Below are 115,343 nucleotides of genomic sequence, written 5' to 3'. Positions count from 1 at the left end.
CATAAATAACCCGACTTAACATATCTCTACCAAGGCTATCCGTCCCTAAAATATGAGCACTCGTTCCCCCTTCTAACCAAACTGGGGGTGCATTCATATTTGCAGGATTCATTGCATCAGGATCATAAGGTGCAATTTGAGGTGCAAATATAGCTGTGATGCAAACAGTTAACACAATAATGAAACCTGTTGTTCCTGTTTTACTTCTCAATAGCAATTTAAACCAACGAATCCAGGGGTTGATTCCCTTAGAAACCTCAAATTGCTCCTCCATCGAAGTACCTGGTTCCATTGCTGAATTTGTAGACATTCTCAAACCTCCAATCATTCATATTTAATTCTAGGATCAATCATTCGATAAATGATATCTGCCAATAAGTTCATTAATATAACTGCTACAGCAATAACAAATACACATGCTTGAACAATAGCCATATCTCTAGCATTGACAGCTTGAACTAGCAATTGTCCCATACCTGGCCAAGCAAAAACGACTTCTGTAACGAGAGCTCCTCCAATTAAACCAGAAGTTTGTAGAGCCATAATTGTAACAACGGGGATTAAACAATTTTTAAAGGCGTGACGGTAGGTTACTATAGAATCCTTCTGCCCTTTACTTTTGGCAGTTCTTACATAATCCTGTTGCATAATTTCAATCATGTTTGATCGAATCAATCGTGTCATCTCCGCTGCGATTGCCGTTCCTAGTGTAATGGCTGGTAGGACTATATGCATGAGAGTACCTCTTCCTGAAACAGGAAAAATGGCTAAATTAACAGACAGTAGTAAAATTAACATGATTCCAAGCCAAAAATTCGGCATGGCTTTTCCAAGTACAGAGGCACCTGTTGCAATTAAATCGATATAGGAATTCTGCTTGGAAGCTGACCAAATTCCAAGGGGGATTGCAATAATCGTTGCAAAAATCATGGAAACAATGGCTAATTCCAAGGTTTGTGGTAACCGTTCCAAAACAATCGATAATGCGTCCTGATTATAACGGTATGACTTTCCAAAATCACCTTGGAGCGCATTAATGATATAGACTCCGTACTGAACATGTAAGGGGTCATTAAGACCAAGCGCTTCCCTTAAACTGTCTATTTCCTCTTGGCTGGCTTCTTCAGGTAACATCAGTGAGACTGGATCTCCCGCCATATATACCAATGCAAAAACGATAAACGAAATAATTAATAATACCGGTATTACTTGCAGTACTCGTCGAATTAAATATCGCCCCATACCTTCACCTCCGATTCAAAAGTTAATTAGCTAGGGGGATATTCCACCCTAGCCATTAAGTTAAATGCTAAATGCAAAATCTCTTTTCATTCTGGTTAATTCCGATTGATATTCGGAATATATATGAGTTCATCAACGGAAGGTTCATAATCTATACCATCAGTAATCCCAGAGATATTTTCTACTTGATATAAGAATACAAATGGCATATCACGAACGACAATTTCTTGTGCTTCTAGATATAGCTCATGTCGTTCCTCTGGATCCATATTAGTTTCTGCAGCATCTAATAATGCATCTAATTCTGGATTCGCATAACCTGATCGGTGGGCAGCACGAGAGTGGAAACTTGTCATCCCTAATGCTGCATCAAACATAGAATTCCCTAATCCCACTAAGTACATCTCTTCGTTTGTACCGTTTGAGTGCATATCAACAAAATTACTCCATTCCATAAATTCTAAATTGGCTGTAATTCCCACTTCACTTAACATACCACGAATTAATTCTGCAACTTCTGTATCCATCATGTAACGACCTTGTGGTGAATTAAAAGTGATCTCTAAGCCATCTCCATACCCTGCTTCCTCTAGTAATGCTCTTGCCTTTTCTTGATCAAAGTTATATACATCATACAAATCTGGGTGAGCACCTGTACTACCTGGTGTCACACGGGACTGTATTGGTGTACCTTTCCCTGCTAATACATGCTCTGTTATAGCTTGATTGTTAATGGCATAATCAATAGCCTGTCTTACTCGTATGTCACTTGTGGCATATTGTTCTTCCTGTTTTAAAGTGAGTAACATAACACGTGTAGTTGGGCCACTGACGATTGAAGTTCCTTCATTATTATTTACTCGATCCCATTCTGCTGGTGGAACATTTTCTGCAATCTGAATACCACCAGTAAGCAATTCATTTACTCTAGTAGACGACTCTGGAATCACACGAAAGACAACTTCCTCCCACTCCGTAACATCTCCACCAAAATAATTATCAAAACGCTCTAATACTACTCTATCGTCACGTCTCCATTCGTTAAATTTAAAGGGACCTGTACCAATAGGATTGGAAAGAAAGTGATCCCATCCCTCTTCTTCAATATAATTTTTTGGTAGTATTCCAGCACCAATTTTTGATAAACGGTTTAATAGGATTGGCTCTGGACCTTCCGTAATGATTTCAAACTCATAATCTCCTAAAATATTTACTTCAGCAATTTGATTAAAGTTGTTATGTTCAATTAATGTCTCATCTGTACGAACACGATCAAGGGTAAATTTCACATCTTCAGCTGTAAGCTCCTCCCCATTATGGAATTGAACTCCTTCCCGAAGAACAAATCGCCAAGTTGTTTCATCAACATTTTCAAAACTCTCTGCTAAATAACCATCGAACCCCCCGTCACCATCTCTAACAACTAAATAACTAAAAATATTAATATGAATAGCTTCGGTGTTTGTTGCGTTATGATTGTGAATATCAAAGGAAGCCATATCAGCTCCTACTCCAATCACTAACGAATTAACTTCGGTGTTGTCATCTGTTGCACCGTCAGTATCTTCTTCTCCCTCTACATCACTGTCTGTTTCATGGTCGTTTGGACTTGCAGTTTCCTCAGAATCTCCTCCGCATGCTGCTAGAAACATAGTTCCCATAAACAACACTAACAGCATCAACCAAAATCGTCGTTTCATCATTTACATCCCCCTTATTATTTACTTAAAAATTTATTTGCAAATTGAGCTAGCATTGCTGAGCCCAATGGCAAAGCATCTTCATCCAAATCAAATAGTGGATGGTGTAATGGAGCAGTAATCCCCTTCTCCTCATTCCTAACTCCTAGTCGAAACATGATTCCAGGGACCTTATGAGTAAAAAAGGAAAAATCTTCTCCCCCCATGGAAGGGCTTACATGGGTAAGCTTACCTTCCCCTAACACCTCGCCAGCCGATTCTTCTAAAATTGGTAATAGGCTTTCATCATTAACAACAGATGGGAAAAAGTATTTATAATTCAGTTGATAAGTAGCACCAAATGCACTCGTTATCCCCTTTAAAATCGTTTCCATTTTTTCTTCCATCTTGTCACGTAACGCTACGTCTAAAGTACGAACGGTACCTCCAAACTTTACGGAAGAGGAAATAACATTATCCGCTGTCCCACCATGAATTTGACCAATCGTAATGACTGCAGATGATAACGGGTCTAATTGACGACTCGTTATTTGCTGTAATGACGAAATAACCTCTGCTGAAATGGTGATCGGATCTATGGCTTGGTGTGGATGTGCAGCATGTCCACCCTTGCCAATAATTTCTATTTCGAAAAAGTCAGCTGCTGCACACGTAATCCCATTTGTTATCGTCGCTTCTCCGCTTGGAACCGTAGGTTGTACATGAAGGGCAGCGATAGCATCCACCTTCGGGTTTTCTAAAGCACCGGCCTTAATCATTTTGTCTGCCCCAAAACGCCCTTCCTCAGCCGGTTGAAAAATTAGCTTTACTCTCCCCTTTTTGGGCGGTGTTTGTTGTAACAATCTAGCAGCACCTAAGAGCATTGTTGTATGAGCGTCATGCCCACACATATGGCCTTTTCCTGCAATTTGGGATTTATAGGGAACATCCTTTTCATCTTGAATAGGTAGCGCATCCATATCCGCTCTTAACCCAATTGTTTGGCCATCTTCTTGTCCTTCTATTATTGCTATTACACCTGTTTCCGTTAACGGTTGATGCTTAACACCCATTTCTTCTAGTTTTTCCATAACAAACTTTTGTGTATTAAACTCTTCCAAACCTAACTCTGGATTTTGATGAAGATATCTTCTCCACTCAATTAATTCTTGGTGAATCATTAATGCATTGTTAATAAATTGATTTTGTTTGGTAGAAAAATCCATCTCTCTCTCCTTTTATGTAATTTCATTAAAGAGGGCTCCATTTCATCGAAATGGTTCCTTTTCCTACTTGAAGTGTCACCTCCCTTCTAAAAATACTAAATTGTCATTAATTGGATATAAGATTCAAAAAACCCCCAAAACAAACATCCTAGCGAGATAACGAAAGAAAAGACTACTCCATTCATTCGGTCTCTCTTAACATTCCCTTAATAAAAATTGGGTTTAAAAATAGATACGGTTTAAGTATCAGTGAATGAAATTTTGTGAATACGGTAGAGTAAATCCAGGAGAGTCATGATTACCATATGGTTTCGGTGGGACCATACAAGGTAAATGACCATAAAACAGGTACCGAGGATTTAAAAGGTCATCTTCGGTTTCGAAAACGTAGCATGTATAAATCAATTAAAAAGTGTCCACTCAGGTAGTGGTATGGATTTGAAATAACTCTATAGGAGATCATTTTTAATATGTACAAAAAAAGATAGAATGCTATATATTTTATATGATTGGATAGATCATATTACTAGTTTTCATAACAAATGAAATAATAAGAATGATCAATCCAATAACATAAAAGATAAAAATTTTAAAACCTAATCTACATTAAGCTATATTCCCCTATTTCTTACTAAAATTTATAATAAATTCAATATGGTTATTTATTATAAATAAAGGATTTAAATAATTCAAGTAAGTTGACTGAAAAATAATAATGTTATATTAATTAAGTATAGTTACAAAAGTAAAAAAATGCCCATATTCTTTTAATTACTTAATAAAAGGTAACGTAAAAGGATAGATAAGTGAAATTAGATAAAGTAATAGGGTCAGTGAGTTAAACTAAAATTGTTTTTCTATTACATTCATATAATTTCCAACCTTTCCCCAAAAAATAAAGAAGAATGACTCAAAAGTTTTTAACCTTTTGAACCACCCTCACGTTAACCATCGTAATATTAATAAATCCCACTACGAGTGGTTTTAATCGTAGTGGGAGAGCGACGCGAGAAGCAAACACCAATACTCTAGTGCTTCTAATGGGGTAAGGCTCTTAGAAACTAAAAATTATACTTTTATCTTCGTTTCCATAAGAGGTGTTTCCCCTTTTTTGCATTCCGCTTGCTCCAGCTTCTTAACCGAATCAAGAATATCACCATTTGTAATAACGATTGGTGTGATAGTACTGGAGGCCTTCTCTTTAATAAGCTCTAGGTCAAAAGTAATTAGCTTATCACCAGCTTTCACCTTATCTCCTTCTTTCACATGACCAGTAAACCCTTCCCCTTTCATGTTCACTGTCTCTAACCCAACATGGATAAGGATTTCAACACCTGTCTTGGAGCGTATTCCAATGGCATGCTTTGTATGGAAAAATTGAATAACTTCCCCGTCTACGGGGGCTACAGCAACTCCTTCTATAGGTTCAATGGCAATTCCATCTCCCATCATTTTTTGAGAAAAAACTGGATCCGGTACATCCTCCAGCTTTTTGACACTACCTGTTATTGGGGCAACAATGGTTTCTTCCGTTTGTACCTCTTTTTTTCCGAACAACTTTTTTAACATAATAATAATCTCCCTTCTACCCTTCAATTCCTTCTAGCGAAATCCACAAAGCGAAACTTATCTGGTCTATGCCGGGATTCCGTATATTGAAATAAGCTAGTATCATCTAAATACACATGATTTTTCACCACAACAATACTGGAAAAGCCTTCTAAATCCAATAACTTTTTATCCTCATCCGTCGCTTCCTCTACGGTAATTTCCTTTTTGGCAAAGCTGATTACTAGACCGAGCTCTGATTCGATGTATTCATAAATAGAGTTTTCACACACCCTTACTGTTAAGTCGGGGATTAATTTTTTATTTAAATAGTCTTTGTCCAAAATAACATTTTCCCCGTCCATTTCTCGGACTCGAATTACCTCCCAAATGGTTTCAGATCCATCTAGCTGAAGCTGTTCCTTAATATAATCAGTGGGATCGGCAGATGCTAGTTTTACTAAATGGGTCCTTGCCCGTTGTCCCATTTTTGAAGCTAATTCCTTGAAACTGACTAATCCAGATATGGGAAAGTTAAATTTATTAATATCTAGTATAATGGAGCCTTTCCCTTGGATTTTTTGAATATACCCATGCTCCGACAACAGTTTCAATGCTTTTCGGATCGTTTCCCTCGTTGTATCATATTGTTCAGCAAGGTCATTTTCTGAAGGAAGCTTCGTTTGGGCCTTTAGTTTTCCACTTTGGATAAGTTGTACTAATTCATCATAAACCTTTAAATATTTACGCTTCATTTCAAACCACCTATTTTTTTCTTATATTACCCAGCAAAATGAAGAACAATGGATTCATAAGGACGTAAGATAAGGGACTCCTTAGGAATACTTGAATCCTCATAATTAGATAGTAACACATCCCCTTTTCGCCCCAATAGTTCCTCCGGCAGTTCAAAAGATGTTTCTTTCTCGTAAAAATTATTTACCACAAGTAGAACTTCCTTTTCATATCTTCTCAAATAGGCAAAAATTTGCCGATGCTCCTCTTCAATGAGCTTGAAATCTCCGTAGGTAATAATGTCATATTGTTTACGCAGTTTAATTAGCTGCTGATAATGATAAAAAATGGACTGATTATCCTTTATTGCAGCCTCAGCGTTAATAGTTGTATAGTTATCTGGGATCCCAATCCAAGGTGTACCAATTGTAAATCCTGCGTTCTCCGAAGCATTCCATTGCACTGGAGTACGTGAGTTATCACGGGATTTACGCGTAATAATCTCCATGATCTCCCCTTCCGGAACTCCTCGCTCTTTCATGATTTCATAATAGTTCAATGTTTCCACATCACGATATTGGGAAATATCCTTAAATTTTGGATCCGTCATTCCGAACTCTTCCCCTTGATAAATATAAGGAGTTCCTTGCATCATATGGATCGTAGTTGCTAGCATTTTTGCAGATTCCCTATGATATTCCCCATCATTTCCATACCGGGTTACGACACGGGGTTGATCATGGTTACACCAGAACAGGGCATTCCATCCCCCACCTTTATGCATTTCCACTTGCCATTTGGATAATATATCTTTCAATGCTTGGAAATCCATCTCCCCAATGGCCCACTTTTCTCCATTAGGATAATCTACTTTCAGGTGATGAAAATTAAATGTCATACTTAATTCATGTCGATTTGGATTTGTATATTTAATACAATGATCAATGGTTGTTGAAGACATTTCCCCAACAGTAAGGGCGTCATATTTTGAAAAAACCTGTTTGTTCATGTCTTGCATAAATTCATGAACCCTTGGTCCATCTGTATAAAATTTGCGCCCATCACCAGGGGGAACACTTCCATCATCATTTGGAAACTGTTGATCCTTAGATATTAAATTAATTACATCCAGTCGGAATCCGTCTACTCCCTTTTTAAACCAGAAGTGCATCATATCATAAACTTCCTCACGCACCGCTTCATTCTCCCAGTTTAAATCCGCTTGGGTCACATCAAATAAATGAAGATAGTATTGTTCCGTCTTTTCATCATACCTCCATGCGGACCCACCAAATTTAGACACCCAATTTGTTGGCTCTTCCCCGTTCACTGGATCTTTCCAAATATAATAATCTCGGAATGGATTATCTTTCGATTTTGCAGACTCCTTAAACCATTCATGCTCCGTTGATGTATGATTTACAACAATATCCATGATCACTTTAATGTCACGGTTATGGGCTTCTTGCAGGAGTCGATCAAAATCTTCCATTGTCCCATATTCTTCATGAATGGAAAAATAATCACTTATATCATAGCCATTATCCTTTTGTGGGGAAGAATATATAGGTGTTAACCAAATAACATCTATACCCAGTTTTTTCAAATAATCAAGTTTGTTAATAATCCCCTGAAGATCACCAACACCATTTCCTGTAGTATCATTAAAGCTTTTTGGGTAAATTTGATATACAACAGCTTTTCTCCACCATTCATTTTGTTTCATCCTTCTTCAACTCCGAACTTCTTTAATTTAAGTGAATATGTAGAGTACCTTGGTCACTAATATAACCAAGGCACCTTCAAGTATTATTGTCTCTTTATTTTTGCCACAATTAACGTTAATACGAACGGTACTATTAAGGCAATTAACATACCAAAAAAGAACGGTAACCACTTATCAGGTACGATAGAGAAAATACCAGGCAATCCACCGACCCCAATGGAAAAGGCAGTAACTCTGTTTATAGTAATCAATACAGCAGCAATCCCTGAACCGATAATAGCGCAAATAAATGGATATCTAAATCGTAAATTAACCCCGAACATGGCTGGTTCAGTAATCCCTAAATAGGCAGAAATGGAAGAGGTAAGGGAAAGACCCTTCAGCTTTTCATCTCTTGTTGCAAACATCATTGCTAAGGCCGCAGAACCTTGGGCAATATTAGATAAGGCTAAAATTGGCCATAGGAACGTAGCGCCCGTTGTTCCAATTAATTGAATATCCACTGCTAAGAACGTATGATGCATACCTGTAATTACTAATGGTGCATAAATCAATCCATATAATAATCCTCCGATGGCAGCAAAATTATCAAAAATAGTTACAAATACTGTCGTGATTCCGTTACCAATTGTAAAAGTAATAGGGCCAATTACGATAAATGCTAAGAAACCTGTAACCAGAAGGGCAATTGGGGCTACTAATAATAATTGAAATGCATCTGGAATTCGCTTACGTAATACGATTTCTAGCTTCGCTAATACATAGGAAGCAACTAAAATTGGTAATACTTGACCTTGATACCCTACTGCTGCTACATCTAAACCGAATAGATTCCAATAAGGAATTTCTCCAGCTTCTTGTGCTGCACCATATGCCCACGCATTTAATAAATCTGGGTGAACAAGCATTAAACCTAAAACAATACCTAGTAGTGGATTTCCACCAAATTTTTTCACGGCAGACCAACCAATTAAGCCAGGTAAAAAAACAAATGCCGTATTCGCGATTAAGTGAATAATATTGGCAAAATCCGCCCACTGAGTGTGTACCTCGATAAGGGATTGTTCATCATAGAAAATTCCCTGACCAGACAAAAGGTTATATATCCCCATTAATAAACCAGCAGTAACGATTGCAGGTAGTATTGGAATGAAGATATCTGCTAAGGTTTTAATCCCACGTTGAAGTGGGTTCATTTTTTTCTCTGCAGCTGCTTTCGTATCTTCTTTTGATGCTTCCCCAATACCTGTTATGTTTACAAGCTCTTTATATACTTTATCCACAAGACCTTGTCCAATAATAACTTGAAACTGACCATTCGTACTAAAGTTTCCTTTTACAATATCAATGTTTTCAAGTTTTTCTTTATCCACTTTTCCTTCATCATGTAAAACTAAACGTAACCTTGTTACACAATGAGTTGCGGAATCTATATTTTCCTTTCCACCGATGGCATCGATGATCTCTTCCACTGTTTTTCTCTCAATTGCCACGTGAACTCCTCCTCTTTCTTTGTAAAAATTTAAATACGCTTTCATTTTCAAAAACTTGTATATACAAGATCCCCTTTACTTGATTAAGTTTAACTTGTATATACAGGTGTGTCAATAGAGTTTGTTTCAAAATAAGACAAATTTCGCAAAAACAGAATGAATCAATCTATAGGTTGTTCCATTCAGGATTGATAGATGCACCTGATATTTAACTTTTATAAAAATGAATTCATTATAATATCTTTTCTAAAGTGCAGAATAATAGAGAAAGTAATTTTATTTTTTACTATTTATTTTCTGGTTCGAGCCTAATTAAAATTCAAATTTGAAAGGATACAGTGATTATGATAACGGATATGCAATTGGTCTTTCTTATTTTGATCATTACTACAATCTGCTTTTTGGTTCCGCGATTTAGGGCAGATCTTGTGGCAACGATCGCGCTCCTTTCCTTACTCCTAACAGGTCTTATTACAGTTCCCGAGGCTTTCGCTGGATTTTCTAATAGTGTAGTAATCATGGTTGCCGCCTTATTTATTGTTGGTGAAGGAGTATTCCAAAGTGGATTAGCCCAAAAGGCCGGGGATTTACTTGTTAAAACAACGAAAAATAGTGAATGGAAGCTGACCATTTTTATGCTCATTCTAGTAGCAATATTAAGTGGATTTATTAGTAATACAGGAACAGTTGCCATTCTCCTCCCTGTTGTAGTTAGCCTATGTCGACAAATGCAGCTTCACCCTGGAATGCTATTGATACCATTAGCTTTTGCAAGCAGTATGGGGGGAGCCTTAACCTTAATTGGTACGGCTCCAAATTTAATTGCCAGCCAAAGCTTACAGGATGCAAGCTATGGTGCCCTCAACTTTTTTTCCTTCACACCTGTAGGTTCCATTATGTTGTTAGCTGGTATACTTTATTTATGGTTTATTGGTCGTCGTATGCTTAATAAACCCATTGAAGAGAGAACGGGAGGGACGGAAGAATTTGATGCAGCAGAATTAGTGGATCAATACGGAGTTACGGACTATATTTCTGTTGTAAAGGTACCGGCAGGAAGCAAGCTTATCGGTCGAACCATCAAGGAGCTTCGATTAGCCACCACCTATGAGATCACGCTGTTAGAGGTGATCAAGAAAGATACTGGTTCGCGCTTACGCCTTAATGGACGGGGACAAACGAAGCGGATTACCGTGGTTCCTAGCTATGAAGTAGAAGTAGATGATATTTTTCTTATCTACGGTGAGGAAAGTGCACTTTCTAGGCTGATGGAGGAAAGTGGCTTAGTCCCAGAAAAAGAAGAGGCCTATCAATTAGAGGAATCTCATTTGGCAGAAGTTATCTTAACACCTCAATCGCGATTAATTAATCAAACGATCCGGAAAGCCAATTTTAGAGAAAAATATGGGCTAACTGTGTTAGCTTTAAAGCATCAATTTAGTGAAGCAAGAAGATCTACACCAGATGAAATGCTCCAATATGGAGATGCTATACTCGTTCATGGTAAATGGAAGGACATCAACCTTCTTTCTTCTGAGAAGAATGATACGGTTGTGTTAAAGTCTGCTGCTGAGGATACGGATCTTGCTAATCAAACAAATAAAAGTTTAGTAGCAGGGATCATTTTGTTGGCGATGCTCACATCTATGGTATTTGAATGGGTTCCTGCCGTTGTATCTGTAGTAGTAACTGCCGTATTAATGGTGTTGACCGACTGCGTAAGACAAACGGATCAGGCGTACCAGTCCATTAACTGGCAAACGGTTATTTTAATTGCCTGTATGCTCCCTATGGCCACGGCCTTAGAAAATACAGGTGGAGTAACCTTTATTTCTGAAGGTTTAATTGGCAGTCTTGGGATGGTAGGACCACTTGCAGTACTTGCAGGGTTATATGCCATCACTTCCCTATTCAGTCAATTTATAAGTAATACAGCAACAGCAGTTTTACTGTTTCCCGTTGCTATTCTCACTGCGGAGCAAATGGGGGTTAGTCCCAATCCAATGGTAATGGCCGTAGCCTTTTCTTCTAGTATGGCCTTTGCTACCCCTGTTGCCACACCACCGAATGCCATGGTAATGGCTGCTGGAAAATATACCTTCCTTGACTTCGTTCGGGTAGGTATCCCTTTACAGCTTATAATAGCCCTTATAGCAGTGCTGCTATTACCACTATTTTTTCCTTTCTAAAGTGCGTGAGACGGTCGCGTAACCTTCTCATTTTAAATAAAAGAGCATGGGGTTTCCCATGCTCTAGCCATGTTTATTCATTTACTGGAGGTGTGAATTACGTTTAATTACTGGTGAGTTCCGCTAAAATGCTGCTCAGCCATTTGAACTAAACGCTTTGTGATTTCTCCTCCTACAGATCCATTAGCACGTGATGTTGCTTCTGCCCCCAATTGAACTCCGAATTCTTGTGCAATCTCATACTTCATTTGATCTAGAGCTTGTTCTACTCCAGGTACTAAAAGTTGATTATTGTTTGGCACCTTGAATTCCTCCTTTCAATTGTTCAATACTATTGTGTGGGAGAGAGAAAATAATATGTATTTTAACCAGCATTTTTCTACGTTAAAGATTTCCATATTCTTAGAAGTAAATTCAGATTTTATATTAAGCTGTTTTTGTAAACTTTTTCTTTTTGAAAAGCTTGGAGAAGTGGACAGCGTCCGCCTGTTGCTTATCTTAGCAAAAAAATTGCTCCAAACACCAATATTAGGAAACAGCCTTAATAAAAGTCTGTAGAATTACCTTCTTTAAATCCTATGGTATAATATAACAATCTTCCTCAAGAAAGTTAGAGGTGAACTTAAATGGATCCATTAGATATCCTTTTAAATAAAGACCAAATTGTTCCCTATTACCAACCTATTATAAGTGCCGATAAACAAATTGTTGTAGGATATGAAGTATTTGCAAGAATGAATACGGATAATGGTCCACAAAGTCTTGGTGCTTTCTTTAATGACGATACCATTCCTGAAGAATATCGGGATGAAATTGATGACCATGTACAGACCCTTGCCTTAGAGCATTTTCTTGAAGAACCTGAACTATATTTATTTCTAAACGTTAACATTCACTCGTTATTAGGGGATAATGGGGATCAATTATTGGAAAAATTAATCTCGTATCAAAACAAAGGTCTTTCCTTAGATCGGATTGTATTAGAAATAAAAGAAAAGGATTATGCTGCAAATTATTCAGAAGTAAAACACTTTATCACCTATGTTCAAAGTACCGGTATCAATATTGCTGTTGGTGATGTTGGTATTTCGTCCAGCAACCTTGAACGTTTGGCCCACCTTAACCCAAATATAGTTAAGGTCAATGTAGGTTTCATTGAGGGGGATACCTTTCCTGAGCTTTATAGAGATGTTCTTCACTCCTTATCTTTATTAACACGAAAACTTGGTGCAACCCTTCTTTTTGAGGGAATTGACAGCTATCCGAAACTTAACTTTGCTTGGCGAAATGGTGCAAGATATTATCAAGGCTTTTACCTAGGTAGACCTAAAGGCTCTTTTGTAGCAGCTGATTTTAGTAAGGAAACGATGAAAAAAGAATTTCACCGCTTTATTGAACATGAACGTAAAAAAATAGCCGCCCAGCTTTCCTTATCAGAAAAGCTTAGCCAAACATTAAAAGTTACATTAAAAACAATAAAATCCTTTAGTAACTATGATGATGTTGTATTAACGATCGCAAAGGGACTTTCGTCGTTTTCCTTTCGTGTCTACATCTGTGACCATGATGGCTTTCAACAATCCTCCAATGCTGTAAAAACGGTAGATGGTACGTGGGAATTAGAAAGGGAAAGCCGTCAAAAAAACTGGAGCTGGCGCCCTTATTTTATCGAAAACATTGTAAGGATGGATTTAGAGAAAAAAGGTATACTTTCCGATCTATATACAGATATCGAAAAGGATGAAATGATTCGCACCTATTCCTTTCCATTAGATAATGGATTGTTTTTGTTTATCGATATACCATATTCCTATCTGTTCGAGCAGGATGGATTACTATAGCATTAAATGATCAATTGAAGAAGAGACAGCCCGCACAGGGTCCTGTCTCTTCCTCTACCAGCCTTGCTCTGTAGTAACTTGCGTCGAGACAACTCGTAGTAAATTCAAGAAGTGATGCTCGTCGCTGGAGTCGCCGCCTTCCGTTCATACAAGCTTTTCAAATAACAACAAAATTTTACGAAAATTATATTCACTAGAACCTAGTTTTATTATTTCTAAATAGATTCTGTTCTATTAATTTCATCTTTTTCATAGTAGTCTTATATAGTATTTAATAGAGAAGGATGATTAGATGAAACAAGGTTCTGCGGTAGCTTCAATGAAAGATTTGTTTATAAAAACTATATCAGGTGTTCTATTACTATTTTTTTTAATTAGTATACTAGTTTCGTTTAATATTTCTTCTACTACTGTTCAGCAAGCTGTAACCAATATATCTGGTGAAGAGCTATTTTACTTATTCTCATTCGAAAACAGTTATTCCGAGCAAGCTCTACCAGAAACGTTTAAGGAGCCTTCCCTTTTGAATTGGGCATTTACGGTGGCTACAAATATAGATACTAGCGATTTAAGAACATTGCTCGGAAGAGAACTGCCTGGTTTGGCAGCATTCGATGGACGAATTATTGTTGCTGGTGAAGGGGCCAACTTCGCAAATCTCCCATTCGAATCTTCTCCTCCTCTTCAAGTTCTATTAGAAGAAAGGGAAGCTGCTTCTAATGAAATGGAAGATAATGGAGACTACGTTAATTATGTATATGATAACCAGAATGAAATAACAAGCATCGGAGAGGAAGAAGTAAACATCTTGATACACCATACTCATAGTTGGGAATCATTCCTCCCTCACCTAAATGTTCCTAATGATAATCCTAACCTAGCATCCCATAATGAAGTTAATATTACATTAGTAGGAGAACGTTTGGGTGAAGAGTTAGAAAAAAGAGGGTTTAATGTAGTCGTAGATACGAGAGATATGGTGGCTGAACTTCATCAGCGTGACATGGAAGTACATCAATCCTATGATTTATCAAGGGAATATGTGAAGGAGTATTTAGATGAGACAGAATTTGATTTTATATTCGATTTACACCGGGATGCCGCACGAAGAGAAAATAGTACAGTAGAAATTAATGGGCGGGAATTAGCTAGACCTTTCTTCGTAATTGGGGAAAGTCATGATAATTTCGAAAGAAACCAGATGCACGCAACAAAGTTACATTATATGATGGAAGAAAGTTTTCCTGGCTTAAGTAGAGGTGTATTTGGATATGAAAGAACAAGTGGAAGAAACGGGATTTATAACCAAGATATTTCAGAATTCTCCTTCCTATTAGAAATAGGTGGAGTAGATAACACGTTAGAAGAATCCTTTAAAACCGCTGAAATTGTTGCCGAAATATTCGCAAACTATTACCTTGAATTAAGGAAAAGTGAACAGTTAAATTAAAGAAGCCTTGAGCGGAGTCAAAAGGTAAAAACCATTCCTTTTGACTCCCTTTTTTTTACTAGAAGAGGTTGTTAGAAATACAATGCATAATATCCATTTTTTAGTACACACTACCTAAAAAAGGATGTGAATGCATTGGATAAGGCCTTTCTAATGGCAAATAAACTTTTCTTTTACATTGACAATACAGGATTCTTATTAGATAAGTATGTAAAATGGTATGTCAATTACCATAGAAATTATTCTCTTTCATCTTCCTTTCACTGTTTCGGTGCTGTTGTTTACTTAGTATAGTAAACTGTGTACTAACTACCATTTATTCCCCATCAATAAATGAAAACTGTGAATTACTGTTTAAAGATAAGATAAATGCTTTTAACAAATCTTTAGTAGCAACCAAATCCTTCATATCAATCACTTCAACCGGTGAATGGGCATATCTTGAAGGAATGGAAAGGACACCTGTTGGAATTCCATGATTAGCTAAGCTCATGGCTCCCCCATCGGTCCCAATACCAGGGAATACTTCCATTTGGAATGGAATTTCCTTATCATTTGCTAATTGAATAAGTTTTTCCTTTACTGAAGGATGGGAAATTAAACTAAAATCTAGAACCTTTATTCCTGTACCGGCCCCAATCGAAAGGGTGTCATCCATCGTTTCTTCTGGTGTATCGCTCACTGCTGTTGTATCAATTGCAATTGCCACATCTGCCTTTACTTGCCTTGCAGCCACCTGTGCTCCCCTTAAGCCAACTTCCTCTTGGACTGTAAAAATAGCCGTCAATGTGCCTGCAAAGCCAGACTCGTCTAGCTCTTGCAAAACTTGAATAAGTACAGCACATCCTGCTCTGTCATCAAAACCTTTTCCAACAAATCTGCCGGTGCTTTCATTGCCGAGATAATCCATGCTTGGATACCAAGTAATTGGGTTACCTACTTGTACCCCTAATGCGATAGCATCCTCTTTACTTTTAGCCCCCACATCAATATATAATTGACGATGATTTCGCACTCGACTGGCATCATCAAATTTAGCATAATGAGCAGAAATGCTTCCAATTACTCCCGTAAGTAGCCCTGTTTTTGTGCGGATTTGTACTTTTTGAGTAAGAAGAAAGCGATCATCATTTCCCCCTAGCTTTTCAAAGCGGATAAGGCCGTTGTTTTCGATTTTTTTCACAATAAAACCTATTTCATCCATATGGGCAGTCATAACCATAATTGGACCAGATGCCCTTCCTGTTTTCGTTGCAATAACATTCCCTAGTGAATCTACAGTAACCTCATCTACAAGGGGTTTCACTGTATCTCTCACCCATTTGCTAACTGGTTGTTCGTAGCCACAAGGTCCATGTAAGGTAGTTAACTGTTCCAAAAGTACTTTCATCTTTCATTACCCCTTTTAAAATGTTATATGTGCTCCATTATACCGTTTTATTTAGAAAAACGAAATATCTCCAACTCCCTCCTTACATGATTATTATTGCCAATTTTACAATAACTTCATAAACTGTAATACGTTTTACTACAGAATTTACGGTGTTTGAAAAAGGGGATTTAATATGGATATCAATAGAAAAGTGGAGTTGAAAATTAACCAGCTTATTCATATGTTTACAACAAAGCAAGAAGAGGATGGAGCATGGCGTTACTACTTAGAAGTGGGTCCTTCCATTGATTCCTATATGGTCATTTTCTTAAAATCGTTAGAAATAGATAAACCAAAGCTAATAGACCAGCTATGTAAAAGACTTTTAAGTATGCAAGCTTCTAATGGTTCTTGGAACGTTTATCCCGATGAAAAAGGCAATTTAGAAGCAACGATTGAGGCTTACTATGCTTTGCTCTACGCAGGCTATAGCCAAAAAGACGAACCCCATATGAAAAGGGCAAAGGAGTTTATTATATCTAGGGGCGGTATGGAAAATGTAACAATGCTCCTTACCCAAGTTTTCCTGGCGTTAACTGGACAACTGCCTTGGTCTAAAACCTTGATGATACCTCCTGAATTTATCCACCTCCCCCGTTGGTTTCCTATTCATTTATTTGACTTCTCGGGACATGCAAGAGTACATTTCGTACCAATAATGATTGCTTCAGATCGAAACTTCGTACTAGAAAATAAAAATACACCAGAGCTGAAGGAACTCTTTTCAGGAGCAAAAATAAGCCATGCTCACTCGTCCTTTCATTTTTTTTATAAATTATTAAAAAAGGGTTCATTTATCATTCCTTTCCTTCCGAAATACTTAAATGAGCAAGCAGTTAAGCGCGGGGAGAAATTTATGCTAGATAGAATAGAAAGTGATGGCACGATATATGGCTATGCAACCGCAACCATGTTAATGGTTTATGCACTTTTGTCTCTCGGCTACTCTAAACACTCTGCTACTATAGTAAATGCTTTGAACGGGTTAAAATCATTTATTGCCAATTTGGAGGTTGGACAGCATATACAATTAACCACTTCCACCGTTTGGGATACAGCATTGATTGGGCATGCATTGCAGGAAGCGGGAGTTCCCACTACTCATTCTATTATAAAAAAAACAAATGAATATTTGCTTTCCAAACAGCATTCCAAATTAGGGGATTGGGCTAAGAAAAGTCCAAGAACGTCTCCAGGTGGCTGGGGGTTTTCAGATATAAATACTAAATATCCTGATGTTGATTGTACGGTAGCTGCTTTACAATGCATCAAACAAAAGTCGTTACTAAGTCATTTATACCAACATTCATGGAAGCGTGGTGTCGATTGGGTCTTCGCATTACAAAATTCCGATGGAGGTTGGCCTGCCTTTGAAAGAAATACGGATAAAGAAATATTGAAGTATATCCCAGTCGAAGCAGCAGAAAGCATCATTCTGGATGCTTCCACTCCTGACATAACGGGGAGAGTTCTACAGTTTTTAGGAAAAGACCTGAATTTAAACCAAAACGACAAACGTGTGTATAAAGCTGTCCAATGGCTAAAGAAGAAGCAGCAAACGAATGGTTCCTGGTTTGGCCGCTGGGGGATTACCTACATCCACGGAACAAGTGCAGCCGTTATTGGATTACTTTCCGTCGGGGTAAAAAATAATAACCCGATGATCCATCGAGCTGTGAAATGGTTAGAAAGGAAGCAGAATAACGATGGGGGCTGGGGGGAGTCCTGCAGTTCAGATATTCATAAAAAGTTTATTCCCTTACCATACAGTACTCCCATTCAAACAGCTTGGGCGTTGGAAATGCTCGTTGAAGTACATGATAAACCAACTCCAGAAATAAAACGGGGCATGCGTTTTTTGTTACAATCATTTGAAGAAGACGATTCGCGATTACACTACCCCATGGGTGGCGGTCTCCCTAGGAGTATTTATTTCTATTATCATAGCTTCAATGACATGTGGACCCTTTTGACCCTTGCTAAATACAGAAAAAAATTTATGTCTTAAAAAAGAGAGAGGGTGAGTCAAAAGATTGTTTTTAAACCTTTTGACTCACCCTCGATTATGAAACTCCCTATTTCTCTAGTCCCTTTTTTACAGCGGGCCAAAAACTGTCGTTTTCTTGGCCCATGCGCCACATGGACACACCTGCAAGGTTGTAATCGTGTACTAAGCTTGTTTTCAAAGCAAGGCTATCTACATTTTCAAAGTAAACTGTACGATTATGCCCCGCTCCATCTACATAATGGAAATATGGAGTTTTTTCATGCTCATCCCATTTGATCTCAGGGTTGTGCGTTGCAATGATAGAATCAATTTGTTTTAACGTAAGTGCTTGATGACCGGAATTCGTTGATGTATTCCAGCTGTATCCGTATGCTGGTAGACCCATTAGGATTTTCTCTGCAGGAATGTGTGTCGTTGCATAATTAAATACAGTCTTCATCCAATCGTATCCAGCAATGGAACCAGGCTGGCTCCATGAACCATGTTGGTCATAGGACATGATTTGGATGTAATCCACTTTACTGTTACCTAAAAATGCAAAGTCAAACGTCCCACTCCATGCCCACGTTGGGCAGTCACACGTTTTGGCAGGAACAGAAACCATCACAGGAAACCCTTCTTTATGAAAGGCCTCTGTCATTTTTTCCACAAAAACATTAAATCGTTCACGGTCGGAAGCATACATATTCTCAAAGTTTAAGTTAGCTCCCTTGTACCCATGCTCTTTTACGAAAGTAATCATATTATTGATTACCGTTTCCTGTAGTGACGGATTTGTAAAAATCGCTCTTGTTAGATCTGGATTGAAATGATTTTGGAATGTTGCATAGATGAATACATCATTACGATTAGCAAAATCAATTCCTTCATGTGGAATAAATCCAGTAATACTTCCATCGAAATTAATATCAACACTTGCTGTTGCAATAGCATTTAGGTATTGATGATTAGCAGTTAGGGAATGATAAGAACCTAGATCATTATTCCAATACTTTGTATAATACCCCAACACTATTAATTCTTTTGATTCTTTGTCTTGATCAGACTCCTTATCCCCTTTTGAGATAAGTAATTTTTGGCCAACAAAAATCACGTCGGATTGTAAGTTATTTAATTCTTTAATTTCATTAACAGTTACTCCATATTGAATGGATATGAGCCATAGTGTATCCCCTGAAACAACGATATGGTATACATCTTCATTTGGATCCTTTATTACGGGGTCCTCTTCAATAGGATCTTCTTCAATTGGTTCTTTTTCCGACTCCCTTTGATTAAGCTCTATTTTTACAATTTCCAAACGGTCTTGCAACCTTTGTTTATCATCTCTTATCGGTCTTCCATTTCCAAGACTATCAATCTCATTTTGAGCTATATTAACAGTTTCCCAAGTTCGTTGCTGCTCTGCATTTTCAACTGCTTCAGTAGCCTGAGCAATAGCATTTCTTTGATTTGGATTATTTGCTTCTGCAACATTTTGTATAGGAAATAAAGAGAAAACCAAGATAATTGCAATAAATAGTGATAACGTCTTTCTCGTAAGTTTCATACTTTGGCATTCCCCTTTTTATTTATTTTTCGGTTGAACAAATCTAGTACTATATCATAATAGTATTTTTGTAATTAAATTGTAACAAGTAAATTTTGGTAGAATATCGGTTTGTGTTTGTTGCAATTCCTCCTTCAAAATAAGACCATGCCAAGGTTGCCCTTTTTAAATAAAAGAAGAAACTTTTTCTGGAAATCTGGTGTCTTATATGATGAAAGACATAGAGATAAGGGGAGGTTGTCAAGGTTATGATAAAAAGGATTTTACTTTTTTCATTGGTTGTTTGTTTCTTGTTCACATTTTTAGTTCCTCTTTCCACAATGGCTGCAGATGGACAATTCATCATCATAAACAAAACAACGAACGAACTAGCATTCTATGAAAATGAAAAGCTTTATCGGGTTTTTCCTGTAGCAACGGGTAAAAGTCCAGAATTAACACCAGAGGGTAATTTCATTATTGTTAATAAGATCGTTAATCGACCTTATTATAAGGAAAATATACCGGGTGGAGACCCTGCCAACCCATTAGGTAATCGCTGGCTCGGTCTTGACGCAAGGGGAACTTGGGGAACTACTTATGCTATCCATGGGAATAATAACCCTAGTTCCATTGGAACATATGCCAGTGCAGGCTGTATTCGCATGCATAACGACGATGTGAAATGGCTTTTTGATCAAGTAAAGGAAAATACACCTGTAATTATCGTTTCATCAACAAAATCCTTTGACAGTATTGCAAAGGCTAATGGTTATAATGTAGGGGAAGGAGAATCCGTAAAGGAATCGACACCAGTAATAAAGGATTCTGTTCTAAGATTAGGGAGTAACAGTGATAAAGTAAAAGAGCTAAAACAAGTACTGAAAGACTTAGGCTATCATATTGGAGAAATTACAAAGAAATTTGATAAAGAGACCGATAAAGCCGTCCGAGCATTCCAGAAAGATTATGGTCTTACCATCGACGGAATCGTTGGACCTAAAACAATAAACATCCTAAAAAATCCACCTAAAAAGCCTTCAACTCCTCCAGCAAAAGTAGACCAAGAAAATAAAGCATCTAAAGAAAAACAAACGACACTAACCACTTCACTTCCATCAGAAAGCAAAAACCAAATGTCACCGGAAAAAATAAAAGAGATTCATGACAATCTAAGAAGATTAGGCTTTTATAGGGGAGACTTTGATGCTTTTAACGGATTTTCTAGACCTGCGAAATGGTAGATTAAAAACGAGGCTGGAACAAAAGTATTTTTACTAATAAGAAATCCGAACAAACTAGATGTAGGTTCAATCTACCCGCTTCGGAAATATACTTCCCTAAGGTAGTGTATTGTTCGTATTTCCGATTAAACACTTTAGTTATGTCCCAGCCTCGCTTTACAGTTTGAAGCCCTATATTTAAAGAAGAAAAGCAATGAAAATAGTATTTATACCGGTCAATACCCTAATATATATTCGTCTAAGGTTATTCCTAATTCTTCAATTTCCATTGCAGCATCTATCCCAACATACCGAAGATGCCATGGTTCATAGTGGTATCCCGTAATTTCTTCTTTCCCTTCTGGATAACGAATGATAAAACCAAACTTTGCAGCATTTTCCTTGACCCATATTCCTTCTTCCGTCTCCCCAAATGATGTACTTATTTGAAAATTGACACTTTGACTTGTAATATCCATAGCTAGTCCCGTTTGATGCTCACTATGACCTGCTCGAGCACTATACTGATTAGCCCTTTCCTCTCCATGTGTTTCCCAATTGAAAGCAAAAATGGCTTGTTGGCGCTCAAAAGAACGAAAGCCAGACACAGCAAAGAGGTGAATGTTTTCCTTTGCAGCAGCCTCAAATAATTCTTCTAGTGCTTCTGCTGCTTCCTGACGCAGGAGTCGTTGTGGTAACGGTTCGTCAAATGAAAAGAGAACGTCCGGTTCTACTAAATCGGAAGGTACATAATCCTCTGGTAATGCCCTTTCTTTATTTACTAGTATTAAGATATCATCTAAATTTTCTACCATATAGACCTGAAACTCCCGGGCTATCTCACGGATGATTGGATTTTTTTCCTGTAAAGTACTAACCCTACCTATCAAATCACTATTTATTTTCTGTTCATTTACATTAGTCACTGATACTTCTTCTTCAAAAAAGTTTTTCATAATAGGTAACGAAGTAATTGCAGGTGAAAATAAAAATAATATAAGAATGAATAAGCCGATGGATAAATACAAGTATTTCATAGTTGTCCCTTACCTCACGTTATAGGTTTCAAATTTTTTATACTGCACTTTTGATTTTAACCTTAATTACTATGTCATTACCAATAAAAAGTTTGTCCATAAATTGAAAAAATAGGTACTACAATAGTAGCACCTAGTTCTCTATGTTGATTTCTCCTTTTGTTCCACGTTTTTAATTGTTTCACCGTCAGTGACATTAAATAAACGACTTTTTGGTGCATAGATTTTTTGGGAGGGCCATAACCCATCATGACCTGAAATAATATAGCTAGTAAAGCAGGCCACGAAAAAGTATTCTACCCCTTTCCCATCAAACATTTCCATCGCCAAAAGAAAGGCTGCAATAGGTGTATTGGCACCGCCGCAAAACGTTGCAATCATACCATAGGCAGCGAGAAATGACATGGGAAAATCAACAAATTGATATAGAGTATTCCCCAATGTTGCCCCTACAAAAAATAAAGGAATCGCCTCACCGCCAACAAAGCCCATTCCTAAGGTTACTGCCGTAAAAACCAGTTTAGCTAGAAATGCAAAAGGGGGTACTTCGTGTATGAATGACTCTTGAAGCATGTCTAACCCACGGCCATTATAATCATAAGTTCCCACTAGAAAAGTTAAAGCAACAATAATTATTCCCCCAAGAAAGGCTCTCATCATATGATTTTTCTTTGTATATTTCTCGGAAATTTTTTGGATTCCATGTCTTAATTGGCAATAGAAAACACTTATTAGACTAAAGATGCCTGCTAATAAAATCACTTTTACAAGGGAGAGAACAGAGAGCTCCGGCACTGTTTGGATAATCAGTTTTTCATGCTCCACCCCCCACGTTTTTTCAGCAATAAAGTGACCAACAAAGCTGGCCACTGTACAAGGAACAAGTGCTTCATATTTCAACTTTCCTAAAGAAATCATTTCCATCCCAAAAATAGCACCAGTAATGGGAGCTCCAAAGGCTGCCCCAAATCCGGCACTTATACCACTCATGAGTAATAGCTTCGTGTCAATCAACTTTACTTTAAAGAATTGATTGACAGCCTCAGCAACGCTTCCACCCATCTGAATAGCTGCCCCTTCTCTTCCTGTAGACCCACCAAATATGACTGTAATAAATGTACCTAAATAGACTAAAGGCCCCAATCTTTTCAGCATCTTATTATTGCCATGAACTCCCAATAACTAGGTTATTACCTTTGTATAATTCCGTACCAGCACGAATTCCTAAGTTCATATATAAATAACCTAGAACGATACCGCCCAAAGGAAGACATAGAATAAGCCATGAATTACGCTCACGGACCTCCCCCAGTAAATCGTTCGTGTTTAAGAGAAAAGCCGTAGTCGATCCAACGATAATACCAATCATCCCTCCAAAAACGATCCATTTGAAAAGGGTTATTATCAATGATTTATACATTTATCATACATCCTTGCTGCTCAATTTAAGTGTTCCGGAGGTTGCTTTTCATGTTTTTTATGTACAACTTCTGTAAATAAGTTTCGAGATTCACTTGAATTTATTAATGATTGATTTGTCCTACTTCCTTTTAAAATGGAAAGGAGCATTTGAATATCTTCTTTCGTAGCTGGTTGTTTTTCTGGTTTTAGGAGAAAACCTAATTGACCGTTTGGTTCAATAGTAGCCCATTGAACATCACTAATTTTTTGTATGCTTTGCTGCCTCATCCGCACCTCCAGCATATCCACTGTTAACCGCAGCCTTTTTAAGTTTTCTTCATGGATTTGTCCATTCTCTATTACAATAATTGGTTTACTATAAAAAAAACTTTCAAGAGCATCATTTTTAATGGCAATAAATTCAATAAGGAGAAGTGTCATAACAAGTATCAATGTAATGATCATCGTAATCCAAATGTTTCTGTCACCCACTGGCTGGATTATTAATGACCCGACAGCAATCATCATGACAGTCTGGGCAACTGTCATTTGAGAGATGGATTTCCTTCCGGCAAGCCGTAAAATAAGCACTCCACCAAAGACAATTACAATCCCTTTCCAAATAAAATGAAGATCCAAGTCTATCCCTCCTTACCTTTACCTCCATATCTTTTGCATTAATTATTTTAAATATGTGAGGGCTACATTCGTTGTTAACATCCTATATAAATGGTGCAATAGATAATCCGATAAAAAGTTTGAGGAAAAGGGTAAAACGCTGGAACAAGCCCATCAATGCAGCTTACTCATTAGCAGAAAATAATCCAGTTCCAGCTGAATGGATTTAAGAAATAGGGGGCAGTCCTAGAAGCCCCAATGCCCAAGAAAAACATAAAGCAAAGCATTTAATTGGGGCAAATACTCCAAAAAGATATAATGATAAAAATGCAGCAAGTAATACGGATATTTCTGTAGGTGCCGAAGGTCGAGACATCAATAATCGTAATCAATAATAAGAAAAACTGTGGGACACAGGCGTACTCCCACAGTTTTTACTATTTAGATCAACCTTTTATTTCCTTTTTTGGAGTCGATACGAACCCCCTCTTGTTCCTTACTACTCCCCAAAGATACATCCTCAGCCTTGATTTTTTGCAAGGCCTCTACAAAGACATTGGTTGGCTGCGCTCCAGTAATGGCATATTTACGATTAACTAGGAAGAAGGGTACGCTATTGACCCCTATTTTGGAAGCTGCCTCTTTGTCTTTTTGGACCTCTTCACTCATATTAGTACTTTTAAGCATTTCTGACACTTCTTCACGGTTCAAACCAACTTCAGCAGCTAAATTAACTAGAGTTGTATGATCACCAATATGCATGGATTCTGTAAAGTGTGCCTTCAAAATTCGCTCGGTCATTTCTTGCATAAGACCCTTTCTTTTAGCAAACATGGTCAATCGATGGGCATCAAAGGTATTCGTTAATACGAGCGTATCCATCTGAAAATCTAATCCCGCTTCTTTTGCCATTTTGACCATATTTTGTACGCTCCCTCTAGCTTGTTCCACGCTCATGCCGTACTTCGAAGCTAATTTTTCGTAAATATTATAATCAATATCACGCTCTGCCGTTGGATCTAATTCGAAACAGCGGTACACCACTTCTATTGGTCCTTCTATTTGTTTAAGAGCATCCTCCAGATGCCTCTTGCCAATATAGCAAAATGGTCAAGCAAAATCTGTCCACATTTCAATTATCATGATAAAACCCTCCAATTACTTTAACTATTATATCGATAGTATACCTATCAAGGATAAATACAGTCCAATTCTTTGCTTTTAAGTTATTTCCCATCTACTACTTGTTTTAATATTTCATAAGAACGCTTTTGTTTATCAGGATCAAAAATGTACGTTACGGCCATAATTTCATCCACATGATACTTTTCCTGAAAACTCTTTAACTGCTCTCGGATAGAATTCTTCGCACCTAATATAGTTACGCTGGACATGGATAAAGCCATTTCCTTCTCGTGTGGTTTCCAAATACCTTCCATACTCTTAACAGGTGGACTTAAAGGAATTTGAGAACCACGTACAACATTCAAGAAAAACTGATGCATCGTTGTCTGTTCGAAAGCTGCCTCTTCATCCGTTTCTGCAGCGATAACATTTAAACAAACTATCATGTATGGAGCATCTAAAAATTCTGAAGGTTGGAACTCCCTTCGATAAATAGAGATTGCCTCCTCCATATACCTAGGGGCAAAGTGGGATGCAAAGGCATACGGCAGCCCTAATTTCCCAGCTAAGTAAGCAGAATCTGTAGAAGATCCAAGGATGTAAATAGGAATATTTGTGCCTACGCCAGGGTAGGCTTTTACATTGCTTTGACGATCTTCAGGAGCAAAATAAGTAAGTAAAGATTCCACATCATCAGGGAAAGTGTAAACAGAAGAATCCGTTTGGGATCTTCTTAACGCCCTAGCAGTCAACATATCTGTTCCCGGCGCTCTTCCAAGCCCTAAATCCAATCGATCAGGATAGATCGTTGCCATCGTCCCAAACTGCTCTGCAACGACTAAGGGGGAATGGTTAGGGAGCATGACTCCCCCAGAGCCCACTCGAATGTGATCCGTATTTTCCAGTGTATGCTTTATTAATATTGGAGTAGCAGAGCTAACTAATGTTGGGGTATTGTGATGCTCCGCGATCCAATATCGAATGAAGCCCATTTTTTCTGTTGCCTGTGCCAATTCTACCATGGCATCAATGGCCTCCTTGGTTCCCTGCCCTTGACGAATGGGGACAAGGTTTAAAACAGAAACAGGTATTTGTATTGAAGACATCTTTCATTGTCCTTTCCTATAAAAAACTTTTACACGACTATGGTACCAATTATCATGTAAAATACAAAACATGATGTACTAAAGTGCTTTTTACTAACGAAGGAAATGGATGGAAACGCCTCATTAGACAAAAAAATGCCTGTTCCAGCATTAAGTTAGCACTGGAATACAAGCACTTTCGTATTTATTGAGTTAGGCACCTTTTCTTTCAGAAAATTGTTCAATAAAAGTGATGGCGTGGTAATTAAATTCATCACTTTTTTCTAAGTTACATACATGACCGCAATCGTTTAATTCTACTAACTGTCCATGTCTATCATTGGGTAAATACTTCTTAAGAACCTTGATAAAAAGGTGGTCTTCATTTCCAGAAATATATAGGCGGGGCACGTCATAGGCTTCGATATTTTTAGAAGTGGCTTGTACATCTCGAGTGAGCTTAAACCATTTTAAAAATTCATTACGGCACATCTTTTTTGCCTCATTAATAAACATTTCCCGAGCTTGCTTATGATTATTTTTTGGCATCATTATATGGGCAAACAATTTATAAAGCCACATATACGGTAGAAATTTCTTTAATCCATGACCTAGGAATAAAAGAACTTTTGACAATAAATTAAAGCGAAGGATCATACCGCCTAAGACCGCTGAGTATACCCTATCTTGATGACGCTTCACTAATTGGTGAATAAGCACGGATCCTAATGAAATACCTATGAAATGGGCTTTATGGATTCGGTACTCGTCCAATACTTGGACAATCATATCTGCACATTTTTCAAAGGAGTATTCCTCTTCCCATGCTTGCAATGTATCATTTGGATAATGACCAGGTAAATCTATTGCAAGGACGTTAAAGTGCCTTTTGAATTTCTTTAATTGCTTGTACCAAATATTCGAATTACCACCAATTCCATGTAATAATACAACCCAAGGGGCAGACTCCCCCAATTTTTTATTATGATAAATCTGATGGTGCAATAAGCTAGGCAAAGACATTTATTCCTTCCTTTCTAAAGCACTAAGTTTTTAACTAGTAACTAATTCTCTACGATTACGGAAGCCTTCCACAATGCGTAAAAGCATTTCCCTATCCATTTGGAGGGCAGATTCATTTGCGTAATTTAATAATTCCCTCGTATTCTCATCACGGAATATGATGGAACGATTCAAGTATTCTTTGAAAACAACTAATTGTTGGTTCACTTTTAATTCTAAATCAGATAATGGCTGTTCCTTCTCGCATGAGATCAAATCTATAGAACTAAATTCTAAACCTTCCTTGATTGTATCCATCACAAGCCCATTGGAAGGGGGGGTCGGATTTACTAAATTATAGATTTTATTCTTCTTACCATGAGTCATACCTAATATTAGCAGCTGTGTAATATAATCCACAGGTACAAGATGGGATACCTTTGTCTTATCAACCACTAATCGATAAGGATCTTTCGAGTTTAATCTAGCATTTATTTTCTTTAGGAGCTCAACAGCCCTTAAAACTCCGTACAATCCAAAGGTTGTATCCGCTTCACCCGTATTGGAATCACCGATAATAATACCTGGACGCATAATCATTACATCGAATGAATCTTTATATTTCATCACAAGATGTTCTGCATGACATTTACTTTCTTCGTATGCATTAACGAATTGTGTGCTATCCAAAGGATATAAATCTTCATATCCATCTGTTCTAGCCCCTAAAGTATAGGCAGTACTTACGTGAATAAATTTTTGTACTCCTAACGTTTCCGATAAATCTAGTAAATTTCTTGTACCATTGACATTTATATAAAAAAGTTTTTCTCTATCAGCTTCATCAAAGGATAAAAATGCTGCACTGTGATAGACTATATCAATTGTGCCAGCTAATTCTTTCACTTTGTTTTTCGTTAAACCTAAATTTTCTAATGAGAGATCGCCTTCTATTATATATACAAACTTCTTTAAGTCTGTTTCTAAACTTTGAAGTAATTTCTCTGCTTTTTTTTGGCTTCGTACTATGACATAAACGTGATGTCGATCTTCCACTAGTTTCTTTACTAGAGAAGTCCCTACAAAGCCAGTACCACCAGTAATCAGTACATTCACTAATAACAATCCCTTCATCTATTAATAATCAGAATTTTCCTTGTTTTCTCTAAGATAAATCCTATATCATTATAGCATGATGTTCCTATTTTATCTTACAATATATACTGAATAAATGGTACAGGTAAATAGTTACTCTATATAAAAAGGTATACCACTTATTGTGATATACCTTTGAGTTATCTATTATTTTGATTGATTATTACTTTTGCTAATGTTCGGGTCATTACTCCTGTTGGGCCTTTTGGTCCGAGATTATGTTCAGTATCTTTCATTGCTGTACCTGCAATATCTAAGTGTACCCATGGTGTTTTGTCGGCGAAATCTCCTACAAATGCACCAGCCATGATGGCATGTGCTGGGCGACCAGGGCTATTATTTAAATCCGCTATATCGCTTGATTGTACTTGTTTCTTATAATGATCGAAATAAGGAAGCTGCCAAATTAGTTCCCCTGTCTCATCGGCTGCTTTTTGTACAGTCTCATACCACTCTTGGTTATTCGTCATAGCACCTGTCACATCTTTCCCTAACGCAACAACAACACCACCTGTTAATGTGGCAACATCTATAATTTTCGATGCACCCTTTGTTTTTGCATAGGTGATGGCATCCGCTAATACGAGACGACCTTCCGCATCAGTATTGCGAATTTCAATTGTCTTCCCACTCATGGATACAATAACATCGTCTGGCTTAAATGCATTCCCACTAATCATGTTATCCGTTGCAGGGATAACGGCCATTACATTCACTTTAGGCTTTACCGTGCCGATTGTATCCATGGCACCAATAACAGCGGCAGCACCACCCATATCCATTTTCATACCGACGATGCCGTCTTTTGGTTTAAGAGAATAGCCACCCGTATCGAATGTAATACCTTTCCCAACAAGGGCAACTGGGTTATCCCAAGTATCCTTTCCTTGATAACGCATAACAATAAGCTTCGGTGGCTCGTCTGACCCTTGATTAACAGCAAGGAGTGCCCCCATTCCTAATGCAACCATTTCCTCTTTATCTAAAATATCGATTTCGAAGCCATGCTTATCCGCGATTCCTTGAGCAAACTCTGCTAGATCCGTTGCTGTTAATAAATTCCCTGGTGTATGAACAAGACGTCGTGCAATGTTTGCCCCTTCACCTAGGGCAAAACCAAGGCTGATACCTTTTAATATATTTGATTCACGGTCAGCAGCTTCTGATACAAGGGTTAATTCTGTAAGTTGGATGTCAGGCTTTGATTTTTTATTCGTATGATATGTTTTTAAGACAAAAGGTGCTAAAGCATGCGCTTCCCCGACAGCCTCAAATGCCACTGCATCATCAAGTGGTAGATTAATTAGACTGTCCACCGCTAATGAAGCTTCTTGAATATGGTCCTTTGCTAGCTGTTTAAAAGCTTTTCCGAATGCTTTTCGAAGAGAATCCTTTGTTACATCCTCCCGTTTACCTAATCCTACAAAGTAGATTCGTTTAGAGGCTATTTTTCCAAAAGTATGTAATTTTACAACGCTCCCCGCCTCATAGGTTAAATCTCTTGAATCATAAAGTTCTTGTAATTCGCCTGAAAAAGCCTCGTCTAACAATTGAAAGGCAGCTTCCTTTTCCATAAATACACCGAATAATAATGCTTCTGTTTCTGTTTTCATAAATGAATGTTGTTTGAATGAGTACATATATTTCGACCTCCTAATTTTTTAATACAAAATATTTGGATACACGGGGACCGTTCTAATCTATTTTTCCAATTTAGTATTAAAAAGTTATGATTTCCACGAAAAGAAAGAATGAAATATTTTATCATTCTTTCGTTAATTCTTCTTCAAAGAAGAAAGTATTCGGATGCTCGTTAACTGTATAGGCGTACCGTTTCATATTATCGATATACTGAGATTTCATTATGGTTACTAATTCTCCTGACACTTTGATTTTCACTTTATCACCGATTGTAAATAGACTCTTTTTCATTTCCTCACCCTTTCAATAGTTTTCGAGCAGAGGGCTCTTTTATAGGTTTTGCCTTTGTATCTATTTTAACTTGGACGTTTCCTGCTGTGATTATCCATTATTGAGATGATTTCCATTTTCCTTAAGAAAATTTACGTTCCTCAAGGATAACGTAATATCTCTTCATCTAATCTTTGTTCTTTTTTCATATAACTGGTCATTTCAATACGGTTCTTTTTTAATGCTTGGTCGTAATTATCGCTCTTTACTTTCTTCGCTTCTTCTTTCATTACTTCCTCATTTTGCATTAGTTGCGTGTAAAAAGCCTTCATATCACTCTTTAATTCCTTCCAAAGATCCGCCTCTTCCATCGTTTTTTTCCATTCGTTTAGCAAATCGGTATTTCTTGATAGTTCTTTTACTACATGATATTGGATTGTCGTTAATTTCGCTGCTGTATCAATGGCAAGGTCAAGCTCTGCCTCTGTTAAAGGAAGACCTTTTTCATTACGTTCCTTAATGTGATCCCAAAAATCAACGTATGCCTTCTTATATATCAATTGATAATTTAGCAGATCATTTATAAAAGCATATGCCTCGTTCCATTTAGGATTAGGGTTTTCGTCCATTTTCCCTAATGGTACCTTAAAGAAATCAAAATTTACATTTGCACGCATTTTCCCTTCATCCCGTATTTTCTCAGACAGGCGATAAAATTGGTATAGAAACCGATGAGCTTTCTGTGCATCTAGAGTTACTTCCTCTGTATCAGAGAATATCCCTGACCCTATAGGCTGATTTAACTTCACATAATCTACTAAGTAATAGTTGCGACCGGCTATTTCATATGGATATGGATAAACGTAAACCTTTTCTAACCACCGTTTATATCGTTTTGCCTTTCGCTTTACAGTGAATGACGGTCTATTAAACATTTTTAAACTAAGCCCTCCTACTAATGTTTCTATTTTTATTCTAACATAAGGTACGAAAGAAACAGTGAAAATGGTGAATAAGGTTTACTATTAACTTGTTAAATTTTCACTTCGTAACCACTTAATTGGTATTTACTCGCAGTACACCTACATAGTAAACTATATTTATAGCAACATATCGCAATAGACGGGGAGGTAGCGGTGCCTTGTAACTTGCAATCCGCTGTAGCAGGGTCGAATTCCTATGGAAGGTTTAGTTATGTGTAGTCCGTTCTTTTGAATTGATGCTGAGGAGAAAGTCTTTTGCAAAGAAATGCCTGTGAACGGGTCAGATCCGGAAGGAAGCAGCCATAAGGGGGTCACTTTTCTTGTGTAAGAGGTTACTTTTTCTGAGTCAAAGAAAAAGAAAACGTACGGATGACTCAATCGTAAATAGGTTTGCGATTTACATATATACTAACTCATGGTTTTAACTAATACCATTATTAGTTTCATTACTTCTGTGACAAATAAACAAAGAGTCTGGGACAAAAGTGTTTTTATAAATGACAAATCCGAACGAAATAGAGATTATAATTGGTGCATATTAAAATCGCTTCGGAAATATACTTCGCTATGGTAATGCATTGTTCGTATTTTCATTTAAACACTTTAGTTATGTCCCAACCTCCTTTTTTAGTTCACGTTTAACGTACCGCCAACAATAAATCTATTTTTGATTTTTTTCCCATGTTGAGACTTCTTCACGTACTCTTGGTGCAACCTCAGTTCCTAATAATTCAATAGCTCTCATTACGTCATCATGCGGCATTGTTCCTAAAGGAACATGCATCATAAAACGGGTAATACCAACATTTTTCCGGAGATAAATTATCTTTTCCGCTACCCTCTCTGGATCACCTACATACAAGGCCCCTTCAAAGCTTCTTGCAGCGTCGAAACTAGAACGATCATAATGTCCCCATCCACGCTCTCGCCCAATTACGTTCATCACCTGCTGAGTGGACGGGAAAAACTTGTCGGCAGCTTTCTCTGTACTGTCTGCAATAAATCCGTGGGAATGGGATGCCACGGGAAGTTTAGAGATATCGTGTCCTGCCTGTGCTGCAGCTTTCTTGTACAATTGAACAAGTGGAGCAAACTGTAACGGTCTACCTCCAATAATGGCCAGGACTAAAGGTAGCCCAAGCTGGCCAGCACGGATGACTGATTCAGGATTACCACCGCTTCCTACCCAAACTGGCAATGGATTTTGGACAGGTCGAGGATACACACCTCTATTTTTTATGGCCGGTCGATGGCCACCTCGCCAAGTGACTTTTTCTGATTCGCAGATTTTTAATAGCAACTCTAATTTTTCATCAAATAATTCATTGTAGTCCTGTAAGTCATATCCAAACAATGGAAAGGATTCTATAAAGGAACCACGCCCCGCCATTATTTCTGCTCGTCCATTAGACATACCATCAAGGGTAGCGAAGTCCTGGAATACTCGAACTGGATCGTCGGAAGATAGAACCGTTACTGCACTAGTTAACCTAATTCGTTTTGTCTGTGTTGCTGCACCAGCTAAAAGTACTGCAGGAGAAGATGCAGCAAAATCTTCCCGATGATGTTCCCCTACTCCGAACACATCCAAACCAACTTGATCTGCAAGAATGATTTCCTCTACCACTTCCCGCAATCGCTGAGCATGAGTAATAACCTCCCCTGTTTCCGGGTCTGGTGTTGTTTCTACAAAGGTACTGATACCGATTTCCATTGAGAATGCCTCCAATTCAAAATGTAAAATGTATGAAATTACGTTCTATCCTTATCTAAACATATAACTTATTACATCTTATTTTGAGGATTTTGGAATTTGATTTCAAGCTGAACGACTTTTGGAGAACTTCGTTTTAACCGATGTGTTTAATATAATACGAAATGGGGAACCTATTGGACATAATACAAACTTTAGGAGGGATTACTGTTGCATAGTAGGATGTTCACCTCAACATGGATAATAGCAGTATTAATTCTATTGCTAAGCGCCTGTAATGATGTTAATGAGGCGAACACGGACGATTTAATAGGGGCACTTCAAGCTGATATTGAACAGCTAAACGAACAAAATGAACAATTAAAGGATCAATTAGTGGAAAGGGATAATAGAATTGCCGAGCTTGAGTCTGAATTACAGGAAACTGAAAATAATTCAAATAGTTCTGATGAGACAGCTGCAGATGAAGATTACCTTAAGGATAGGGCTGACAATGTAGTAATTGCATTAGAAAATAAAAATTTCGAAAGCCTAGCTACCTACGTTCATCCTGATAAAGGAATTCGATTTTCCCCTTATGGACATGTAAATCCAGAAGAAGACCTACTATTCACCGCTGAAGAGGTTACGGCGTTTGCTCAAGATACGGAGGAGTATGAATGGGGTACGGAAGATGGTTCAGGACATCCCATTGTCATGACACCTTCCCAATACTATGAAGAGTACATCTATATTCGTGATTTCAGCCGAGAATCACAAGAGATTGCAGTTAATAAAATCGAATCTCATGGTAACATACCTGTTAATGTGGAAGAGGAGTACCCAGAAGCTGACTTCGTTAACTATTTGGTTGCAGCAAATGAAGATCAGTTGAACTGGGCAAATCTCATTCTTGCATTTGAGGAGTACGAAGGAGAATGGTATTTAGTAGGTTTAGCAGTAGATCGCTGGACCACATAATAATAAGGCCGGTTTCAAAGCGATTGAAACTGGCCATTAATTTCCCAATATGACTGACAAAAATTTTTAGGGTGACAACAAATAAAACATATTTGTGTCACCCTTGTACTATCTTCATTTAATCCCATGCTTTCTTAATAGCTTGGGAAGTGTACTTCGTGTATGTTGCCTGGCTCTTGACGCTCCATTAATTCTGCGAGCGCTGTTTCTAATACTTTCATTTGGGTCTTCACATCATTTGGCTTCCCTAATGAGTGACCAAATTGAAACCCTTTTGGATGAATGGCACGGGGTGGTCTCATTAAACTGGACTGCTCCACATCCAATGTAATCAAAGATGTTGGAATCCCCTGTGCTTCAATCCCACGTTGCACTGTAACTACAGTGCGGTGACAAAGAGGTCAGCCAGCAGTAAGGAGAACAGCATCCGCTTTAGATCGAACCACTTCTTTCACCAACGCTGGAATTGTCTCCTTATTAATTTTATTTAACCGCATGGAGTACCCCATCATGGTTAAATGCTTTTCCGCTACTCCCCCAAGGTCTCCATCATCAACCATCTCCCTTAACCTATCAATGGGAAAAACACAGTTAATATCCTCTTTTGGATAATCTGTATTATAATGGTCCTTAGGGGCTGCATGAGTTACTGTCAAGTCCTCTGCCGCCACATCCCCAGGAATAATTCGAAAGGTTGCATCCCCTTCTGCTGGATCTGTATTATACGGCTCCTGATCCTTAAGGTGTACTCCGGATGTGGACACAATCATAATTGTAGTTTCATGCAAAGGTTTATCAACGGGGGTATATGGAATAGCTTTTCTAGATAATTCCATCCATACACAACCTCCCTTTTCCTTCAGGTTTTTAACGGATTACCTAGAGTTTCCGTAACACATCGAATAATTCTTCATTATCTGGCTGCCTATCTATTGGATGAACGTCAATCCACTGAACTATACCGTCTTTATCAATAATAAATAGGGCACGTTCAGAGGCACCATATGCAGGTTCATTCTCATTTTTACGGAGAACACCGTATTTTTCAGCAACCTCTCCGTGCGGGTAAAAATCTGCACATAGTGGATAAGAAATTCCACCGATTGATTTTTGCCATGCTTCATGACTATGAACACTGTCTACACTTATACCCAGGACCTGGGTATCAAAATCTTCAAAACGAGGTAAATCATCCTCGTAAGAAGGCATTTGAGCACCTCAGACAGGTGTCCAATCTAGAGGATAAAAACATAAAAATACATTCTTGGAACCTTGGTATTCGCTTAATGTGACCATACGATCACCGTGGGCTTTCAGCTTAAAATCAGGTGCTTTATCACCCACTTTAAGAGTACTTGTTTCCGTAGCTCCTTGAGGCATATAATATCTCCCCTTTCCTTTTCCAACTAATTATTTTAAACAATAACAGTATCGACAAAATCGACAAACTTTACCCACAAATTTTATGAAAATTCTTTTACTCGTTCCTAATCTAGGTAAAATAATAAACAGCCACTCCTTTAGGAGGGCTGTTTTAACAGTGATTTACATACGATAAAATTCGTCCGGGTTAGCACCTATTCGTTTATTTTGGTTTAAACCGTTAATTTTCATCATATCTTCAGATGATAATTCAAAATCGAAAACATCGAAATTTTCTTCAATACGGGATGGAGTAACCGATTTTGGGATAACGATAAGATTATTTTGTAAATGCCAGCGAATAATAACCTGTGCCGGAGTTTTACCATAGCTTGCTGCTAGGTCTTTAATCAATTTATGATTAAGAACTTCCCCACCTTGCATTAATGGTCCCCACGATTCCACGAAAATTTCATGTTTTTCACAGAAATCACGAAGCTCTTTTTGTGAGAAATAAGGATGTAATTCCACTTGATTTAAGACGGGTTTAACTTTGCATTCGTTCAGAAGTCGTTCTAAATGGGGAATTTGGAAGTTACAAACACCTATAGCTCTAACACGACCATCTTCGTATAGCTTTTCTAATGCTTTGTATGTATCTACGTATTTATCAACATTCGGCATTGGCCAATGTATTAAGTACAAGTCTACATAATCTAAGCCTAGTTTTTCAAGACTTTCCTCAAAGGCTTTCAATGTTTTCTCATAGCCTTGATCTCCATTCCACACCTTTGTGGTTATAAATAATTCTTCACGATTTATTCCCGAATCTTTAATTCCTTGCCCTACACCATTTTCATTTTTGTAAATTGCAGCCGTATCGATAGATCGATACCCCACTTCAATTGCCTTTTTCACTGCCTCCGTGGCAATACTTCCGTCCTTTACTTTAAATACTCCAAAACCAAGCTGCGGCATCTTTACACCATTGTTTAAAGTCACATACATAGGGAATCCTCCTTTAAAATATAGCTATCAAAATTATAAGGAATACCTTGGCATTTTATCAAAGGATTTCACTTCAAAAACGGTATTTCATTTTTTAGTCAGTTGTAAAAATGATGGAAAAGTGTTTCTTGTGAACAGGCTTAGTCAATGATATATTTATAGAAAAACTAGGGGGGACAGTTATGTCCATTATTGATAAATTAAAGCTTACAAAATATAAAAATATGGCCGTTATTAATGAGCCTGAAGATTACAACTCTTTTCCGAATAAAGCTACTACACTCTCGAAAGACCATGATGCCATTTTTATTTTTGTGGAAAACATTGATGAAATGGTAGCATATACACAAAAGGTTATTCAAGATAACTTATTAGTGGAAAAAGGTTACCTATTTTTTGCTTATCCGAAAAAGGGAAACAAGCGTTATGAAACATTCGTCCATAGAGATGAAATTTTTCCTGCACTCAAAGTTGGAGAAGATGGTTATGTTGGAGATAGTGATGTTAAATTTTCTCGAATGGTGAGCATGGATGACATCTTCACAGTAGTTGGTTTAAAGCGGGAGAAAAAGAAGACAGCAAAATCACCTGTCACTAGTCAATGTGTGGCAGATTATGAAGACAATGTGAAGGATATAGAAAAACTATTAGCTGACCACGGTGCAGAACTTGAGTTTTACCAAAGTTTAACGCCAGGTTATCAGAGGGATTGGGCACGTTATATCTTTTCAGCGAAGCAGCAAAAAACAAGAGACAAGCGTTTCAACGAAATGACTGATATTCTCTCCCAGGGCTATAAATCCATTGATTTATATAGACAAAAGAAAAAATAACCTTTACAAAGATAACTCCTCTGCGTTCAAATTTACATTCAATACATAAACGCAGCGGCCAGCCTTTAACCTAGGAAAATTGTTGGGCAGCAAACTCACGATACAGGTGATGGGTTTCAACTAATTCTTTATGAGTTCCTATACCAGTGATCTCCCCCTTTTCAATAAAAATAATTTTATCCGCATTGACTATGGTAGATAGGCGGTGGGCAATTATAAAGGTTGTCCTACCTTCCATAAGTCTCGACAATGCCTGTTGAACAATTTTCTCTGATTGACTATCTAAGCTTGCTGTCGCCTCATCCATCATGAGGATCTTTGGATCCCTTAAAAAGGCCCTTGCAATGGCAATACGTTGCCGTTGTCCTCCAGAAAGCTTTATCCCCCTCTCTCCCACTTCTGTATCTAGCTTATTAGGAAACTCTTCAATAAACTGATCAGCATAGGCCATTTTTGCCATATCCCATAAACGGTCATCACTTACTGGAGTCTCTATGCCGTAAGATAGGTTTTCACGGATTGTACCTGCAATCATTGGGCTATCTTGAGAAACATAGCCAATTTGACTACGCAATGAAGCAATACTAAGCTCCTTTATTGGCATTGTTCCTATGAGTATACGTCCCTCTGTTGGCTCGTAAAATCTCTCTAATAAACCAAAGACCGTTGTTTTTCCGCCGCCACTAGGTCCAGCAAAGGCCACCGTATTCCCGGGTTCAACATGAAAGGAAATATGTTTGAGGACAGGTTCTTCCTCATTATAGTGAAAGGATACGTTCTCAAAATAGACAGGCTGGTTGCTAATATTCATTTCAATATTTCCTTGACCCTGTTCTTCTTTCAAATCTAAGGTTTCAATCATTCGATCTGTAGCTCCCTTTGCCTTCTGCAACTGAGTAAAAAACATGGTAAAGGCAGTAAGGGGCATAATAATTTGAAACAAATACAGGATAAAGGCAACTAGGGAGCCTGTGGTCATAGTACCTTCCGCAACACGAATACCTCCATAACCGATGATCATGACAACAACTGTCATCATTACTAGTTGCATTAGTGGTCCTATTACTGCCAGTATCTTAGACTCCCTTAAGCCGTAGGACAATAAATTATTTATCCCTGATTTACCCTTCCTTTCCTCTATACCCTCCGCATTAGAAGCCTTCATTAATCTAATTTCACCGATAGTTTGCTGTATTTTTCCAGAAAACTTTGCCGTCTCGTCTTGTAATCCCGTAGCGATTTTTCTCATCTTTTTTCCCAGTGGACGCATGATGAGGATTGTTACGGGAACCACGGTTATCATCAATACAGTCATTCTCCAATCCAAAATTACAAGTATAATAACAGATCCAATGATAGAAACAATCCCTGTAATAAACTGGGGAAAATGATGGGAGATTAAATCTCTGACAATTCCAGTATCATTGACTACGCGACTGACCGATTCTCCACTTGTTTTACGATCAAAATAGTTAACCGGCAGTCGAATTAATTTTGACAACATCTTTTCCCGGAGTGCAGCAACTATTTTTTGTCCAACGAAAGCAAGAAAATATCTTGAGAATGCGTCAATTGCTGCCCGTACAATGAATGCTGTTCCAAGTATTATGATTAGGAATACACTAATGGATTCAACAGAAAAACCATCCACCATTTCCCTTGTTAATAAAGGTATGGAAAGACCAACCACTGTTGTAATTAAGCTACCTAATATTCCAAAAACAAAAGGCCATTTCGGAAAGTTTGTTGATAAAATCAGTGATATAAATGGATTAGATGAGTTTATTTCCCTACGCTTATCTTTCATAACTACTCCTTATTACAAACACGATGTATATTCTTGTTTTAAATTAGATTTTATAATCAATAACAGTTACCAAAAAATTCTCTTATATATTCGTATTGTCAATAGATAATTGTTACATAATTATGAATTTTTGTTGAATTTGATTAATTTAAATGATAAAGTATAAAAAAGGTGGTGATGAAATGGAAGTAATAGAAATATTCTCTGCAAATTCTGTATCAGGGGCTACCTTCTATGTAATCACATTAATTTTGGCAATCTACTTAAATATAAAGGTATATAATAAAAATAACGAACTTTGGTGATGAAGTCTATACTAGTATTTATAAAAAGTATTTATTAATTTATAATCAGCGACTATACGCTGATTTTTTATTTATAAACTAAAAAAGAGAGGCTGTTTAAGCCCCCCTATTTAACCATTTATTTTCAATTAGAGACGATCCTGCTCCCATAAAATATAAAAGTCATCTTCTTCCTCAAAAATTGGTTGCTCATTATTTTCTTCCACTGGTGGATTAATCATCTAATTGCCTCCCTTTTTAAAAGTTAATATTAAAATCAATGGTAACATAGTCAACCTATTATTTAAATCAGAATTTTTAGACTAATTTCGACCTGAAACCGTACCTCTAATTTAAATTTAATTCGATTATTATGAATCCAATTAGTGTAACATAGTGTACAGTAAAGTAATTTGTCGATTTTTCAACAAAATTATATAAAACGTCACCCATCCTCCCCCACATTTATTCGGTTAATTTAAATTATTTTGCGAAATAATAATAAAACAAAAACGCAGCCCTTCTTAATATATTTGAAAGGAGGCTTACCATGACAGAAACATTGCTTGTAAATTTCCTATTTTTACTTTTCCCGGTTTTGATGTATTTAATATTTTTCGAAAATAGAATTAACATCTATCGAAATAAACTGATTGTATTCATACTTGCTTCATTATCAATGATCCTTTGTATGACTTACCCCATTAATTTGGTCCCTGGATTTATTTTTGATTTGAGGTATATACCATTTATTATTGCTTCTCTTTTCGGTGGATACTCCATTGCTTTTCCACTCATTGTTGTTTTAAACATCTATCGTTTTTTCATTGGTGGAAGTGGAGTTTTTTTATCTTTAATTTTTTCTATTATCTATTTCCTACTCATCCCCCTATGGAGTAAAAAGTTTATTGCAGCAGACTCTGCAAAACGTGTTTTGATAGCGGGGATAATCTCTTTATGTGCAATGATATTATACCTTTCCACTTATAGCTTATTTTACGAAACTTTAAATCGGGACTACTGGATTATCGTAATCAACGTTCTATCTATTCATGTTACTGGTACCGTGGTGATTATAATGCTAATAGAAAAGATTATCTATAATGAGAAGGTTCGTGAAATGTATTTAGACTCTGAAAGACTGAATATTAGCAGTGAATTATCTGCCAGTATCTCACATGAATTAAGAAATCCACTTACGGTTACTAGTGGTTTCCTTCAATTACTTAGCAAATCCCCGAGCATTAACGAAGAGGAAAAGGAATATATTGATTATTCATTACAAGAATTGAACCGTGCTGAAAAAATTATTAGTGACTTTCTTTCATTGGCTAAGCCCCAAGCAGAAAATATGGTTTACTCAAACTTAAAAGAGGAAGTTGAGTATGTGAATAACATCATGGGTCCATATGCCAATTTTCATAAAGTAAAGTTGAAATATCATTTTAATAATAGTTTATTCCTTAAATATGATAAAAATCAAATTCAACAATCATTAGTTAATTTATATAAAAACGGCATAGAATCAATGAAGGAGAATGGTGGGACATTAACTGTAATTGTAAAGGAGCAAAAAAAGAAAATTGTTATTCAAATTAAGGATACTGGCGTCGGTATGACAAAAGAAGAAATAACACAAGTGGGAAAACCATATTACTCAACAAAAACCGAAGGTACAGGCCTAGGAATGATGGTTGTATACAATACGATAAATAAACTTGGGGGAAAAATAAAAGTTGAAAGTGAAAAAGAGAAGGGAACAACATTTACTATTACAATCCCGGTGTAAGAGGAGGATGTCTCTAAAGGTAATAAAGGGACTCTTTAGACATCCTCTTTAATCAATTTCCTTTGATCTGTATTGTACTCATTACCTCCACCTCTTTTAAAGCTTGAGAAGCTAATTGGTCCGCTTCCTGGTTTCCCTTCCTTGAAACAATGGAATACTCGGGATTAATACCTAACTGTTTCATTTTCTCCTCAACACGATCTGCCCATCTGTTAAGTTCCTCCTCCATACAAGCCCACTCCCCTTTTAACTGGTTAATCACTACTTGGGAATCCCCTACAAATTTTACCAGCAAATGGTGAACCCCTAATATTTCTAATTCTTGTAGGCTAAAATGAAGAGCTGCGTATTCAGCCTCGTTATTTGACTTTAACGAATCCACTAACTGATTTTTTCGTAATCGAAAGGATTTACCATTTTTATCATAATAAATGGCACACCCTAACCCCGACATCCTTGTTTCTAAGTCAAAACCGCCATCAAAATATACAGTGATATTATGTGGTTCTGTTTGGATGCCTTCCATGAATTTTCTTAATTCCTTCATTGTCCATGTTGTTTCCTGGTTATCTATAAACGTCAATTTTTTTAAACGACCGGTTCTTTCTAAATCCTCTGCAATCAATATGGCTTTTTCAGCACCCATTTCATTTGAACTAAATGTAGTTTCCGTTCCTTTTGGTGTTTTATAACTAATCTCTAACCTCACATTCACACTATGACCACCTTTTTTAACATTTCAAATAAAAAAGACTTTTTTAACTCACACTTTCAATATGTCCAACTTTTCTGATGAAACTAGACCTAACCATTAAATTATCAGCATAGTGAACTATAGAAGGATTTACTCCTATTGGAACACCTAAACTTGATCCTAACGAATTTTTTTCAATAGTGACTTTAACGGGTTGTAAAGGCCATTGTCTATGATGGATAAATCCTTCATAAATCCCATTACTACTTACAGCATAAAGTTTATACCGCTCTGTTAACCAATAATTATCCATATTTAATATATGTTCTTACATTTACCTCTGGAATTGACCGTATAAAAGGGATTTTTGCAAAACCCTTTACACCTATTCTCAGCGGAACAACACTAATCCATACAGTATTATCAAAGGTGTCTAACTGACAGCAACGGGGAATTAATGGGCGTATAATAGATTTAGGAACTGGAAAATGTACTAACAAAATATTGCTCCATACTTGATGCAAACACCAATATCCTTTTAGATTTGCATAGGCTTCTTTCTTTACTTTTTTTAGCTCCTTCACTTCTCATCCCCCTTCCATTATTAGTATATAACCAAAAGAAATGAATCAAACAAAAAAGGAACTAATATTTAAATATCAGTTCACAATTATGACTTCAGGCGTTGTAAAGATCGATGTCAACCATATTAAACCAATACTAATCAATACCAGAGACCTCGCATATAATGTCGGATCCGAAGAAGGACCTGTGAAATTACTTTCACAGGTCCTCCTATCTAACTAATTAACCCCCGCAGCAATACGAACTTGCCGCTGCATAGAATCTTGAATTAACCCATCATTATGTCTTGTACTGTTTAGAAAGTGAATACAGAAGTGCCCATTATAATTATTGGTTCTTATGGAATGATCTCCATGTGGAAAGGAGTGCATAGCTGCAGCTAACCGTCTTCCATCGACTGAGACTATGACTGCCCTAGGAGTCCAAGAGAAGTTACCTCCCCATACTTGCCTCATTGTTTGAGCATCAGTGGAAGTAATAGGTTCTGCATCTGCGTGGTTACCACCCATGGTGTGCCTTACCCTAAAGGTTGTCCCTGTAGCAAAGTCTGTTATTGTAGCATCCCTACCAATTGGAAATACATATCTAGCTTCAGTCCACCAATCTAATAGTTCCCCATGTCTTGAACTCACAACAGGTCTGACTGGGACGTCGTAAACGGGAATGGTAAGACGTTGACCTACCTGCAGTACGCTATTAATAGTTAAATTATTTTCTTTTAATAATTCAAGCATTGGGATGCCATATTGAATACTTAAATTCCAAGCATTATCTCCAGATCGTACCGTATGTGTTATATATGTCTTAGTTACCCCTTGTTGTGGTGATTGGTTGGGGGATCCTCCGCTACCCGCACCAGGAATTCGTAAAACTTGTCCCACTCGAATAACATCAGAAGTTAAATTATTTTTTGTTTTAATTGCATTTACTGTAGTATTAAAACGGCTAGCTATGCCACTTAGTGAATCTCCAGAAACGACCGTATAATTTTGCATCTGTGTTTGTTCTGGTGTAGACTCCTGTTGACTACCGTTACGAGAAATTATCAGGGTTTGACCAACCCGTATCGTATCCCCAGTTAAATTATTTAATGAACGTAGCTCATCTACTGTTAAACCAAATCGATTAGCAATACTCCATAAACTATCCCCAGCTACAACTGTGTAGGTAGTAGGTGTTTGTGGGGAAGTGGGGCTTGGTGTTGTGTTATTTGTCTTCGGTGTTGTATCAATGGAAACGGTTCGAGACCCATTGTTCCATTGAACTTCATAACCGAAGGTCTCAGATATAAATCGAATTGGAACGAAAGTAGAGCCATTAATAATTCTTGATGGTGGGACGGATACTTGTCTTCCATTAACCCTAGCTAACGTTGATCCAACAACAAAGGATATATTGGTATCACCCTTCCGAATCCCAACGGTTCTTGTCCTTTCGTCCCAAGAAACCCCTGCTCCGAAGTGAGTGGAAATAGCACGAATTGGAATTAACGTATTGCCGTTATCAAGCAATGGAGTAGGGCTAAGATTTAACCTAGCACCATCTACCACTAAATTAACACCACTTCCACTTAAAGCACCTGGCACGTCTGGTGTATTTGCTCCATTATATTCCCTTCCCATTTCCATTTCTAACTTTCCAAGGAAATCCTCATTATAGTCAATCGTTAGATCCTTATTCTCACCAATTGTAAGCTTATTATATCTTTCATCATTCTCTTCTAGTTGGACTTCTCCATCCGTTTGTTGCTGGACGTTATTTTCTGTCAAAATCCTTCTCGAACCTTCTTCGTCTACACCGACATCTTGTTCTAAAGAATAGCTATTTTCACCTTCCTGCTGAAGACTCCATTCATTATTTAGTTGATTTTGCTGTGTACAGGCAGATAATAATGAAATAAGTAATATTAGGATTATTGTTCGATTGCCCGTAAGAAACACCCCCATTTCTACCAAGTTAAAGAAATAGCCACTTCTTTTTTTAGGGATGTGCATATATCACCAATATATAAGTGTAAAAGTTTCCCTACTAAAAAAAACGTTGATGTTATGACAAAACATCAACGTTATCTATGGGAATATCCAAAGATTTTAATGTAGCAAGTAACTCAGCTTCCGAAAAGGCTTCTTTAGGTTTCACTTCCATTATACAGTCACCTTTAAAGCTCGCAATTCCACGGTAGTAGCCAACAAATTGTCTTATCTGCTCCCTTTCACCGCTCGTTAGCTCACGCCTAAATGTAACTTCCATATCTGAAAACCTCCCTCTTTTATTATAACCAAAATAGAAGAGGTCTATCACATAAAGCCCATCATTATACAATAAGGATCTGGATTATTATTTGTATATATTTGACCCATTATCAACAAATTCCTTTGCTTTTTCTTTCATCCCTTCTTCAATTACTTCCTCTTCTGTTAGACCCTTTTCATGTGCCATGCTTTTAATATCATGTGAAATTCTCATAGAACAGAATTTAGGACCACACATGGAACAGAAGTGTGCTGTTTTTGCCCCTTCTGCAGGTAATGTCTCATCATGATATTCCCTTGCTCTTTCAGGGTCCAACGAAAGATTAAATTGGTCGTTCCAGCGGAATTCAAAACGTGCTTTAGAAAGGGCATTATCTCTAATTTGTGCTCCCGGATGTCCCTTCGCCAGGTCTGCCGCATGTGCTGCAATTTTATAAGTAATTACTCCTTCACGGACATCCTCACGATTCGGTAAGCCTAGATGCTCCTTTGGTGTGACATAGCAAAGCATAGCAGTTCCATACCAGCCAATTTGTGCTGCACCAATTGCTGATGTAATATGGTCATAACCTGGAGCTATATCTGTTGTTAACGGTCCTAATGTATAAAATGGGGCCTCTTTACAAATTTCCAGCTGTTTCTCCATATTCGCCTTGATTAAATGCATTGGCACGTGGCCTGGCCCTTCAATCATCACTTGAACATCATGCTTCCAAGCAATCTCTGTTAATATTCCTAACGCTTCCAACTCCGCAAATTGCGCTTCATCATTGGCATCAGCAATAGAGCCTGGACGTAATCCGTCTCCTAATGATACAGAAATGTCATAAGCTTTTAGGATTTCGCATATGTCTTCGAAGTGAGTAAATAAGAAGCTTTCTTTATGATGAGCTAAACACCATTGGGCCATAATGGAACCTCCACGGGAAACGATCCCTGTCATCCGTTTTGCAGTAAGTGGAATATGGCTGAGCAGTACACCTGCGTGAATGGTAAAATAATCGACCCCTTGCTCTGCCTGTTCAATTAAGGTATCCCGATACACTTCCCATGTTAAATCTTCTGCTATTCCATTCACTTTTTCTAAGGCTTGATAAATTGGAACTGTCCCTACTGGCACAGGAGAATTACGAATAATCCATTCCCTTGTTGTATGAATGTTCTTTCCTGTAGATAAATCCATGATCGTATCAGCACCCCAACGAGTTGCCCACGTCATTTTTTCCACCTCTTGTTCGATAGAGGAAGATACTGCAGAATTACCTATATTAGCATTTATTTTTACATGAAAGTTTCGTCCAATAATCATCGGTTCTGCTTCTGGGTGATTTATGTTTACTGGTATAATCGCTCGACCACTTGCCACTTCCTTTCGTACAAATTCAGGATCCATACTTTCACGTATGGCAATAAACTCCATTTCAGGTGTTATCATTCCCTTTCTTGCATAATGCATCTGGGTGACGTTTTTCCCGCGATGTGCCCGTAAAGGCTTTTTATTTAAGTTAGGAAACCATTCTAGGTTAGCCCTTGGATCCCCCTCCTTAAACCCATTATCCTCTGGCTTGATTTCTCTACCGTCATAGTTTTCTACATCCCCTCTCTCGAGGATCCAGTTTTGACGTAATGGGGGAAGACCTTTTATTACATCCACCTCATATACAGGGTCGGTGTAAGGTCCACTTGTATCGTATATTCTGACCGGTTCATTCTCCTCCTCACCAAAGTCTCCCCTCGATGGTTCTAAGGTTATTTCTCTCATTGGTACTTGAATGTCAGGTCTTGTCCCCTGTACATACACCTTCCTACTTGCTGGAAATTGTGATTTTAATTCAATGGTTAACTCTTTTTGAATGGACATCATTTTCTCCTCCTTAGTCTTATTTAAATAAGAACTAAGTTACACCATAGCGAAAAAAAATCGGATTCTGATAATTCAGAACCCGATTGGATGTACAAATAGCAATAAAAGGCAATAAAATAATGTCTGTACAATAATTTAAGCAAAATTCCCCTTCATTGATTTATACTACTTCCCTACGCTGGTATAACCCAGATCAGGTTCAAAGGGTCAAGGAATTAAAAAAATGCATCCCTTTCTCAGTCCATGCTATTTTGGACTCCCCTAGTAGAACTTCAACAACTATAATATTTAATTATATATAAAAAATACCAATTTACACATAGTGAGTCAAGCGTTTTTTGAAAATTTATACAAAATAACCAATATAGTGAATCCTTTATTGATGAATGAACATCAGCTTGGTGGTTATTATAATAAACTTTTATGGAACCACTCCCCCTTATCTCAAGTTTAGGGGGAGCTAAAAAAACATATTTCTACCCAAATACCTCAATCTTCCATAAACAAACGAGCATAATACAAGGATTCTTCGTCTAACTTTTTTTCTTCCTTAAGATCTTTAAGTCCCTCTTGCTGTTTTTCACTTGATACTTGAAAACTCCCTGAGACATTTGGTGCCGTCTTCTTATGATCTTTTTCCACTAAACATCACTTCCCTTCCTTATCTATACTATTTGTTTTTTTATAATGGTTTATGAAATTCATTAGGAAGGAATTTAGGTTTATAGAGAGGTATAGGATGACCCCAAAACAAAACCTCCTAAAGTGAAGCAAAGCCACAATAGGAGGTTTTTGTATATTAATATTAACCATTAATTAGATAATGTAACATCCTTTAATTGATAGATTCCCAATGCGTCTACCCAGAATCCTTGAACTTCGTTTCTAACACCAGTCAAATAGTTTTGATGGTGAACATAGATCATTGGAGCAAGATCAACTAAAAGATCTTGTGCTTCACGATAGATTGCTAGACGTGCATCTGGATCCGTCTCACGACGACCAGCATCTAGTAATTCATCAAGTGTATCATCAGATAAGAATGAACGGTTACCAGGTGATCCATGCATAGAAGAGTGTAATAATGCATACATACCGTAGTCAGCATCTGCTGTTACAGTAGACCAACCAAGGATGAACATGTCATGCTCACCATTAGCAGTTCTCTCTAAGTAAGCACCCCACTCAAGCTCCTCGATTTCAACATCAATATTAAATTCACCTAATACGTGCTGAATATAGAGAGCAGTTTCAACGCGTTGCTCGTTATCATTTGTCCAAATAGTAGTTGAGAATCCATCTGCGTATCCAGCTTCCTCAAGTAATTCACGGGCGCGGTCTAGATCATGAAGTAATCCGTCTACTTCTGGATCATAACCGAATACATCAGGTGCTAATGGTCCAACTGCTGGAATACCATTACCTTGATAGATTCCTTCAATAATTGCTTCTTGGTCAACGATTAAAGAAATTGCCTGACGCACTTTAGGATCGTCAAATGGTGCTTTTTGAGTGTTGAATCCAACATAAGATAAACTTACAGATTCTTGAACATTTACAAATGTATCTGCATGGTCATTCACGTAATTCTTATCTGTAGGCTGAATCGGATCAGCAATGTGAGAATAACCAGTTTCTAGCTCAGCTACACGAGCTGCTGGTTCTGGAACAACTTTAAATGTAACTGTTGCTGGCTTTGCATTTTCTCCCCAATAATCTTCAAATCGGGAAAGAACTGTTTGCTCACCGGAATTACGACTCTCTAATTTGAAGAAACCAGTACCATATGGATGTTGAGCAGCATATAATCCAACATGCTCAGCAATTTCACCTACAACCTCTTCAAATTCATCACCGCCGGCAGCGCGTAACTCATAGTACTCTTCAACAGTAAGATCTAAACCTGCTGCCTCAAGAGCTTGTGCATAATCCTCTTCAATAACAGCATTACTTAACATACCACCAGCATCATGTGCTAAGTGAGAAAGTAAAGGTGCGAATGGATATTCTGTTGTAATAACAACCTCATAATCACTTTCAACTGTAACGTCAGTAATCATGTTGAATAAGAAAGCACGTGGAGAAGCAATTGCTGGGTCAAGAACTCGTTCTAAGTTTGCCTTAACGTCAGCAGCTGTAAACTCAGTGCCATCATGGTATTTAACACCTTCACGTAAAGTGAATTTCCAAGCATTGTCGCCCACTGGCTCCCAGTCTGTAGCAAGACCTTCAACAATTTCCATGTTTTCATTTTGTTTTACTAAAGTTTCATAAAGGTTAGAACGAACATTACTAGATGGAACATCGTTGTTTCCGTGGGGATCAAGTGATACTAGATCAGAAGATACAGCAATAACGATATTGTCACCATCGCTGTCTACAGCAGCATCATCGCCACCATTGTCATCACCAGTTTCTTCAGTTTCATCTTCGTCTGCACCACCGTCTGATGGTTCAACGTCACCAGTTCCGGCACACGCTGATAACACTAGGATGAAACCAAGCATTAAAGCAAAAATCCAAGCAAATTTTGTCTTCATTTTTTTACCCCCTTAAATTCTTTAATGTTGCCTATTTATAAGGCTACAAATAATATATAATTTTTGGAAAATTTAATCAAGATTGTTTTTTTAAAAAATTATATTATAATTTGAAATAGATTAGTAGTTACTGTTCCTATTAGTAGAAACGTGTCGAAAAGTAAGCTCTTCACTATTAAGTAATATTTAATGTGCAATTTCATTATAAGAGAAACTATATATGACAAAAGTGTTTATTTGTTTTTCGGAATATAATAAACTATCGGAAAAATTGACTAACAAATAATAAAATACATAATACTCGTATTTTCCAAGCAACATTACTTTAGAAAAGTAACATAGAAATAGGTATTGTACAGTTCCAACGTTTTTTATAGTTTTTTTATGAAAAAAACTTTAGATAAATAAAAATAAGGGGGGCTTATTATGAGCGATCCTGCTGTACAAGCAGCAGTAACAACCAACGCAAGTTTAAATCCAAGAGTAAAAGCCAGGAAAGATTTAATTAAGCGCTTTAAGAAAAATAAAGCTGCTTTAATTAGCTTTTACGTAATTCTGTTTTTAATTGTTGTTTCCATCATTGTACATGTATTTCAGTTGTTTGGAATAACAATTACACCACATTCTCCAAGTGCCGTAAATTTGCCCGATCGATTCCAAGGGCCTTCAGCTGAGTACTGGTTTGGTGCAGATCATATGGGAAGGGATATATTTTCTAGAATTCTTCACGGTATGATCTTAACGTTAGGAATTGGTTTTGTTTCCGTTTTCATGGGAGCACTCGTCGGGGTTCCACTTGGAATTATTTCGGGCTATTACGGAGGAAAAGTGGATGCTGTGATTATGAGGATCATCGATGTTCTTTTAGCATTCCCTGGAATTCTATTAGCATTAGCTATCGTAAGCATATTAGGAGGAAGCTTAGTAAATGTAACTATTGCTGTAGCCGTTTATTCTGTCCCTGGCTTTGCACGAATTGTTCGAGGCTCTACTCTCGCCACTAAAAAACTAGAATACATTGATGCTATTCGTGCACTTGGGGCGAAAGATGGTCGAATTATTTTCAAACATATTTTACCAAATGTTATGTCCCCTATTATTGTAAATGCCACATTATACATTGCAACGGCAGTATTAACTGCTGCTGGTCTTTCCTTCTTAGGTTTAGGTGCCCAGCCACCAACACCTGAGTGGGGGGCCATGTTAAATGACGGACGGGGCTTCATGAGAGATGCAGGTCATATAACCTTATTCCCTGGCCTTGCAATTTTGGTAGTAGTTCTAGCCTTTAATATCTTTGGTGATGGTCTTCGAGATGCGTTAGATCCAAAAATGAAAAATTAGAGAGGGGTGCAACTATTATGATAACTTATATAATACGTCGGATATTTCAATTAATACCTGTTCTGTTTGGTGTGACGATATTAGTATTTTTGATGATGCACCTGACTCCTGGTAATCCAGCGCAGCTTATGGCAGGAGAAACGGCACCACCAGAAGTGGTAGAAAGAATTGAAAAGCGACTTGGATTACATGATCCATTACCTGTTCAATATGTGAACTTTTTGAAGAAAGTAGTAACTTTGGATTTCGGTGTTTCCATGCGAAATAGTTTACCGATTATTGACGAGTTAAGACCAAAGTTTTGGGTGACCATTGAGCTAGCCATATATAGTACCTTATTGAGTATCTTCATGGGTATTATTGCTGGAATTGTCTCGGCAGTTCGAAAGTATTCTTTTGCCGATGTAGCCATTATGCTCGTTGCTTTATTTGGTCTATCTATGCCAAACTTCTGGTTAGGCTTAATGTTAATGCAATGGTTTTCTATCAATCTAGGTTGGTTCCCACCAACAGGTTGGGGTTCTCCAGGTCAAGTAGTACTACCAGTTATTACCCTTGGTACTGCCGGTGCAGCCGTCATAGCTAGAATGACCAGATCAAGTATGCTAGAGGTTATTTCACAGGATTATATTCGTACAGCACGAGCAAAAGGGGTTCGTGAACGTGTTATTATTTATCGCCATGCTCTTAAAAATGCTTTAATTCCAGTAGTTACTGTTACAGGTCTACAATTCGGAACTTTGTTAAGTGGTACGGTATTAACTGAAACCGTATTCGCAATCAACGGTATGGGAAGATATGTCATTGATTCTATCATGGCAAGAGATTTTCCAGCTGTTCAAGCTAGTATTATCGTCATTTCCATTATGTTCGTTCTTGTAAATTTAATTGTAGATATATCGTATAGATACCTAAATAAACGTATTGATTTAAATGGGTAATAGAAAGGTAGGTGTATTTCTATGGGCAAAGAAGAAAATATTTTAAGTGTGAAGGATTTACAAACATCGTTTTTTATAGACGATGGCAGTGAAGTAAAGGCAGTCGATGGAGTTACCTTCGATGTACCTAAAGGGAAAACGATAGGAATTGTTGGTGAATCTGGCTCCGGTAAAAGTATTACAGCCCTATCTATACTAAAATTGATAGATAATCCAGGTAAAATTAAGGGAGGACAAATCCTCTATAAAGGAGATAATTTAGTAGACTATAATGAGAGAAAAATGCGAAAAATTCGTGGAAATCAGATCTCCATGATTTTCCAAGAACCTATGACATCTCTTAATCCTACCTATACCGTTGGTGAACAAATCAGCGAATCTTATAAAATCCACCAAGGGTTAGGGAAAAAAGAAAGCAAGAGAAAAGTAATTGAAATGCTAAAGCTTGTAGGTATCCCCTCTCCAGAGAAAAGAATTGATCAATATCCATTCGAATTGTCTGGAGGTATGCGCCAGCGGGTAATGATTGCAATGGCTTTAGCATGCAGACCAGAAATGCTCATTGCCGATGAGCCTACTACTGCATTAGACGTAACCATACAAGCACAAATACTAGAATTAATCAAAGAGTTACAGGATGAACTTGGCATGTCTGTTATTATGATTACACACGATTTAGGGGTAGTAGCAGAAACATGCGATTACGTTGCCGTGATGTATTGTGGAAAAGTAGTGGAATATGCTGATGTTAGGACTTTATTTAAGAACCCAAGACATCCGTATACTGTTGGGTTATTAAATTCACTACCTCGTAGTGACGTAGATCAAGAAGAATTAATTCCAATTAAAGGGACTGTACCAAGTCCAGATGAGATGCCAACTGGATGCCGTTTTGCACCTAGATGTCCATTTGCCACAGAGAAGTGCCATAATGAATTACCTGAACTTGAACAAATTGGTCTTGGTGAACAAATTCGCTGTTGGATCTATACTGATGAATGGACCGGTGACCCGGAGGTGAAAGTATATGAACCGTAAAGAGCTCTTAAAAGTAGAAAATTTAAAACAGTACTTCCCTATTAAAGGTGGTATATTCGGCCGGACTATTAACCATGTAAAAGCTGTAGATGATGTAACCTTTACCGTTTACGAAGGTGAAACTGTAAGTATCGTAGGGGAATCAGGCTGTGGTAAGTCAACAACTGGCCGTGCCATTTTACGATTAGATGAACCAACGGATGGAAAAGTAGAGTTTAATGGAGAAGATATCGTTTCCTTGAGTAAAAGCAAATTGCGACGCACGAGAAAAGACATGCAAATTATTTTCCAGGACCCATATGCTTCATTAAACCCTCGTCAAACGGTACGACAAATACTAAACGAAGCTATGGAAATTCAAAACGTGGTCCCAAGGTCGGAAAGAAATGATCGTATCGCAGAGCTAATGGAAACAGTTGGACTAAAACCATTCCAAGCTGATAGATTTCCACATGAATTTTCCGGTGGACAGAGACAAAGAATTGGTATCGCACGAGCGTTATCCGTTGATCCTAAATTAATTATTTGTGACGAGGCGGTTTCTGCACTGGACGTTTCTATTCAGGCACAAGTATTAAATCTATTAAAGAAATTCCAAAGGGAGTTTAACCTAACCTACCTATTTATATCCCATGATTTAGGGGTAGTTCGTCATATATCGGATCGTATCATTGTTATGTACTTAGGAAAAATTGTGGAAATCGGAGATAAAGATTCTATTTTTAAGAATCCACAACACCCTTATACAAAAGCATTATTATCTGCTATACCAGTGCCGGATCCTGATATTAAGAAAAATCGTATTATCCTTAAGGGGGACGTCCCCTCCCCTATTGACCCGCCAGAAGGATGTCGCTTCCACACGAGATGTCCATTCGTAGTAGATAAATGTAGGTCTGTATCTCCTGAACTGGAAACTCGTAATCATATGAAGAAGGGTCATCAAGCAGCTTGTCACTTTATTGAGGAAATTCACTCAGGTGAGCACGAAGCAACAAGAGACTTAAGAAATGTTAGACAAGAAAGTTAAGAGAGGTCGTCTTAAAAGGGAAAATTACCCCTTTTGAGACGACCTCTTCTGTTGAATGTTCAATAGTATGAGCTAGGAGCTTGTTAATACCTGTTCTACTTCCACAATCTTCTTTTTTGCTCTTTCTAGCTCTTGGCTGGATATACTTTCACTACTATAGCTTGCTTTTTCAAACAAAGCTACAACCTCGTCTATGCCTCCTACCAACGCTGGTTCCTGAACGCTCCAACGCTCGAATGTTTCTTTTAATGTTTCATGATCTAGTACTTTAAAGCCATTTCGTTGTCCAACCTCTAAGAGATTTTCCATATGAATAATTATTAATTCTCCATTTGATGGTTGATACGTTCTTTTCTTCCATGGCCATTTATAATCTATCTTTCTTCCATAATACCCCAAAGCTATTGCTGAAATAGAAAGGAAAAGTAAGATTAAAAGGGTTGGTATTAAAGGAATAATTGGATCTTTTTCTCCATTAATTACGTTACCTGATACGTTTTCTTCCAATTCTACAGCATCCTCTACTTCCCGCTCCCCTATTATTACAGGCACAGAAAAAGGCGGGGTTGGTTCAAAGGGAATCCAGCCATATCCTTCAAAGTAAACCTCCACCCAAGAATGGGCGTTAGCGTTATTAACGATATAAGTACCTGGTCCCATGTTATTTCCTGCTTCGTAATAGAACTCTATCATGTCGTCTTGCCTAGTACCTTCTGTAAACCCCTTTACCCATCGTGCTGGAATATCCAATGCTCTAGTTAAAACAACCATTGCAGTGGAAAAATAATCACAGTAACCCTCTTTAATTTCAAATAGAAATCGATCCACAAAATCATCACTTTCGCCTAAACTTTCATTGGGTGTTGTGGTATACGGATACGTTTCTCTTAAATAGGTCTCAATAGCTTTTACTTGATCATATGGATTGACTGCATCCTGGCTAATCTCCTGTGCCAGTTGTACCACTCTATCCGGTAATTCATCTGGTAACTGTAAATACCTTTCCCAACTTTCCGCATTTTCAAGAAAGTCCACTTCCCTTAAAGCTTCTTCATCAATTATAGGCACTTCTGAAACAACCTCATAAATAACTGGGAAGCTTGCTCCATCTCCTATATAATGCAATTCTTCCACAACAGGTAACCATAAAACTGGGAAGTCTCTCTCTGAAAATAATTCATCGTTTTCATAATGTTCGCCCCAACTTGTAACTCCTCCCGCCACTTCCAAGTCTATCTCCTCTATGATTTGTATCTTTTTCATTGAGGAGGCACCAAATAGTACCGGATAAGGCAATAACGTATTTAATTCGAACTGGATCGTCTGGACCACTTCTCTCGTCTCCAATAAAGATCGGTCTACAGGGCTGTACTCATATACTCTATCACGGCTTAATTCTATTACCCCTTCATGAGAAAGGGAGAAAGCTTTTTCTAAGAAGTAGCCATCTTCTAACTCCCTAGACTCCCAACCTCTGCCACTATAATAGCTTCGGGTCTCCCCTTTCCAATAGTAAGGAAGAGACGTTTGAACAGTCATAACTGGGGAATAATCGAACTGAAATGTCCCGCCTAGCTCCCTGCTATTCCGACTGTACCCTGAAATAAAATTTCCAGTACCTGAAGCTCCTACACCCTCCACATTATACTGTTGAGAAGATATCCTCCCGCTCTCCCCTTCTGTATAGTTTTTCCAAGCTGTATAAGGGTCTGTCATGACCGGTTTCGTATCAGGGAGAAATATTGCTGCAATGAGCACAAATCCAAAAAAGATAAGAATGGGTACTAACAATGTTTCTGGATAATAAGTTAAATGATCCCACCCTGCAGGGCTTTTCTCTCGGAGCATTTTAAAGTGATTCATGATAAGTAGTAAAAGAGCTGAGCAAATCATAATCACAATTTCTAAAAAGAAGGATAATTGTGTAAATGTATCAACAGCCGCTAAAGTGACAGTTGTAATAATAACTGTTCCCAATATAAAATATTTAAACTGGAAGCATTTAATTGCAATTAAATAAAGCAGCCACGTTCCAAGAATGAACCAAATATTCGGGAATAACTTTTGCATTTGAACCACATCAACTACTAGAGTATTGATCACAACATCTATTTCCCATGATTCTACAGAAAAAACTGCAGGCCTCCATCCTAATAAAAATAACGACCCTATCGTAAAAAGTAGTGCCTGTATAAAACGATGGTATAACGTTCTTACTGGATAAAACATTTCCAGTATACAAACGATTACCAATATAGCTGTAATTCCGTGCATATTTTCTATGGCACTAACCATGGAAAAAGACTTATGAAGTGTATAAAGAAAAACACCTATTAATAAAACAGAAGCAAGATGAATCCAATCCTTTTTTTGGAGAAAAGATTGAATACCATTCCAACCTATAGACCCCAAGATATATCACCTCTCAGCATGACAGGAAGATCATCTAAACAACAGATTGAATATCCAGGAACTTGTTGTGTACCCAACCTTTTTCTCCAAATTTCACTCTTGGCTTTTTCTGATGAATGTATTATGTCTAAATGACAAGGATACATCTTCATTTCTTTCAATTGTTTAAGATTTAGTAATAGATCCTCTGTTTTATTAGGGGTAATTATTACAACTACTGTTCCACTTGTTAAGGGTAATCTCTTATCAAAAATAAGATCTTCAAGATTTTCAGTACCCTCCATTTGAACATGTAATAAAAAATTATCAATATGAGGAACAAACCTTGCCCCTTGTTTCATTTCTAAAAAAGGATATTCCTTTCCAGAAGAAAGGATACCTAGAGACATTTGTTGTTTTTGTATAAAAGGAACAATGGACGCTACCACATTTACAGCCAATTCGAACTGCTCTTCACCTGTATAAGAAGATGGGTTTCGATCAAGGAGTATAATTACCTTTGGATGGGATTCTCTTTCAAACTCCTTAGATTTCAATACTCCAGTTTTAGCTGAAGCATTCCAATGAATATGGGACATACGATCACCCGGGACATATTCCCTTATTCCATCTATATAAATTGTTTCTCTCTGATGGGGAGAGGTAGAGGAACGATGGGACAAAGCGAGCAAACTTTGCACATAAATCCATTGTTTGATAGGAACGGTTCGTGGGTAAACGCGGAGTGTAGAGCTATAATCTAATTCACTTTTATGTTGAAATAAATTAAAAATGTCCCCCGTCGAGCACTCTGTTTGACCAAAACGATAGATTCCCCTTTTAAGACGGGGTACCGTATATTCAATACTCCCCTTTCTATAAAAATCAGGAACAAAGGAAGCTTCAAAAAGGCTTACATTAGCATGTCTATGATATAAATACTCCTTTACAAATATATACGTTATAGGCCAAACTCCAGGGATTTCAAAATCTATTTTGATTGTAATGGAATTACCTGACTCTAGCCTATCAGGGAGCAGATTTCTCGTTCCAGAAATATTGTTAATGCCGCTCCATCTTTCCAGTACCATTGGATACGCTGTTAAAAGGGAGACGATAAAGAGCAGTATAAGAGCTAGCTTTCCCCCAGTAAATAGGAAAAAAAACAAACTGCAGCTCCAAAAAAACAGAAGTGTAATAAAGAGAAAACGTTGATTTTTTGGGATCCAGCGTTTTTTACATTGCAGCATGTCATCACTTCTCCAATCCTTTAGGAACCTTTACGTTTTCCAATATAGACTGTAAGATGGAATATTCTGTGCTACCATCCATTCTCGCTTCAGGATTTATAATGAACCTGTGGCAAAATACGTATGGAGTTAAGAATTTCACATCGTCAGGAGTAACAAAGCTACGCTGCTGAATTAAAGCCAGTGCTTTTACACCCTTTAAAAGAGAAAGACTAGCTCTTGGACTAGCCCCAAGTATCAATTGGGGATGCTCCCTTGTTTGCGAGACAATATCCAATAGGTAATCAATGACTTTTTCATCCACATATACTTCCTCTACTTTATGTTGTATTTCACTAATGGCTTCAATATTTGTAACCCCTTTTATCTTTTCAATAGATTTACTGGTACCATTGCCAATTAAGAGATCCTTCTCTATAGCTTGATCGGGGTACCCTATGTGAATCTTCATCATAAAGCGATCCAGCTGTGCCTCCGGTAGAGGGTACGTTCCTTCGAAATCAATTGGGTTTTGGGTAGCTAAAACAAGAAAAGGTTGTGGTAACGGATAGATATCCCCATCTACACTTACTTGCTTTTCTTCCATAGCTTCAAGTAGTGCAGATTGTGTTTTTGTAGAAGCACGGTTAATCTCGTCCATCAACAATATATTCGTCATTACAGGACCTTGCCGAAAAATGAATTTCTCTTCCTTCGGATGATAAATGGAAAAACCTGTAATATCAGATGGTAATAGGTCAGGATTACATTGTACCCTGCGAAACTCCCCTTCTATCATTTCAGCCAATGCCTTAACTAGTAAGGTCTTCCCAGTACCTGGCATTCCCTCCAATAATACATGCCCCCCTGAAATTAATGCGATTAACAGGAGTTTTATTTCTTCTTTTTTCCCTAAAAGGCAGTACCCTAAATTTTCTTCCATTGTTCTTAAAATATTTAAATTGTATTGTTCCAATATGGGACCTCCTTTTTATTCTTATGAAAAAAAGTTCTACTTCCATTGTAAACTATTCTGGATTTATTAGGCATATTCCTTACTAAATATTTATAAAAATTAAATCTAGTTAATTCTAATTCTATTTATTAATAAAAACATGGTAAAATAGAAGAGTATATTTAAATAAATGGAGGCGTATGATGGGGAAAAGAGTATTATTTTTTATTTTAACTAACATTCTAGTAATGACAACGATCATTATTGTGTGGTCACTCATTACCACTTACTTCGACATCGGTGCAATCGAAACTGGAGGACAAATCGATTTCGTTGCATTGGGTCTATTCAGCTTAGTCGTTGGATTCACCGGTTCCTTTATTTCACTTGCTATGTCTAGATTTATTGCTAAGAAAATGATGAACGTAAAGGTACTAGATCCTAATGGTAGATTAACTGCACAAGAGCGTGCCGTTGTGGAAAAGGTTCACCGTCTATCTCGTGCAGCTGGATTAATGCATATGCCTGAAGTTGGGATCTATCAATCTCCTGAGGTAAATGCCTTTGCAACAGGTCCATCGAAAAAACGTTCATTGGTAGCCGTATCCTCTGGTTTATTAAATGTTATGGACGATGACGCTGTAGAAGGGGTTATTGCCCATGAGGTAGCCCATGTTGCTAACGGGGACATGGTAACGATGACATTACTACAAGGTGTTGTGAATACATTTGTTGTTTTCTTCTCAAGACTTGCAGCAATTCTTGTTTCACGTCTTGTCCGTTCTGAAATGCAAGGCGTTGTCCGTTTCGCCGCAATTATTATCTTCCAAATTCTCTTCTCTATTCTTGGAAGTATTGTGGTTATGGCCTTCTCACGATACAGAGAATTCCACGCAGACCGTGGAGGCGCTGATTTAGCAGGCCGTGATAAAATGGCCCATGCGCTGCGCTCGTTAAAAGCCCATATTAATCGTGCCAACGTTGGAGGGCACAATGACGATTCAGCCATTCAAACAATGAAAATAAGCGGTAAAGGTGGAGTTGCGAAGCTTTTCTCCTCCCACCCCGATTTAGATGAGCGAATTAAAAGGTTAGAACAACGATAATAAAAACAGATATAAAAATTGAGGGAGACACAAAAGGTTAAAACAAACCTTTATTCGTGCCTCCCTCTTCTTATTCAGGTTTAAAATTTTTCACTATTTATTGATTAACCTCCTATTTTCCTATTTTATTAAAAATAATTTCCATTTTTTATAAAATATAATATAAATGTTATTTTATGGGAAAAATTAAGGTGAGGTGATTTTAATGGATAAAGATAATCTGAAACTTACTTCTTCAGAAATAGGTACATTATGGGGTGAATATGTGAATGGCACTGCCACTGAAATTGTCCTAAAATATATGTTTTCCATTATTGAAGATGAAAAGATAAAGAAAATATTTGAAGATGCAATTGGAAAGTTTACTAATCAAAAAAGACAACTTACTGCATTTATTGAAAAGGAAGGTTTCCCAATCCCGTTAGGTTTTTCAGAATCTGATCTTAACCTTAGGGCAAAAAGATTATTTTCAGATACTTTCTGTTTATAATATCTACATATAACCACATTACATGGTCTCCTAGGACATATGACATCACTGACAACAGCTGTACGAAAAGATTTACGCGAGTTCTACGATTCCTGCGATAATGACGGAAAACAAATCTTTCATCAATCAATTGAATTGCTACTAGAAAAAGGCCATTTTCAACGAGACCCTTATTTTTACCCTAAAGAAAATATAGAATTTGTAACGGAACAGAAATTTTTAGATGGTTTTTTTGGATATAAACGCCCCATATCTGCTACAGAATTAATTAGTCTTTCTATTAATATAAAGAAAAAGATCTTGGAGAAGACCTTGTCTATTGGGTTTAGTCAGGTAACTCAATCAGAAGAAGTTAGAGAATTTTTACAAAAAATACAACAAGTATCTAATGAGGAAATACAATCCTTATGTCAAATACTAAAGGACGATAACTTACCTGTACCAATGTCTTGGGAAACGGAAGTGACAACGTCTACAGATTCTCCTTTTTCAGATAAGTTAATAATGTATCAAATGGGATTTTTATTACAGATGTCCCAAAATTATTATGGTGCTGGCCTAGCATCTTCTATGAGGACAGACCTAATAACAAGTTATGAAAAGATCATTTTAAAAGGCCTTACGATTACAAAGGAATGGTACAATATCATGACAAAAAATAAGTGGTTGGAACAGCCTCCACTAGCTCCAAATAGAAAAGAGCTTTCTAAAGAGAAACATTGAATAAATATCCGCTTTTACAACAGCTGCTCACAGGCGGCTGTTTTTTCATAAGGAAAAGGAGTAAAAGTTATCTGGAAAATATTCACTACCATATAACTTGGTACATTCATCCATATTAAAGGTAAACATTTTTATTTTTTCCTTAGGAAGTGATTAGAATTAAGCGATTTAACATATTTTTCACATTGTTCTCTATCGTTCTCATATTAGTGGCAGTTGCAATAGAACAACAGTACATATCTCAAAATAATGTGACACCCTTTAGCCAACAAGTTTCTTATAACCCATTAATAAATGTAGAATTAGTAAATTACCTTGGAAATGTTACGGAATTATCCATATCCTTGAATGGAGCTTATACTGTTAACGACGAAAGTATAGACTCCAATAGGTCTTACAGAATAAAAATAGAAAATGGAAAATTAGCTCTATATGATGGTTCTATCAAATTACAAGAAAACACATCTTTCACATTTAAACCTAATGAATATAATCAACAGAGCCTTTTAAGAATTAACAATCGGCCCTATTTAGGAGATATGCAATTTGCCATTAAGGGGTCATTTATTCGTCCCGTAAATACGTTACCCCTCGAGGATTATTTAAAGGGTGTAGTTCCCCATGAAATGCCAGCTTCCTGGGCTATCGAAGCATTAAAGGTACAAGCTATTGCAGCTAGAACCTATGCCATGGCGCATATTCATAGGGTTATTAATGACACCATTAATTATCAAGTTTATGCTGGTTATGCTTGGCATCCTAATAGTACAAGAGCAGTCACTGAGACAGCTGGAGAGACTATCCATTTTAATAATAGCTTGGCTTTAACTGTCTATTCATCCTCAAATGGAGGCAGAACGGAATCTAATGCCAATGCTTGGGGTGGACAAAGTTTACCTTACTTCCCGATTAAGGACGATCCATATGATCCCATTCACCCATGGAATTTCCGTATTAATAAAATACAAATAGATTTAACGAATAGGGACCTTCAACGCCCTGAAACCTGGTGGGACTCAGCAAGGGAAGTGGACGCTACTATTACAAATAACATGAAAGCTTGGTTATCAAGGAATGGTTATCCCAATAGTGAAATTAAAATTACCTCTGTTCCTAGGCTTTCCTTTTCCAATCAACGGACGTCAGGCGGAAGAGTTCGAAGGGGAGATATTACCGTAGAGTTTGCAGTGAAGTCTCTAGCCAACAATGAATATGTTAGAAATTCTGATGGCTCCCTTCGTATACATGAGCTTAGATTAGAAGATACAACCGCTCAACAAATTAGAGCTATGATTGGAATAAGTTTAGTCCGAAGTTACTTAATAGACAGTGTTGAAGTCACTGGCAGTTCATTTATAGTTTCTGGTCGCGGCTTTGGTCACGGTGTAGGAATGAGTCAATGGGGAGCTAAAGGAATGGCTGACCAAGGTGCCAGTTACCAAGACATTTTACAGTTTTATTATCCAGGAACAAAGTTGGTGTCATCTGCATCAAATCAATCCCCTACCGAAATACCGACTAATGAACCACCAAAAGATTCAAAGGATGAACCAATAGAGGAAACGGTGGATGAGACATCAGAGGAATCTGTAAAGGAAGCAGTCACAGAGATACTATTAACCATTAACAGTAAAACAGCGAGAGTGAACGGCCAGAATGTTCGAATGTTGGAAGCACCTTTCCTTAACAACGGTAGAACATTAGTACCACTAAGGTTTGTGAGTGAGCAGCTAGGTGCAAATGTACACTGGAACGGTACCAATAGAACAATTACAATAACGGATCTGGACAATAGATTAGTTTTAAGAGACAACAGTAGAAGCGTTACGGTGAACGGTAGAAACGAAACCATTGATGTGGCCCCGCAAATTATTAGGGGTACAACCTTCGTTCCATTAAGATTTATTTCTGAACAGCTAAATGGGACCGTTCATTGGAATCCGACTGCAAGGATAGTACATGTTAAACGAATAGAAATTCACTAAATGAAGGTTACTCATAAGGTAAGTTTTGTCCTTTTGAGTAACCTTATAGAAAAATCTCATTGATCTTATCCCTATCTTCATACCACTTTTCATTATGTGGAATAGATAACGCCTTTACGGTTGCAATAAATTGTTCTACTAAATCCCCGTCAAACTGACTCCAGGAGCACCGTCGAAGCTCTTCAAATGCTTCATCATAGCTTAATGTCTTTTTGTTGTAATTACGACGATCTATCGTCATCGTATCAAAGGCATCACATAAGCAAATGATCCTCCCTTGAATAGATATTTCCTCTCCTATTAATCCTCTTGGATACCCCGATCCATCCCACCGTTCATGATGATCACGGACAAAAAGTGCTGCCCTAGGAAGATTTAAAATGCTCCTTAAAATATTATTACCTATATGACTGTGAGCTTTAATTATTTGATACTCAAGTTCACTTAGCTTTGCGGGCTTAAGTAATATCTCTTTGGATATACCCATTTTACCAATGTCATGTAATAGGCTGGCAATTTTCATATCCTCATCGTAACAATCAACTACTTTAGCCAATTTACACGAAAAGCTCATCACCCGCAATGAATGATATTTAAAAACGTGTATAACTTCGTTATCCTGCGATATTTGTTCAAAAAGTTTTTCCGCATTATGACCCATATAAAATACCTTTCTACCATTATTCTCCAATATTATATCATCTCGTTTGTCAGAACGCCACAAAATTTGGAATATTCCGTAGTTTGGTAGTTTTATTTTAGATCCCTTACTTTAAAATATGCCCTTAATTCTTGTACTAAATAATCAAATGGCGTAGTTTCTACCTGGCCATATCCCTTTTGTGTAAATAGGTGAGTTGCATTTGGCAATTCCCTCTTCAGCTGCTTCCGTAATTTTTTTCCAGCATCATCTTCGTCCACAAGAATATAAACATCCTTATCCTCCACTGGTAAAATCAACGTTTCTAATTTCTCCTCACTCAATGTACCGTAAGTGCAAATAATATCTACCGGTTCATCAAGGACTTGCTTTATCCGTTTACGGTCACTTGTTCCTTCTACAATCAAAACCTTTTCTAACATAAGCTTCAGTCCCCCATTATAAAAAAATTGGCACACTCCTGTCCATGAATGAGTGTGCCCTGTTACCAATCTATGCTTTATAAGTTTTGAATAAACAATCGAACTACATCTGCACCGCCAATAAAGGTTCCCAAGGTACTTCCAATATTCGTTAATACTACCACTAATAAAATACGGGTGACCTTATTATTCCAGAATCCCTTTACGTTATATACATCATCCGACAAGGTCTCGAAGTCAGATACATTCGGTCTGCGGAAATAGGTTTGCACAATACCGGCAAACCACCCAGCTGCCATTAACGGATTCAATGAACTCAGCGGTGCCACTAAAAAGGCAGTCAATACCGCTAGTGGGTGCCCAAAGGCAACTGCTGCCCCAATGGAAGCAAAGGTTCCATTCCACAAAACCCAACTCAATGTTTGCTGCATTCCAGCCGTAGGATTAGCGTAAAACGTATAAGCAATAATACTCAAAATCACAATGGGGATCGCCCAAGCAATTAACTTCGGAGCCTTTGATTTCGGAGGTAGCTTCGTTAATGGCTTCAAATCATGGTCTACTTTAATTTGTTCCTTTATCCCAGGTACGTGTGCAGCACCAAGTACAGCTACAACCTTTTCCCCAGGTGCCTCCTTGATTTTTTGCGCTAAATACTTATCCCTTTCATCAATTAAAGGAACCTTCAATCTTGGAAAATGCTGAGTGAATTCGTGAAGCATAGAGTTGAGCATATCTTTAGATTTTAACTGCTCCAACTCTTCTTCGGAAATGGTTTCTTTGTTAAAAATACTACCGAAAATGGATGTAAGAAGTTTCGCTTTCCCCATCATCCCAATTCCACGCCAAATGCGTGAAAAAGTAATCTGAATATTTCTATCGGCAAGGACAAGCTCTGCACCAACCTCTTTTGCAGATTCAATACCTTGAATCATTTCTTGTCCAGGTTTTATTCCAAACTGCTTTGCTATTCTTTTTTGAAAGGAGGATATGAGAAGGTTCATTAAAAGTAGAGTAGCTTTTTTTTCTTTAATCACCTTAAATATATCCATGTTTTTCCATCTATTGCCATCTAAAATGGATTGATATCGTTGTTCATCCAATTCTACACAAACTGAATCTGGTCGTTCCGTTTCTATAACTGCTTTTACTTCCTCCGCACTTTGCTTCGATACGTGCGCTGTTCCAATAAGGATCAATTCCTTACCATTCATATTTATTCTTGTGATGTTTTGTTCTGACATAAACTACCTTCCTTTTAACATTTATCTATTAAAGAAAAACGATTTCAGTATAACTACCATAACTTCTTCCATTATATAATAATGAACATAATAAGCATACAATTTGTTCCTAAAAACAATTCTATTTACCCAATAATTCACTATGGATAAATCCTTTAAAATGTACTACATTTTAAACTAGAATTCATTACTAATACTCCAAAGTGATTGGTGGAATTGGATCATGCTTAGAAAACATTTACGGAAATTAAAGTACTTAATCATACGTTTATTAAGAATAAAGGATAAATCCCATGGTATTGCCAGGGGGTTTACTTTTGGATTTCTCATGAATTTTGTTCCTACCTTTGGCTTTGGACCATTTCTTTCAACCATTGGACCAAAACTAGTTCGTGGGAATACAGTTGCCGGTTTTATTGGAGGAATGTTGTTTTTATGGGCATTCCCCTTTATGTTCTACCTTAATATTGTCGTGGGGGAATCCTTCATGCCCATTGATATTGGGGAAAAAATTGAAGAAGTTATCATTGAAACAGACGAAGTTGAAGCGGAAGAAGTTGTGGAAGTAGGCTTAAAGATCGGTAAAGCATTCATCATAGGAATGATCATTAATATTATTTCCTTTGGAATCATTACGTATATTATGATTTATTTTATTGTAAAAAACTCCCGAAAAGAGCTCCTTAAATTTGTCCACAAAAAATGGAGAATGAAACGACACCCTTAACACTGCCCCTGCCCTAGATTCTTTAAGATGGCAGGCTTTGTACAAAAATGTATACCTCATTCACCACCAACAACTATTTATATATAGAAAAAATAGAGCTGCAATCACAGCTCCAAAACAACGTTATTTACTGGAAGCTTCTTTTAGTAAATGAAAATCCAGCTTCAATAATTTGTTTAAAATCAGCGATACTTGCTGTCCCTCCAAAAATACTCCCCTTATTTCCTAAAAATTGATTAATTAAGTTGGGCTTTATACCAGCCTTCTCCCATTTTTCCGCTGCCGAATACTGTAGAAGCTGAACTGGGAACGCCTCCATTTTTAATATTTCCTCAACCACATCCTCCACTAACCTGTGATAACCTTCCATCACAAACATAGCGGGGTTAAATTCATACTCCCCTGTTTTTCTTTCTAAAACAAGGACCGATTTCCTTTCATTAATCCTCTCCACAATGGAGTCAATTTCATCTTCCAGTTCAGCAATCTTTTCATCGTTCTCCCCATCATCCAGCATCTCTAACTGAAGAACTTCCTCCTCTAGACGCATTTGCTCCCCTAAAAGCAATTCAATTTTTTCCAATTTTTCAGGAAGAGCCAATCGATAAAATTGCTCCAATTCTCTATCTTGCTGTAAATCATTGCTACCTTTCAAGGAGTTGACCTCGAAAGCAACCTGATCCATGAAAAGAGACTCGTCATATTTTTTCCTAAAGGAAATATACTCCCTAATTAAATCCTGTAACCCTTGAGATAAAGGAACCTCCCTATCATGAATCATTAACAATCCATTATCCTGCAGAGAATCAGTATCAAGCCTAATCAATTCCAACGTATCCATTCCTGTTTCTAGAATCAGCCTGAACATTAAATAATTCCTCATGGTATCCCGCTTCTTTCCAAAATCCCCTTCCTCCCCAGTAACAACCGCCTCATACAAGACCTTCTCCGTCCGGATAATATCTTCCTCCAAAACAGTAACAGGATCTAATTTGTCAGCAAACTTAAAATTCACTCGCCCCTTATCCAACGGAATGTTAACAAACTCACCGAAGGAAAAAATTACTTCTACAACCCTTTGGATATCAGAACGGCCCATCTCCTTACCCTCAAGATATCCTATGTATTCATTAACAGCTCCTACATCAAAATCAAGCCCTTTATCATTAATAAAATCAACGAAACGCTCTAACGAAAAACGCCACGTCCTGTTCGCCCCCACATTCCTTTTTAAAAGCATACTCTCTGAAAAATCAAGTATCTGCTTTCTAATTTCATTTTGCTTTTCCAAATTAAGCATTGAAACCCCTCCCCGTTTATTAACCCTTCGCCATAAAGTACTGAATTCCTCTCAAAAAAAGAACACGTGCAAAAAAATCGTTACACATGTTCTTCTTAGTGATGTACTATATTTAGAAAATACTACAACTCAAATAAAGTACTTACGGATTTTTCTTCTTGCACTTTAATAATCATTTCCCCTAAAAGTGGTGCAATGGACAATGTTTTAATTTTTTCAATTTTCTTTTCCTCTTGAAGAAGGATCGTGTTCGTTGTTACTAGCTCCTTAATAGGAGACTCTTCAATCCAGCTAACAGCTGGCTCAGACAATACAGGATGGGTACAGCAAGCATACACCTCTTTTGCTCCCTTTTCCATTAAAGCTCTAGAAGCTGTAGTAATCGTCCGGGCTGTATCTACCATGTCGTCAATAATAATAGCCGTTTTTCCTGCAACATCACCGATAAAGTCCATAGCACTCGTACAAGTAGGATCCTCTAAACGGCGGTTTCTATCAATGAGTGCAATCGGTGCATGAAGAATATTTCCAAGGTGACGTGCACGGACGACTCCATTGTTTTCCGGAGCTACTACTACTACGTCATCAAGGTTTTTTTCAACAAAATATTTAGCTAAAATTGGCCTAGCCAATAATTGATCCACAGGAATATTGAAAAATCCTTGTACCTGTGGTGCATGTAAATCAACCGTAATTACCCTGTCAGCCCCTGCCTTTTCTAATAGGTTTGCAATCAACTTGGCCGTAATCGGCTCCCTAGAACGAGCTTTCCTGTCTTGACGGGAATATCCGAAATATGGAATAACACAGTTAATTGTCTTCGCAGAAGCACGCTTCATGGCATCTACCATAATAAGTAGCTCCATAAGATAATCATTTCCAGGCTGATTTGTAGATTGAATAAGATAGATGTCACATCCGCGAATACTTTCTTCAATATTCATTTGAATTTCTCCGTCACTGAATCGTTTAATTGAGCTTTTCCCCATATTTACGCCTATATGCTGAACAATCTCCTCGGCTAATGGAAGATTTGAATTTAAAGAAAAGATTTTCATATTTGATTTATTTGATGATGTCATTTTATAATTCCTCCAACACAAATTGACCTACCTTGATTTTAATAGTTATAAGCTAAGATTTAAAGTTATTTAGGTAATCTATTTTTAATTTTATGACCTGACTACGATAACTTCCCTCTGAAAGGTCAGTCCCTTTTTGATGATACAGCGATCAACTATGCTCACCCCAACCTCTTCAATTAATGCATCCAACGGCTCAATAGTTACTATTACAATTTTTTTACCAATAAGCTTGGCAGTCTGAATCATGTCCCGTTTTTCTTGATCTGTTAGCACAGAACATAAATTATAGGGCATGTCCATAATAACCACATCAGAACGTTCCGTGATGTGACGTATGTCTTTTATTTGAACGATACTCGTACTATAGCCAAAGTGAATAAGATTTTCCCTTGCCCCACGAATTGCCAATGGATTGATATCGCTGCCTTTAATGGAAATCCCCATTGATAGTGCCTCTATTAATACAGTCCCAATCCCACAGCACGGATCAATAGCCGTTATTCCCATTGGTTCAGGAACAGCAATATTAACAACAGCCCTTGCCACCCGAGTATTAAGGGCAGTGGAATAATGCTGCGGCTTCTTCTGATGATAATGCCATATGGGTTCACTTTCTATATATGTTCCAAAAACCCACTGATCATTCACAAACATCAATCCGAATAAGCTATCTGGGTCTTTTAAATTCGCTGTCCCTGGAATATGCTGACCAACTTCCCTCTCTATTTGCCGCCTTTGTTCGAAGGGAACTTGCAGGCCTTTTGGGATGTCCGGATTCTTTACAAAAACAACTTTGAATGAGTTTGTAGTTTTGGGTAAAGTTCTAACTTTGTGGATGATCTCCTCTTGGGATGCTCCTCGAAAGATAATATCTAACCGATGTTTCATAAATGGACTGCGATTGGGATCTACCTTTATATTACTTAACAAAACATTCGATTCAGATTGAAAGCCAAAAAAAGACCGCATCTCGAGATGGCATAAATCTAATTCCTCTTCATAGAAAGAATAGGTATATAAGTAAGAAGTATCTTGATGGGACAAATGTTCACATCCTTTACATGTGGTTCGTTATATGTACATCAAAATGATAGCTTTGTTTTAGGCAAATTGCAAAAATTATTTATATCCTTTCTCCATGTATGGGTAATCTCTTTCATATCTGTTTTATCCACATAAAACTAGAGACATTTCCCGTAATTTTGGTTATAGTATTAAAGATGAATAGGAACAGGAGCACTTTACATATGAAAAATATAACTACACTACCCTTCAACATTTCTAAAACGGAAAATTTCTTCAATCAACTTGGAGAATACATTGGAGACGTTTTCTATGACATACTCCCTGAAAAGGGCTATGAGTTAAGAGACGAACAAATATTTATGGCCTTTCAGTTGGAACAAGCCTTCAAACAGAAAAATGTTATTTTTGCTGAGGCTGGAGTTGGTACAGGTAAAACGTTCGTTTATCTACTCTATGCTATTTGTTATGCCCGATATAAACAGATGCCAGCAATTATCTCCTGTGCCGACGAAACGCTTATCGAACAGCTCGTTAAAAAGGACGGTGATATTGAAAAGCTGGAAAAGGCATTAAGCCTAAAGATTGATGTTAGACTTGCAAAAGCTCGCGATCAATATGTCTGTGTTAAAAAGATAGACGAATTACTTCATAGAAATAAAGACAACGAAGATATTCTCCGAGTGTATCACGAGTTGCCCAGCTTCGTATTTGATTCCACACAATCTATGACTTCCTTTGAAAAATACGGGGATCGAAAGGATTACCCTTGGTTATCCAATAACATATGGTCAGACGTGGCATGGGATCCATTACAGCAATGTTCCACCTGTGATTGGCGCCATCGATGCGGACAAACCCTCCACAGGGAGCATTATCGTAAGGCAGCGGATTTAGTCATTTGCTCCCATGATTTCTACATGGAACATGTTTGGACGAAGGAATCTCGAAAACGGGAAGGACAACTCCCACTATTACCAGAAGCTTCCTGTGTGGTTTTTGATGAAGGACATTTATTGGAGTTCTCTGCACAGAAGGGATTAACGTATCGATTTCATTCGGAAACATTAACGAATATCTTAACCGGCTACCTAAATCAAGATATACGGGAAGAATCATTATATTTAATTGAAGATATTCTTGCCCTGCATGATGAATGGTTTGATTTACTTCAAAATCAAGGGAAGGAAGTGGAAGGCTCAAGCCGGAGAGAAATTCTTCGAAATAAGGAACTGATTGAAATTGCTTCTTCCTTAAATGAAAAGGTATCCCACTTACTGGATCAACTCGTTTTCGATGCGGAGTTATTTGTAATGGAAGACTATCACTTGAAAATTATTGAGGAGTACTTGGAATTTTACTCCTACGGATTATCTATCTTACTAAAAGACGACGGGGGAATTTATTGGCTTGAGGAATCTGCTATGGAAACCTCCTTTGTCATTATGCCAAGACTGGTGGAGGATGTTTTGAAAAAAGAGGTGTTTTCTCAATCCATTCCTTTTGTTTTCTCATCAGCCACACTATCCAAATCAGGTGATTTTAGTTATATTGCTAAAAGCCTCGGCATTGAAAACTACCAATCCTTTTCCGTTTCTTCTCCCTTTGATTATGAGGAGCAAATGGAGGTACATGTACATGTGGAAACGGAAGAATTTGAGAAATGGCAAAAAATCAAAGAGCAGCTGTACATTTTCGGAGGGAAATCACTTATTTTATTTACTTCCTCTGAGGAGATGGAACGTTTTCGCTCATGGGCGTCCAACCAAGAGTGGAGTTTTCCAATAATATATGAAGGTGACGAAGAAATCAGCAAAATGGTGAAGGAGTTTCAAAAAAACGAACCCACAGTTTTATGCTCCTATCACCTTTGGGAGGGGCTAGACGTTCCAGGACCTGCCCTTTCTCAGGTTATCATCTCTTCTCTGCCTTTTCCACCAAAGGACCCTGTTTTTGAGGCAAAACGAAATCATACAGCTAATCCAATCGAAGAAGTGGACCTACCATACATGCTTCTTCGATTACGACAAGGAATAGGAAGACTTATTCGGACGAGCCAAGATAAAGGGACTGTTCATATATGGATGCATGAACAAGAAAAACAAACCTTTGGAACCGAAATATCAGCCATACTCCCAAGACCATTAAGTGAAATTTAAAGGAGGTTGACTCGATAGGTTAAAAAACGAGGCCACTGAAAAAGGATGTTTTTCCCTTTTTCAGTGTCTTATTAAAAAACACCTTTCAGTCAACCTCTTACGTTTTATCCACCTGACAGTGGTATTAATAACTGAACGAAGTCACCGTCATTTAGAAGCATAGTACGATCTTTGACAATTGTGTTATTCACAACCACTAATGCATCGTCGTCCCATTTAATTCCGAGAGAGTTTACGAATTTTTCTATCGTAGCTTCTTTCTCTAACTGATACTCACCATTAATATTTTCTAAATAAGGTATAAAGGACACCACTTTTATAATCATACAAAGACCCCTATCTTTTAATGGGTAGCAAACTATAGATCGTTCCGTTCTACACCTATGGTTTCCAGCTCATCTTGGTTTACATCAAAGACAGTTTTACTTCCTTTATTTTCTTCATAATAGAAGTACTCCGATAATTTATCGTGTTCCTTCGTAAAACCTGCCTTCCGATTAAAGGAATGCTCTACCTTCAATGTTTCATTGGCAATGGCAACTATATCTTCTCCAGTAAATTCTTCACCTGTATAAGCAGAAACTAAGTCAGCTAAAATGTCCCATCGGCCTTGAACAGCTCCTGAGCTAAACATACACATTCCAAGATGATCCCATATGGTATTAACTGTTTGAGCATTCTTCGATACTTCCACTTGCCCCTCAGGAGAATGGTGATCAATTTGCGCCCTGACCGTTTGACCTGCTGTATGGTCAGCACCCATTGGAGAAGTGGCGTAGGTGACACCTAACCCTTTGATAGCCCTTGGGTCGTACGCAGGCATTGTTTGACCTTTCGCTGTTGGAACATGAACGGTACCATATATTTTGCCAATTACTTCTGCTCCGCTCCCAATAATTCTCCCTAGGGGAGTCCCTGCTTTTACCTCTTTTAACACTTCAACCGCTCGTTTACCATCCCCAAATGGAATAACATTTTGTGCCATTAATACCCCTAAAGCCCCCCCAGTTTCAATGGTGTCAATTCCATATTCATTACAAAGGAGATTGAGGTCAGCAATATCATCTAAATTGCTGATATCAAGGTTGGAGCCTAGTAATCCAATATTCTCATATTCTATTGGTCCAGTAACACGGTTTCCTTCTTTGTCAGAAAAAACGTTAGAGCAGCGAATAATACATCCAGGCATACAAGCATGGGTTGGCGTTCCTTCTCCCCCCCGTTCTAGGATGATTTCTCTCAACTTCTCACCCGATATATTTTCATAATCCTCCATAACACCAATGGAAAAATTTCGCGTCGGAAGGGCTCCTAATGCATTCGTTGTTTTCACTAGGGATGCTGTCCCAAACTCAGGAAGAACCTTCGAGGTTGCTGGCGTTTCCATTAACCACCCGTGGTATTGCTTTAGTGATTTCTTGAATTCTTCCTTCCTCTTTGGACGATTTTTCTCCACACCACTTGCATCCAGTACAATCGCTTTTATCCCCTTTGAACCTGCTACCGCACCTAAACCGCCCCTTCCGTTATACCTCGTGGGGTGACCATCCTTATCTTGTCCAGCTATAGCTGCTAGGTTCATTTTTTGTTCCCCTGTTACACCAATTAACCATACAGCCACATGCTTCCCATACTTACCACGGATCCATGAAGCCGCTTCACTTAAGTCCTTCCCTAAAATTGGGGCAGCATCATCGAACTTGACCCCATTCTTAGATAAATGAACAATTTTAAAGTCTTCTCTTATGTTTTCAAAAACAAGGGCTCTAATCCCCAATTTACCAAGGGTTAATCCAGAAATCCCCCCAGCATTACTTTCTTTAATTCCACCAGTTAATGGACTTTTTCCCCCCACAGAATAACGATCTGCACTAGATGCACCTGAACCCGTTAACAAGCCTGTAGCAAAAATAAGTTTGTTATTAGGGCCAAGGGGATGACATGTCGGGGATACTTCATCATGAAGAATCTTAGATGTTAAGGCTCTTCCTCCTAACCTCTTGTACTTTGTTACCAAATCTTCCTTCACTGATAAATTACCCATATTAATCTTTAATATTTTCATCATTACACCCCTTATACTGATTTGTATTAGAAAGGTAAAAGTTTAACTCCCTTTTTAATGATATGTATGCCATTATCTCTTTCATAATTGGTAGGTTGTATTTTTCATGCACTCATGCTTTATTCCTATTTTTGTCTAGTACTTTAATACAATTCTATGATAAAATTACTGTATTTACTAGGATAAAGTATGGAGAGCCGGTGATTATATGAAAAAACAACATGAAGAAATAACTGAATATATATTCCAGGCTTCAGGGGAGAGCGATGAATTAATTAGACAACTTGACCCTAACAGCTACATAGCAAGACTTGCCTTAGAGTTTACCGTATCCAATAGTAAATTGGATTTACATGAATACCTTATTGACAAGCTTTTAAAATGCGACAATGCAGTGAGCAGAGAGTGGGCAGAGGTATATAATATAGATAACCAAGCCTGTAAGAATGTAATTACAGCAATTGACGCTAGTATCAAGCTTACTTATCTTAAATGTGAGTCCATAGAAATGTCTATCTTGCGAAAAATATTTCAATTATACCATTACTATGATTTAAGGGCTGTAAAAATGGTAATTGTTCTAAGTGGATTAATTACGGAAGAGATTAAACAATTAGACAATAATTATATGAAGAATTCCTTACAGGCACGAATAGACTTAGCGATGCAGAGTGTTTATCTGCATTTAAATCAATTAGACCAATCCAGAGCCTATGGTAAAAACCTCAAAGAAATTGCACCTACACCTGTAATGAAAGCACTAGCTTATAAAAACTTGGGGACATCCCTATTATTTGAAAATTATAATGCTTCTATCTACTATCTAAAAAAGTCAATGGAATGTATTTGTAGTTATCAAATTGATCATTTAGAAATAAAACATATACAAAGAATGACCAATTTAATTCATGGTATATGGAATAAGCCCGAAAGAGCAACATGGATTAATAAAGAGTCCATTAATGAATCACTAGACGATTTGCTAGTCTATTCCTTTACTCTAATAAAAAATCGGGATAAAGCTTCAGCAATCAAAATATTAAATAATATAGAAAATCAAATAGATAGCGATTTTCAATACGCTTTTTATTGTTACTATCGTGGCTTAGCTGATGATGAGAAATATTTCTATAAATCAGTTAAATATTTCAGTAAAACTGGAGATCATTTTTTCCGTCGATTACCTTTATTAGCACTCAAAGAAAATGGAGAAGATCCTATTCTAATCTCTGTATTAAGTGCGCTTAATTAAGTATAATAGCGAAGAGAGAGGAATTTCCCTATCTTTATTTTTATCTAACGGAGTAAAATAGAATAGACTCAGTTCATATTTCTGGAGTTTGAGTCTTTTGTATTATTTTTCATCAACATATACTAAGCATTCTTTTAGAAAATTACATAAGTATGATATAGTTTTAAATATGAATAGTCCCAATAGCTTAAGGGGGTAGTAGATAGATGGTAGAAAAACAGACTTCTGATGATCTTTTTAGGTCTACAGAAAACATTGAACAATCTATAAAAGAACTAGACCCAAATAGTTATTTAGCTCGAGTTTCCTTAGAGTATGCAGTTAGTAACAGTAAAATAGAATTATTGGAATATCTAATAGAAAAACTTTCACATTCAAGTAGTGAAGAAAGTAAGAAATGGGCCGAGATTTACAATATTGATAATTTAGTATGTAAAAATGAAATTAGCTTGATAGAATCAACTAATCGACTAACCTACATAACATGCAACTCACAGGAAATGTCCATACTAAGGAAAATTTTTCAGTTATATAACTACTACGACTTAAAAGCATTCCAAATGATCGAGATACTTAGTGACCTAATTAATGAAGAAATTAAGCTTCTAGATGAGGGGTACATGAAAGATTCCCTTCAATCTCGTTTAGACTTAGCAATGCAAAGTGTGCATTTACATTTGAATCAGTTAGAAAAATCGAGATCATTTGGTCAAAACATAATAAAAATTGCTCCAACGCCAATTATGAGAGCAATTGCATTTAAAAACCTGGGCACTTCCTATATTCTTGAAAACTACAATGAGTCTATTAACTATTTTAACCAATCATTAAATATACTAAATAATATCCAACGACACCAAGAAATACACAATATTAAACGCCTCAAAAATTTTGTTAGGATTTATTGGGGGCACACTCAAAAAGTAGAATTTGTAAAGAATCAGTCAATCACAGACCACTTAATAGTTGTTTTCTCATTAATTAAAAATGGGGATGAAAAATCAGCTATTGAGAGTTTGAAAAATGTTGAAAGTAACTTACAGGATGATTTTACATCTGGGTACTATTATTACTATCTTGGACTAGCAACGAAGGAAGAAAAATATTTTTATGAATCAATTAAATTCTTTAGTAAATCTGGAGATCACTTCTTTAGGCAATTACCTTTACTAGCATTAAAAGAAAAGGGTGTAGACACCATGCTATTATCAGCATTAAGTGTTTAAAATAAAATTTAATAAAAGGAGTGTTTTAAAATGAAAAAGTTTCTTATTGGAATTTTATTTACATCTACATTTGTAGTTACTGTCCCATTTGCAACCGACGTTGTGGATGAAGTTGTTAATTCTCAAACAACAGAAGTTGCCTATGCTGACGCTAGCTTCAGAGTAAGATCCGTTGATTCAAGCGACTTAAATTAGAGAAGGGCCTCCCTTCTCTTTTTTATTCCCACTTTTCACTAGCCTCCCCTTCAAATATCACATTCTAAAATTAAAAACAGCACCTTTAGGTGCTGTTTTTAATTTTATTTACTACTGATTTCTTAACATATATTTTAATTATCAACCTGTATTAACCAAGCCTGCTGCAACTCCACTAATGGTTAATAATACTTCTGTTAACAATTCTTCTGATTGCTCTTCCGATTCTCTCATTTTTTGAATTAAATCCACCTGCAAGAAGTTTAGCGGATCAACATAAGGATTACGACGATGAACAGATTCACGAATATTCGGCTTGTGATCCAGTAAATTTTCTGTACCTGTAATCTTTAATAGTATCTCCTTCGTACGGTCGTATTCATCGGAAATATCTTGGAAGATTCGATCACCAATTTTCTTATCCTTAACTAAGTTTTTATATTCTTCCGCCGTTGTAATGTCCGCTTTCATTAATGCCATTTGAAGGTTATTAATGGTTACTTGGAAAAACGGCCAGTTTTGATACATTGTCTGGAGCAACTCTAAGTTATCTTCAGATTGAGAAGCAAAGGACTGAAGTCCTGTACCAGCAGCGTACCATGCTGGAATCATTTGTCTGGACTGTGTCCATGCAAATACCCATGGAATCGCCCTTAAATCTTCAAAGCGTTCACTGCCCTTTCGACTCATTGGACGTGAACCTATATTTAAAGCTCCCAATTCCCTTAAAGGAGTTGCCTGTTTAAAGTAAGTTAAGAAGTCCTTATCTCCAAAGACAAGGGATTGGTATTTAGCTAAAGCTTCCTTAGATATTTCCTCCATCGCTTTTTCCCAGTCCTTATCTAGACCGTTCCCTTGCTTTTGCTTCGCTTTCGCAGAAGCTTCAAGCAATGCAGAAGCAGCCTGTTCAAGGTTACGGAAAGCAATGTCTTCTAAGAGGTACCGAGACGATAAAACTTCTCCTTGTTCCGTTATTTTCACTCCATCCCCCAATGTTTCTGCTGGTTGTGATAGAATACTACGGTTCAATGGTCCACCACCTCGACCTAAAGATCCTCCACGGCCATGGAAAAACTTTAAGCGAAGTTTAAATTCACGTGCCATTTCATGAATTTCTTGTTGTGCTTTATAAAGCTTCCAGTTCGCCGTCAAGGTTCCCCCATCTTTACTTCCATCAGAGTAACCTAACATGATTTCTTGGTGATTTCCACGTACATTTAAATGATTACGATAAATGTCCATCTCAAACAGTGTCTTCATAATTTCGGGACCGGCAACGAGGTCATCAATCGTTTCCAGTAATGGCGCAACGTGAATACCACTTTCCACTTCCCCATTGGCATGGAGACGATAAATACCTGCCTCTTTCGCAAGTAACAGTACTTCTAGCAAATCACTGGAAGATTGTGTCATACTCACTAAATATACTTCTATAGAACGGCTTCCGAACTCTTCATGGGCTTCTTTAATCATTTGGAAAACTTTAAAGATTTCTTGCGTTTCCTTAGAGTAATCCTCATGCAATAACATTAGTGGTCTTGGATCACTTAATGCCTTCTGTAAGATCCCTAACTTTTCCCATTCTGGAAGGGATGCATAATCCTCTGTAATATTAACTACCCTTAATATTTCTGATATTGCAGCTTCATGCTCCCCACTATGATTTCTAATATCCAATGTGGCTAAATGGAATCCAAATAATTGTACCTGACGAATTAATTTTCGGATTGTTTTCAATCTGCGATCTGAAGGCTGATGTTTTTCAGCTACTGTCTTAATAAGCTCTAAGTCCTCTAGTAACTCTTCTGATTTTTTATAACCAAACTCTGTTTCCCCTACATTTCTAAGACGTTTTAATATTACTGCAAATTTTCTTCGGTAAATTTCCGTTTCTACCGGCCAAGTTTCTCCCTTTTCTAAATAAGCAGCTTCGTCTTTTTCAACTGACTTTATTAATTTTTCATCAATGAATACGCGGGAAGTTGACTGGCTAAAACGCCTCATTAAATCTACAAGTGCTTCATCATATTTTTTCAATGCTAATTGTCTTTGTAATTTTAATGTCTCCCAAGTAACTTCAGGGGTAACATTTGGATTACCATCCCGGTCTCCACCAATCCATGAACCAAAATGAATAAAATTAGGAACCTTCCACTTATGATTACTAAAGTAATCACCTAATTGTGTCTCTAGTTCTTGATGAACATCCGGTAACACATCAAATAATGTTTGATCGAAATAATAGAGACCGTTTTTCACTTCGTCTAACACCGTAGGCTTACGGTGACGTAGTTCATCCGTTTGCCAAAGAGCTGTTACCTCATTAAATAGGCTTTCTTCTAAGTATTCTTTTTCCTTTTTTGTTAAAAGTGGATTATCAAACTGTTGTAAAATTGTTGAAATTCGTTTTTGAATCTCCAATACAGTACGCTTAGTAGCTTCTGTAGGGTGTGCAGTAATAATTAATTCTATGGATAAGTCATCTAAAACTTGCTGAATCAATTCCTTCGGTAACTTACTTTCCTTAATAGCAGAGACAGCCCCCTCAATGGAAAAGGGTTGAGCCTTCCCATCCTCTTGCAGCTGGTATTGTCTGCGACGGCGAATTCGGTGGTTTTGTTCTGCAATATTAACAAGATGAAAATAAACGGCAAAGGCACGAATCACATGCTGACGAGTTGGTGATTCTAAATTGCTAATCTCTTCTTTTAGTTTTTTATAGGATTCTTCATTGAAGTTTTTTCTTAAATCCTTTGTTGTTTCTCTTATAGATTCAACTTTGTTAAAAAGTGAAATTCCCCCGTGATGTACTAGAATTTCTCCTAAAATATTTCCTAGCTTCTTTACATCATTTCGTAAAAGAGAGTTATTATCTGCTGTGTTTATCATGGTATCATCCCCTCCAAAAACTACTGATTCCTTTTCATTTTAAATTAATGAAAAAGACAATTCATGTCTCAGCAAACACGAACTGTCTCTTCCATACATGTTAGCACTTGCGAGTATGCTAATAATCATACCAAAAAATGCATAGAATAATCAATTTATTCGCACTATTATTTTTTATATTTCGAAAATATACGGTATTTTAAAAAATCTAATTACCTAGAATCTATCACTCTACTAATATTTTGGCAATCCCATTTTGGGAATAATCATGGAAGTTTGAAATGGGATCTGTAAGTAATATACAGATCCCCCTAAATTAATTGTTATTTCTTTTCTTTCTATACATGGAGAAAGCTAATACCGCCACAACCAACAGGAGTATTAGTGTCATAGTTACTCCCACACTATTTGTCTCTTCTCCTGCCGCCATGACAATTCCATAATCAGTAAAGAATAGAAAGCTGGATATGGCCAAAATTACAATACCACTTTTCACTACATTGTACTTAAGCATTCAAAATACCTCTCTTTTGAAAAATGTCTTAGTATTAGAATGCTATATACTTTAGATAACATACATATTTTTGATAAGTTTTCAGGAAATTCCATGAATATCTATGGCACCAGCAACATCATAGTCAGTAATATCAAGCTCCATTTCCAATCCTAGTGCAAGCTTTCCTAACTCAGAACCTAAGTAAGGTCCTACCGTTAACCCTGAAGCACCTAATCCATTTGCGACTAACAATCCTTCCCACTGAGGTACAGGGCCGATTACAGGAAGGAATTCCGGTGTAAATGGTCGAAAGCCTACCCTTGCTTCCAGAATAGAACTCTCCCCAAGTCCTGGGGCAACCCTTAAGGCTTTATCTAAAATTTCATGTATACCACCTGCCGTTACACGAGTATCAAATGCAACATCATCTTCGTGAGTTGCCCCTGCTATAATACGCCCTCCACCAAAGGCAAGTATATATTGATTATTGGGAGGCATTACTACAGGCCACTTTTCCGTCTCAACACTACTTAGTTCAAGATGAATAATTTGTGCTTTTTGTCCAGTTACCAAGAAATTTATCCCTAAAGGTGCTAATAGTTCTTTCACCCAAGCACCTGCAGTAACAATGACTTTATCACTTAATATTTCTTGTCCCCCCACTTTTACACCTATAACACGTTTACCATTATGTAGAAGCTCTGCATTACCCTCTATAACTTTTGCCCTATGTTTTTCTCCTCCCCTTAAAAGGGCGTTCCTAAGATCTCTTCCATAAACACGGGCTCCACCACTTACATGAACAGCCCCAAAACCATCCGCCAAAGGAGGGAACATTGCCTTTGTTTCTTCTGAGGATAACCGCCTAATTTCCCCCATTTCAGGTGCATCTTCTTTTCGCAATTTAGCCCGTTCTTCCATTTTATTTAGTTTTAGCTCATCCGTTTGTAAACTTATTGCCCCCACCCTAGCATAACCAGTATTAGTCTCTCCATCTTCTTCCAAAGCCTTTATTAATTTGGGGTAATAGCGTGCGCCTCCCTTTGCCAGTCGGTACCAGGCCTTATTTCGGCGCTGTGTTAACCACGGATTCACAATTCCAGCAGCTGCATCTGTTGCTTGTCCTTTATCTTTTCGGTCCACTACTGTAACTTTGCCTCCGAACTTGGCCAAATGGTACGCTGTAGAAGCCCCTAATATTCCTGCACCAACTACAATAAATGATCTCATATGTAAACACCTTTTCCTCTTCTAACTTAAACCTAGTTTAATATTACAAAAAATAAGTTCCGTAAACAACGGAACGTCCCTGATTCCAAAAGAAATCAAGGACATTAATCTTTTATGCAATCAATAGTCGAATACCACCTATGGCCGCTAGAATTAAAATGATTATATTGAAGTGTTTTTGAGGAATCAACGGTAAAAACTTAATACCTAAAAAGGTACCAACTAAGATTGGAACAATAAGCCAGGCATTAAAGGTCAATGTTTCTCCAGTAATTAAACCTAGTTGCAGGTACATTGGAACTTTAATTAAATTTACAGATAAGAAGAACCAGGCACCTGTCCCGATAAATTCCTTCTTGGGAAGGGCTAAAGCAATTAGAAAAACGGCCATAATAGGACCTGCAGCATTCCCGATCATGGTTGTAAATCCAGCAAGAGTTCCCATAACAACGATAAATGCCTTTGATTTTGGCATATTGTCAAGCCATTTAGCGCCCCAACGTTCCCTGATAAACTGTACAGTAATTAAAGTTAAAACAATAACCCCCAAAATAATTTCGATTGGTCTACTCTCTACAATCGTATATAAAAGGACATAGCCAGCTAAAATTCCCCCTAATACCCATGGAATCATAGAGAATAACGTCTTCCAATTGATGCTTCTACGATAGTAACTTACGGCAATAATATCAGCAGTAATCAACATAGGTAGCACAATTCCTATAGATTCCCTTGCTGGAAAAATTGTTGCCATTGTGGCCACTACCAGTATACCTAATGTTGGTAATCCCGTTTTAGAGACACCTATTAAAATGGCACATAAAAAAACTATCAATATAGTAGTCCAAGATAAATCAAACATCATTTTGCCCATCCCCTTAGGAAAACGAAATATGTAACAGTTTCATTATACGGGTATATCTACATGAGTTACAAAGAGATTTTTTTCTAATCTTAATTCAACTATTTGTCCATGAAAAAATCCCACTGATCTTAGTCAGCAGGATAATAGATTTATTTTTCCAAAACGGTTTTGGCATTATCAGCCGTTTCTGTAAATGATTTCTCAATTTTCTTTAATATTAGGGAAGATCCCACCTTAACGAAATTATTTAAGTTGCTAGGATCAGCCTTTGCCCTTCTTGTAAACTTCGTTCCTCCCTCTACTTCTTCGTATAGATTAGCTACTTCGTGAGGAAATGGTTTATCTGCTCGACAGACAACGGCCTCGTTCTTCTTATATTCTAATACTTCCGCTACGGTTTTTATTTTTTTCCCTAAAACCTTACTAGTAATTTGAATAACTGAGCCTGGTTTTTCATATTCTCCTGAAATTACCTTCGCCTCCACTACTCCCGTTTCCCAAGTGGGTCTCTTTTCTAAATCTTCTATAAAGGCAAATACATCTGAAATTGGTTTTTGAATCACGACACTGTACTCAATTGTTTTCATAATGTGGAAAGCACCCCTTTTGTAATGGTGACTATAGTTGTTGTACCATGTAGTGTTTTTACATTTATTTATATGGAGGGGAAAGAAACTTAGAACAACTTAAACTTACTAATATTGGTAACTTCATTACATTCTTATTGAGGAATCTTTAATACAATTTTCCCAAACTGATTTCCCTGTTCCATATAATGATGTGCTACTTGTATTTGCTCTAAGGGAAATATAGTATCCACAATGGGATGAATGCTATGTTTCTCATAGAAATCTATCAACCCTTGAAATTCTTCAGGGGTTCCCATCGTTGTTCCTAAGATATCTAGCTGCTTCAAGAAAACGATCGGCATAATTAAATTTGGAACTGGGCCTGTTGTTGCACCAAATGTGACAATTCTGCTCCCTGGCCTTGCAAGATGTATGAGTTGATTGAAGGTATCTCCTCCAATAGTATCAATACTAATATCTACACCACCAGTCATCTCCTTTAGTTCCTTTCCCCAATCAGGGGTGCGATAATTCACTCCACCTTTTGCTCCCAATTTCACAGCTTGTTCGATTTTTTTCTCATCACTAGAGGTGACATAGACCTTTGCCCCAACAGCCACAGCCATTTGCAAAAGGAAGGTGGCTACACCGCCGCCTATTCCTGGGATAACTACAGTCTCTCCTTCCCTCAGTGCTCCCCTCGTAAACAATGCACGGTAGGCGGTTAAGCCTGCTAAAGGGAGAGCTGCCCCTTCTTCCCAGCTTAAAAATGCTGGCTTTTTAACGACATTTTCTGCAGGTACCTTTACATACTGAGCATGGGTTCCATCAGTAGGTACACCTAAAATGGAAAACTCTTTACCAGTAAACCGAGGATTATCGCCCCAATTAAGGGCTGGGTTTATTAACACGTTAGAACCCTTTCCTAACCCTTTAACTCCCTCACCTACAGAAACAACTTCACCAGCACCGTCGGCTCCTGGTATAGATGGAAATTTCACTCCAGGATATAGGCCCATTCTAACAAAAATATCCCTTCGATTCATGGCAGCATAATGTAATCGAATTAATACCTCTCCGCAGCCAACTTTCGGTATAGGAACTTCCTCTAATAACAGCTTTTCTGTTCCACCCGTTTCCCTAATGACTACTGCTTTCACAGAAGACTACACCTCTTTTCTATTGTTTTCATTCACACATTTCTTGTTTCCAGCTTGAAATATCGGAACCATTTCTGCTTTTTTCTATATAATTCCTGAGCCTTTTCTATACTAATTTTCTGAAAGGTGACACTCTGCCCTGGAATAAGTTGCCCTAAAAGGGGAAGGTCTACAGAAATGACGGCTCCAATTCTGGCATACCCTCCCGTCGTTTGCCTGTCAGCCATCAAAATAATCGGCTGACCATTGGCGGGAACTTGAATAGCCCCAAAGGAAATGGCATCGGAAATAATGTCTGCATTCCGTTTATGAGTTAATTTTTTTCCGTTCAGTCGATACCCCATCCGGTCTGCCTCTCTCGAGATATCATAGGTGGAGGAAAAGAACGACATAAGAGCTTCTTCCGTAAAGGATCCTATATCTGGACCTGGAATAACCCTTAAGGTTTTCGTTCCTCCATATCTAGGTGTATATTTAGTAGACAATGCTCTACCAATATATTTCCCCTTATCCTCGAACGAATCTTTTCCCTTTTTTAACAAATCTCCTTTCTGAAGGGGACGACCTTGATAACCACCCATTCCCCCCTTAACATAAGTAGACTTGCTTCCAAAAACAGGTTCCACGTCAATCCCACCTGCAATAGTTAAATAGGCTCTAGCACCTGTCTTACGCTCCCCAAATGTTAAAAACTGTCCTTTCTTCACCTTTATTGCCTTCCATATGGGTACTGGCTCCCCATTAATACTTGGGGACAGATTGGCACCGCATATGGCGATAACTCCATCGTTTACTATATGTAATTCCGGTCCAAGGAGGGTTATTTCTAAACCCGCTTCTCCCTCCTTATTACCAACCAAAATATTTCCCACTTGCAGAGAAAAAGAATCCATTGCCCCTGCTGCTACAATCCCATATTCCTGGTAGCCTTCCCTTCCTAAATCTTGCACAGTTGTAAAAAGTCCCGGTTTCACTACTTTCAAAAATTCCATCTCCCTGCTACCCTCCGACTTTTTCTACATATATCCCGTTTTCATGAAGACTAGCCCTTAAATGCCTCACAAAACGCAAGGCACTTGGTTCATCCCCATGGACACATATGGTATCAGCCTGTATAGGGATGACGGTTCCATCTATAGTCTCAACTTCCTGTTCCTTTATCATTTTAATTACCCTTTCCACCGCTTCGTCAGGATCCTTAACCATGGAATTAGGGAAAGAGCGTGGTGTTAATGTTCCATCCCGCTGGTACGTTCGGTCTGCAAATACTTCCTCTGCCACATAAAGTCCCAACTTCCTGCCTGCCTTCACCAGCTCACTTCCAGCTAAACCAAACAATATGAGCCTTGGATTCAAATGATAAATACTTTCAGCAACCGCCTCCGCTAATTCTTTACATGCGGAAGCCATATTGTACAATGCCCCATGGGGTTTCACATGATTCAACCTCCCACCATGAAGTTCTGTAAATGCATTTAGCGCCCCTATTTGGTAAACCATCATGTTATAAACCTCTTTAGGTGATACCCTCATATCCCTTCTTCCAAATCCTTGGAGGTCTGGAAAACCCGGGTGAGCACCGATACCAACATTGTTTTCAACTGCCATTTTCACTGTTTTCCACATCACATCTGGGTCCCCTGCATGGAATCCACAAGCAATATTTGCTGAGGTTACTACCTTTAAAATTTCCTCATCCTGTCCGATCATATATACACCGAAACTTTCTCCTAAATCACTATTTAAATCTACTTTGTACACAGTCTCTTCACTCCCCTTTATGTAATGAACTCATAAATAGGCTTATATTTTTTTCTTTTACCTGATGTTCAATAGCGGAATATTCTTCTGGTGATATGGGATCAAATTTAATATAATTACCAGCCTCAAGTAATATGGGAGGGATATTATCCGGGTCAAATAGTCGTAATGGGGTTTTTCCAATAATTCTCCACCCACCAGGAGTTTCTACAGAATAGATTCCTGTTTGTTCCCCCGCTATACCAACAGACCCAGCTGCCACTCTTTCTCTAGGAATGTCTAATCTTGGTGTAGCAAGCTGTCTCGACATCCCTCCCAAGTAAGGGAAACCTGGGGAAAATCCGATCATATATATTAAATAGCTTGTTTTAGAATGAAGGGAGATGACTTCCTCTACACTTATGCCATGAAAGTCTGCTACATAATGAAGATCACGGCCGAATTCCCCTCCATAACATGTGGGAATATGAATGATTTTAGCTGGGGGAAGTTCGATACTCCCTAAATGTTCCTTCAATTTATACAATTTAGCTGTCAGTTCATGATATGTAATTAACATTGGGTCATAAAATAAGGTTACCGTGCAATATGCAGGAACCAACTCCTTTACCCCGTGAATCAATTCTCTTTTTAATACTAATATAAAGCTTCGTATCTTATGATTAATTTCAGGAGATACTTCCTTCCCTAATTCAATCCGAAGCGCTTTATCTCCCAATGGAGAAATATTCATACTACATCACCACCTGTTATCAATTACATGTAACTTTCTACCTAAAAATCGTAAACACCTTCTTGTTTTATTATTACCATATGACTTAATGTAAGTGAACTATTATGGATTAATCGTTCATACATTGAAAGGTCCCTTAATTAGTTCCATCCGCTTAGACACAGGTATTTCCAATACTGCTGTCGGATTACTTACGACACTGCCGTTACTTGCCTTTGCCCTCCTTTCTACTATCGCTCCTAAAATCGGGCGTGCTATCGGCAACGAAACGGCAGTATTCATTGCATTAATCATTTTAACCATTGGAATTTTAATGCGATCGATGGGTTACATTCCTACCTTATTTATTGGAACAGCTATTATCGGGATTGGTATTACGATAGGTAATGTGTTATTGCCTGGAATTGTTAAACAAGATACCCACTAAAAATTGGATTAATTACTGCCTTATATACAACAGCAATTACGGACGACAGACTCAAAGGATGGAGCAAACCTGTCTGGAATGGCCCAATCCTTCGGTTACTTCTTAGAAGCCATTGGCCCAATTTCTGTTGGATTATTTTTTGATATCTTTAATAGCTGGGCACAACCTTTACTTCTGTTTATCCTCGTTACCTTTGCATTAATTTTCTTTTGACTTGGTGCAGCTCGTGACCGCTTTCTATTTGATAAAAAACCCTTCATAACAAAAAAATGTAAGTGAATGCTGATATAAGCTAGAGTCAGCATCACTTACATTTTTTATAACCAAAGCTTTGAAAACTCACATGAAAGTAATGATTTAACTTCACCATGAGTAAAATAATATAAGTCTTCCTGATACACAATTTTCAAAAACGGGAATAGACATGTAGTAAGGGACAGTATATTAAAAGTCCAAATGGTTAAAAACTTTACGTAAAATTATGATAGATAGGTTTTTAGTATTTTTTCCAATAGGGTTTCACATTATATAACTACCCTTGACCATTTTTATACTAATCATCATTTTCTAAAGAGAGGAAAGATGTGGTGTAACCTATGAGAAACTTTCAGGTAATGAACTACTCCTTTGAAAATTTATCGGAAAAGAACTTATCATTTCAACAAGTATTTGATCGAATCGCTCAATTTATGAAAAAGGATCCGAAAGGAAATTTCCGATTAATGGTGGGGACAGATAGCCAAGTACATTCCACTTATACCCGGTTCGTTACAGGCATTGTTATTCAACGTGAAGGGAAAGGTGCTTGGGCATGTATTAGGAAGGTCACTATCCCAAGGCAAATGAAGAACCTCCATGAAAAAATATCTTATGAAACTTCATTAACGGAAGAAGTTGTTTCCATGTTTACGGAAGAAAGGAAAGATCAATTAATTAATATTGTCTTACCACATATTTATAAAGGGGCGGCCTTCACTATTGAAGGACATATTGATATCGGCTCCCAGCGTCGGAATAAAACGAGGTTTTTAGTTAGAGAAATGATGTCAAGGATTGAATCAATGGGTTTAGAGCCCAAAATTAAGCCGGAAGCTTTTGTTGCCAGTGCATATGCAAACCGTTATACCAAATAGTATTATCATAAAACCTCCGTTACTCTGAAGGCAGAATTCGGTGAATTGTTTCTGCCCTTTGAGTATGCCATTTTCTAAATACTACATACTCCTCTTTCAAATATATGTTATATTTTTATTGTCTTACTATTTAATTGGAGTGATTATATTGATTAACTTAGGAGACCAAGTTTTCGTAAATAAAACGCATTATAGCAGTTATGTGGAGAAAGGGTTAGTGGAGGGGATTTGTCAGACTCCAGTAGATTTACAGAAATATTTCAACGAAGACCACCCTTTTTACTCCACCTATTTCTCATGGATTACTAATAATAAAACTATTTATGTCGTCCATTTAGAAAATAATATTGGACGAGCTGGATTCTTAGGAAAAGAATTATCAATAGTGGAAAAATAATTTTTCTGGGGGGTAACATATTATGCAGTTAGAAAAGAAATCAAAATGGATCAAAATAACTGTTACCATTCCATTCATTGGTTTTATTCTCTACATGTCTATTACTCTATTTTTTTATCTGATGCAGGATCAAATTACCTTCATGCCTCAATCAATTTCTGAAGATAGGCTTAATTATATTCGTACAAACTATGATAACGTGGAAGAGATTACGTTACGTGTAAATGATGAAATTTACGTCCACGGTTGGTTAGTCAAAAATAGTGATAGGGAACCTTCGCCCCTGCTGATTTATTTTGGGGGCAATGCGGAAGAAGTTTCCCACATTATTTCCCAAATCAATAATAGTGAGTTTCCACGTTCTGTATTACTCATGAACTACAGGGGATATGGTCTTAGCGATGGGGCTCCGAGTGAGACTGCCATGTTCCATGATGCTCTGGAAATTTATGATTACATTTCTGCTCGAGATGATGTAGATGAACATAAAATTGCGGTCTTGGGAAGAAGTATGGGAACAGGTGTGGCAGTTTATTTAGCTCATGAACGGGATGTTGACCAAGCACTCCTCGTTTCTCCCTATGACAGCCTTACTAAAGTGGCCCAAGGCCGTTATCCTTTTTTACCTGTGGCCTGGTTATTAAACCACCATTTTGATAATATTTCTCGAGCACCTGAAATAGATATCCCACTCTTAACTTTAATAGCTACAGAAGATCGTGTCATCCCTCCAGACCATTCCAAACGTTTAATAGAGAAATGGCAAGGTCCTGCAAGCTATTCTTTATTCGAAGGGTATGGTCATAATAACATCCAAGTAAATTCACGCTATTGGGAAGAGATTATCTCGTTTTTGGAGGAATCTCGGGAATAATATAGAAAGGGGATATCCCAAAGGTATATTTTTAACCTTTCAGGATATCCCCCCCTATTAGTCTAAATCCAATTTGTTTAAAATGTTACGTAGTTCCTTTAATTCCTCATTTGATAAGGTAACGCCCTTCCCCATCTTTTCATAATCTGGAGACCAATCTCTTAAATCGTATTTCGGTGGTCTTTCATTCCAACTTACTAAATTTAATTCCTTTTTCCAATCTTTCGAACCCTGGGAAACAACTCCTATATTTTCTACAACCTCGTATTTTATTTTGGACATAGGTCCTGCCTCCATTTCTATTTTATCTGCTTATTTAAGGGTGGATATATTCCTTTCCAATTTAAATGTTTTAAACCCTAGATCATAACGGTCCGAGTCCTGAATTTTTACTGCAATTCTTTTGGCAGCCATGGTAATCCGTTTTCTTCCAATATCACAAATTGTTTTGTAACCCTTTCTATATGCTGAAGTATCTTCCTCGATTTTCTCTGGAAGCTGGACCATAATAAATTTTCGGTGAACATCTTCAGCCACATTTAATTCTAACACGGCTTGTGCAGTCGTCCCTGAACCGGAAAAGAAATCTAAAATAATATCCTCTTCCCCTGCATTAGCAATTTGAATACAACGTTTTATTAGTTGTACCGGTTTAGGAAAATCAAAAATTTTTTCTCCTAGTAGTTTTTTTACCTCAAGGGATGCTTTTTTATTTCCATCTATGTCGTCCCATAAAGTAGAAGGCCGTTTCGTTCGTCCGTCTAAGTAATACTTCACATAAGGAATCCAGCCCTTATCCTTCACTTTTTTCCAATAAATAAAGTCATCCTTCTCCAACTCAAGATACTTCTCCCTCCCCATTCTCCAGCGGCTTTCATAGCCACCTGGCCCTAACGGATAAACTAAATCGCCATTTGGTGCTGTTACTGGATAATACATGTTGGGCCTGTCTTCCCGCTTATCATCGTTCCCTGTTTTCCTTAACTGTAAAATAGAAAACTTCCCACGATTATCCTTTAACTTAAATCTAGCGGCATCTTTTTTGGATAAAGGAATGCCCCCGACATGAAATCTATCCGATTTTCTATACATTAATAAATAATCGAAGGAGCTGCCCAATCCTCCACTGTCCTGACCCGTTGTTGTCCCTGTTGCCCTAACAATATTTCCCACAAAGTTATCTTCACCAAATAATTCATCTAATATTAACTTCAAGTTTGCGAATTCATGATCATCAATAGACACAAAAAGAACTCCATCCTCCTTCAGAAGATCTCTAGCAACCTTTATCCGGGGATAAATAAAGTTGAGCCAATCAGAATGATATCGCCCCCAAGAACCAGCTTCTTTACGTAAAAGTTGGTTCGTTAGTTTCATAAACCTATTCCTATTACTTCTAAAATTATCCTTATAGATGAAATCCTGACCTGTATTATAGGGAGGGTCTATATATATCATTTTGATTTTGTTAAAATATTCTTTTTGGAGAAGCTTTAATGCCTCAAGGTTATCACCTTCAATATATAAATGATCAGAATTTCCCTTACCTAAGCTTAACTCTTCAACATAGTGAAACTTAAAGGTACTAGAGACTTCAGCTAGTCTCCTTGCTTCTCCTTTCCCAGGCCAATTTAATTCATACCGCCCGGGATATGAATCTACTCTATCGCCTAATAACTCCCTTAAAATCTCTAAATTAACTTTCCCGTTAGAAAAGGCACTGGGGAAAAGCTTCTGGAGCTCCTCCATTTTCTTATCAAATAAGTTAACCGTTCTTTCATCCAGCCTCACCAATTTGTCCCCCTAAAAAAGTCGACTTTTACTTTTTAACTGATCGGTTTTATCTAGATGTCTGTATTCAGAATGTTATAATAATAATCTTCTCCTACAATAGGCGGAAATCCTTTTTATTTTACATTTGTTTTGAAATCTATATCAATAAAGATGAACAGTGGGACGGTAAGTTTGTACCTGAAATAGCTGTTATTGTGTTTCCTAATGAAGAAGATTGGTTTATGTATGAATTTTAAAGAAAACAGCATGGCCACTTGGCCATGCTGAAATTTTTAACTAACTCAGTTTTTCGTAACTAAATATGCTCTATATTCTGTTACCCCACCTTTTTCAACATACACTGCTAAAACATACTGTCCGTTTGGAAGTTGTTGACCATTAATTTCTCCATTCCAATTAAATTCATGAATTGGAGCAGGTACATCACTGAATGTCCCAATTGTACCTAAAAATGCACCGATAGTACCACTTGATGAATTAAACTGATAGAAGTCATATTCAAGGACTTCTGCTCCACCTGGCAAATAGGAACCTACAAAATAAGTTCCATCCCCTTCAGCACCAAAGTATGCACCAGTTATCCGAGGATAATCAGGCTCTCCTACAAATAAAATAGTAGGAACTTCAATTGTTTGTGTACCATCACTTACTTTAATAGTCCCCTCATAGTAACCAGGTTCTAGTTTAGAAGTATCTACTTGTACGTTGAAATTCACTTGTTGAATTCGACCTGCTTGAACATTAATATTGTTACTTGTCATCACTTTAATACCTTCTGGATTCCCAGCAAAATCTACATCAAAGCTGTAGCGTTGTCTTTTATCAGAAAGGTTCTTTATCGAAAAGCTTTGTCTTTTAACTTCAGTATCATCATCCTTTAAAAATGTACCAAAAGAATGACTTCCTGGAGTAACTAATGTTTTAGTATTTATTGCATCATTTACACGAATACTCCCTGCACCTTGCGTATTATGAGGATAAGATTCCCCAGTTGCAGGATTGATCATGTCTTCCGCAGTATTCATTAATGCTGCTTTAACCTCATCTACATCCCATGAAGGATTTGCCTGCAATAATAATGCAGCAGCACCTGCTACGTGTGGAGCAGCCATACTTGTACCTTGAAATGCCCCATAACCATGCGGGTTAGCTGGATTATGCGTTGGGATTGTACTAGTAATATTAACACCAGGCGCAGATACATCTGGTTTTATCATCCAAGTTAAAGTAACTGGTCCACGAGACGAGAAGTCTGCCACAGTTTCCCCTACTTCATAAGCAAATTGGATATTAAAAGATACTGTGTTATTTCCTGCTTCCAATTCAGCAAGTAATTTTTGTCCATCTGCTAAAGTTGTTTTAATTGTAGGAACTGCCATTCCAGGTACGTCTGGGTGCTCACCAGCTACGTTGTTAAAAATGATAGCACCAACTGCACCAGCATTTTTGGCATTTGTCGCTTTATCAACAAAAGCAAATTCTCCACGACTAATTAAAGCAATTTTTCCTTCTAAATCTTTACCTTCAAAATCTTGAGGATATCCCAATCCGACATATACAAACTCAAATTCTTCTCCGTTTAAAGCAAGTAATTCCTCTTCACTTGGGAAGCCCATTACTTTTGCAGATGGGTATTCTACACCTTCAGAAGTAAAAATTTCACTTGTATAAACATTGTAAGGAAGTCTTGTTGCCCCTACAGAAATAGCTTCTCGAGAAGTTCCTGGAGATCCAACTGTCCAATTGTTTGGACCACTGTTTCCATTAGATGTTACAGCCACAACACCTTCAGCCATTGCCCAATCAAGAGCAATTGAAGTAGCCCAGTCTGGGTTGTTTAGTGTATTACCTAAGGATAAGTTCATGATGTCCGCACCGTCTTGAACTGCCCTTTCAATACCAGCAACAACATTTTCTGTTGTACCGCTACCGCCTGGTCCAAGTACACGGTAAGCTAATAGAGTCGCATCTGGAGCCACTCCTTTGATTTGCCCATTTGCTGCTACTGTTCCAGCTACGTGAGTACCATGGTTAGTAGATCCCCCCCGCGGGTCACCTGGAGGTGTTTCTTGTGGGGCATCGTTATTATCAACAAAGTCCCAACCTTTGTAATCTCCAAAAGCATGTTTTAAATCAGGGTGAGTATAATCAGTACCAGTATCGATGATGGCCACCGTTACACCTTCACCTGTGAAACCTGCTTCCCATGCTAAATCAGAACCAATAAATGGAGCGCTATCCATCATTGCAGGACTAAAAGCTTCCGCGGATATTTCCTCGGCTGAAATTGTATCCACTGTATACTCTACGTTCGGATATACTGCTTTTACTCCTGGTACTGTTAATAGTTTTGGAATTTCGTTTGCTGGCAATTCCACGGAAAATCCAGAGAATACATAATCATACTCTCGATTTATTTTAGCTTCACTAACTTTTCCTTGTAAATCAGAAATTACCTTACTTCTTTCCTTTTTTAAGTTTGCGGATGTTTGTCTTTTCCCTTTATGCTTTGCCTCTACAATAGACTCTTCTTGTAACTCAACAATAACTGTTGTTGGTGCTGATGAGGATACATCAATATCTCCAAAGAGTTCAGCTACTGGTAATTCTCTTGCTTGCTGAGTTCCACCAGCTAGTGCCCCCATACTAAAAGTAGATAAAACGAGTGCTATTGCCATACATAAAATAAATAATCTTGAAGGCTTTTTGTACATTCTAAAACAACATCCTCTCTATTCTTTTTTTTTAGACTAGTAACCTTCTATACTAGAATTCTCACCTCCTGATTGCACAGAAAAGTTACAAAAAATTGGAACAATTAGATAATTAGACCTTTGAGATTAAATATCCTCTGACCTTTATACCTATTATTTCGACGATATTTTTATATTCTTTCATAATTTTCAATACCTAGTTATACGAATATTAAGAAAATTAAGTAAAAAATATTACTATATCCCATAATACAACAAAATCTTTCTAGTACATTAGTTTTATTTAAACGACAGTATCATTACTTTCTTCCCTTTTAAAATAATTGTTTTTTAAAAATTTTTTCCCTTTATAATTTATTTGTGATATACTCTTTAGTACTTTAAATCAATAAGGAGCATACCTTTGTAAGGTATGCTCCCCCCAGACTATTCCCCCTTTGATAATTCCTCTTTAATATATCGCATCATATATTCTGCCACATCTATCCCTGTACAGTCATAAATAGTTTTAAAATGGGAATTGGAATTGATTTCACATAAAACCGGCTTCCCATCTTCTCCAAACAAAAGGTCTACACCTGAGAAATCGGCTCCAACTAATTGGGAACAGCGAACTGCCAGTTTCTTTTCCTCCTCCGAAGGTTCATACTCATATGTCTTCCCTCCTGCCGTAATATTGGCACGGAAATCCGATTCTGATTTCCTCTGCATAGCTGCCACAACTTTATTTCCAACCACATTTAATCGTATATCTCTTCCGTAGCTAGATTGAATAAATTCTTGAATAATATATTTCTTATTTTTCAAAGCTTTGATTTTTTCTATTAATTCAACTTCATTGTGCACTAAATAAACTTGTTCCCCAAAGGATCCATATGCCTCTTTTATTACTAAAGGAAAACCTAACTCATCCACAATATACTTATACATTGAAAAATCACATATCTCCGAATAAACCATTGGGGCAATGACTGTCTTTGGCATCCTTATATTATGATCTGCTAGTATCTGACTAGTTAGGGACTTATCATCACAAATTTCAATCGTTCTTGAACTGTTAAACAGTCTCAACCCGACTTTTTCCAAGTGCCTTGCCAGGGATAAATCCTTGTCCCAGAAAAAAACAAAGTCTGGTATCTCCTTTCCATAAGGCCCTTTTATTACTGATTTCCCATCCTCAATGGTAACGATTAGTTCATTGTTTTTAATGGATACTATTTCAAAACCAGCATCCCTTCCCGCTTGTTCCAACCAATTTATTTGATACATAAATTTCTCTGTTGTTAAATTGCCGTTATAGATAATCCAACCCTTTTCCATCATCGTCTCCTCTTATAAATCACTTTATTTATTCAAATGATAGCATAAAACTAATTATTAATAGTATTAGTAACTCCTTGTCATTCAATAAGCAAGTATAAATTTGCCAACATAGTAGGAATTCAGTGATAAATAAGTACAAGGGGATTACCCCATGCTTCTTTTTTTACAAGTGATGGGGTTTATAGTAAATTGGACGTATACTTATTAGAAAGGAAGTTTTTGTTTTGACTTATAAATTAATTGTTTTAGATATGGATGATACATTACTCCTTGATAACCATACAATTGGAGATCACACACAGAGGGCGCTGATGAAAGCACAAGAGGTAGGCGTAAAGGTTGTGTTAGCTTCTGGGAGGCCTACACAAGGTATGACAGCCTATGCAACTGATCTTCAGCTCCACAACTATGGGAGTTATATATTGGCCTTTAACGGTGCAAAGATTATTAATTGCAAAACTGGTGAGGAATTGTTTAGTAGTAAATTAAACCCTGAGACCGTTCATATGCTCTACGAACTAAGTCTAAGGGAAGAGGTTCATTTACATACGTATATTGGAGATACCATTATTACGGAAAAAAACAACCCTTACACCAGTATCGAAAGTGAACTTACTGGTTTACCAATAGATGAGGTCAAAAGTCTAGTGAAAGCTGTACAAGAACCTGTAGTTAAGGTATTAATGAGCGAGAGACCAGAAAAACTCGTGGAAGTAGAAAAGAAATTAAAAGAAGAACTGGAGGACCAACTAAGCATTTTTCGCTCTAAGCCATATTTTCTAGAATTTATCGAACATGGAGTGACAAAAGGTTCTAGCTTAGAGATGCTTATCAAGAAGCTTGGACTTAAACGGGAGGAAGTAATTGCTATTGGTGACAGCTATAATGACCTGGAAATGATTGAGCTAGCAGGCTTAGGGGTTGCCATGGGAAATGCACCAGACGACATAAAGGCAAAAGCTGACTTTGTTACAGATTCCAATGTTAATGAGGGAGTAGCTGCAGTTGTGGAGGAATTTATCCTTAAGGAAACAAGTTATTAGGGGAGGTATCGCCACTATTTAAAATACCTTCCATCCACCAGTTCAATGGATGGAAGGTATTTTTTTATAATTACCCCCCTATCCATCCTTTAATGTAATGGAAATATTCACTCTACGCCTTTACCTCTCCCTTTCCAACTTCTTTCTTAATGAATTCTGCAACCCAATAAGCTAATGCTCCAACTGTTTCTGCCGGGTTGTAGGCCCCAATGGTTGGAAAACATGAACTGCCTACAACAAAGAGATTAGAGACTTCATGGGTTTGGCAATAGCGGTTTACTACAGATTCATCTGGATTATTTCCCATTCGAGTACTTCCACCAGAATGGCTGTTAAGAATCCACGGTTCCCCAAGCTCGCCTCCCCAGATTTTCTCAGCTCCCGCTTCTTCCAAAATCTCATAGGCCCTTTTCCTTAAAAAGGCATGCTGTTTCGTTGTTTGCGGATGCCAATCAAAAGTCACCCTTGGTACTGGTATTCCATCTGAATCTATTACCTCCGGGTCTAGATCAATAAATTTATCCTTTTGAGGTGGTTCGGTCATGTATATACGAGTTGTATAATGATGTGTAAAGGCCTTAGATATAAAATCACGATACGCTGGCCCCCAATTAGGTACCCCGACTGGTGTCGGTGCTTCGGAAAATTCTATAGGCTGACCGGCAAGGCCATAAGGGTCAGCACCTGTAATATTTCCCCCCATTACAAAATCTTCTCCATACTCTTTAGGAGAAAAATTATCATCAGCAAAATGATTGACAGCCCATCTTGGTGTAGGACCGATAAAGGCATTCATTGGCTCTTTAAACAAACCGATCAATTGGGTAATGTCTCGCATATGAAAGTACCGACCAACCTGACCGTGATTATTTGCAATACCGTTAGGAAATTGTGGTGATTTGGATATGAGCATTAAATGAGTAGATTCTAAGTAATTTGCAGCGATAATAACCATCTTACCTGTGACATGAACAACCTGTTTATTTTCATCCAAATACTTAACACCCTTTGCATTTCCATTGTCATCTACAGTAACCTCAAATACTCGGCACTTTGTACGGAGCTCAAAGTTAGGGTTTATGCGTGCTTTTCGAATTTCCGTTAATCCAACATCTCCTTTTGCCTCCACTGTACAACCAAAGCCTTGGCAAAAACCACAATAGCCACAAGCAAATCGGCCATCATAATCAATGGAATTAATAGCCCCAGGAACAGGGAATGGCTTGTAGCCCAATGCTTCTGCTGCTTTCACAAAATGTCGTGTTGCAAATCCAGGTACCGTTGGCGGCATAGGATAAGACCCAGATCGAGGCGGGTGGTTAGGATCCTTTGTATGATCCCCGCTTATTCCAATTCGTTCTTCAAACCGTTGATAATAAGGCTCCAAATCCTCATAGGTGATAGGCCAATCAATCATTGCACCATTTTCCACTTGACCAAAGACTGTTTTAGCCTTAAATGTGGCAGGTTGGAATCTCCAAGACTGTGCTCCCCAATGGAGATGGTCTCCACCTGGACCCCAGCCGCTCCAACCCGTAACGACTCTTTCCGCCTCCGTTTCTGCATTAGGGCGCCATGTATACCGTGGTTCATCTTGTGGCCCCCATAAAACTTTATTTCTTATGGGAAATTTCAATTCATCCATTGAATATTCTTCTGATGTAATATTAGGTCCCCTTTCTAAGGCAATAACATGGAGACCGGCATCTGATAATTCCCTTGATAAAATACCTCCTGCACATCCACAACCAACAATAACCACATCAGCATCAAAATTGCTATCTTCTGAATAAATTATTGTTCCCATCTCGAACTCTCTCCCCTTTCAAGCTAACGGAACCTGGAGTTTTCCATCCACGGCTTGTATGGGTAATTGGGTGAAATTGTGCACCTGGAAATCCGATCAATCTCCAGCCAACCATATTTCTGTTCCCACCATATTTGGGATCTGCGAACATCCCCTCCATTGTATGCTGCCTTAATGTATAAAAAAACTCCGTTTCTTCAAGCTTCTCAAGGATCCGAGTACGGCCTTTTTCACCAAGCTGATGGAAAGCTTTGCTGTACATACTATTCGCCAGCTGATTCAGCCTTCTCACACCTTCTTCATAGACGGAAAGTTCTCTTCGATAAACCGTTTGTAAGGATTCAATTATATAGTGATCTACACGTCCTTTTCTGGCATCAGGAAACATCGTATCCACTGCTGCTTTTATGGTTGAAACAAACAATTCTGTTTCCTTAAACCTTGGATATATGGATACTTTTCGACCTTTCACAGCCTTCCAGTCATTCACCGAATAACCAACCAGTAATCGACCATCTAACGGACGAACCCGCCTGTATTTGATACCAGCCTTTCTTTCGTTCATAATAATGGCCTCCTTAAAAACTTTGTCGTCTCAGTACATCTTATTTTTCAAGGCTAATCCATATTACGAACATAACAAAATGTTAAGGTATGTGGGTAAAAATCAAGGTTAAAAATAATTACATGCTTTAAGTGTGTTTGGAAATACTTTAAAGTGTTAGCTTAAAAGAGGAGGTTATTATGGATGACGGTCGAGAATCAATTTAATCAGTCAAATGTGGATGCTTCTACACAGAATAAAATGGAAGAAATTTGGAGAATAACCTGTGGATCGTGGGAAAATTGTAGTCAATCTAATATTCAAAATTTTTTATCCCAGTGTGAAGAAGTGAGTATTGATCCACAATATTGTTTAAATTGGATTATAGAACATAGTGATCAAATCCCTAATTGGGCTTCTATTTCTAACAATGCAAGAGAATGGGTTATTGACCATACGTCAACTGGTAATCCCGTTGAACCTGAAAATCAACAATAAAGGGTGACTCAAAAGGTGTTATTTAACCTTTTGAGTCACCCTCCCTAGTACTACTTAGAAATGCCTTATCTTTTCGTATTCTCCTTCTTTGCCTTTTGTGCTAGTTCACTAAGTACTTCTCCTGCCTTTGGATCGTCTGGTGAATTACCTAATGGATTTACACTTTGTGCCCCCGGAACATTTGCATTCCTACTTCTATGACCTCTTTGTTTACCCATCTTAACACCTCCTGTGCTCTATTTTTCCGAAAGGAGAATGTTTATATACAGGAAGTTTACATACTGTATATGCTTATAATTCCATTAATATAGATATAGTCTCATCTTCCATCTTCTTTCCATTTACATCATCTGTTAAATTATTTAATAAAATTGAGAAAATTATTTTTTGTCCACTCTTCGTTTTCGCATAACCAGACAGTGAACTAATGGTTGTTAATGAACCTGTCTTTGCAAATACCTTCCCTTTCGTAGAAGGATCACTTAGACGATACCGTAAAGTCCCACCAACTTCTTTTTCTTTCACACCTGCAACAGGAAGTGATTCCATAAAGACTGGAAACCAGTCCTTATCTTGTATTTCAAATAATAGCTTTGTCAACTCATTGGCTGTAACAAGATTAATATGGGAAATCCCTGATCCGTCCCTAAGCACTAATGCTTCCGTTTTTATTCCGAAAGACTTTAGTTCAGATTGTAATACTTGAAGACCCGCTTCCCAACTTCCTTCCTTTTTTTCTTTTTTTCCCATTTCCTTTACCAACATTTCACCGTGGGTATTATTACTGTATTTCATGAATGGCAATAGAATTTTAGACAAAGGGATGGAAGTGTTACAAGCTAATTCTGTATTCTCGTAAGGGGTTATTCCAACCTTCGCATCTCCCAATAATACAATTCCGTACTCCTTTAATAATTCCTTAAATACATCAACAACCAAGTTTGTGGGCTCCCAAACAGGAATCAACTTTCGAACTGACTTTGAATTGAATGAAACCTTTCCGTTTATAGTAACAGTATTTGTTCCGTGCGTCCTTTCCATTGAAATCTCCGTCTTTTCATCTATTGAAACTGTTTCCGTATTATTAACGATTTGTAGGTATTCTGTATAAGGGTGGATAATAATTTCTCCTTTTTCTCCCAAATTATGTCCAGGGTTAACCTCCACAATGATGTTTCCTGTATCAAAGTCTTGATTTGGAGAGAGCGTTAATGGAGAGATCTGGGAAGCATAATCATAGGTCTCATCACTCCATGGCAAATCAATGGAATAACGGATATCGTCATACCATGAGTCATCCCCAATTAAATCTCCACGAATAACTTTAATATTCTGTTCCTTTATACTTTTAACTAATGCTTTTAAATTATCTATCGTTAAGGTAGGATCCCCTCTCCCTTTTAAGTAAAGGTTCCCGTGTAGAATTTTCCATCGGACATAACCATCCGTTAAAACTTCCGTCTTATATGTATAATCTGGCCCTAGTGTGGAAAGAGCTGCAGCTGCTGTAAACAATTTTAAATTTGAAGCTGGCCGTAGGCGTATATCCCCCTTACGATCATAAAGGAGTTTACCAGTGTCTGCTGAACGAACACTAACTCCGGCAATAGCTCCTTTGGAATCAATCTCCCTTTGAAAAAATTCATCTAATCGTTTTTGTATAGTATCCTGAATAATAATAGCATCGACAGGTTGACTGGATAAAAATAGTAAGAATAAAGTTACGATACATATAAATTTATGCTTCAATGGATAATCCTGCCTTCTATATATATTTACTATTTAATGTAATGCAGAGGGGGAAAATTATACTCTATATGATTTTCAATACTTATTAAGAGGTGATTTAAATTGAAAATACTTGTTATTATTACACACCCAAGTATGGACGAGTCCAGATTAAATGCAGCGTTAAAAAAAGCAATTTCCAATCAATCAGACATTACCATTCACGAGCTTTATTCAGAGTATCCTGATGAACAAATTGACGTGAAAAACGAACAGGCATTAATGGAGAATCATGACCGAATAATTTTTCAGTTTCCTAACTATTGGTACAGCTATCCTTCTTTGATGAAAAAATGGTTTGATGTTGTATTGCAAAAGGGCTGGGCTTTTAGTGGTACATATAAACTGGAAGGAAAGGAATTGGGCTTGGCCATTAGTTCGAGTGCTTATCCTGATGATTATCGATTCGATGGACAGCACCGACACACAATAGAACAGCTGATGACACCCTTTTACTCCACCAGTAATATTATTCGCACGAAAACATTACCTATCTTCAATACCTTCAGCGAATTAGTGGACACAAATGAAAAACTCGAGGTGCACGCTAGGCGTTATTTAGAGTATTTAAGGGCTTCGTTTCATTTCATTATAAAGCCTGAAATTCAGGGGTAATAAAATAAAGGGCGACTTGAAAGGTAGGATATAAGGTCCTTTTAAGTCACCCTAAACTGATGAGAAATGAATTGGAACTTTTTAACTTTCACCGTTCTCCTCAAGAGTAGCTTTTGCCCCCACAGTACCACTATCCTTCTTAAACCCTTTATCTAATTGACCTGCGTTCTCAATATCTCCAGACATCTCATAGCCTTCAATTTCTACATTTCCAGTAGTCCCAAAAATCCCCATTCCACCTACTGCAGCATTAACATCTTCTTTTACATTTTTCTTATCCATGATTGCACCCCCGATTTCATTGAATAACATTTCCCTGAAACTTGTTAAACTTTTTTATTTCCGTTAACGTTTCTTCTATTTCCTTAAAATATTCCTCAAACAACTCCCATTTTTCTGCTTTAACAAAATTATCCTGATCAATGGAATTTAAAAGGGCAATAATTGCTTTACATTTTAAATCATCGTAATAAGGAATCACTGACCTTCCGATAATTTCTCCTTCTACAATTATTTCCCCATTATCTTCGACCATTTTAAATTGATGGCGTTGTTCTTCTGTTGAATCCATTAGTTCTATCTCCTTTTGTTAAAACAACAATTCGTAAACTTCATTCAGTTCCCTTGCCCGTTTGTCATCTTGCTCCTGTTTAGCATAATCAATTTCTTTTTTCATAATGGAATTTAATACTTCAATTTCTTGCAATGTTAAGTCTCTTACAAATTCACCTTCATTTTTGTAATTATTCTTTTCTAGTCTCTGATAAAGCCTTTCACAAACCTCATTTTCCTCTAGATAATTGGAAAGGGACTCCCTTAAATAACCAAGTGTCATTTCCATGACTTACTCACCTTCTTTAAAATTAAATTTACATAAATAGGATGCTGATTCTAACGTAATTAAATACATATAAAATGAAGCGCTCACTTTTTAATAAAAGAAATAATTTTATCTCGTTCTTCTTTGTATGCTTGATCCGCAAGTTCCAGTAATTGATTAATAGAGCTTACATCGTCAAAGGGGACCTCTCCCCCTAATTCTTTATTAATACGGAGGTAATTTTCTCCCAATAGAGTTTTACATTGATATGTTACTGTTTCAGATGAAAGGTTAAGAGCTAAATCCAATAATTTAGGTGTTACCTTCATAGAGGTAAATTGAATAGGCAACCATTTTGTCATCCCCCACGCCATATCCTTTTCGATAGAAAAATCAATGTTTTGCTCACCGGTTCCTAAAGAGAAAATTCTTATATCTTCTATAGGTTTTTTAAAAAATCGAAGTCCTTCTGTTACACAAACTAGGGACGGATTATTCGCCCAAAGGCCCCCATCAACAGAAAGATAACGATTCTTAATATTGTTTGGGGGAAAATACAGGGGAGCTGAACAAGACGACAAGACCGCATCCCACAATGGAATAGTCAAATCTTTTCTATCGTAATTTCCGTAATTACTCCTAAAAACATACGGCTTTCCGTGAGTTACATCTACCGAGGGAAGGATTAAAGGTTTACGAATTTCATTTAGGGTCAGCTGTCCAAAACTTTCTTTTAGAAAATGGCGTAAATATTTATCACTATAAACACTCTTAAAGATCCCTAGCTTTGCCTGCCGTTTAAAAATCATTTCCCCGTATTTCTTATATTTATTTAACAGCTCATTCATATCCCTTTTAAGTGTTACAGAGGCAGCAATGACAGCCCCAGTACTTGTACCTGCTATAACATCAAAGAAGTCAACTAAAGGGTCTCCTAATTCCCTTTCTATGGCTGCCAATATTTTTATTGGAAAGACTCCCCTAATTCCTCCACCATCTATACAAAGCATCTTCATGAGTTTTTCACCTATATGACTTTTATAAAACTTATAGTTCCCTTTCAATGAAACATATATGAAATAAACTTGTTCACAACTTTGTCACATCTTTGTGCTACATATTATTTCCTTTTGCGACAATACTAAGAAAAAAATGGAATGGGAGCTTTTTTATAATGATTAACGATTTTATTATACTGATCTTACCTATACTGGTAGTGTTTATTTCATTAGCAGTTTTTTTTATTTGGGTTTTTAAATCGAAGGAACCATACAGCAACAGTTCTAAGAACACTAATGTTAAAGGAGATACATAACATGTTGGAAGATCCGGTACTTCTAAGTCGCTGGCTGACGTTTATAACGTTAGGCTTTCATATCATAATGGCAACGATCGGGGTCGGTATACCTATTTTTATATCTATTGCAGAACTGATCGGGATAAAAAAGAAAGATCATCATTATATACTCCTTGCAAAGAGGTGGACGAGGGGGTACACCATTTTAGTAGCTGTTGGGGTTGTTACTGGAACAATTATAGGTTTCCAGCTATCCTTACTATGGCCAAGCTTTATGCAGTCGGCTGGGCATGTTATCAGCCTTCCTTTATTTATGGAGACCTTCGCTTTCTTTTTTGAGGCTATTTTCCTAGGGATCTATTTATATACTTGGGATCGTTTCAAAAATCCAATTTTCCACTGGATGCTGTCCATTCCCATTGTAATCGGGTCTTCCGCATCTGCCTTTTTTATTACAACAGTTAATGCCTTTATGAACACACCACGTGGGTTTGATCTGGAAAATGGAGCTTTTACTAACGTACAGCCTTTTGTTGCTATGTTTAACCCAGCAATGCCATCTAAGGTATCCCATGTTTTAACTACAGCCTACTTGACGGGTGCATTCATCCTTGCAGCCATTGCAGCATTCCACCTTTTACGGGGAAAAACTCACATTTACTATAAAAAAGCTCTTCATCTTGCCATGATAGGCTGTTTCGTATTTTCCGTTGCAACCATTGTAAACGGAGACATTAGCGGTAAATTTTTAGCGTATTATCAACCGGAAAAATTAGCCGCTGCGGAATGGCATTTTGAAACGACAGACAGAGCAAAACTCCTCCTAGGTGGGATACTAAACGAGGATGAACAAGAAGTAAAATTCGGGATTGAGATTCCGTATGCCTTAAGTATCCTTGCATTTAACCGACCTTCAGCGGAGGTCATAGGCTTAAATGATTTTCCACAGGATTTGTGGCCACCGTTATACATACATTACTTCTTTAATTTGATGATTATGATTGGTATGTTCTTGGCTGCAGTATCGTTTATTTACTTGGTGTTTTATTATTTTAACCGTTTCAATTCTTTGAACCCGTGGCTGTTACGGGCCATATTACTGGGAGGACCAATGGCTATTTTATCCATTGAATTTGGATGGATCCTTACAGAGGTCGGACGACAGCCTTGGATTTTAAGGGGTTATCTAAAGGTTGCAGAGACCGCAACCACTTCCGGGCATGTTTTTGAAATGCTAATTTTATTCTCCTTATTGTATCTTGCACTGGGCATTCTTTTGCCCGTAATACTTATCCGATTATTTACAAAGAAAAGTGTTGAAAGTGAGATAGATAAGCATCATATTATTTTATGATAAGAAATGAGGTACTTTCATGATTGAATATATTGGGATTACTGTCCTATGGGTATTTTTATACGGCTACCTGATTATTGGTTCCATTGATTTTGGAGCAGGTTTCTATTCCTTTTATGCAAAGATAACCAATAAGAAACATACGATTCGTAAAGTAATAGATCGTTATTTATCTCCTGTTTGGGAGGTAACAAATGTTTTTCTCGTATTTTTTATGATTGGACTTATTGGATTCTTTCCAAACACGGCTTATTATTACGGCACGGCACTTCTTGTACCCGGAAGTGTTGCCTTAGTTTTATTGTCTATCCGAGGATCCTTTTACGCCTTCGCAAACTATGGTGCAAGGGAAAGCAATGTGTATCTATTTTTATATGGTGCCACTGGTTTACTTATCCCTGCGGCTTTTTCCACTGTTCTTACCATATCTGAGGGCGGGTTTATCATAGCCGACGAATCCGGAGTACGGTTGCTTTTAGGGCACTTATTTGTTAATCCCTACTCGTGGATTGTGGTTCTCTTAGCCATTGTAAGTGTACTTTTTATTAGCGCATCATTTTTGACGTACTATGCAAATTCTGCCCATGATAAAGAAGCCTTTGAGCTCATGCGAAAGTTTACCCTTATTTGGGGTGGCCCTACAATTTTAATGAGTTTCTTAGTGTTTTTAACATTAAGCACCCACAACCCAGAGCACTTTCAGGCGATGGTAGAAGAAAGCTGGATTTTTGTATTATCATTACTTTCTTTTTTGGCTGCCCTATGGCTAATTTATAAAAAACAGCAGATTGGTATTGCTTTCAGCCTTGTTTGTTTACAATTTTTCTTTGCTTTCTTCGGATATGGATATACCCATTTACCGTTTATTCTATATCCTTATTTAACCATTTATGAAAATATTACGAGTCCAGAGATGGGCATAACATTAATAATGGCCTTTATAGCTGGCTTATTTTTATTAGTCCCATCCCTTTTCTTATTACTTCGGTTATTTATTTTTGATGCTGAGTATGTGAAAGGAAATTAATTCGCCATATTGTGGGGTTAGTCTTCATCTAATTCATAGTAGATAGCAGGGTTCATTAAGGAACTCGTCATTGCTTTATCTAGGACTTCTACTGTCTGTCCATCCGTATATAAAGTCATTTCCTGTTCAATCTTATTTAAATCGTCACTTATTACATGATGCAGAACAGTGTTTGGATTTGTTTCTTGAAGTTTTTTTAACAGCATTTGTCGGGTTTCCTTTAAAACATAAAGATTCTCCAGTTTTTCAAAATAAGACATTTGATCCATTCCAATACCCCTTTTCATTTTTATTTTCAATATTCCTCCAGAGCATTACTGCTATGCAAATAATAGAAAAAACACATAACCTAAAGCTGGTCATGTGTATATAGAAAGAGCGGCATACTTCTATAGTCCGCCGCAATAATTTTTCCTTGCAGCACCATTTTCATTAAGATATTCGTTTTCCCCAGGATCAAAGGAAGCATTTTGAAGACTAAATTCCGCTTCTCCTGGGTGTAATGTTTTATGTTCAACTTCCTTTATATCTTTCTTTTCAATTTCAATGTATTCCTTATCATCTTTTGCTTTATCTTTTTCCATTATACTCGTCACCCCTTTGAACCTGGTCCAGTTTTCGGACGATTATGATTGCTTCTAGTATATTCCTCTTCCACGTCCGGTAAACTTTCCGTAGGTGTTTGATTATTTGTAATTGCAGCGTTTTTTTGTCCCTTTCTTTTACGCATTTTAAAACCTCCTTTTTCTTTCGTATTTATTTTATGGGAAGTTGAAAATTATAATCAAGGTAATAAATGTCTGGCTATTTTCATAGGTTGTTTTTTAGCATAGCTTGGATACGCTACAGGCGAACGCTTTCCGCTTCTCCAAGCTTTTTAAAAAAAGCAATAAAATTTCTTAAATAACTTTCATAAAAAGGCTATTCATTGGAAACATAGTAATAAGAAACAGGCCAAAACTGGAGGTAGGAAATTGAGAAGAAAAAAATCGCAATACGATCAGATACGAAACATTCAAATGGAAACGAATAATTCAGCCATTATTAATGATGTCATTAATAACGGTCTTGAACAATATCCTGGACAAAATGAGGAATTTGTTCAACAAAACGGGACGTTATCCTCCTTTGAAGAGGAAATTGTAAGACACACTGTGGACGGTAAATCATGGAATTCAATAAAAGGAAGATGAGGCTGGGACAAAAGTGTTTTATCAATGAGAAATCCGAACGGAGCATATAAATCGCTTCGGAAATATACTTCGCTTTCCGCGGGCGGCTGGTGAGCCTCCTCGTGCATACGCACTGTGGGGTCTCACCTTTGGCTTTGCTCCCGCAGGAGTCTACGTATATTTCCTACGCTATGGTATTGCATTGTTATTTTCATTTAAACACTTTAATTATGTCCCAGCCTCTATCTTCCTTTTTTATTGTTTATTTTTTCTTGGTTCAAAAAAGAATAGTTCTGTGGAAGTTACAGACTCATTGGTCAACCTTTCCCAGACTAACTTATAAAATTGTACCTGCCCCTTATAAAATTCCGATAGCAGCTTTATGTCTTCCGTTGATTTTACTCGATCTGTTTTATAATCAACGATCTTCCAATGCCCATTAATTTTATACGTTAAATCAATAATCCCCTTCACTAATATGGGGTGATAGTCCCCATCATTATTATTCACGAGGGGGTACAATGAATTCTCATTCTCCACTTTAAGGGTAAATGGTACTTCTGTAAGGATCTCTTCTGCACCTTGGAGTTCCATCCATATGGAAGAATTTTTGAAGGCATGGATATATTCTCCCACTTCCTTTTCCCTCTCCAAAGGTTGGTTATATTTCTCTAATAAGTGTTTAACGTAATGGGTTGTATCATAGCCTTGAACCACCCGTTCAAGGAGATCATGAATAAGACTTCCCCAGTCCTTCCCACCACCACTTTCCCTATCAATTGTTAAGACCTTACTATAATCCTTGTCCTCTGTTGGGCTCCATGTATCAAAGGTTTTTACCTTGCTCTCCTCAATCCACTGATATAAATTGCTTGTTTTACTCTTATAATCAGATAAGGTAATAGATTGTACTTCCTGTTCAAATGCTTGAAAATCCATTTCAGGCATTTGTAATTCTTCAAGCCCCTCTATATTCAGCAAGCTTACCCATGGGTTTTTATTATTCGTTTTCATACTAGAGCTAATAATCATTGCCTTTTCTGCTCTTGTTGCTGCAACGTAGATAATTCGAATTTCCTCTTCTGTTAAATACCGGAGCTCCTCTTTTTGCATCGTATCCCATTCTGGAGGAATAGCAAGCTCCCTCTTAACATTCCCCTTTTTTATACGAAATAAAAAGTAACCCCTGGATCCGTCATCCTCCCGCTTTATATGCTTCGAGATAAATTCTTCGGGTTTTACCTTTTTAATTGGATGGGCCAAAAACACTATTGGAGCCTCTAATCCCTTTGCCTTATGGATATTCATCACACGTACAGCATCTACATCGTCTTCTAAATTTACAACCACTGTTTTTTCATACACCATTTCTTTAAACTGTTCGTATACACTCTTATAGCTTGTATGATTATTCTCTTCTTCTTTTCTCAATGCCGAAAGGATTTGAAGTAAACTTTTATATGCCCTTTTTCCCTGTTCCCTAGCTAATAGTAAGGGATAAAAACCTACGTCCTCCATGATTTTTTCTATGGCAATAGTAGGGGAATTTCCTCTTATCCATCTTTGATATAGCTGTAGCTTATCAAATGCCGCCTGGAACTTTCCCTTGACTGATTCGTTTAATTCTAGGGAGCTATCGTAATACAAGCTAAACCTTCCACCTGCAACTTTCCATTGGTATAGGTCATCATCACTAAGACCAATAAATACTCCCCTTAGGGCAGCTACAAGTGCTACCTCATCTGTAGGGTCCACGAAGACCGCTAGAAGAGTAACCAATTCCTTGAATTCTTTTATATCTCCGATAATTACTTCTCCACTAACACTTACAGGAATCCCAAGGTCTTCAATAGTTTGGGCATACGTCGTTATTCCATCATTATATCTAGTTAACACCATAAAATCATTAGCTCGATAACCATTTTTTAATAGATAATAAATATATTTTGCAATATTACTTGCATCTTCTTTCATAACCTCCCCTTTCTTTGTGAAAGCCGCAGGAATAGGTAATGTTTTTATCCCTACTATCTTATCCTCTGAGCTTTCATGGTAGGAATTAAGGGGACGGTAGGCAGCTTGATAGACAGTTTCTTCCTCTGGAAGCTGCTCAACAAAAACATTGTTTAATTCCTCCGTCACAGCACTAATTGTACGGAAGTTCATTGTAAGTTGTAATACTTCTCCTCCGTGTTCTTCTAGTAATTGTTTAACTCGGTTATACGTGTCAATATCTGCCCTTCGAAACCGATAGATCGCCTGCTTGGGATCACCAACAACGAACAAAGATCCAGGTCGCGGTTTACACTTTGTCCAGACTTTTTCTTTATGGTTTTCACTTGATAAATAAAACATAATTTTCGCCTGGATTGGATCCGTATCTTGAAACTCATCAACTAATAGACAACGGTACTTTTCTTGAAAATAGCCCCTTACCTCTGGAAAATTTTTTAACAAGTTTGCTGTGTTTATCAATAAATCCTGGAAGTTTAAGAGAGAGCGTTCCTTTTTAATTTGTTCATACTGGCTCAATGCCTTTTGTAAAAAATGAATGATAATCGGATGACAGTATTCCTTCCATTCTTTAATCAACAGCTTGATCGAGTTATCCATCAAGGCTTGAATTTTTTCATGATAAAATACCGCATCTTCCTTTGAGTCCCATCGGACATACGTCGGTTTAAGATTTTTATTAAACAACTCAAATAGTTCGATCATATGTTTTTCTTTTACCGTGTCCACATGTTTTAATTTTTGCAATGCAATTACAAGGGATTTTTGCAATGCATCATATCCTTTTTCTGGCTCTTTTGCTGGCAATGATCTCTTGGCATCTCGAATGATACCTACTAAGCTTCTATAGGAGGCTTCTAACTCTGGCTTCGGAACTTTCTTTGTCACCCACTCCACATCTGGATATTCCTTCATTTCTTTAAAGCATCCATAAAGCTCTTCTACGGATATCCCTATATCATCTAATTTTTTTAAAATGGACTCTTCTTCCTCCTGGGTTTTCTTTAAGAAAATCTGCCATGCTTCTTCTATTACCTCAAGATCGTCTGCTTCTTCAAGCTCGGCAAAGGTTAAATCTAATTTTGCTTCAATGGGCCGCTCACGAAGAAGCTTCGCACAAAAGGAATGTACCGTTCCAAGAAAGCATTGATCTATATTTTGTAATGCATGGGATAGGCGCCCCCTAACCTTTTCATTCGATTCTTCCTTCCAAACTCGTTCTAACACTGATTGGAAACGAACCTTCAGCTCGTCCGCAGCTTTCCTTGTAAAAGTAATAGCAACAATTTGATCGACAGTACATGTACCTGTATAAATAAGGTTAACAATCCTATCCACAAGGCTTGTTGTTTTTCCGGAACCGGCACCTGCTTCTACAAGAAAATTGGTGTTTAAGTTTTCTTTTATTTTATCCCTAGCTCTCTGATCAACTATGATTTTAGTCATACGCCCTCACCCCCTTAAATTTACGCACTCCTATGGCATCTTCTGTCATTTGTTTTTTATCAAAAATTCCTTTGTCGTAGGATTCCTTCCGGCATACGGACTTAAAATTACAAAACTTGCAATCATTCTCATCGTCCGTCATTGTAAAATGACCATGTTTAATCACATCGATTAGTTTTTCTAAAATATCAAGGCCGTTCGCTCTAACTGTTTCATCTTGCTTTCTTGTATATCTTTCCCCTAGTCCTTTTACGGTTGGAAAATAATAGGAACTTTCTAAAACAGACCCTTCACTTAGCTGCAAATGCTGCTCAATGGCCAATGCATATATAAAATGCTGGAGCTGACGTCCACCTTTAAAGGGCTTCGTATCATGGTAGTTATACGTACTGCCCGTTTTATAATCAAGAATATGATAATGACCATCCATTGATCTATCTACTCTGTCAATTTTTCCTGAAACAAGGAAGCTCTCACCAGATGGAAGGGTGATTTCAGCAGGGGGGAATCCTTCCATTCCAAAGGTATATTCAAAATGCTCAGGGTCATAATCTTTACAATAATCCTCTTCTTCCTTCAAAAAGATTTTGCAGCACTGTAATATATCGATTACTTCCTTATTAAAAACTCTTTCATTTGGTGTTGGCACTATTTCTTTTTGCTTAGAAATTAAGTTTTTTGCTATTGTAAGGATTTTTTCCTCATGGAGTTCAGTTGATGGTTTTTCATTTAATTCCTTCAATTCCTTATAAAATGTTTCAAAAATATTGTGCAATAGACTTCCCCTTGTAGCAGCATCAAGCCATGTATTTGCATCATAAGACAAATCCTCAATTGGCCGAATACGTAATATCTCTTGAAGGAAAAAGGCATATGGACATTGAGCAAGAAGCTCCAATTTTCCAGCAGACATGGTTTTTTCTTTATTACTTCTTGGGTCAAAATGCTCAGGATTTAAGTGAATGAGACCATCATAAACGGAAAATTCTTCTTCACTTCTTTTATCGTCCCCTCTCATCCCCTCTAATAAATTTGTGTAATTAGCTAAAAGTTCGTCGTCCAGTACTTGCTTTTCATCACTTGAAAGGTAACAATTCCAATAATCATGTTCATCCATTATATCTGCGTATCTTTCAAGTGAATTTGATTGGATAAGTTCCTTAAAATCCCCATTAATATTTCCTGTTTTCATACGGTAACACTGTAAAAACAAATGTGCAGGGCTAACCGTTCGATTATTATTTATATCAAAGTTGCAATAACTTACCGTAATTGGACCTTGTGCATTTGCAATTACCTGAAGCATTGTATATTGCTTTTCTAGCCCACTCTCACGAAGTAAAGGAAATTTATTCCCTAGATTTTTCCTTTCCTTATCAAGCAACAATGGGTCTTCTGTAATGGTCCCTGGAAACTTCCGATTATCTAAACCAACAATATACATATTTTTTCTATTATTGTAGATCCCTTTTTTGTAGTTACTAACATGTAAATGTCCAGGCTTGGGTCCCGATTGATTTACTGACATGGTTAAAAGCATATCTTGTATCTTTTCAAACGACTCATATGGATTCAATTCCTCATTTAAATAAGGCTTCAGCTTATCCACTTCTTCCATAATTGCTGTTTTAGCTGCCTCATCCTGTAAGGAGCTCATTCTACAATAGTTAGTTACCATAAATCTAACTGCATCTATTAAATCCTTCGTATTAATTATTCCATCTGTATTTGGAAGCTTTTTAAAAACCTTTGTAAACCATTGGTACATCCAAACAGTGTTATTGTAGTGTTTCTCTAAATACTCTTTTTTGTTGTTGTCCACATCTCCTGTCAATTTATCGTTCAATTGTAATATCTGCTTGTCTAATTGTGATAAGTAACGCCCCTTATTCCAACCGATTTGAGCATCCCGCAGAATTTTTATGAACACCGTTTTTGAAGGAGCACCCACTCCTAAATTCAAAGAACCGTCATTTATAAATTCAATCAATCCTTTAACACTATATTGTTCCTTCATCCAATTTAAAAGGGAGGAGATAAATCGTCCTGTACTAGTATAGGAAACAGGAATTCCTTCCCCAAAGGTCACTGGTAAATCTAGTTTCTGTGTTAGCTGATAAATAATCGTTACATATGGTAAAGTTGATGTATAAAAAATAGTACATTCATCTAAGCTTTTACCTTGTTCCCTGATACGATGAATTATCCCCTTTACTTCCATCTCTTCTGTTTTTCCAGTAATTAAAGAAATTTCACCATTACAAGATGCACGCTCTAAATCATATAAATAACTATAAACACTCTCATCTCCCCAAGATATGGAACGTATTGGAGAGTAATTAGGTGTCGATACACCATATAACTTTGTAAGAGGTAATTTATAACTTTTTTCAGGTAAAAGACTTTTCAAAAAAGTTTCCTCTAAATAAGATAGGGATAAATTAGATTGCAAAATAAAAATAGTTGAGCTACTATTGTTGGATATTTCTAATGCATGTTGAAAAAGGTCAGCATTATCCATTAATCTGTATGCTATAAGGGTCTCTTCATACTTTTTCAGAATAAGATGAATATCATCGCCCTTTTCTAACGTGATAAATGCATCTTTTTTCATTGTTGTTGAAGTGAAACCTGCCAGTCGAAGTTTTTGAATGGTTTCAAACATGGCACGACTAAAAGATGGGGTAATTTCTAGATCCGTAAAATAAGAAAAGGATGCCTTTTTCATAATATCCTTTAGGATAGAATACATTAATTGAATCCCAACAGCATTTTCTAAATAATCAAAGTGCTTGTCCGAATGGAGCTCAATATGCTCTAACGCTATTTCGCGGACTGTTTTCCTTTTTAAATTTATGACTTCATTTCCTTCCTTCACTAATCCGTTTATTATTTGTTCCCCGATGGCATAAGAATCTACAATGATAATTTTTTCAGCTGTAGGGTGTTTATGACATATATCCTTTAAATAATTTACTGTAGTCTTCACAAGATTCCTCCTCTTTTCAATAGACTGTTTTCTAAAAGTATTCTCTACATAAATTTCTAATTCCTGCCAAATTCATCGTATATTCTATGTATAGGATAGACAATTTTCTGCCCACCCCCTCCCCTTTTTTAGGTGGGGTTTGATTATAATGAAAAAGTCTTACAAATACTTCGAGGATGACTCAAAAGGTTAAAAAACACCTTTTGGGTCACCCTCTGCTATTTATTATCTTGTTATAAACATTTGTGTCCAATGATGACCATTTTCATCATAGCCTACCCCAATATGGGTAAAATCTCCATTAAGAATATTTGCTCGATGCCCTTCACTGTTCATCCAAGCATCTACAACTTGCTCCGGTGTTGGTTGTCCTTGGGCAATATTCTCTGCCGCTCCGTTATATGAAATACCGTGGTCACGGATCATATCAAATGGAGAACCATAGGTAGGACTTGTATGGGAGAAATAATTATTTTCCTGCATGTCTGTAGATTTTTTTCGGGCAACCTGACTTAATTCTGCATCTCCTTCTAGCTCCGATAACCCATTATTTCTTCTTTGCTCGTTTGTTAATGCAATTACTTGTTGTTCAAAATCATTAATTCCTTCTCCAGTTGGTTCCGCTTGTTGTTCTTCTTGTTGTTCAGGTGTTGCTTCCTGCTCTGCTTCAGGAGCAGGTTGAGCTTCTTGAGCCGGTTGTTGAGCTGCTTCCTGCTGTTGTTCCTGATCCCCTCCTTTAGGTTTAGCAGGAGCTTGTTCCGTTTGTTGTGTAGGTCCTTCCTTTGGCTGTCCTTGCTGTACATTCACATCGTATTTCGCCTTATCATGCTGTTGATTAACATCGACTCTAAACTCATACTTCGCTTCTTGAACTTGTACTGCTTTCGTATGTGGAAACTCTTCACTATTTAGCGTCGTACTTTCACTGGAAATATTAGTGAATGGGCTTATCTCATCGTAATACATCTGTCCTTGTTCGTCATTACCAAATCCCCCATAAGCCTCATCCATATCCGTATTATTATTTCCACATGCACCAAGTATGAAGAGGAACATAGCAGCTAGTACAAAGAAAATTACTTTTTTATTCATTTCATACCCTCCTTTATTCATTTTTCTATATTATTTTTTTCTTTTTGTTGTAAAAGTATATATGGAAACAAATGAGAACTTCTTCTAAAAAAAAATTAAATAAAAAAGACTTCCTTTAATTGAAAGTCTTTCTAAAGAAATATATTTTTATGGAGCATGAAACATATAAAAATTACTGAAGCTATTCCTACAGAAAATAATTTGGAGGTAAATAATGAAATTTATTGACGATTTATATGAAATGTACAGTGAGTATCTAACTGGTAAAGAAGATGATGCCATGATTATAATTGAAAGCATCTTAGAGGATGTATCATCCAACGACCTAAAGAAATTTATTAGTAACCTTTCAGCGAAAGAGCAATACGAAATGGTAGCCCTTTATCTATATGAGAAATTCCGATTAAAAATGGAGGAGAAAAAAAGAAATGACCTTCCAATAGATCCATTTTTTCATTAAATACTACCTAATTGCTCGGTACGTTCTTAGAGGAGGAATATTTTTATATGCAATCTTGTCCGTTACTTCCCTAAATTCCTTTACTAAATAATCTTTTAAATGTTCATCCTTTTGAAAAAAAGTTTGGTAAGCTAAAAACTCTCCACCTTTTCTTAGTGCACTGTTTGTTTTTTGAATAATCCTTTTGCGGAGATCTGTATCCATTAATGTAAAAGGAATTCCGGACACAATATAATCAACGTTGGTAATTTCCAATTTTTCTAAAATTTGATCTATATTTTCTGCACTATCATGATAAATCTTCAATCGTTTATCCTTAATATTTTTCCTTAAATAATCAACAAAGTTATCATTAAGCTCGATTGCAATAACCATTGAATCATCAGTCATTTCCTTTAGAAAATATTCCGTGAACACACCGGTAGCAGGCCCATACTCCACTATAACTAAAGGTTTGTTAAAATTAATCGTTTTACATAATTGACGAACTGCACTTTTAGAAGTAGGTGTAATTGATGCTATGTTTTTATCCTTGATTAAATTTTTTAAATAAACCATTGTACTCATAGTTTCTTTCTGATCTCCTTCATTATAATAATACTTTCCGTTTTCAAAGCCTATCCATACTTTACCCACTTTTTACCAATGTAAACCTTAATTTATTCACTCTGCTCTAAAGTTTTAAGGCACTTTTAGCATAGATTGCTCCTGCGATTACTCATCGCACAAGATCATGTTGTTTTGAAGCATATTTTTTTGCTTGGATACGCTACAGGCGGACGCTTTCCGCGGGCAACACTTCAAAGAGCGCTGCTTCGCTGAGTATGCTACGATTTGTCTCGGAGCGTCATCGTTTACGATGACTCTTGGATACACTACGAAGCTAAGCTAGCAGAGGAAGAGACAGCCCGCACAGTTTCCTGTCTCTTCTACTACTAGTCTTGCTCTGTAGATACTTGCGTCGAGACAACTCGTAGCTATTTCATGAAACCTCGCTCTGAATAGGTTACACTAAATTGGACAGATTCGTTAAGGTCATATAAACTTGACTCAATACAAAGTCGAAGGAGAATCAATTATGGCCAAAAGGGAA

109 protein-coding genes, 1 other RNA gene, 1 pseudogene and 1 riboswitch (1 of these 112 running past the window's edge) are annotated in these 115,343 nt (G+C 37.3%); of the genes and pseudogenes, 36 read left to right on the top strand and 75 right to left on the bottom strand.

Annotated features, from left to right (window positions below; genetic code table 11):
- The 8 genes from J2S74_RS10415 to treP form a co-directional block, all read right to left on the bottom strand.
- Positions 1 to 274 carry the 5' end (the start) of an ABC transporter permease gene (locus J2S74_RS10415; protein ID WP_307325402.1) on the bottom strand. 623 nt of this gene lie to the left of the window's left edge, so the window shows 274 of its 897 coding nt (coding positions 1–274); it begins with the start codon at positions 272 to 274; its stop codon lies off the left edge, out of view.
- Positions 275 to 324: 50 nt separating this feature from the next.
- A complete protein-coding gene (locus J2S74_RS10410) occupies positions 325 to 1,242 on the bottom strand; it encodes an ABC transporter permease (RefSeq protein ID WP_307325138.1) in 918 nt (305 codons plus the stop codon).
- A 95-nt stretch (positions 1,243 to 1,337) separates the two neighbouring features.
- Positions 1,338 to 2,945 carry an ABC transporter substrate-binding protein gene (locus J2S74_RS10405; RefSeq protein ID WP_307325136.1) on the bottom strand — a complete coding sequence of 536 codons (1,608 nt, stop codon included), beginning with the start codon at positions 2,943 to 2,945 and terminating at the stop codon, positions 1,338 to 1,340.
- Between the two features lie 14 nt (positions 2,946 to 2,959).
- The gene (locus J2S74_RS10400) at positions 2,960 to 4,147 is read right to left on the bottom strand and encodes a M20 metallopeptidase family protein (RefSeq protein WP_307325135.1); all 1,188 of its coding nucleotides are present in this window, start codon (positions 4,145 to 4,147) and stop codon (positions 2,960 to 2,962) included.
- 1,068 nt (positions 4,148 to 5,215) lie between these two features.
- Positions 5,216 to 5,716, bottom strand: a complete 501-nt coding sequence (locus tag J2S74_RS10395; protein ID WP_307325132.1) for a PTS sugar transporter subunit IIA — start codon at positions 5,714 to 5,716, stop codon at positions 5,216 to 5,218.
- 23 nt (positions 5,717 to 5,739) lie between these two features.
- Positions 5,740 to 6,450 (bottom strand): trehalose operon repressor, encoded by a 711-nt coding sequence (gene treR / locus J2S74_RS10390; RefSeq protein ID WP_307325130.1) that lies wholly within the window; start codon positions 6,448 to 6,450, stop codon positions 5,740 to 5,742.
- Positions 6,451 to 6,476: 26 nt separating this feature from the next.
- The gene (gene treC / locus J2S74_RS10385) at positions 6,477 to 8,156 is read right to left on the bottom strand and encodes an alpha,alpha-phosphotrehalase (RefSeq protein WP_307325128.1); all 1,680 of its coding nucleotides are present in this window, start codon (positions 8,154 to 8,156) and stop codon (positions 6,477 to 6,479) included.
- Positions 8,157 to 8,239: 83 nt separating this feature from the next.
- Positions 8,240 to 9,649 carry a PTS system trehalose-specific EIIBC component gene (treP, locus tag J2S74_RS10380; RefSeq protein ID WP_307325125.1) on the bottom strand — a complete coding sequence of 470 codons (1,410 nt, stop codon included), beginning with the start codon at positions 9,647 to 9,649 and terminating at the stop codon, positions 8,240 to 8,242.
- A 344-nt stretch (positions 9,650 to 9,993) separates the two neighbouring features.
- Here treP and J2S74_RS10375 point away from each other — a divergent pair, with 344 nt between their 5' ends.
- Positions 9,994 to 11,838 (top strand): SLC13 family permease, encoded by a 1,845-nt coding sequence (locus tag J2S74_RS10375; protein WP_307325122.1) that lies wholly within the window; start codon positions 9,994 to 9,996, stop codon positions 11,836 to 11,838.
- Positions 11,839 to 11,945: 107 nt separating this feature from the next.
- On the opposite strand, the gene J2S74_RS10370 is transcribed toward J2S74_RS10375, so the two are convergent.
- Positions 11,946 to 12,140: an alpha/beta-type small acid-soluble spore protein gene (locus J2S74_RS10370; RefSeq protein ID WP_307325120.1), complete on the bottom strand. Its 195-nt coding sequence runs from the start codon at positions 12,138 to 12,140 to the stop codon at positions 11,946 to 11,948.
- A 324-nt stretch (positions 12,141 to 12,464) separates the two neighbouring features.
- Here J2S74_RS10370 and J2S74_RS10365 point away from each other — a divergent pair, with 324 nt between their 5' ends.
- The 3 genes from J2S74_RS10365 (at position 12,465) to J2S74_RS10355 (ending at position 15,423) form a co-directional block, all read left to right on the top strand.
- The gene (locus tag J2S74_RS10365; protein ID WP_307325117.1) at positions 12,465 to 13,679 is read left to right on the top strand and encodes an EAL domain-containing protein; all 1,215 of its coding nucleotides are present in this window, start codon (positions 12,465 to 12,467) and stop codon (positions 13,677 to 13,679) included.
- A 292-nt stretch (positions 13,680 to 13,971) separates the two neighbouring features.
- Positions 13,972 to 15,129, top strand: a complete 1,158-nt coding sequence (gene spoIIP, locus J2S74_RS10360; protein WP_307325115.1) for a stage II sporulation protein P — start codon at positions 13,972 to 13,974, stop codon at positions 15,127 to 15,129.
- 153 nt (positions 15,130 to 15,282) lie between these two features.
- The gene (locus J2S74_RS10355) at positions 15,283 to 15,423 is read left to right on the top strand and encodes a hypothetical protein (protein ID WP_307325113.1); all 141 of its coding nucleotides are present in this window, start codon (positions 15,283 to 15,285) and stop codon (positions 15,421 to 15,423) included.
- Between the two features lie 22 nt (positions 15,424 to 15,445).
- Here the strand turns inward: J2S74_RS10355 and J2S74_RS10350 are convergent, their stop codons facing one another.
- The gene (locus J2S74_RS10350) at positions 15,446 to 16,519 is read right to left on the bottom strand and encodes a M42 family metallopeptidase (RefSeq protein ID WP_307325112.1); all 1,074 of its coding nucleotides are present in this window, start codon (positions 16,517 to 16,519) and stop codon (positions 15,446 to 15,448) included.
- A 175-nt stretch (positions 16,520 to 16,694) separates the two neighbouring features.
- Between J2S74_RS10350 and shc the strand changes: the two genes are divergently transcribed.
- Positions 16,695 to 18,569 (top strand): squalene--hopene cyclase, encoded by a 1,875-nt coding sequence (gene shc / locus J2S74_RS10345; RefSeq protein ID WP_307325110.1) that lies wholly within the window; start codon positions 16,695 to 16,697, stop codon positions 18,567 to 18,569.
- 67 nt (positions 18,570 to 18,636) lie between these two features.
- Here the strand turns inward: shc and J2S74_RS10340 are convergent, their stop codons facing one another.
- On the bottom strand, positions 18,637 to 20,118 hold the full coding sequence (locus J2S74_RS10340) for a glycosyl hydrolase family 18 protein (protein ID WP_307325109.1): 1,482 nt from the start codon (positions 20,116 to 20,118) through the stop codon (positions 18,637 to 18,639).
- Positions 20,119 to 20,366: 248 nt separating this feature from the next.
- On the opposite strand from J2S74_RS10340, the gene J2S74_RS10335 reads away from it, so the two are divergent.
- Positions 20,367 to 21,341, top strand: a complete 975-nt coding sequence (locus J2S74_RS10335; RefSeq protein ID WP_307325107.1) for a L,D-transpeptidase family protein — start codon at positions 20,367 to 20,369, stop codon at positions 21,339 to 21,341.
- Between the two features lie 215 nt (positions 21,342 to 21,556).
- On the opposite strand, the gene J2S74_RS10330 is transcribed toward J2S74_RS10335, so the two are convergent.
- From J2S74_RS10330 to J2S74_RS10315, 4 genes are all read right to left on the bottom strand, one after another.
- Positions 21,557 to 22,357 carry a M15 family metallopeptidase gene (locus J2S74_RS10330; protein WP_307325105.1) on the bottom strand — a complete coding sequence of 267 codons (801 nt, stop codon included), beginning with the start codon at positions 22,355 to 22,357 and terminating at the stop codon, positions 21,557 to 21,559.
- Positions 22,358 to 22,498: 141 nt separating this feature from the next.
- Positions 22,499 to 23,512, bottom strand: a complete 1,014-nt coding sequence (locus J2S74_RS10325) for a chloride channel protein (protein ID WP_307325103.1) — start codon at positions 23,510 to 23,512, stop codon at positions 22,499 to 22,501.
- A gap of 4 nt (positions 23,513 to 23,516) precedes the next feature.
- Positions 23,517 to 23,777 (bottom strand): hypothetical protein, encoded by a 261-nt coding sequence (locus tag J2S74_RS10320; protein WP_307325100.1) that lies wholly within the window; start codon positions 23,775 to 23,777, stop codon positions 23,517 to 23,519.
- 20 nt (positions 23,778 to 23,797) lie between these two features.
- The gene (locus J2S74_RS10315; protein WP_307325098.1) at positions 23,798 to 24,397 is read right to left on the bottom strand and encodes a DUF421 domain-containing protein; all 600 of its coding nucleotides are present in this window, start codon (positions 24,395 to 24,397) and stop codon (positions 23,798 to 23,800) included.
- A gap of 71 nt (positions 24,398 to 24,468) precedes the next feature.
- Here J2S74_RS10315 and J2S74_RS10310 point away from each other — a divergent pair, with 71 nt between their 5' ends.
- A complete protein-coding gene (locus J2S74_RS10310) occupies positions 24,469 to 24,606 on the top strand; it encodes a hypothetical protein (protein ID WP_307325096.1) in 138 nt (45 codons plus the stop codon).
- A 211-nt stretch (positions 24,607 to 24,817) separates the two neighbouring features.
- Here J2S74_RS10310 and J2S74_RS10305 read toward each other — a convergent pair whose 3' ends face one another.
- The 7 genes from J2S74_RS10305 to J2S74_RS10275 all read right to left on the bottom strand — a co-directional run bounded on the left by J2S74_RS10305 (position 24,818) and on the right by J2S74_RS10275 (position 31,589).
- Positions 24,818 to 25,474: a DsbA family oxidoreductase gene (locus tag J2S74_RS10305; RefSeq protein ID WP_307325400.1), complete on the bottom strand. Its 657-nt coding sequence runs from the start codon at positions 25,472 to 25,474 to the stop codon at positions 24,818 to 24,820.
- A gap of 128 nt (positions 25,475 to 25,602) precedes the next feature.
- Positions 25,603 to 26,607 (bottom strand): LLM class flavin-dependent oxidoreductase, encoded by a 1,005-nt coding sequence (locus J2S74_RS10300; protein WP_307325094.1) that lies wholly within the window; start codon positions 26,605 to 26,607, stop codon positions 25,603 to 25,605.
- A 192-nt stretch (positions 26,608 to 26,799) separates the two neighbouring features.
- Positions 26,800 to 27,609: an alpha/beta fold hydrolase gene (locus tag J2S74_RS10295; protein WP_307325092.1), complete on the bottom strand. Its 810-nt coding sequence runs from the start codon at positions 27,607 to 27,609 to the stop codon at positions 26,800 to 26,802.
- A gap of 30 nt (positions 27,610 to 27,639) precedes the next feature.
- A complete protein-coding gene (locus tag J2S74_RS10290) occupies positions 27,640 to 28,722 on the bottom strand; it encodes an SDR family oxidoreductase (RefSeq protein WP_307325089.1) in 1,083 nt (360 codons plus the stop codon).
- 161 nt (positions 28,723 to 28,883) lie between these two features.
- On the bottom strand, positions 28,884 to 30,383 hold the full coding sequence (locus J2S74_RS10285) for a leucyl aminopeptidase (RefSeq protein WP_307325086.1): 1,500 nt from the start codon (positions 30,381 to 30,383) through the stop codon (positions 28,884 to 28,886).
- A 124-nt stretch (positions 30,384 to 30,507) separates the two neighbouring features.
- Positions 30,508 to 30,675 (bottom strand): hypothetical protein, encoded by a 168-nt coding sequence (locus tag J2S74_RS10280; RefSeq protein WP_307325084.1) that lies wholly within the window; start codon positions 30,673 to 30,675, stop codon positions 30,508 to 30,510.
- A 140-nt stretch (positions 30,676 to 30,815) separates the two neighbouring features.
- A complete protein-coding gene (locus tag J2S74_RS10275; RefSeq protein WP_307325082.1) occupies positions 30,816 to 31,589 on the bottom strand; it encodes a hypothetical protein in 774 nt (257 codons plus the stop codon).
- A 178-nt stretch (positions 31,590 to 31,767) separates the two neighbouring features.
- Between J2S74_RS10275 and ffs the strand changes: the two genes are divergently transcribed.
- Positions 31,768 to 32,033, top strand: an RNA gene (gene ffs, locus J2S74_RS10270) — signal recognition particle sRNA large type.
- A 265-nt stretch (positions 32,034 to 32,298) separates the two neighbouring features.
- Here the strand turns inward: ffs and J2S74_RS10265 are convergent.
- Positions 32,299 to 33,351, bottom strand: a complete 1,053-nt coding sequence (locus J2S74_RS10265) for an LLM class flavin-dependent oxidoreductase (protein ID WP_307325078.1) — start codon at positions 33,349 to 33,351, stop codon at positions 32,299 to 32,301.
- 210 nt (positions 33,352 to 33,561) lie between these two features.
- Here J2S74_RS10265 and J2S74_RS10260 point away from each other — a divergent pair, with 210 nt between their 5' ends.
- Entirely contained in the window at positions 33,562 to 34,311 is a 750-nt protein-coding gene (locus J2S74_RS10260) for a hypothetical protein (RefSeq protein ID WP_307325075.1), read from the top strand.
- Between the two features lie 134 nt (positions 34,312 to 34,445).
- Here the strand turns inward: J2S74_RS10260 and J2S74_RS10255 are convergent, their stop codons facing one another.
- From J2S74_RS10255 to J2S74_RS10240, 4 genes are all read right to left on the bottom strand, one after another.
- Entirely contained in the window at positions 34,446 to 34,685 is a 240-nt protein-coding gene (locus tag J2S74_RS10255; RefSeq protein ID WP_307325073.1) for a hypothetical protein, read from the bottom strand.
- Positions 34,686 to 34,712: 27 nt separating this feature from the next.
- Complete coding sequence (locus tag J2S74_RS10250) at positions 34,713 to 35,147, bottom strand: glycine/sarcosine/betaine reductase selenoprotein B family protein (RefSeq protein WP_307325072.1); 435 nt, start codon at positions 35,145 to 35,147, stop codon at positions 34,713 to 34,715.
- Positions 35,148 to 35,190: 43 nt separating this feature from the next.
- The gene (locus J2S74_RS10245; RefSeq protein WP_307325069.1) at positions 35,191 to 35,691 is read right to left on the bottom strand and encodes a redoxin domain-containing protein; all 501 of its coding nucleotides are present in this window, start codon (positions 35,689 to 35,691) and stop codon (positions 35,191 to 35,193) included.
- Between the two features lie 165 nt (positions 35,692 to 35,856).
- Positions 35,857 to 36,681: an aldo/keto reductase gene (locus tag J2S74_RS10240; protein WP_307325067.1), complete on the bottom strand. Its 825-nt coding sequence runs from the start codon at positions 36,679 to 36,681 to the stop codon at positions 35,857 to 35,859.
- Positions 36,682 to 36,863: 182 nt separating this feature from the next.
- On the opposite strand from J2S74_RS10240, the gene J2S74_RS10235 reads away from it, so the two are divergent.
- Positions 36,864 to 37,514: a YdeI/OmpD-associated family protein gene (locus J2S74_RS10235; protein ID WP_307325065.1), complete on the top strand. Its 651-nt coding sequence runs from the start codon at positions 36,864 to 36,866 to the stop codon at positions 37,512 to 37,514.
- Positions 37,515 to 37,584: 70 nt separating this feature from the next.
- Here the strand turns inward: J2S74_RS10235 and J2S74_RS10230 are convergent, their stop codons facing one another.
- Positions 37,585 to 39,321: an ABC transporter ATP-binding protein gene (locus J2S74_RS10230; RefSeq protein ID WP_307325062.1), complete on the bottom strand. Its 1,737-nt coding sequence runs from the start codon at positions 39,319 to 39,321 to the stop codon at positions 37,585 to 37,587.
- An 834-nt stretch (positions 39,322 to 40,155) separates the two neighbouring features.
- Here J2S74_RS10230 and J2S74_RS10225 point away from each other — a divergent pair.
- Positions 40,156 to 41,394, top strand: a complete 1,239-nt coding sequence (locus J2S74_RS10225) for an ATP-binding protein (protein WP_307325059.1) — start codon at positions 40,156 to 40,158, stop codon at positions 41,392 to 41,394.
- A 52-nt stretch (positions 41,395 to 41,446) separates the two neighbouring features.
- Here J2S74_RS10225 and J2S74_RS10220 read toward each other — a convergent pair whose 3' ends face one another.
- The 8 genes from J2S74_RS10220 to J2S74_RS10185 all read right to left on the bottom strand — a co-directional run bounded on the left by J2S74_RS10220 (position 41,447) and on the right by J2S74_RS10185 (position 49,329).
- A complete protein-coding gene (locus tag J2S74_RS10220; RefSeq protein ID WP_307325056.1) occupies positions 41,447 to 42,109 on the bottom strand; it encodes a reverse transcriptase-like protein in 663 nt (220 codons plus the stop codon).
- Positions 42,110 to 42,152: 43 nt separating this feature from the next.
- On the bottom strand, positions 42,153 to 42,401 hold the full coding sequence (locus tag J2S74_RS10215) for a DUF2071 domain-containing protein (protein WP_307325053.1): 249 nt from the start codon (positions 42,399 to 42,401) through the stop codon (positions 42,153 to 42,155).
- The gene (locus J2S74_RS10210; protein ID WP_307325051.1) at positions 42,394 to 42,672 is read right to left on the bottom strand and encodes a DUF2071 domain-containing protein; all 279 of its coding nucleotides are present in this window, start codon (positions 42,670 to 42,672) and stop codon (positions 42,394 to 42,396) included. Before J2S74_RS10210 ends, J2S74_RS10215 begins: the two co-directional genes overlap by 8 nt.
- 219 nt (positions 42,673 to 42,891) lie before the next feature.
- On the bottom strand, positions 42,892 to 44,619 hold the full coding sequence (locus J2S74_RS10205; RefSeq protein WP_307325048.1) for a LysM peptidoglycan-binding domain-containing protein: 1,728 nt from the start codon (positions 44,617 to 44,619) through the stop codon (positions 42,892 to 42,894).
- A gap of 100 nt (positions 44,620 to 44,719) precedes the next feature.
- Entirely contained in the window at positions 44,720 to 44,923 is a 204-nt protein-coding gene (locus J2S74_RS10200) for a hypothetical protein (protein ID WP_307325046.1), read from the bottom strand.
- Positions 44,924 to 45,010: 87 nt separating this feature from the next.
- The gene (thiC, locus tag J2S74_RS10195) at positions 45,011 to 46,786 is read right to left on the bottom strand and encodes a phosphomethylpyrimidine synthase ThiC (RefSeq protein ID WP_307325043.1); all 1,776 of its coding nucleotides are present in this window, start codon (positions 46,784 to 46,786) and stop codon (positions 45,011 to 45,013) included.
- Between the two features lie 156 nt (positions 46,787 to 46,942).
- Positions 46,943 to 47,062: riboswitch (TPP riboswitch) on the bottom strand.
- A gap of 216 nt (positions 47,063 to 47,278) precedes the next feature.
- The gene (locus J2S74_RS10190) at positions 47,279 to 47,431 is read right to left on the bottom strand and encodes a hypothetical protein (RefSeq protein WP_307325041.1); all 153 of its coding nucleotides are present in this window, start codon (positions 47,429 to 47,431) and stop codon (positions 47,279 to 47,281) included.
- A gap of 170 nt (positions 47,432 to 47,601) precedes the next feature.
- Positions 47,602 to 49,329: a glutathione ABC transporter substrate-binding protein gene (locus J2S74_RS10185; RefSeq protein WP_307325039.1), complete on the bottom strand. Its 1,728-nt coding sequence runs from the start codon at positions 49,327 to 49,329 to the stop codon at positions 47,602 to 47,604.
- Positions 49,330 to 49,755: 426 nt separating this feature from the next.
- On the opposite strand from J2S74_RS10185, the gene J2S74_RS10180 reads away from it, so the two are divergent.
- The 4 genes from J2S74_RS10180 to J2S74_RS10165 are packed head-to-tail and all read left to right on the top strand — an operon-like array spanning position 49,756 to position 53,682.
- Positions 49,756 to 50,673: an ABC transporter permease gene (locus J2S74_RS10180; protein ID WP_307325037.1), complete on the top strand. Its 918-nt coding sequence runs from the start codon at positions 49,756 to 49,758 to the stop codon at positions 50,671 to 50,673.
- A gap of 17 nt (positions 50,674 to 50,690) precedes the next feature.
- Positions 50,691 to 51,614, top strand: coding sequence for an ABC transporter permease (locus tag J2S74_RS10175; RefSeq protein ID WP_307325036.1), 924 nt, complete (start codon positions 50,691 to 50,693; stop codon positions 51,612 to 51,614).
- 21 nt (positions 51,615 to 51,635) lie between these two features.
- Positions 51,636 to 52,652: an ABC transporter ATP-binding protein gene (locus J2S74_RS10170; protein WP_307325035.1), complete on the top strand. Its 1,017-nt coding sequence runs from the start codon at positions 51,636 to 51,638 to the stop codon at positions 52,650 to 52,652.
- Positions 52,642 to 53,682 carry an ABC transporter ATP-binding protein gene (locus J2S74_RS10165; RefSeq protein ID WP_307325034.1) on the top strand — a complete coding sequence of 347 codons (1,041 nt, stop codon included), beginning with the start codon at positions 52,642 to 52,644 and terminating at the stop codon, positions 53,680 to 53,682. Before J2S74_RS10170 ends, J2S74_RS10165 begins: the two co-directional genes overlap by 11 nt.
- Before the next feature lie 72 nt (positions 53,683 to 53,754).
- Here J2S74_RS10165 and J2S74_RS10160 read toward each other — a convergent pair whose 3' ends face one another.
- From J2S74_RS10160 to J2S74_RS10150, 3 genes are read right to left on the bottom strand one after another with little or no spacing between them, the layout of a single operon-like run.
- Positions 53,755 to 56,094, bottom strand: coding sequence for a transglutaminase-like domain-containing protein (locus tag J2S74_RS10160; RefSeq protein ID WP_307325033.1), 2,340 nt, complete (start codon positions 56,092 to 56,094; stop codon positions 53,755 to 53,757).
- The gene (locus J2S74_RS10155; protein ID WP_307325032.1) at positions 56,082 to 57,323 is read right to left on the bottom strand and encodes a DUF58 domain-containing protein; all 1,242 of its coding nucleotides are present in this window, start codon (positions 57,321 to 57,323) and stop codon (positions 56,082 to 56,084) included. The genes J2S74_RS10160 and J2S74_RS10155 overlap by 13 nt, the downstream gene beginning before the upstream one ends.
- A gap of 4 nt (positions 57,324 to 57,327) precedes the next feature.
- Positions 57,328 to 58,245: an AAA family ATPase gene (locus tag J2S74_RS10150; RefSeq protein WP_307325399.1), complete on the bottom strand. Its 918-nt coding sequence runs from the start codon at positions 58,243 to 58,245 to the stop codon at positions 57,328 to 57,330.
- 215 nt (positions 58,246 to 58,460) lie between these two features.
- Between J2S74_RS10150 and htpX the strand changes: the two genes are divergently transcribed.
- From htpX to J2S74_RS10135, 3 genes and pseudogenes are all read left to right on the top strand, one after another.
- Positions 58,461 to 59,363: a protease HtpX gene (gene htpX / locus J2S74_RS10145; protein WP_307325030.1), complete on the top strand. Its 903-nt coding sequence runs from the start codon at positions 58,461 to 58,463 to the stop codon at positions 59,361 to 59,363.
- 205 nt (positions 59,364 to 59,568) lie between these two features.
- Positions 59,569 to 60,576: pseudogene (locus J2S74_RS10140) on the top strand (DUF3231 family protein).
- A gap of 149 nt (positions 60,577 to 60,725) precedes the next feature.
- On the top strand, positions 60,726 to 62,561 hold the full coding sequence (locus tag J2S74_RS10135) for a SpoIID/LytB domain-containing protein (RefSeq protein WP_307325029.1): 1,836 nt from the start codon (positions 60,726 to 60,728) through the stop codon (positions 62,559 to 62,561).
- Between the two features lie 43 nt (positions 62,562 to 62,604).
- On the opposite strand, the gene J2S74_RS10130 is transcribed toward J2S74_RS10135, so the two are convergent.
- The 3 genes from J2S74_RS10130 to J2S74_RS10120 form a co-directional block, all read right to left on the bottom strand.
- Positions 62,605 to 63,222: an HD-GYP domain-containing protein gene (locus J2S74_RS10130; protein ID WP_307325390.1), complete on the bottom strand. Its 618-nt coding sequence runs from the start codon at positions 63,220 to 63,222 to the stop codon at positions 62,605 to 62,607.
- Positions 63,223 to 63,314: 92 nt separating this feature from the next.
- The gene (locus J2S74_RS10125) at positions 63,315 to 63,644 is read right to left on the bottom strand and encodes a toprim domain-containing protein (protein WP_307325026.1); all 330 of its coding nucleotides are present in this window, start codon (positions 63,642 to 63,644) and stop codon (positions 63,315 to 63,317) included.
- A 77-nt stretch (positions 63,645 to 63,721) separates the two neighbouring features.
- Positions 63,722 to 64,888, bottom strand: a complete 1,167-nt coding sequence (locus tag J2S74_RS10120) for a TraB/GumN family protein (RefSeq protein ID WP_307325024.1) — start codon at positions 64,886 to 64,888, stop codon at positions 63,722 to 63,724.
- A 223-nt stretch (positions 64,889 to 65,111) separates the two neighbouring features.
- Here J2S74_RS10120 and J2S74_RS10115 point away from each other — a divergent pair, with 223 nt between their 5' ends.
- A complete protein-coding gene (locus J2S74_RS10115; protein WP_307325022.1) occupies positions 65,112 to 65,615 on the top strand; it encodes a DUF2062 domain-containing protein in 504 nt (167 codons plus the stop codon).
- A 127-nt stretch (positions 65,616 to 65,742) separates the two neighbouring features.
- Here J2S74_RS10115 and J2S74_RS10110 read toward each other — a convergent pair whose 3' ends face one another.
- The 3 genes from J2S74_RS10110 to J2S74_RS10100 all read right to left on the bottom strand — a co-directional run bounded on the left by J2S74_RS10110 (position 65,743) and on the right by J2S74_RS10100 (position 69,044).
- On the bottom strand, positions 65,743 to 66,915 hold the full coding sequence (locus tag J2S74_RS10110; RefSeq protein WP_307325020.1) for a site-specific integrase: 1,173 nt from the start codon (positions 66,913 to 66,915) through the stop codon (positions 65,743 to 65,745).
- 122 nt (positions 66,916 to 67,037) lie between these two features.
- On the bottom strand, positions 67,038 to 67,997 hold the full coding sequence (locus J2S74_RS10105; protein WP_307325018.1) for a ribose-phosphate diphosphokinase: 960 nt from the start codon (positions 67,995 to 67,997) through the stop codon (positions 67,038 to 67,040).
- Between the two features lie 90 nt (positions 67,998 to 68,087).
- Positions 68,088 to 69,044: a TRM11 family SAM-dependent methyltransferase gene (locus J2S74_RS10100; protein WP_307325015.1), complete on the bottom strand. Its 957-nt coding sequence runs from the start codon at positions 69,042 to 69,044 to the stop codon at positions 68,088 to 68,090.
- A 203-nt stretch (positions 69,045 to 69,247) separates the two neighbouring features.
- Between J2S74_RS10100 and J2S74_RS10095 the strand changes: the two genes are divergently transcribed.
- Entirely contained in the window at positions 69,248 to 71,182 is a 1,935-nt protein-coding gene (locus J2S74_RS10095; RefSeq protein ID WP_307325011.1) for an ATP-dependent DNA helicase, read from the top strand.
- Positions 71,183 to 71,286: 104 nt separating this feature from the next.
- On the opposite strand, the gene J2S74_RS10090 is transcribed toward J2S74_RS10095, so the two are convergent.
- Together J2S74_RS10090 and J2S74_RS10085 are read right to left on the bottom strand one after the other, a co-directional pair.
- On the bottom strand, positions 71,287 to 71,508 hold the full coding sequence (locus J2S74_RS10090) for a MoaD/ThiS family protein (RefSeq protein WP_307325009.1): 222 nt from the start codon (positions 71,506 to 71,508) through the stop codon (positions 71,287 to 71,289).
- A 32-nt stretch (positions 71,509 to 71,540) separates the two neighbouring features.
- Positions 71,541 to 73,247 (bottom strand): aldehyde ferredoxin oxidoreductase C-terminal domain-containing protein, encoded by a 1,707-nt coding sequence (locus J2S74_RS10085; RefSeq protein WP_307325006.1) that lies wholly within the window; start codon positions 73,245 to 73,247, stop codon positions 71,541 to 71,543.
- Between the two features lie 208 nt (positions 73,248 to 73,455).
- Here J2S74_RS10085 and J2S74_RS10080 point away from each other — a divergent pair, with 208 nt between their 5' ends.
- The 3 genes from J2S74_RS10080 to J2S74_RS10070 all read left to right on the top strand — a co-directional run bounded on the left by J2S74_RS10080 (position 73,456) and on the right by J2S74_RS10070 (position 75,920).
- Entirely contained in the window at positions 73,456 to 74,499 is a 1,044-nt protein-coding gene (locus tag J2S74_RS10080; RefSeq protein ID WP_307325005.1) for an AimR family lysis-lysogeny pheromone receptor, read from the top strand.
- Positions 74,500 to 74,705: 206 nt separating this feature from the next.
- The gene (locus tag J2S74_RS10075; RefSeq protein WP_307325001.1) at positions 74,706 to 75,725 is read left to right on the top strand and encodes an AimR family lysis-lysogeny pheromone receptor; all 1,020 of its coding nucleotides are present in this window, start codon (positions 74,706 to 74,708) and stop codon (positions 75,723 to 75,725) included.
- Between the two features lie 30 nt (positions 75,726 to 75,755).
- Complete coding sequence (locus J2S74_RS10070; RefSeq protein ID WP_307324998.1) at positions 75,756 to 75,920, top strand: hypothetical protein; 165 nt, start codon at positions 75,756 to 75,758, stop codon at positions 75,918 to 75,920.
- A gap of 141 nt (positions 75,921 to 76,061) precedes the next feature.
- On the opposite strand, the gene ppc is transcribed toward J2S74_RS10070, so the two are convergent.
- From ppc to pxpB, 9 genes are all read right to left on the bottom strand, one after another.
- A complete protein-coding gene (gene ppc / locus J2S74_RS10065) occupies positions 76,062 to 78,809 on the bottom strand; it encodes a phosphoenolpyruvate carboxylase (protein ID WP_307324995.1) in 2,748 nt (915 codons plus the stop codon).
- A 316-nt stretch (positions 78,810 to 79,125) separates the two neighbouring features.
- Positions 79,126 to 79,323 carry a hypothetical protein gene (locus tag J2S74_RS10060; protein WP_307324992.1) on the bottom strand — a complete coding sequence of 66 codons (198 nt, stop codon included), beginning with the start codon at positions 79,321 to 79,323 and terminating at the stop codon, positions 79,126 to 79,128.
- 81 nt (positions 79,324 to 79,404) lie between these two features.
- Positions 79,405 to 80,535, bottom strand: coding sequence for an NAD(P)/FAD-dependent oxidoreductase (locus tag J2S74_RS10055; RefSeq protein ID WP_307324989.1), 1,131 nt, complete (start codon positions 80,533 to 80,535; stop codon positions 79,405 to 79,407).
- A 112-nt stretch (positions 80,536 to 80,647) separates the two neighbouring features.
- A complete protein-coding gene (locus J2S74_RS10050) occupies positions 80,648 to 81,400 on the bottom strand; it encodes a sulfite exporter TauE/SafE family protein (RefSeq protein ID WP_307324987.1) in 753 nt (250 codons plus the stop codon).
- A 149-nt stretch (positions 81,401 to 81,549) separates the two neighbouring features.
- The gene (locus J2S74_RS10045) at positions 81,550 to 81,987 is read right to left on the bottom strand and encodes an SRPBCC family protein (RefSeq protein WP_307324984.1); all 438 of its coding nucleotides are present in this window, start codon (positions 81,985 to 81,987) and stop codon (positions 81,550 to 81,552) included.
- Between the two features lie 134 nt (positions 81,988 to 82,121).
- Entirely contained in the window at positions 82,122 to 83,129 is a 1,008-nt protein-coding gene (locus J2S74_RS10040) for a zinc-binding dehydrogenase (protein ID WP_307324981.1), read from the bottom strand.
- A 32-nt stretch (positions 83,130 to 83,161) separates the two neighbouring features.
- Positions 83,162 to 84,121, bottom strand: coding sequence for a 5-oxoprolinase subunit C family protein (locus tag J2S74_RS10035; protein ID WP_307324979.1), 960 nt, complete (start codon positions 84,119 to 84,121; stop codon positions 83,162 to 83,164).
- 7 nt (positions 84,122 to 84,128) lie between these two features.
- The gene (locus J2S74_RS10030; RefSeq protein WP_307324976.1) at positions 84,129 to 84,890 is read right to left on the bottom strand and encodes a LamB/YcsF family protein; all 762 of its coding nucleotides are present in this window, start codon (positions 84,888 to 84,890) and stop codon (positions 84,129 to 84,131) included.
- A gap of 7 nt (positions 84,891 to 84,897) precedes the next feature.
- A complete protein-coding gene (gene pxpB / locus J2S74_RS10025; protein ID WP_307324972.1) occupies positions 84,898 to 85,623 on the bottom strand; it encodes a 5-oxoprolinase subunit PxpB in 726 nt (241 codons plus the stop codon).
- A gap of 94 nt (positions 85,624 to 85,717) precedes the next feature.
- On the opposite strand from pxpB, the gene J2S74_RS10020 reads away from it, so the two are divergent.
- The 5 genes from J2S74_RS10020 (at position 85,718) to J2S74_RS10000 (ending at position 88,454) form a co-directional block, all read left to right on the top strand.
- Positions 85,718 to 86,050, top strand: coding sequence for an MFS transporter (locus tag J2S74_RS10020; RefSeq protein ID WP_307324969.1), 333 nt, complete (start codon positions 85,718 to 85,720; stop codon positions 86,048 to 86,050).
- Positions 86,051 to 86,128: 78 nt separating this feature from the next.
- Positions 86,129 to 86,263, top strand: coding sequence for a hypothetical protein (locus J2S74_RS10015; protein WP_307324966.1), 135 nt, complete (start codon positions 86,129 to 86,131; stop codon positions 86,261 to 86,263).
- A gap of 383 nt (positions 86,264 to 86,646) precedes the next feature.
- On the top strand, positions 86,647 to 87,183 hold the full coding sequence (locus J2S74_RS10010) for a ribonuclease H-like YkuK family protein (RefSeq protein WP_307324963.1): 537 nt from the start codon (positions 86,647 to 86,649) through the stop codon (positions 87,181 to 87,183).
- Positions 87,184 to 87,331: 148 nt separating this feature from the next.
- Positions 87,332 to 87,580, top strand: a complete 249-nt coding sequence (locus J2S74_RS10005; protein WP_307324960.1) for a hypothetical protein — start codon at positions 87,332 to 87,334, stop codon at positions 87,578 to 87,580.
- A 22-nt stretch (positions 87,581 to 87,602) separates the two neighbouring features.
- Positions 87,603 to 88,454: an alpha/beta hydrolase gene (locus J2S74_RS10000; protein ID WP_307324957.1), complete on the top strand. Its 852-nt coding sequence runs from the start codon at positions 87,603 to 87,605 to the stop codon at positions 88,452 to 88,454.
- 57 nt (positions 88,455 to 88,511) lie between these two features.
- On the opposite strand, the gene J2S74_RS09995 is transcribed toward J2S74_RS10000, so the two are convergent.
- The 4 genes from J2S74_RS09995 to J2S74_RS09980 form a co-directional block, all read right to left on the bottom strand.
- The gene (locus J2S74_RS09995; protein ID WP_307324954.1) at positions 88,512 to 88,736 is read right to left on the bottom strand and encodes a YdbC family protein; all 225 of its coding nucleotides are present in this window, start codon (positions 88,734 to 88,736) and stop codon (positions 88,512 to 88,514) included.
- 30 nt (positions 88,737 to 88,766) lie between these two features.
- Entirely contained in the window at positions 88,767 to 90,245 is a 1,479-nt protein-coding gene (locus tag J2S74_RS09990; RefSeq protein ID WP_307324951.1) for a site-specific DNA-methyltransferase, read from the bottom strand.
- A 284-nt stretch (positions 90,246 to 90,529) separates the two neighbouring features.
- A complete protein-coding gene (locus J2S74_RS09985; RefSeq protein ID WP_307324949.1) occupies positions 90,530 to 92,962 on the bottom strand; it encodes a S8 family serine peptidase in 2,433 nt (810 codons plus the stop codon).
- 426 nt (positions 92,963 to 93,388) lie between these two features.
- On the bottom strand, positions 93,389 to 94,282 hold the full coding sequence (locus J2S74_RS09980; RefSeq protein WP_307324947.1) for an ATP-grasp domain-containing protein: 894 nt from the start codon (positions 94,280 to 94,282) through the stop codon (positions 93,389 to 93,391).
- A 227-nt stretch (positions 94,283 to 94,509) separates the two neighbouring features.
- On the opposite strand from J2S74_RS09980, the gene J2S74_RS09975 reads away from it, so the two are divergent.
- Positions 94,510 to 95,328, top strand: coding sequence for a Cof-type HAD-IIB family hydrolase (locus tag J2S74_RS09975; protein ID WP_307324945.1), 819 nt, complete (start codon positions 94,510 to 94,512; stop codon positions 95,326 to 95,328).
- Between the two features lie 112 nt (positions 95,329 to 95,440).
- Here J2S74_RS09975 and J2S74_RS09970 read toward each other — a convergent pair whose 3' ends face one another.
- Entirely contained in the window at positions 95,441 to 97,135 is a 1,695-nt protein-coding gene (locus J2S74_RS09970) for a GMC family oxidoreductase (RefSeq protein ID WP_307324943.1), read from the bottom strand.
- Complete coding sequence (locus J2S74_RS09965) at positions 97,107 to 97,700, bottom strand: gluconate 2-dehydrogenase subunit 3 family protein (RefSeq protein ID WP_307324942.1); 594 nt, start codon at positions 97,698 to 97,700, stop codon at positions 97,107 to 97,109. The genes J2S74_RS09970 and J2S74_RS09965 overlap by 29 nt, the downstream gene beginning before the upstream one ends.
- Positions 97,701 to 97,883: 183 nt before the next feature.
- On the opposite strand from J2S74_RS09965, the gene J2S74_RS09960 reads away from it, so the two are divergent.
- The gene (locus tag J2S74_RS09960) at positions 97,884 to 98,177 is read left to right on the top strand and encodes a hypothetical protein (RefSeq protein WP_307324940.1); all 294 of its coding nucleotides are present in this window, start codon (positions 97,884 to 97,886) and stop codon (positions 98,175 to 98,177) included.
- Between the two features lie 65 nt (positions 98,178 to 98,242).
- Here the strand turns inward: J2S74_RS09960 and J2S74_RS09955 are convergent, their stop codons facing one another.
- Positions 98,243 to 98,395, bottom strand: a complete 153-nt coding sequence (locus J2S74_RS09955) for a hypothetical protein (RefSeq protein ID WP_307324938.1) — start codon at positions 98,393 to 98,395, stop codon at positions 98,243 to 98,245.
- 73 nt (positions 98,396 to 98,468) lie between these two features.
- The gene (gene dacB, locus J2S74_RS09950) at positions 98,469 to 99,926 is read right to left on the bottom strand and encodes a D-alanyl-D-alanine carboxypeptidase/D-alanyl-D-alanine endopeptidase (protein WP_307324935.1); all 1,458 of its coding nucleotides are present in this window, start codon (positions 99,924 to 99,926) and stop codon (positions 98,469 to 98,471) included.
- A 102-nt stretch (positions 99,927 to 100,028) separates the two neighbouring features.
- Here dacB and J2S74_RS09945 point away from each other — a divergent pair, with 102 nt between their 5' ends.
- Positions 100,029 to 100,580, top strand: coding sequence for an NAD(P)H-dependent oxidoreductase (locus tag J2S74_RS09945; protein ID WP_307324932.1), 552 nt, complete (start codon positions 100,029 to 100,031; stop codon positions 100,578 to 100,580).
- An 81-nt stretch (positions 100,581 to 100,661) separates the two neighbouring features.
- On the opposite strand, the gene J2S74_RS09940 is transcribed toward J2S74_RS09945, so the two are convergent.
- From J2S74_RS09940 to J2S74_RS09925, 4 genes are all read right to left on the bottom strand, one after another.
- Positions 100,662 to 100,862 carry a hypothetical protein gene (locus tag J2S74_RS09940; RefSeq protein WP_307324929.1) on the bottom strand — a complete coding sequence of 67 codons (201 nt, stop codon included), beginning with the start codon at positions 100,860 to 100,862 and terminating at the stop codon, positions 100,662 to 100,664.
- A gap of 16 nt (positions 100,863 to 100,878) precedes the next feature.
- Positions 100,879 to 101,151: a hypothetical protein gene (locus J2S74_RS09935; RefSeq protein ID WP_307324927.1), complete on the bottom strand. Its 273-nt coding sequence runs from the start codon at positions 101,149 to 101,151 to the stop codon at positions 100,879 to 100,881.
- Positions 101,152 to 101,169: 18 nt separating this feature from the next.
- A complete protein-coding gene (locus J2S74_RS09930) occupies positions 101,170 to 101,421 on the bottom strand; it encodes a sigma-G-dependent sporulation-specific acid-soluble spore protein CsgA (RefSeq protein WP_307324925.1) in 252 nt (83 codons plus the stop codon).
- Positions 101,422 to 101,504: 83 nt separating this feature from the next.
- Entirely contained in the window at positions 101,505 to 102,416 is a 912-nt protein-coding gene (locus J2S74_RS09925) for a CBASS cGAMP-activated phospholipase (protein WP_307324922.1), read from the bottom strand.
- Between the two features lie 158 nt (positions 102,417 to 102,574).
- On the opposite strand from J2S74_RS09925, the gene cydS reads away from it, so the two are divergent.
- The 3 genes from cydS to J2S74_RS09915 are packed head-to-tail and all read left to right on the top strand — an operon-like array spanning position 102,575 to position 105,078.
- Complete coding sequence (cydS, locus tag J2S74_RS27415; protein WP_370875997.1) at positions 102,575 to 102,715, top strand: cytochrome bd oxidase small subunit CydS family protein; 141 nt, start codon at positions 102,575 to 102,577, stop codon at positions 102,713 to 102,715.
- Between the two features lies 1 nt (position 102,716).
- Positions 102,717 to 104,051 carry a cytochrome ubiquinol oxidase subunit I gene (locus J2S74_RS09920; protein ID WP_307324919.1) on the top strand — a complete coding sequence of 445 codons (1,335 nt, stop codon included), beginning with the start codon at positions 102,717 to 102,719 and terminating at the stop codon, positions 104,049 to 104,051.
- Between the two features lie 19 nt (positions 104,052 to 104,070).
- The gene (locus J2S74_RS09915; RefSeq protein ID WP_307324917.1) at positions 104,071 to 105,078 is read left to right on the top strand and encodes a cytochrome d ubiquinol oxidase subunit II; all 1,008 of its coding nucleotides are present in this window, start codon (positions 104,071 to 104,073) and stop codon (positions 105,076 to 105,078) included.
- A gap of 17 nt (positions 105,079 to 105,095) precedes the next feature.
- Here J2S74_RS09915 and J2S74_RS09910 read toward each other — a convergent pair whose 3' ends face one another.
- The 3 genes from J2S74_RS09910 to ykzP all read right to left on the bottom strand — a co-directional run bounded on the left by J2S74_RS09910 (position 105,096) and on the right by ykzP (position 105,808).
- Positions 105,096 to 105,347, bottom strand: a complete 252-nt coding sequence (locus tag J2S74_RS09910; RefSeq protein ID WP_307324915.1) for a hypothetical protein — start codon at positions 105,345 to 105,347, stop codon at positions 105,096 to 105,098.
- A 120-nt stretch (positions 105,348 to 105,467) separates the two neighbouring features.
- Positions 105,468 to 105,662, bottom strand: a complete 195-nt coding sequence (locus tag J2S74_RS09905; RefSeq protein ID WP_307324912.1) for a hypothetical protein — start codon at positions 105,660 to 105,662, stop codon at positions 105,468 to 105,470.
- A gap of 8 nt (positions 105,663 to 105,670) precedes the next feature.
- Positions 105,671 to 105,808: a protein YkzP gene (gene ykzP / locus J2S74_RS09900; protein ID WP_307324911.1), complete on the bottom strand. Its 138-nt coding sequence runs from the start codon at positions 105,806 to 105,808 to the stop codon at positions 105,671 to 105,673.
- 244 nt (positions 105,809 to 106,052) lie between these two features.
- On the opposite strand from ykzP, the gene J2S74_RS09895 reads away from it, so the two are divergent.
- Positions 106,053 to 106,271 carry a hypothetical protein gene (locus tag J2S74_RS09895; protein ID WP_307324908.1) on the top strand — a complete coding sequence of 73 codons (219 nt, stop codon included), beginning with the start codon at positions 106,053 to 106,055 and terminating at the stop codon, positions 106,269 to 106,271.
- Between the two features lie 234 nt (positions 106,272 to 106,505).
- On the opposite strand, the gene J2S74_RS09890 is transcribed toward J2S74_RS09895, so the two are convergent.
- The 3 genes from J2S74_RS09890 to J2S74_RS09880 all read right to left on the bottom strand — a co-directional run bounded on the left by J2S74_RS09890 (position 106,506) and on the right by J2S74_RS09880 (position 113,790).
- A complete protein-coding gene (locus tag J2S74_RS09890; protein WP_307324905.1) occupies positions 106,506 to 109,709 on the bottom strand; it encodes a UvrD-helicase domain-containing protein in 3,204 nt (1,067 codons plus the stop codon).
- Positions 109,702 to 112,698: a PD-(D/E)XK nuclease family protein gene (locus J2S74_RS09885; protein ID WP_307324902.1), complete on the bottom strand. Its 2,997-nt coding sequence runs from the start codon at positions 112,696 to 112,698 to the stop codon at positions 109,702 to 109,704. The genes J2S74_RS09890 and J2S74_RS09885 overlap by 8 nt, the downstream gene beginning before the upstream one ends.
- A 225-nt stretch (positions 112,699 to 112,923) precedes the next feature.
- Complete coding sequence (locus J2S74_RS09880; RefSeq protein WP_307324899.1) at positions 112,924 to 113,790, bottom strand: CAP domain-containing protein; 867 nt, start codon at positions 113,788 to 113,790, stop codon at positions 112,924 to 112,926.
- A gap of 214 nt (positions 113,791 to 114,004) precedes the next feature.
- On the opposite strand from J2S74_RS09880, the gene J2S74_RS09875 reads away from it, so the two are divergent.
- Positions 114,005 to 114,250, top strand: coding sequence for a DUF6154 family protein (locus tag J2S74_RS09875; RefSeq protein ID WP_307324896.1), 246 nt, complete (start codon positions 114,005 to 114,007; stop codon positions 114,248 to 114,250).
- A 3-nt stretch (positions 114,251 to 114,253) separates the two neighbouring features.
- Here the strand turns inward: J2S74_RS09875 and J2S74_RS09870 are convergent, their stop codons facing one another.
- The gene (locus tag J2S74_RS09870) at positions 114,254 to 114,886 is read right to left on the bottom strand and encodes a class I SAM-dependent methyltransferase (RefSeq protein ID WP_307324893.1); all 633 of its coding nucleotides are present in this window, start codon (positions 114,884 to 114,886) and stop codon (positions 114,254 to 114,256) included.
- Between the last annotated feature and the right edge of the window lie 457 nt (positions 114,887 to 115,343).

Source organism: Evansella vedderi (assembly GCF_030813435.1).
Lineage (GTDB): Bacteria > Bacillota > Bacilli > Bacillales > Salisediminibacteriaceae > Evansella > Evansella vedderi.
The sequence above is the reverse complement of the archived record's forward strand: the minus strand, read 5'-3'. Positions and strand labels throughout refer to the sequence as shown.

What these genes read in the sequence shown, in the direction of transcription:
- J2S74_RS10410 (WP_307325138.1), bottom strand. Translation starts at nt 1,242, where the DNA reads ATGGGGCGATATTTAATTCGACGAGTACTGCAAGTAATACCGGTATTA.
- J2S74_RS10405 (WP_307325136.1), bottom strand. Translation starts at nt 2,945, where the DNA reads ATGATGAAACGACGATTTTGGTTGATGCTGTTAGTGTTGTTTATGGGA.
- J2S74_RS10400 (WP_307325135.1), bottom strand. Translation starts at nt 4,147, where the DNA reads ATGGATTTTTCTACCAAACAAAATCAATTTATTAACAATGCATTAATG.
- J2S74_RS10395 (WP_307325132.1), bottom strand. Translation starts at nt 5,716, where the DNA reads ATGTTAAAAAAGTTGTTCGGAAAAAAAGAGGTACAAACGGAAGAAACC.
- treR (WP_307325130.1), bottom strand. Translation starts at nt 6,450, where the DNA reads ATGAAGCGTAAATATTTAAAGGTTTATGATGAATTAGTACAACTTATC.
- treC (WP_307325128.1), bottom strand. Translation starts at nt 8,156, where the DNA reads ATGAAACAAAATGAATGGTGGAGAAAAGCTGTTGTATATCAAATTTAC.
- J2S74_RS10375 (WP_307325122.1), top strand. Translation starts at nt 9,994, where the DNA reads ATGATAACGGATATGCAATTGGTCTTTCTTATTTTGATCATTACTACA.
- J2S74_RS10365 (WP_307325117.1), top strand. Translation starts at nt 12,465, where the DNA reads ATGGATCCATTAGATATCCTTTTAAATAAAGACCAAATTGTTCCCTAT.
- spoIIP (WP_307325115.1), top strand. Translation starts at nt 13,972, where the DNA reads ATGAAACAAGGTTCTGCGGTAGCTTCAATGAAAGATTTGTTTATAAAA.
- J2S74_RS10355 (WP_307325113.1), top strand. Translation starts at nt 15,283, where the DNA reads ATGGCAAATAAACTTTTCTTTTACATTGACAATACAGGATTCTTATTA.
- J2S74_RS10350 (WP_307325112.1), bottom strand. Translation starts at nt 16,519, where the DNA reads ATGAAAGTACTTTTGGAACAGTTAACTACCTTACATGGACCTTGTGGC.
- shc (WP_307325110.1), top strand. Translation starts at nt 16,695, where the DNA reads ATGGATATCAATAGAAAAGTGGAGTTGAAAATTAACCAGCTTATTCAT.
- J2S74_RS10340 (WP_307325109.1), bottom strand. Translation starts at nt 20,118, where the DNA reads ATGAAACTTACGAGAAAGACGTTATCACTATTTATTGCAATTATCTTG.
- J2S74_RS10335 (WP_307325107.1), top strand. Translation starts at nt 20,367, where the DNA reads ATGATAAAAAGGATTTTACTTTTTTCATTGGTTGTTTGTTTCTTGTTC.
- J2S74_RS10330 (WP_307325105.1), bottom strand. Translation starts at nt 22,357, where the DNA reads ATGAAATACTTGTATTTATCCATCGGCTTATTCATTCTTATATTATTT.
- J2S74_RS10325 (WP_307325103.1), bottom strand. Translation starts at nt 23,512, where the DNA reads ATGCTGAAAAGATTGGGGCCTTTAGTCTATTTAGGTACATTTATTACA.
- J2S74_RS10320 (WP_307325100.1), bottom strand. Translation starts at nt 23,777, where the DNA reads ATGTATAAATCATTGATAATAACCCTTTTCAAATGGATCGTTTTTGGA.
- J2S74_RS10300 (WP_307325094.1), bottom strand. Translation starts at nt 26,607, where the DNA reads ATGTCTTCAATACAAATACCTGTTTCTGTTTTAAACCTTGTCCCCATT.
- J2S74_RS10295 (WP_307325092.1), bottom strand. Translation starts at nt 27,609, where the DNA reads ATGTCTTTGCCTAGCTTATTGCACCATCAGATTTATCATAATAAAAAA.
- J2S74_RS10290 (WP_307325089.1), bottom strand. Translation starts at nt 28,722, where the DNA reads ATGAAGGGATTGTTATTAGTGAATGTACTGATTACTGGTGGTACTGGC.
- J2S74_RS10285 (WP_307325086.1), bottom strand. Translation starts at nt 30,383, where the DNA reads ATGTACTCATTCAAACAACATTCATTTATGAAAACAGAAACAGAAGCA.
- J2S74_RS10280 (WP_307325084.1), bottom strand. Translation starts at nt 30,675, where the DNA reads ATGAAAAAGAGTCTATTTACAATCGGTGATAAAGTGAAAATCAAAGTG.
- J2S74_RS10275 (WP_307325082.1), bottom strand. Translation starts at nt 31,589, where the DNA reads ATGTTTAATAGACCGTCATTCACTGTAAAGCGAAAGGCAAAACGATAT.
- J2S74_RS10265 (WP_307325078.1), bottom strand. Translation starts at nt 33,351, where the DNA reads ATGGAAATCGGTATCAGTACCTTTGTAGAAACAACACCAGACCCGGAA.
- J2S74_RS10250 (WP_307325072.1), bottom strand. Translation starts at nt 35,147, where the DNA reads ATGGAATTATCTAGAAAAGCTATTCCATATACCCCCGTTGATAAACCT.
- J2S74_RS10240 (WP_307325067.1), bottom strand. Translation starts at nt 36,681, where the DNA reads ATGTATGTGACTTTAAACAATGGTGTAAAGATGCCGCAGCTTGGTTTT.
- J2S74_RS10235 (WP_307325065.1), top strand. Translation starts at nt 36,864, where the DNA reads ATGTCCATTATTGATAAATTAAAGCTTACAAAATATAAAAATATGGCC.
- J2S74_RS10230 (WP_307325062.1), bottom strand. Translation starts at nt 39,321, where the DNA reads ATGAAAGATAAGCGTAGGGAAATAAACTCATCTAATCCATTTATATCA.
- J2S74_RS10225 (WP_307325059.1), top strand. Translation starts at nt 40,156, where the DNA reads ATGACAGAAACATTGCTTGTAAATTTCCTATTTTTACTTTTCCCGGTT.
- J2S74_RS10215 (WP_307325053.1), bottom strand. Translation starts at nt 42,401, where the DNA reads ATGGATAATTATTGGTTAACAGAGCGGTATAAACTTTATGCTGTAAGT.
- J2S74_RS10205 (WP_307325048.1), bottom strand. Translation starts at nt 44,619, where the DNA reads ATGGGGGTGTTTCTTACGGGCAATCGAACAATAATCCTAATATTACTT.
- J2S74_RS10200 (WP_307325046.1), bottom strand. Translation starts at nt 44,923, where the DNA reads ATGGAAGTTACATTTAGGCGTGAGCTAACGAGCGGTGAAAGGGAGCAG.
- thiC (WP_307325043.1), bottom strand. Translation starts at nt 46,786, where the DNA reads ATGTCCATTCAAAAAGAGTTAACCATTGAATTAAAATCACAATTTCCA.
- J2S74_RS10185 (WP_307325039.1), bottom strand. Translation starts at nt 49,329, where the DNA reads ATGAAGACAAAATTTGCTTGGATTTTTGCTTTAATGCTTGGTTTCATC.
- J2S74_RS10180 (WP_307325037.1), top strand. Translation starts at nt 49,756, where the DNA reads ATGAGCGATCCTGCTGTACAAGCAGCAGTAACAACCAACGCAAGTTTA.
- J2S74_RS10175 (WP_307325036.1), top strand. Translation starts at nt 50,691, where the DNA reads ATGATAACTTATATAATACGTCGGATATTTCAATTAATACCTGTTCTG.
- J2S74_RS10170 (WP_307325035.1), top strand. Translation starts at nt 51,636, where the DNA reads ATGGGCAAAGAAGAAAATATTTTAAGTGTGAAGGATTTACAAACATCG.
- J2S74_RS10165 (WP_307325034.1), top strand. Translation starts at nt 52,642, where the DNA reads ATGAACCGTAAAGAGCTCTTAAAAGTAGAAAATTTAAAACAGTACTTC.
- J2S74_RS10155 (WP_307325032.1), bottom strand. Translation starts at nt 57,323, where the DNA reads ATGCTGCAATGTAAAAAACGCTGGATCCCAAAAAATCAACGTTTTCTC.
- J2S74_RS10150 (WP_307325399.1), bottom strand. Translation starts at nt 58,245, where the DNA reads ATGGAAGAAAATTTAGGGTACTGCCTTTTAGGGAAAAAAGAAGAAATA.
- htpX (WP_307325030.1), top strand. Translation starts at nt 58,461, where the DNA reads ATGGGGAAAAGAGTATTATTTTTTATTTTAACTAACATTCTAGTAATG.
- J2S74_RS10130 (WP_307325390.1), bottom strand. Translation starts at nt 63,222, where the DNA reads ATGGGTCATAATGCGGAAAAACTTTTTGAACAAATATCGCAGGATAAC.
- J2S74_RS10125 (WP_307325026.1), bottom strand. Translation starts at nt 63,644, where the DNA reads ATGTTAGAAAAGGTTTTGATTGTAGAAGGAACAAGTGACCGTAAACGG.
- J2S74_RS10120 (WP_307325024.1), bottom strand. Translation starts at nt 64,888, where the DNA reads ATGTCAGAACAAAACATCACAAGAATAAATATGAATGGTAAGGAATTG.
- J2S74_RS10115 (WP_307325022.1), top strand. Translation starts at nt 65,112, where the DNA reads ATGCTTAGAAAACATTTACGGAAATTAAAGTACTTAATCATACGTTTA.
- J2S74_RS10110 (WP_307325020.1), bottom strand. Translation starts at nt 66,915, where the DNA reads ATGCTTAATTTGGAAAAGCAAAATGAAATTAGAAAGCAGATACTTGAT.
- J2S74_RS10105 (WP_307325018.1), bottom strand. Translation starts at nt 67,997, where the DNA reads ATGACATCATCAAATAAATCAAATATGAAAATCTTTTCTTTAAATTCA.
- J2S74_RS10095 (WP_307325011.1), top strand. Translation starts at nt 69,248, where the DNA reads ATGAAAAATATAACTACACTACCCTTCAACATTTCTAAAACGGAAAAT.
- J2S74_RS10090 (WP_307325009.1), bottom strand. Translation starts at nt 71,508, where the DNA reads ATGATTATAAAAGTGGTGTCCTTTATACCTTATTTAGAAAATATTAAT.
- J2S74_RS10085 (WP_307325006.1), bottom strand. Translation starts at nt 73,247, where the DNA reads ATGAAAATATTAAAGATTAATATGGGTAATTTATCAGTGAAGGAAGAT.
- J2S74_RS10080 (WP_307325005.1), top strand. Translation starts at nt 73,456, where the DNA reads ATGAAAAAACAACATGAAGAAATAACTGAATATATATTCCAGGCTTCA.
- J2S74_RS10075 (WP_307325001.1), top strand. Translation starts at nt 74,706, where the DNA reads ATGGTAGAAAAACAGACTTCTGATGATCTTTTTAGGTCTACAGAAAAC.
- J2S74_RS10070 (WP_307324998.1), top strand. Translation starts at nt 75,756, where the DNA reads ATGAAAAAGTTTCTTATTGGAATTTTATTTACATCTACATTTGTAGTT.
- ppc (WP_307324995.1), bottom strand. Translation starts at nt 78,809, where the DNA reads ATGATAAACACAGCAGATAATAACTCTCTTTTACGAAATGATGTAAAG.
- J2S74_RS10060 (WP_307324992.1), bottom strand. Translation starts at nt 79,323, where the DNA reads ATGCTTAAGTACAATGTAGTGAAAAGTGGTATTGTAATTTTGGCCATA.
- J2S74_RS10055 (WP_307324989.1), bottom strand. Translation starts at nt 80,535, where the DNA reads ATGAGATCATTTATTGTAGTTGGTGCAGGAATATTAGGGGCTTCTACA.
- J2S74_RS10050 (WP_307324987.1), bottom strand. Translation starts at nt 81,400, where the DNA reads ATGATGTTTGATTTATCTTGGACTACTATATTGATAGTTTTTTTATGT.
- J2S74_RS10045 (WP_307324984.1), bottom strand. Translation starts at nt 81,987, where the DNA reads ATGAAAACAATTGAGTACAGTGTCGTGATTCAAAAACCAATTTCAGAT.
- J2S74_RS10035 (WP_307324979.1), bottom strand. Translation starts at nt 84,121, where the DNA reads ATGGAATTTTTGAAAGTAGTGAAACCGGGACTTTTTACAACTGTGCAA.
- pxpB (WP_307324972.1), bottom strand. Translation starts at nt 85,623, where the DNA reads ATGAATATTTCTCCATTGGGAGATAAAGCGCTTCGGATTGAATTAGGG.
- J2S74_RS10015 (WP_307324966.1), top strand. Translation starts at nt 86,129, where the DNA reads ATGGCCCAATCCTTCGGTTACTTCTTAGAAGCCATTGGCCCAATTTCT.
- J2S74_RS10010 (WP_307324963.1), top strand. Translation starts at nt 86,647, where the DNA reads ATGAGAAACTTTCAGGTAATGAACTACTCCTTTGAAAATTTATCGGAA.
- J2S74_RS10000 (WP_307324957.1), top strand. Translation starts at nt 87,603, where the DNA reads ATGCAGTTAGAAAAGAAATCAAAATGGATCAAAATAACTGTTACCATT.
- J2S74_RS09995 (WP_307324954.1), bottom strand. Translation starts at nt 88,736, where the DNA reads ATGTCCAAAATAAAATACGAGGTTGTAGAAAATATAGGAGTTGTTTCC.
- J2S74_RS09985 (WP_307324949.1), bottom strand. Translation starts at nt 92,962, where the DNA reads ATGTACAAAAAGCCTTCAAGATTATTTATTTTATGTATGGCAATAGCA.
- J2S74_RS09980 (WP_307324947.1), bottom strand. Translation starts at nt 94,282, where the DNA reads ATGGAAAAGGGTTGGATTATCTATAACGGCAATTTAACAACAGAGAAA.
- J2S74_RS09970 (WP_307324943.1), bottom strand. Translation starts at nt 97,135, where the DNA reads ATGGGAACAATAATTTATTCAGAAGATAGCAATTTTGATGCTGATGTG.
- J2S74_RS09965 (WP_307324942.1), bottom strand. Translation starts at nt 97,700, where the DNA reads ATGAACGAAAGAAAGGCTGGTATCAAATACAGGCGGGTTCGTCCGTTA.
- J2S74_RS09960 (WP_307324940.1), top strand. Translation starts at nt 97,884, where the DNA reads ATGACGGTCGAGAATCAATTTAATCAGTCAAATGTGGATGCTTCTACA.
- J2S74_RS09955 (WP_307324938.1), bottom strand. Translation starts at nt 98,395, where the DNA reads ATGGGTAAACAAAGAGGTCATAGAAGTAGGAATGCAAATGTTCCGGGG.
- J2S74_RS09940 (WP_307324929.1), bottom strand. Translation starts at nt 100,862, where the DNA reads ATGGATAAGAAAAATGTAAAAGAAGATGTTAATGCTGCAGTAGGTGGA.
- J2S74_RS09935 (WP_307324927.1), bottom strand. Translation starts at nt 101,151, where the DNA reads ATGGATTCAACAGAAGAACAACGCCATCAATTTAAAATGGTCGAAGAT.
- J2S74_RS09930 (WP_307324925.1), bottom strand. Translation starts at nt 101,421, where the DNA reads ATGGAAATGACACTTGGTTATTTAAGGGAGTCCCTTTCCAATTATCTA.
- J2S74_RS09925 (WP_307324922.1), bottom strand. Translation starts at nt 102,416, where the DNA reads ATGAAGATGCTTTGTATAGATGGTGGAGGAATTAGGGGAGTCTTTCCA.
- cydS (WP_370875997.1), top strand. Translation starts at nt 102,575, where the DNA reads ATGATTAACGATTTTATTATACTGATCTTACCTATACTGGTAGTGTTT.
- J2S74_RS09920 (WP_307324919.1), top strand. Translation starts at nt 102,717, where the DNA reads ATGTTGGAAGATCCGGTACTTCTAAGTCGCTGGCTGACGTTTATAACG.
- J2S74_RS09915 (WP_307324917.1), top strand. Translation starts at nt 104,071, where the DNA reads ATGATTGAATATATTGGGATTACTGTCCTATGGGTATTTTTATACGGC.
- J2S74_RS09910 (WP_307324915.1), bottom strand. Translation starts at nt 105,347, where the DNA reads ATGGATCAAATGTCTTATTTTGAAAAACTGGAGAATCTTTATGTTTTA.
- J2S74_RS09905 (WP_307324912.1), bottom strand. Translation starts at nt 105,662, where the DNA reads ATGGAAAAAGATAAAGCAAAAGATGATAAGGAATACATTGAAATTGAA.
- ykzP (WP_307324911.1), bottom strand. Translation starts at nt 105,808, where the DNA reads ATGCGTAAAAGAAAGGGACAAAAAAACGCTGCAATTACAAATAATCAA.
- J2S74_RS09890 (WP_307324905.1), bottom strand. Translation starts at nt 109,709, where the DNA reads ATGACTAAAATCATAGTTGATCAGAGAGCTAGGGATAAAATAAAAGAA.
- J2S74_RS09880 (WP_307324899.1), bottom strand. Translation starts at nt 113,790, where the DNA reads ATGAATAAAAAAGTAATTTTCTTTGTACTAGCTGCTATGTTCCTCTTC.
- J2S74_RS09875 (WP_307324896.1), top strand. Translation starts at nt 114,005, where the DNA reads ATGAAATTTATTGACGATTTATATGAAATGTACAGTGAGTATCTAACT.